The 113,326-nt window shown below is 61.4% G+C and carries 106 protein-coding genes and 1 pseudogene (2 of these 107 cut by a window edge); 50 read left to right on the top strand and 57 right to left on the bottom strand.

The window, feature by feature from the left end:
- The 3 genes from yjiA to HBO11_RS09925 all read right to left on the bottom strand — a co-directional run.
- Nucleotides 1-886, bottom strand: partial view of a GTPase gene (gene yjiA, locus HBO11_RS09935; protein WP_169951080.1) — the 5' portion only. 74 nt of this gene lie to the left of the window's left edge; only the first 886 of its 960 coding nucleotides appear in the window; it begins with the start codon at nt 884-886; the stop codon falls past the left edge of the window.
- 178 nt (nt 887-1,064) lie between these two features.
- Complete coding sequence (locus tag HBO11_RS09930) at nt 1,065-1,262, bottom strand: YbdD/YjiX family protein (RefSeq protein ID WP_029292120.1); 198 nt, start codon at nt 1,260-1,262, stop codon at nt 1,065-1,067.
- A gap of 15 nt (nt 1,263-1,277) precedes the next feature.
- The gene (locus tag HBO11_RS09925) at nt 1,278-3,344 is read right to left on the bottom strand and encodes a carbon starvation CstA family protein (RefSeq protein ID WP_169951082.1); all 2,067 of its coding nucleotides are present in this window, start codon (nt 3,342-3,344) and stop codon (nt 1,278-1,280) included.
- 174 nt (nt 3,345-3,518) lie between these two features.
- On the opposite strand from HBO11_RS09925, the gene HBO11_RS09920 reads away from it, so the two are divergent.
- The gene (locus tag HBO11_RS09920; protein ID WP_169951085.1) at nt 3,519-3,887 is read left to right on the top strand and encodes a PilZ domain-containing protein; all 369 of its coding nucleotides are present in this window, start codon (nt 3,519-3,521) and stop codon (nt 3,885-3,887) included.
- 65 nt (nt 3,888-3,952) lie between these two features.
- On the opposite strand, the gene radA is transcribed toward HBO11_RS09920, so the two are convergent.
- From radA to katB, 3 genes are all read right to left on the bottom strand, one after another.
- Nucleotides 3,953-5,320 (bottom strand): DNA repair protein RadA, encoded by a 1,368-nt coding sequence (radA, locus tag HBO11_RS09915; RefSeq protein WP_169951087.1) that lies wholly within the window; start codon nt 5,318-5,320, stop codon nt 3,953-3,955.
- 35 nt (nt 5,321-5,355) lie between these two features.
- Nucleotides 5,356-5,886, bottom strand: coding sequence for an ankyrin repeat domain-containing protein (locus HBO11_RS09910; RefSeq protein ID WP_169951089.1), 531 nt, complete (start codon nt 5,884-5,886; stop codon nt 5,356-5,358).
- Nucleotides 5,887-6,007: 121 nt separating this feature from the next.
- Complete coding sequence (katB, locus tag HBO11_RS09905) at nt 6,008-7,549, bottom strand: catalase KatB (protein WP_169951091.1); 1,542 nt, start codon at nt 7,547-7,549, stop codon at nt 6,008-6,010.
- Between the two features lie 660 nt (nt 7,550-8,209).
- On the opposite strand from katB, the gene HBO11_RS28655 reads away from it, so the two are divergent.
- Both HBO11_RS28655 and HBO11_RS09895 read left to right on the top strand, forming a co-directional pair.
- Nucleotides 8,210-10,810 carry a hypothetical protein gene (locus HBO11_RS28655; protein ID WP_262381026.1) on the top strand — a complete coding sequence of 867 codons (2,601 nt, stop codon included), beginning with the start codon at nt 8,210-8,212 and terminating at the stop codon, nt 10,808-10,810.
- Nucleotides 10,811-10,823: 13 nt separating this feature from the next.
- The gene (locus HBO11_RS09895; RefSeq protein WP_169951093.1) at nt 10,824-11,228 is read left to right on the top strand and encodes a lysozyme inhibitor LprI family protein; all 405 of its coding nucleotides are present in this window, start codon (nt 10,824-10,826) and stop codon (nt 11,226-11,228) included.
- Nucleotides 11,229-11,393: 165 nt separating this feature from the next.
- Here the strand turns inward: HBO11_RS09895 and HBO11_RS09890 are convergent.
- Nucleotides 11,394-11,621 (bottom strand): annotated as a pseudogene (locus tag HBO11_RS09890) (IS3 family transposase); the annotation flags it as partial.
- A gap of 263 nt (nt 11,622-11,884) precedes the next feature.
- On the opposite strand from HBO11_RS09890, the gene mscL reads away from it, so the two are divergent.
- Complete coding sequence (gene mscL / locus HBO11_RS09885) at nt 11,885-12,301, top strand: large-conductance mechanosensitive channel protein MscL (RefSeq protein WP_169951095.1); 417 nt, start codon at nt 11,885-11,887, stop codon at nt 12,299-12,301.
- A 58-nt stretch (nt 12,302-12,359) separates the two neighbouring features.
- On the opposite strand, the gene HBO11_RS09880 is transcribed toward mscL, so the two are convergent.
- Nucleotides 12,360-13,136, bottom strand: a complete 777-nt coding sequence (locus tag HBO11_RS09880; RefSeq protein ID WP_169951097.1) for a ferredoxin--NADP reductase — start codon at nt 13,134-13,136, stop codon at nt 12,360-12,362.
- A gap of 413 nt (nt 13,137-13,549) precedes the next feature.
- Between HBO11_RS09880 and HBO11_RS09875 the strand changes: the two genes are divergently transcribed.
- Together HBO11_RS09875 and HBO11_RS09870 are read left to right on the top strand one after the other, a co-directional pair.
- A complete protein-coding gene (locus HBO11_RS09875) occupies nt 13,550-14,260 on the top strand; it encodes a LuxR family transcriptional regulator (RefSeq protein WP_169951099.1) in 711 nt (236 codons plus the stop codon).
- A 177-nt stretch (nt 14,261-14,437) separates the two neighbouring features.
- The gene (locus HBO11_RS09870) at nt 14,438-15,562 is read left to right on the top strand and encodes a methyltransferase (RefSeq protein WP_169951101.1); all 1,125 of its coding nucleotides are present in this window, start codon (nt 14,438-14,440) and stop codon (nt 15,560-15,562) included.
- Between the two features lie 51 nt (nt 15,563-15,613).
- Here the strand turns inward: HBO11_RS09870 and HBO11_RS09865 are convergent, their stop codons facing one another.
- From HBO11_RS09865 to HBO11_RS09855, 3 genes are read right to left on the bottom strand one after another with little or no spacing between them, the layout of a single operon-like run.
- Nucleotides 15,614-15,781: a DUF2474 domain-containing protein gene (locus HBO11_RS09865; RefSeq protein WP_169951104.1), complete on the bottom strand. Its 168-nt coding sequence runs from the start codon at nt 15,779-15,781 to the stop codon at nt 15,614-15,616.
- Between the two features lie 12 nt (nt 15,782-15,793).
- A complete protein-coding gene (cydB, locus tag HBO11_RS09860; protein WP_029292140.1) occupies nt 15,794-16,801 on the bottom strand; it encodes a cytochrome d ubiquinol oxidase subunit II in 1,008 nt (335 codons plus the stop codon).
- A gap of 3 nt (nt 16,802-16,804) precedes the next feature.
- Nucleotides 16,805-18,244 (bottom strand): cytochrome ubiquinol oxidase subunit I, encoded by a 1,440-nt coding sequence (locus tag HBO11_RS09855; protein WP_169951106.1) that lies wholly within the window; start codon nt 18,242-18,244, stop codon nt 16,805-16,807.
- Between the two features lie 344 nt (nt 18,245-18,588).
- Between HBO11_RS09855 and HBO11_RS09850 the strand changes: the two genes are divergently transcribed.
- Nucleotides 18,589-19,821, top strand: coding sequence for an MFS transporter (locus tag HBO11_RS09850; protein ID WP_169951108.1), 1,233 nt, complete (start codon nt 18,589-18,591; stop codon nt 19,819-19,821).
- Nucleotides 19,822-19,932: 111 nt separating this feature from the next.
- Here the strand turns inward: HBO11_RS09850 and HBO11_RS09845 are convergent, their stop codons facing one another.
- Nucleotides 19,933-20,379, bottom strand: a complete 447-nt coding sequence (locus HBO11_RS09845; RefSeq protein ID WP_169951110.1) for a DUF4879 domain-containing protein — start codon at nt 20,377-20,379, stop codon at nt 19,933-19,935.
- A gap of 211 nt (nt 20,380-20,590) precedes the next feature.
- On the opposite strand from HBO11_RS09845, the gene HBO11_RS09840 reads away from it, so the two are divergent.
- Together HBO11_RS09840 and trmA are read left to right on the top strand one after the other, a co-directional pair.
- On the top strand, nt 20,591-21,886 hold the full coding sequence (locus HBO11_RS09840) for an NCS2 family permease (protein ID WP_169951112.1): 1,296 nt from the start codon (nt 20,591-20,593) through the stop codon (nt 21,884-21,886).
- Entirely contained in the window at nt 21,883-22,962 is a 1,080-nt protein-coding gene (trmA, locus tag HBO11_RS09835; protein WP_169951114.1) for a tRNA (uridine(54)-C5)-methyltransferase TrmA, read from the top strand. The genes HBO11_RS09840 and trmA overlap by 4 nt, the downstream gene beginning before the upstream one ends.
- 248 nt (nt 22,963-23,210) lie before the next feature.
- Here trmA and HBO11_RS09830 read toward each other — a convergent pair whose 3' ends face one another.
- The 3 genes from HBO11_RS09830 to HBO11_RS09820 all read right to left on the bottom strand — a co-directional run bounded on the left by HBO11_RS09830 (nt 23,211) and on the right by HBO11_RS09820 (nt 27,783).
- Nucleotides 23,211-25,961: a TonB-dependent receptor gene (locus HBO11_RS09830; RefSeq protein ID WP_169951116.1), complete on the bottom strand. Its 2,751-nt coding sequence runs from the start codon at nt 25,959-25,961 to the stop codon at nt 23,211-23,213.
- A gap of 251 nt (nt 25,962-26,212) precedes the next feature.
- Entirely contained in the window at nt 26,213-27,199 is a 987-nt protein-coding gene (locus tag HBO11_RS09825; RefSeq protein WP_169951118.1) for a FecR family protein, read from the bottom strand.
- 62 nt (nt 27,200-27,261) lie between these two features.
- Nucleotides 27,262-27,783, bottom strand: coding sequence for an RNA polymerase sigma factor (locus HBO11_RS09820; protein WP_032861829.1), 522 nt, complete (start codon nt 27,781-27,783; stop codon nt 27,262-27,264).
- A gap of 216 nt (nt 27,784-27,999) precedes the next feature.
- Here HBO11_RS09820 and aroQ point away from each other — a divergent pair, with 216 nt between their 5' ends.
- Both aroQ and HBO11_RS09810 read left to right on the top strand, forming a co-directional pair.
- Nucleotides 28,000-28,437 carry a type II 3-dehydroquinate dehydratase gene (aroQ, locus tag HBO11_RS09815; RefSeq protein ID WP_169951120.1) on the top strand — a complete coding sequence of 146 codons (438 nt, stop codon included), beginning with the start codon at nt 28,000-28,002 and terminating at the stop codon, nt 28,435-28,437.
- Nucleotides 28,434-29,288 carry a shikimate dehydrogenase gene (locus tag HBO11_RS09810; RefSeq protein WP_169951123.1) on the top strand — a complete coding sequence of 285 codons (855 nt, stop codon included), beginning with the start codon at nt 28,434-28,436 and terminating at the stop codon, nt 29,286-29,288. The genes aroQ and HBO11_RS09810 overlap by 4 nt, the downstream gene beginning before the upstream one ends.
- A gap of 73 nt (nt 29,289-29,361) precedes the next feature.
- On the opposite strand, the gene HBO11_RS09805 is transcribed toward HBO11_RS09810, so the two are convergent.
- Together HBO11_RS09805 and quiC are read right to left on the bottom strand one after the other, a co-directional pair.
- Nucleotides 29,362-30,027 carry a TetR/AcrR family transcriptional regulator gene (locus HBO11_RS09805; RefSeq protein WP_057958369.1) on the bottom strand — a complete coding sequence of 222 codons (666 nt, stop codon included), beginning with the start codon at nt 30,025-30,027 and terminating at the stop codon, nt 29,362-29,364.
- A gap of 71 nt (nt 30,028-30,098) precedes the next feature.
- Nucleotides 30,099-31,994, bottom strand: a complete 1,896-nt coding sequence (quiC, locus tag HBO11_RS09800; protein ID WP_169951125.1) for a 3-dehydroshikimate dehydratase QuiC — start codon at nt 31,992-31,994, stop codon at nt 30,099-30,101.
- A 254-nt stretch (nt 31,995-32,248) separates the two neighbouring features.
- On the opposite strand from quiC, the gene HBO11_RS09795 reads away from it, so the two are divergent.
- A complete protein-coding gene (locus HBO11_RS09795) occupies nt 32,249-33,583 on the top strand; it encodes an MFS transporter (protein WP_169951127.1) in 1,335 nt (444 codons plus the stop codon).
- Between the two features lies 1 nt (nt 33,584).
- On the opposite strand, the gene HBO11_RS09790 is transcribed toward HBO11_RS09795, so the two are convergent.
- Entirely contained in the window at nt 33,585-34,463 is an 879-nt protein-coding gene (locus tag HBO11_RS09790) for a DMT family transporter (RefSeq protein WP_169951130.1), read from the bottom strand.
- Between the two features lie 195 nt (nt 34,464-34,658).
- Here HBO11_RS09790 and HBO11_RS09785 point away from each other — a divergent pair, with 195 nt between their 5' ends.
- The 3 genes from HBO11_RS09785 to HBO11_RS09775 all read left to right on the top strand — a co-directional run bounded on the left by HBO11_RS09785 (nt 34,659) and on the right by HBO11_RS09775 (nt 37,105).
- On the top strand, nt 34,659-35,072 hold the full coding sequence (locus HBO11_RS09785) for a hypothetical protein (RefSeq protein WP_169951132.1): 414 nt from the start codon (nt 34,659-34,661) through the stop codon (nt 35,070-35,072).
- 167 nt (nt 35,073-35,239) lie between these two features.
- Complete coding sequence (locus HBO11_RS09780) at nt 35,240-36,127, top strand: neutral zinc metallopeptidase (RefSeq protein ID WP_029292172.1); 888 nt, start codon at nt 35,240-35,242, stop codon at nt 36,125-36,127.
- Nucleotides 36,128-37,105, top strand: coding sequence for an alpha/beta hydrolase (locus tag HBO11_RS09775; RefSeq protein ID WP_169951134.1), 978 nt, complete (start codon nt 36,128-36,130; stop codon nt 37,103-37,105).
- Nucleotides 37,106-37,231: 126 nt separating this feature from the next.
- Here HBO11_RS09775 and HBO11_RS09770 read toward each other — a convergent pair whose 3' ends face one another.
- The 3 genes from HBO11_RS09770 to HBO11_RS09760 form a co-directional block, all read right to left on the bottom strand.
- Nucleotides 37,232-37,819 carry an HAD family hydrolase gene (locus tag HBO11_RS09770; RefSeq protein WP_169951136.1) on the bottom strand — a complete coding sequence of 196 codons (588 nt, stop codon included), beginning with the start codon at nt 37,817-37,819 and terminating at the stop codon, nt 37,232-37,234.
- Complete coding sequence (tesB, locus tag HBO11_RS09765) at nt 37,816-38,685, bottom strand: acyl-CoA thioesterase II (protein WP_169951138.1); 870 nt, start codon at nt 38,683-38,685, stop codon at nt 37,816-37,818. The genes HBO11_RS09770 and tesB overlap by 4 nt, the downstream gene beginning before the upstream one ends.
- A 71-nt stretch (nt 38,686-38,756) precedes the next feature.
- Nucleotides 38,757-39,326, bottom strand: coding sequence for a GNAT family N-acetyltransferase (locus HBO11_RS09760; protein WP_169951140.1), 570 nt, complete (start codon nt 39,324-39,326; stop codon nt 38,757-38,759).
- Nucleotides 39,327-39,401: 75 nt separating this feature from the next.
- Here HBO11_RS09760 and HBO11_RS09755 point away from each other — a divergent pair, with 75 nt between their 5' ends.
- Together HBO11_RS09755 and HBO11_RS09750 are read left to right on the top strand one after the other, a co-directional pair.
- Nucleotides 39,402-40,322, top strand: a complete 921-nt coding sequence (locus HBO11_RS09755) for a histone deacetylase (RefSeq protein ID WP_169951142.1) — start codon at nt 39,402-39,404, stop codon at nt 40,320-40,322.
- Nucleotides 40,323-40,494: 172 nt separating this feature from the next.
- Nucleotides 40,495-41,730 carry a TIGR03862 family flavoprotein gene (locus HBO11_RS09750; protein WP_169951144.1) on the top strand — a complete coding sequence of 412 codons (1,236 nt, stop codon included), beginning with the start codon at nt 40,495-40,497 and terminating at the stop codon, nt 41,728-41,730.
- A gap of 119 nt (nt 41,731-41,849) precedes the next feature.
- Here HBO11_RS09750 and HBO11_RS09745 read toward each other — a convergent pair whose 3' ends face one another.
- Complete coding sequence (locus tag HBO11_RS09745) at nt 41,850-43,181, bottom strand: DEAD/DEAH box helicase (RefSeq protein ID WP_169951146.1); 1,332 nt, start codon at nt 43,179-43,181, stop codon at nt 41,850-41,852.
- A gap of 48 nt (nt 43,182-43,229) precedes the next feature.
- Entirely contained in the window at nt 43,230-44,126 is an 897-nt protein-coding gene (yedA, locus tag HBO11_RS09740) for a drug/metabolite exporter YedA (RefSeq protein ID WP_169951149.1), read from the bottom strand.
- 159 nt (nt 44,127-44,285) lie between these two features.
- On the opposite strand from yedA, the gene HBO11_RS09735 reads away from it, so the two are divergent.
- Nucleotides 44,286-44,744, top strand: coding sequence for an Lrp/AsnC family transcriptional regulator (locus HBO11_RS09735; RefSeq protein WP_169951152.1), 459 nt, complete (start codon nt 44,286-44,288; stop codon nt 44,742-44,744).
- A gap of 64 nt (nt 44,745-44,808) precedes the next feature.
- Here HBO11_RS09735 and HBO11_RS09730 read toward each other — a convergent pair whose 3' ends face one another.
- The 3 genes from HBO11_RS09730 to HBO11_RS09720 all read right to left on the bottom strand — a co-directional run bounded on the left by HBO11_RS09730 (nt 44,809) and on the right by HBO11_RS09720 (nt 46,733).
- The gene (locus tag HBO11_RS09730) at nt 44,809-45,420 is read right to left on the bottom strand and encodes a 3'-5' exonuclease (protein WP_169951154.1); all 612 of its coding nucleotides are present in this window, start codon (nt 45,418-45,420) and stop codon (nt 44,809-44,811) included.
- 25 nt (nt 45,421-45,445) lie between these two features.
- Nucleotides 45,446-45,922: an NYN domain-containing protein gene (locus HBO11_RS09725; protein ID WP_032861784.1), complete on the bottom strand. Its 477-nt coding sequence runs from the start codon at nt 45,920-45,922 to the stop codon at nt 45,446-45,448.
- Nucleotides 45,923-46,040: 118 nt separating this feature from the next.
- Nucleotides 46,041-46,733: a DUF2076 domain-containing protein gene (locus HBO11_RS09720; protein WP_169951156.1), complete on the bottom strand. Its 693-nt coding sequence runs from the start codon at nt 46,731-46,733 to the stop codon at nt 46,041-46,043.
- 169 nt (nt 46,734-46,902) lie between these two features.
- Here HBO11_RS09720 and HBO11_RS09715 point away from each other — a divergent pair, with 169 nt between their 5' ends.
- Together HBO11_RS09715 and HBO11_RS09710 are read left to right on the top strand one after the other, a co-directional pair.
- Entirely contained in the window at nt 46,903-47,565 is a 663-nt protein-coding gene (locus HBO11_RS09715) for a YciC family protein (RefSeq protein ID WP_169951158.1), read from the top strand.
- A gap of 72 nt (nt 47,566-47,637) precedes the next feature.
- A complete protein-coding gene (locus HBO11_RS09710; RefSeq protein ID WP_169951161.1) occupies nt 47,638-48,726 on the top strand; it encodes an endonuclease/exonuclease/phosphatase family protein in 1,089 nt (362 codons plus the stop codon).
- Nucleotides 48,727-48,868: 142 nt separating this feature from the next.
- On the opposite strand, the gene hrpB is transcribed toward HBO11_RS09710, so the two are convergent.
- The gene (hrpB, locus tag HBO11_RS09705) at nt 48,869-51,376 is read right to left on the bottom strand and encodes an ATP-dependent helicase HrpB (RefSeq protein ID WP_169951163.1); all 2,508 of its coding nucleotides are present in this window, start codon (nt 51,374-51,376) and stop codon (nt 48,869-48,871) included.
- Between the two features lie 235 nt (nt 51,377-51,611).
- Here hrpB and HBO11_RS09700 point away from each other — a divergent pair, with 235 nt between their 5' ends.
- Both HBO11_RS09700 and HBO11_RS09695 read left to right on the top strand, forming a co-directional pair.
- Nucleotides 51,612-52,031, top strand: coding sequence for a polyribonucleotide nucleotidyltransferase (locus tag HBO11_RS09700; protein ID WP_169951165.1), 420 nt, complete (start codon nt 51,612-51,614; stop codon nt 52,029-52,031).
- A 15-nt stretch (nt 52,032-52,046) separates the two neighbouring features.
- The gene (locus HBO11_RS09695; RefSeq protein WP_169951167.1) at nt 52,047-52,940 is read left to right on the top strand and encodes a cation diffusion facilitator family transporter; all 894 of its coding nucleotides are present in this window, start codon (nt 52,047-52,049) and stop codon (nt 52,938-52,940) included.
- Here HBO11_RS09695 and HBO11_RS09690 read toward each other — a convergent pair.
- Nucleotides 52,937-53,941, bottom strand: coding sequence for a DUF6515 family protein (locus HBO11_RS09690; RefSeq protein WP_170058880.1), 1,005 nt, complete (start codon nt 53,939-53,941; stop codon nt 52,937-52,939). The genes HBO11_RS09695 and HBO11_RS09690 overlap by 4 nt on opposite strands.
- Nucleotides 53,942-54,357: 416 nt before the next feature.
- Between HBO11_RS09690 and HBO11_RS09685 the strand changes: the two genes are divergently transcribed.
- Both HBO11_RS09685 and HBO11_RS09680 read left to right on the top strand, forming a co-directional pair.
- Nucleotides 54,358-54,837 carry an Lrp/AsnC family transcriptional regulator gene (locus HBO11_RS09685; RefSeq protein WP_003176264.1) on the top strand — a complete coding sequence of 160 codons (480 nt, stop codon included), beginning with the start codon at nt 54,358-54,360 and terminating at the stop codon, nt 54,835-54,837.
- Nucleotides 54,838-55,064: 227 nt separating this feature from the next.
- Nucleotides 55,065-55,274, top strand: a complete 210-nt coding sequence (locus HBO11_RS09680) for a DUF2788 domain-containing protein (RefSeq protein ID WP_038448064.1) — start codon at nt 55,065-55,067, stop codon at nt 55,272-55,274.
- On the opposite strand, the gene HBO11_RS09675 is transcribed toward HBO11_RS09680, so the two are convergent.
- The 4 genes from HBO11_RS09675 to HBO11_RS09660 all read right to left on the bottom strand — a co-directional run bounded on the left by HBO11_RS09675 (nt 55,269) and on the right by HBO11_RS09660 (nt 61,754).
- Nucleotides 55,269-55,904, bottom strand: a complete 636-nt coding sequence (locus HBO11_RS09675) for a pseudouridine synthase (protein ID WP_262376926.1) — start codon at nt 55,902-55,904, stop codon at nt 55,269-55,271. The genes HBO11_RS09680 and HBO11_RS09675 overlap by 6 nt on opposite strands.
- Before the next feature lie 70 nt (nt 55,905-55,974).
- Complete coding sequence (amn, locus tag HBO11_RS09670) at nt 55,975-57,438, bottom strand: AMP nucleosidase (RefSeq protein WP_029292211.1); 1,464 nt, start codon at nt 57,436-57,438, stop codon at nt 55,975-55,977.
- Nucleotides 57,439-57,646: 208 nt separating this feature from the next.
- Nucleotides 57,647-59,296 carry an acyl-CoA dehydrogenase family protein gene (locus tag HBO11_RS09665; protein ID WP_169951171.1) on the bottom strand — a complete coding sequence of 550 codons (1,650 nt, stop codon included), beginning with the start codon at nt 59,294-59,296 and terminating at the stop codon, nt 57,647-57,649.
- An 88-nt stretch (nt 59,297-59,384) separates the two neighbouring features.
- The gene (locus tag HBO11_RS09660) at nt 59,385-61,754 is read right to left on the bottom strand and encodes a 7TM diverse intracellular signaling domain-containing protein (RefSeq protein WP_169951173.1); all 2,370 of its coding nucleotides are present in this window, start codon (nt 61,752-61,754) and stop codon (nt 59,385-59,387) included.
- A 287-nt stretch (nt 61,755-62,041) separates the two neighbouring features.
- On the opposite strand from HBO11_RS09660, the gene HBO11_RS09655 reads away from it, so the two are divergent.
- From HBO11_RS09655 to HBO11_RS09640, 4 genes are all read left to right on the top strand, one after another.
- Nucleotides 62,042-62,839: a hydroxymethylpyrimidine/phosphomethylpyrimidine kinase gene (locus tag HBO11_RS09655; protein WP_169951175.1), complete on the top strand. Its 798-nt coding sequence runs from the start codon at nt 62,042-62,044 to the stop codon at nt 62,837-62,839.
- An 18-nt stretch (nt 62,840-62,857) separates the two neighbouring features.
- Nucleotides 62,858-63,481 (top strand): thiamine phosphate synthase, encoded by a 624-nt coding sequence (gene thiE / locus HBO11_RS09650; RefSeq protein WP_169951178.1) that lies wholly within the window; start codon nt 62,858-62,860, stop codon nt 63,479-63,481.
- Between the two features lie 17 nt (nt 63,482-63,498).
- A complete protein-coding gene (gene hemL / locus HBO11_RS09645) occupies nt 63,499-64,782 on the top strand; it encodes a glutamate-1-semialdehyde 2,1-aminomutase (protein WP_169951180.1) in 1,284 nt (427 codons plus the stop codon).
- Nucleotides 64,783-65,007: 225 nt separating this feature from the next.
- Complete coding sequence (locus HBO11_RS09640; protein ID WP_169951182.1) at nt 65,008-65,562, top strand: tetratricopeptide repeat protein; 555 nt, start codon at nt 65,008-65,010, stop codon at nt 65,560-65,562.
- A gap of 118 nt (nt 65,563-65,680) precedes the next feature.
- On the opposite strand, the gene HBO11_RS09635 is transcribed toward HBO11_RS09640, so the two are convergent.
- Nucleotides 65,681-66,007, bottom strand: coding sequence for a DUF1820 family protein (locus HBO11_RS09635; protein ID WP_003215457.1), 327 nt, complete (start codon nt 66,005-66,007; stop codon nt 65,681-65,683).
- A 132-nt stretch (nt 66,008-66,139) separates the two neighbouring features.
- Between HBO11_RS09635 and miaB the strand changes: the two genes are divergently transcribed.
- The 5 genes from miaB (at nt 66,140) to lnt (ending at nt 71,563) form a co-directional block, all read left to right on the top strand.
- Nucleotides 66,140-67,468: a tRNA (N6-isopentenyl adenosine(37)-C2)-methylthiotransferase MiaB gene (gene miaB / locus HBO11_RS09630; protein ID WP_057439015.1), complete on the top strand. Its 1,329-nt coding sequence runs from the start codon at nt 66,140-66,142 to the stop codon at nt 67,466-67,468.
- A gap of 225 nt (nt 67,469-67,693) precedes the next feature.
- Nucleotides 67,694-68,698: a PhoH family protein gene (locus HBO11_RS09625; protein ID WP_169951184.1), complete on the top strand. Its 1,005-nt coding sequence runs from the start codon at nt 67,694-67,696 to the stop codon at nt 68,696-68,698.
- The gene (ybeY, locus tag HBO11_RS09620; protein ID WP_169951186.1) at nt 68,691-69,149 is read left to right on the top strand and encodes an rRNA maturation RNase YbeY; all 459 of its coding nucleotides are present in this window, start codon (nt 68,691-68,693) and stop codon (nt 69,147-69,149) included. Before HBO11_RS09625 ends, ybeY begins: the two co-directional genes overlap by 8 nt.
- A 42-nt stretch (nt 69,150-69,191) precedes the next feature.
- Nucleotides 69,192-70,031: an HlyC/CorC family transporter gene (locus HBO11_RS09615; RefSeq protein WP_169951188.1), complete on the top strand. Its 840-nt coding sequence runs from the start codon at nt 69,192-69,194 to the stop codon at nt 70,029-70,031.
- Between the two features lie 8 nt (nt 70,032-70,039).
- Complete coding sequence (lnt, locus tag HBO11_RS09610) at nt 70,040-71,563, top strand: apolipoprotein N-acyltransferase (RefSeq protein ID WP_169951191.1); 1,524 nt, start codon at nt 70,040-70,042, stop codon at nt 71,561-71,563.
- 134 nt (nt 71,564-71,697) lie between these two features.
- On the opposite strand, the gene HBO11_RS09605 is transcribed toward lnt, so the two are convergent.
- Nucleotides 71,698-72,459, bottom strand: a complete 762-nt coding sequence (locus HBO11_RS09605) for a YdcF family protein (protein ID WP_169951193.1) — start codon at nt 72,457-72,459, stop codon at nt 71,698-71,700.
- Between the two features lie 84 nt (nt 72,460-72,543).
- Entirely contained in the window at nt 72,544-72,861 is a 318-nt protein-coding gene (locus tag HBO11_RS09600; protein ID WP_169951196.1) for a hypothetical protein, read from the bottom strand.
- Between the two features lie 262 nt (nt 72,862-73,123).
- Here HBO11_RS09600 and leuS point away from each other — a divergent pair, with 262 nt between their 5' ends.
- From leuS to HBO11_RS09575, 5 genes are all read left to right on the top strand, one after another.
- Nucleotides 73,124-75,730 carry a leucine--tRNA ligase gene (gene leuS, locus HBO11_RS09595; RefSeq protein WP_169951198.1) on the top strand — a complete coding sequence of 869 codons (2,607 nt, stop codon included), beginning with the start codon at nt 73,124-73,126 and terminating at the stop codon, nt 75,728-75,730.
- Nucleotides 75,731-75,820: 90 nt separating this feature from the next.
- Complete coding sequence (lptE, locus tag HBO11_RS09590; RefSeq protein ID WP_057960695.1) at nt 75,821-76,426, top strand: LPS assembly lipoprotein LptE; 606 nt, start codon at nt 75,821-75,823, stop codon at nt 76,424-76,426.
- A 39-nt stretch (nt 76,427-76,465) separates the two neighbouring features.
- Nucleotides 76,466-77,503 carry a DNA polymerase III subunit delta gene (gene holA, locus HBO11_RS09585; protein WP_169951200.1) on the top strand — a complete coding sequence of 346 codons (1,038 nt, stop codon included), beginning with the start codon at nt 76,466-76,468 and terminating at the stop codon, nt 77,501-77,503.
- Between the two features lie 235 nt (nt 77,504-77,738).
- Nucleotides 77,739-77,903 carry an alternative ribosome rescue factor ArfA gene (gene arfA, locus HBO11_RS09580; protein WP_056744572.1) on the top strand — a complete coding sequence of 55 codons (165 nt, stop codon included), beginning with the start codon at nt 77,739-77,741 and terminating at the stop codon, nt 77,901-77,903.
- A 61-nt stretch (nt 77,904-77,964) separates the two neighbouring features.
- Complete coding sequence (locus HBO11_RS09575; protein WP_169951202.1) at nt 77,965-79,290, top strand: lytic murein transglycosylase; 1,326 nt, start codon at nt 77,965-77,967, stop codon at nt 79,288-79,290.
- 95 nt (nt 79,291-79,385) lie between these two features.
- Here HBO11_RS09575 and HBO11_RS09570 read toward each other — a convergent pair whose 3' ends face one another.
- The 13 genes from HBO11_RS09570 to HBO11_RS09510 all read right to left on the bottom strand — a co-directional run bounded on the left by HBO11_RS09570 (nt 79,386) and on the right by HBO11_RS09510 (nt 91,883).
- Nucleotides 79,386-80,318 carry an LD-carboxypeptidase gene (locus HBO11_RS09570; RefSeq protein WP_169951204.1) on the bottom strand — a complete coding sequence of 311 codons (933 nt, stop codon included), beginning with the start codon at nt 80,316-80,318 and terminating at the stop codon, nt 79,386-79,388.
- A gap of 168 nt (nt 80,319-80,486) precedes the next feature.
- Nucleotides 80,487-81,488: a lipoyl synthase gene (lipA, locus tag HBO11_RS09565; protein WP_169951407.1), complete on the bottom strand. Its 1,002-nt coding sequence runs from the start codon at nt 81,486-81,488 to the stop codon at nt 80,487-80,489.
- A gap of 25 nt (nt 81,489-81,513) precedes the next feature.
- A complete protein-coding gene (gene lipB, locus HBO11_RS09560) occupies nt 81,514-82,161 on the bottom strand; it encodes a lipoyl(octanoyl) transferase LipB (protein ID WP_169951215.1) in 648 nt (215 codons plus the stop codon).
- Nucleotides 82,161-82,436, bottom strand: coding sequence for a DUF493 domain-containing protein (locus HBO11_RS09555; RefSeq protein WP_029292256.1), 276 nt, complete (start codon nt 82,434-82,436; stop codon nt 82,161-82,163). The genes lipB and HBO11_RS09555 overlap by 1 nt, the downstream gene beginning before the upstream one ends.
- A gap of 85 nt (nt 82,437-82,521) precedes the next feature.
- Nucleotides 82,522-83,679 carry a D-alanyl-D-alanine carboxypeptidase family protein gene (locus tag HBO11_RS09550; RefSeq protein WP_029292257.1) on the bottom strand — a complete coding sequence of 386 codons (1,158 nt, stop codon included), beginning with the start codon at nt 83,677-83,679 and terminating at the stop codon, nt 82,522-82,524.
- A 183-nt stretch (nt 83,680-83,862) separates the two neighbouring features.
- Entirely contained in the window at nt 83,863-84,858 is a 996-nt protein-coding gene (locus tag HBO11_RS09545) for a septal ring lytic transglycosylase RlpA family protein (RefSeq protein ID WP_169951218.1), read from the bottom strand.
- Entirely contained in the window at nt 84,858-85,868 is a 1,011-nt protein-coding gene (gene mltB / locus HBO11_RS09540) for a lytic murein transglycosylase B (protein WP_169951220.1), read from the bottom strand. The genes HBO11_RS09545 and mltB overlap by 1 nt, the downstream gene beginning before the upstream one ends.
- 17 nt (nt 85,869-85,885) lie before the next feature.
- On the bottom strand, nt 85,886-86,989 hold the full coding sequence (rodA, locus tag HBO11_RS09535; protein ID WP_169951409.1) for a rod shape-determining protein RodA: 1,104 nt from the start codon (nt 86,987-86,989) through the stop codon (nt 85,886-85,888).
- A gap of 31 nt (nt 86,990-87,020) precedes the next feature.
- Nucleotides 87,021-88,916, bottom strand: coding sequence for a penicillin-binding protein 2 (gene mrdA / locus HBO11_RS09530; RefSeq protein WP_169951222.1), 1,896 nt, complete (start codon nt 88,914-88,916; stop codon nt 87,021-87,023).
- 15 nt (nt 88,917-88,931) lie between these two features.
- Entirely contained in the window at nt 88,932-89,399 is a 468-nt protein-coding gene (gene rlmH / locus HBO11_RS09525) for a 23S rRNA (pseudouridine(1915)-N(3))-methyltransferase RlmH (RefSeq protein WP_029292262.1), read from the bottom strand.
- Nucleotides 89,400-89,408: 9 nt separating this feature from the next.
- Complete coding sequence (gene rsfS, locus HBO11_RS09520; protein ID WP_032861691.1) at nt 89,409-89,903, bottom strand: ribosome silencing factor; 495 nt, start codon at nt 89,901-89,903, stop codon at nt 89,409-89,411.
- 70 nt (nt 89,904-89,973) lie between these two features.
- Nucleotides 89,974-90,618: a nicotinate-nucleotide adenylyltransferase gene (nadD, locus tag HBO11_RS09515; RefSeq protein ID WP_169866005.1), complete on the bottom strand. Its 645-nt coding sequence runs from the start codon at nt 90,616-90,618 to the stop codon at nt 89,974-89,976.
- The gene (locus tag HBO11_RS09510; protein ID WP_169951224.1) at nt 90,618-91,883 is read right to left on the bottom strand and encodes a glutamate-5-semialdehyde dehydrogenase; all 1,266 of its coding nucleotides are present in this window, start codon (nt 91,881-91,883) and stop codon (nt 90,618-90,620) included. Before HBO11_RS09510 ends, nadD begins: the two co-directional genes overlap by 1 nt.
- Before the next feature lie 177 nt (nt 91,884-92,060).
- Here HBO11_RS09510 and HBO11_RS09505 point away from each other — a divergent pair, with 177 nt between their 5' ends.
- Nucleotides 92,061-92,744 (top strand): DNA-3-methyladenine glycosylase, encoded by a 684-nt coding sequence (locus tag HBO11_RS09505; protein WP_169951226.1) that lies wholly within the window; start codon nt 92,061-92,063, stop codon nt 92,742-92,744.
- Between the two features lie 159 nt (nt 92,745-92,903).
- Complete coding sequence (locus HBO11_RS09500; protein ID WP_169951229.1) at nt 92,904-94,220, top strand: bifunctional DedA family/phosphatase PAP2 family protein; 1,317 nt, start codon at nt 92,904-92,906, stop codon at nt 94,218-94,220.
- A gap of 1 nt (nt 94,221) precedes the next feature.
- On the opposite strand, the gene HBO11_RS09495 is transcribed toward HBO11_RS09500, so the two are convergent.
- The 4 genes from HBO11_RS09495 to HBO11_RS09480 all read right to left on the bottom strand — a co-directional run bounded on the left by HBO11_RS09495 (nt 94,222) and on the right by HBO11_RS09480 (nt 96,223).
- Nucleotides 94,222-94,428, bottom strand: a complete 207-nt coding sequence (locus tag HBO11_RS09495) for a hypothetical protein (RefSeq protein ID WP_169951231.1) — start codon at nt 94,426-94,428, stop codon at nt 94,222-94,224.
- 107 nt (nt 94,429-94,535) lie between these two features.
- Nucleotides 94,536-95,126, bottom strand: coding sequence for an LON peptidase substrate-binding domain-containing protein (locus HBO11_RS09490; RefSeq protein ID WP_169951240.1), 591 nt, complete (start codon nt 95,124-95,126; stop codon nt 94,536-94,538).
- 21 nt (nt 95,127-95,147) lie between these two features.
- A complete protein-coding gene (locus tag HBO11_RS09485; protein ID WP_076964939.1) occupies nt 95,148-95,864 on the bottom strand; it encodes an LrgB family protein in 717 nt (238 codons plus the stop codon).
- Nucleotides 95,861-96,223, bottom strand: a complete 363-nt coding sequence (locus HBO11_RS09480; protein ID WP_057438999.1) for a CidA/LrgA family protein — start codon at nt 96,221-96,223, stop codon at nt 95,861-95,863. The genes HBO11_RS09485 and HBO11_RS09480 overlap by 4 nt, the downstream gene beginning before the upstream one ends.
- A 206-nt stretch (nt 96,224-96,429) precedes the next feature.
- On the opposite strand from HBO11_RS09480, the gene HBO11_RS09475 reads away from it, so the two are divergent.
- From HBO11_RS09475 to HBO11_RS09465, 3 genes are all read left to right on the top strand, one after another.
- Entirely contained in the window at nt 96,430-96,885 is a 456-nt protein-coding gene (locus HBO11_RS09475) for a MaoC family dehydratase (RefSeq protein ID WP_169951243.1), read from the top strand.
- A gap of 138 nt (nt 96,886-97,023) precedes the next feature.
- On the top strand, nt 97,024-98,742 hold the full coding sequence (locus HBO11_RS09470; protein ID WP_169951246.1) for a C13 family peptidase: 1,719 nt from the start codon (nt 97,024-97,026) through the stop codon (nt 98,740-98,742).
- Between the two features lie 29 nt (nt 98,743-98,771).
- Nucleotides 98,772-99,413: an oxidoreductase gene (locus HBO11_RS09465; RefSeq protein WP_169951249.1), complete on the top strand. Its 642-nt coding sequence runs from the start codon at nt 98,772-98,774 to the stop codon at nt 99,411-99,413.
- Nucleotides 99,414-99,542: 129 nt separating this feature from the next.
- Here the strand turns inward: HBO11_RS09465 and HBO11_RS09460 are convergent, their stop codons facing one another.
- From HBO11_RS09460 to HBO11_RS09440, 5 genes are all read right to left on the bottom strand, one after another.
- Nucleotides 99,543-99,827, bottom strand: coding sequence for a YceK/YidQ family lipoprotein (locus HBO11_RS09460; protein WP_169951252.1), 285 nt, complete (start codon nt 99,825-99,827; stop codon nt 99,543-99,545).
- Nucleotides 99,820-100,449, bottom strand: a complete 630-nt coding sequence (gene ubiX, locus HBO11_RS09455) for a flavin prenyltransferase UbiX (protein WP_169951254.1) — start codon at nt 100,447-100,449, stop codon at nt 99,820-99,822. The genes HBO11_RS09460 and ubiX overlap by 8 nt, the downstream gene beginning before the upstream one ends.
- The gene (gene mpl, locus HBO11_RS09450; protein WP_169951257.1) at nt 100,446-101,795 is read right to left on the bottom strand and encodes a UDP-N-acetylmuramate:L-alanyl-gamma-D-glutamyl-meso-diaminopimelate ligase; all 1,350 of its coding nucleotides are present in this window, start codon (nt 101,793-101,795) and stop codon (nt 100,446-100,448) included. The genes ubiX and mpl overlap by 4 nt, the downstream gene beginning before the upstream one ends.
- Nucleotides 101,796-102,051: 256 nt before the next feature.
- Complete coding sequence (locus tag HBO11_RS28650) at nt 102,052-103,149, bottom strand: hypothetical protein (RefSeq protein WP_262381025.1); 1,098 nt, start codon at nt 103,147-103,149, stop codon at nt 102,052-102,054.
- Between the two features lie 385 nt (nt 103,150-103,534).
- A complete protein-coding gene (locus HBO11_RS09440; RefSeq protein WP_169951261.1) occupies nt 103,535-105,457 on the bottom strand; it encodes a sigma-54-dependent Fis family transcriptional regulator in 1,923 nt (640 codons plus the stop codon).
- A 291-nt stretch (nt 105,458-105,748) separates the two neighbouring features.
- Between HBO11_RS09440 and HBO11_RS09435 the strand changes: the two genes are divergently transcribed.
- From HBO11_RS09435 to HBO11_RS09405, 7 genes are all read left to right on the top strand, one after another.
- Nucleotides 105,749-107,269: an aldehyde dehydrogenase family protein gene (locus HBO11_RS09435; protein WP_169951264.1), complete on the top strand. Its 1,521-nt coding sequence runs from the start codon at nt 105,749-105,751 to the stop codon at nt 107,267-107,269.
- 214 nt (nt 107,270-107,483) lie between these two features.
- Nucleotides 107,484-108,917, top strand: coding sequence for an ethanolamine permease (gene eat / locus HBO11_RS09430; protein ID WP_169951267.1), 1,434 nt, complete (start codon nt 107,484-107,486; stop codon nt 108,915-108,917).
- A gap of 52 nt (nt 108,918-108,969) precedes the next feature.
- Entirely contained in the window at nt 108,970-110,364 is a 1,395-nt protein-coding gene (locus HBO11_RS09425; RefSeq protein WP_169951269.1) for an ethanolamine ammonia-lyase subunit EutB, read from the top strand.
- On the top strand, nt 110,361-111,200 hold the full coding sequence (gene eutC / locus HBO11_RS09420) for an ethanolamine ammonia-lyase subunit EutC (RefSeq protein WP_169951271.1): 840 nt from the start codon (nt 110,361-110,363) through the stop codon (nt 111,198-111,200). Before HBO11_RS09425 ends, eutC begins: the two co-directional genes overlap by 4 nt.
- Nucleotides 111,201-111,305: 105 nt before the next feature.
- On the top strand, nt 111,306-111,764 hold the full coding sequence (locus tag HBO11_RS09415) for a GNAT family N-acetyltransferase (RefSeq protein WP_169951273.1): 459 nt from the start codon (nt 111,306-111,308) through the stop codon (nt 111,762-111,764).
- A 303-nt stretch (nt 111,765-112,067) separates the two neighbouring features.
- A complete protein-coding gene (locus HBO11_RS09410; protein ID WP_169865984.1) occupies nt 112,068-112,724 on the top strand; it encodes a DedA family protein in 657 nt (218 codons plus the stop codon).
- A gap of 6 nt (nt 112,725-112,730) precedes the next feature.
- Nucleotides 112,731-113,326, top strand: partial view of a zinc-dependent peptidase gene (locus HBO11_RS09405; protein ID WP_169951275.1) — the 5' portion only. 217 nt of this gene lie beyond the right edge of the window; only the first 596 of its 813 coding nucleotides appear in the window; the start codon lies at nt 112,731-112,733; the stop codon falls past the right edge of the window.

Raw genomic sequence — 113,326 nt, 5'->3', positions numbered from 1 at the left:
CGCTTTCCCGCGGCTCGCCTTCAGCCCATTCGGTGTCCCAATCGAACCCGTAGAGCTTGAGCACGCCCTGGAACACCATGCGCCGATCTTCACCGGCGATGTTCAGCACGCCCTTGTAGCGCAGCAGTTGTTTGCCGTGCTCTTCCAGCAACTCGTTCATGAACTCGCTGAGGCGGTCGATATCCAGCGGCTGGTCGGTGCGCAGTACCAGGCTGGAAATGCGGTCGATGGACGGCGCCTGGCTGACCGGGCGCAAGGTCATGCCTGCGTTGAGGTTGAAGCCGCGCACATCCAGCAGTTCAGCCAAGTCGATCTTGCCATGTTCCACCACACGGATCGGCGCGCGACGGTTGATTCGGCTCAGGCGCTGGCTGAGGGCCTCGAAGCTGGCGTCGTCGACCAGGTCGCGCTTGCTCACCAGCAGGCGGTCGGCAAAGCCGATCTGCGCCTGGGCGATGGTCTGGGTCAGATGGTGCTCGGCGTGGGCCGCGTCCACCAGGGTGATGATGCCGTCGAGAAGATAGCGCTCGCGCAGTTCTTCATCGATAAAAAAGGTCTGGGCCACCGGCGCCGGGTCGGCCAGGCCGGTGCATTCGATCACCAGGCGGTCGAAGGCGATTTCGCCGCTGTCCAGGCGTTCGAGCAGCAGGTACAGGGCCTTGGTCAGGTCGGTGTGGATGGTGCAGCACACGCAACCGTTGGACAGGGTCATGACTTGGACCGGTTCATCACCCAACAGCTGGGTGTCGATGCCGGCGTCACTGAATTCGTTTTCGATCACGGCGATTTTCAAGCCGTGCTCGGCCTTGAGCAGGTGGCGCAGCAAGGTGGTCTTGCCAGCGCCGAGGAAGCCGCTGAGGACGGTGACGGGGATGGGAGAGGACAAAATATTCTCCTTGAGGAAACACAAAACAAATGTGGGAGCGGGCCTGTGTGGGAGCGGGCTTGCTCGCGATGCAGGCAACTCGGTCTACCTGGTATACCGAGGTGATGCTATCGCGAGCAAGCCAGCTCCCACACAAGCCCGCTCCCACAGGGGATCACATAGGCCCAAGCCTATGGGTTCAACAGCACTTGGGCCCGCCCTTGCCGCCGTAACGGGCTTCCTGGCGTTCCCGGAAGAACGCCTTGTAGTCCATCATCGGCTTGTCCGGGTGCTTGGTTTGCATATGCTCGACGTAGGTGTCGTAGTCGGGCATGCCGACCATCAGGCGGGCTGCCTGACCGAGGTATTTACCGAGGCGACCAATGTCATTGAACATGTTTGCAACCCTCTATCACGCGTCCGGCATGGCTTGGAATGGTGCTTCTTTATCCGTACGTTCCTTGGTACCCCAGGCGGCCACGCCGACTTTGATCGCATAGAACAGGATGCTGAAGACCACGAACAGGAACAATACCGTCAGCGTGGCGTTGGTGTAGGCATTCCAGATCACGTGCTGCATCTGGTCGATGCTCTTCGCCGGGGCCAGGATCTGCCCGTTGGCCAACGCATCGCTGTATTTTTTCGCCAACGACAGGAAGCCGATCGCCGGGTTAGCGTCGAACAGCTTGATCAGGCCGGCGGTCACGGTGCAGATCAGCAGCCAGACAGCCGGCAGCATGGTTACCCAAATGTAGCGCTGGCGTTTCATTTTGATCAGCACAACCGTGGCGAGCATCAGCGCGATACCGGCCAGCATCTGGTTGGAGATGCCGAACAGTGGCCACAAGGTGTTGATGCCACCCAGCGGGTCGATCACGCCCTGGTACAGCAAGTAGCCCCACATCGCCACGCAGCCGGCGGTGGCGATCAGGTTGGCAGTCCACGACTCGGTACGCTTGAGCGCCGGGACGAAGGAGCCGAGCAGATCCTGGAGCATGAAGCGCCCGGCACGGGTCCCGGCGTCAACGGCGGTCAGGATGAACAGCGCTTCGAACAAGATCGCAAAGTGGTACCAGAACGCCATGGTGTTTTCACCCGGCAGCACGCTGTGCAGGATCTGCGCGATGCCGACCGCCAGGGTCGGCGCACCGCCGGCACGGGCCAGGATGGTGGTTTCACCGATGTCATTGGCCACCGCTTGCAGCGCTTCCGGGGTAATCGCAAAGCCCCAACTGCTGACGGTTTGCGCAACAGTCACCACATCGGTGCCGACAATCGCCGCAGGGCTGTTCATGGCGAAGTACACGCCTGGCTCGATCACCGACGCGGCAACCATAGCCATGATGGCGACGAACGACTCCATCAACATGCCGCCATAACCGATGTAGCGCGAGTGGGCTTCATTGGCCAACAGCTTGGGCGTGGTGCCCGAGGAAATCAGTGCGTGGAAACCCGATACCGCGCCACAGGCGATGGTGATGAACAGGAACGGGAACAGGCCGCCCTTCCAGACCGGACCGGTGCCATCGACAAACTGGGTCAGCGCCGGCATTTTCAGGTCGGGCATGGTGACCAGGATGCCGATTGCCAGGGCAATGATGGTGCCGATTTTCAGGAATGTAGACAGGTAGTCACGCGGGGCCAGGATCAGCCACACCGGCAATACCGCAGCCACGAATCCGTAGCCGACCAGCATCCAGGTGATCTGGATCCCGGTAAAGGTGAAGGCCTTGGCCCATACCGGATCAGCAGCAATCTGCCCGCCCAGCCAGATCGAGCCCAGCAGCAACAGCACGCCAATGATCGAGATCTCGCCGATGCGGCCCGGGCGGATGTAACGCATGTAGACGCCCATGAACATCGCGATCGGGATGGTCGCCATCACCGTGAAGATGCCCCACGGGCTTTCGGCCAGGGCCTTGACCACGATCAGCGACAACACCGCGAGGATGATGATCATGATCAAAAAGCAGCCAAACAGCGCGATGGTCCCGGGAATGCGGCCCATCTCTTCGCGGACCATGTCCCCCAGGGAACGGCCGTTGCGACGGGTGGACAGGAACAGGATCATGAAATCCTGCACGGCCCCCGCCAGCACCACGCCGGCAATCAGCCATAGCGTACCCGGCAGGTAACCCATCTGCGCCGCCAATACCGGGCCGACCAGAGGTCCCGCACCCGCGATGGCCGCGAAGTGGTGACCGAACAGAATGTGTTTATTGGTCGGCACATAGTCCAGACCGTCGTTGTTGATCACTGCGGGGGTGGCCCGCCGTGGATCGAGTTGCATCACATTATTTGCGATGAACAGGCTGTAGTAACGATAAGCCACCAGATAAATGGCGACTGCCGCGACTACAATCCACAAGGCGTTGATCGCCTCGCCGCGACGCAAAGCCACTACGCCCAGGGCGCACGCTCCTACGATTGCCAGCAACAGCCAGGGTAGATGGCGTAGCAGGCTATTATTATTTTTCATTTTTATATTCCAGCCAGGTTGGACAGAAAGACAGCCAGTCCGAGTTTAGCGCGCTGTGCCCTAAAGACCAGCCCCCTACGTTGGTCTAGAGCCTTGCCGGGGCGAAAAAAAAGCGAAATAAACGCCCAATAATGGCGCAAGGCTACAATCCCTGTATCTACAGAGGGTTTCACCATGAGCGACCAGCCGTCAGATCGCCGCCGTTTTCGGCGGATTGCCTTCGATGCCAAGACCGAACTCAAGCAGAACGGCCAGCAATGGCCGGTGCAACTGGTGGATTTATCGCTCAAGGGCTTGCTGGTGCAAAAGCCTGCGCCGTGGCTGGGCAAGGGTGACGAGCCCTTTGATGTGGACATTCACCTGGACGCCGACACGGACGTGCGCATGCAAGTGCGGCTGAGCCATGACGACCAGGGGCAACTGGGGTTTGTCTGCGAGCATATCGATCTGGACTCGATCAGCCATTTGCGCAGGTTGATCGAGCTCAATCTGGGGGATGAGGAGGAGCTGCATCGGGAGCTGGGCGAGCTGCTCAACATCTGACGATGTGCACACATCAATGTGGGAGCAGGCTTGCCCGCTCCCACAGGGCGTTGTGGTGTTGCGGGTTATTCGAACAAAGCATCCAGTGCCTGTTCCAGTCGGGTCACACCAATAATCTGCAACCCCGGCGGCGCCTCCTTCGGCGCGTTGCCCTTGGGCACGATGGCGCGCTTGAAGCCATGCTTGGCAGCTTCCTTGAGCCGTTCTTGGCCGCTGGGCACCGGGCGCACTTCGCCCGACAGGCCCACTTCGCCAAATACCAGCAGGTCATGGGGCAACGGTCGATTGCGCAGGCTGGACATCACCGCCGCCATCAATGCCAGGTCCGATGCGGTTTCCAGCACCTTGACGCCGCCCACCACGTTGAGGAACACGTCCTGGTCATGGGTCGGAATCCCGCCATGGCGATGCAACACCGCCAGCAACATCGCCAGGCGGTTCTGATCCAGGCCCAGGGTCACGCGGCGCGGGTTGGCCAGGTGGCTGTCGTCCACCAGGGCCTGGACTTCCACCAGCATCGGCCGGGTGCCTTCCCACGTCGCCATCACCACGCTGCCCGGTACTTCTTCCTGGGCGCGAGTAAGAAAGATCGCCGAAGGGTTGGAGACTTCTTTCAGCCCCCGGTCAGTCATGGCGAACACACCCAGCTCGTTGACCGCGCCGAAACGGTTTTTCACCGCCCGCAACAGGCGCAGGCGTCCATCGGACTCACCCTCGAAATACAGCACCGTATCCACCATATGCTCCAGCACGCGCGGGCCGGCCAACGCGCCTTCCTTGGTGACATGGCCCACCAGGAAAATCGCCGTGCCGCTCTGCTTCGCGTAGCGCACCAGCAACGCCGCGCTTTCCCGCACCTGGGACACCCCACCCGGCGCCGATTGCAGTTGCTCGGTGAAGATTGTCTGGATCGAGTCGATCACCATCACCTTGGGTTTTTCCACGCGGGCGGTGGCGATGATGCTTTCAATGCAGGTTTCGGTCATGACCCGCAGTTGGTCCTGGGGCAAGCCCAGGCGGCGGGCGCGCATGGCCACCTGTTGCTGGGATTCTTCGCCGGTGACGTACAGGGCCGGCATGCGGCTGGCGATGCTGCACAGGGTCTGCAGGAGGATGGTCGATTTGCCGATACCCGGGTCGCCGCCAATCAACACCACCGAGCCGTCCACCAGGCCGCCGCCGAGCACCCGGTCGAGCTCGCCGGACGCGGTGGAGAAACGCGGGATTTCCTCGACGCTGACTTCTGCCAGGGTCTTGATCTGGGCTTGCTGCCCGGTCCAGCCGGAGCGCCCGCTGGGCGCCGCAGCCCCGCCGCTTTCAATCATGGTTTCAGTGAGGGTGTTCCACGCCCCGCATTCGCCACACTGGCCCGCCCATTTGGGAAAGGTCGCGCCGCACTCCGTGCAGCCGTACATGCGCTTGGCCTTTGCCATCTGAGAACCTCCAACCGAAAAACCGCGATGATAGCTCAGCGCGGCGCTGCGGTACGGATTTCACCGTTGGCCAATCGTGTAGCACTGTTGCCCAGCGGGTCTTCGGCATTCAGGTCGGCGCCCTGGGCCTTGAGTGCATCGAGCAGTTCGACGCGCTTGAACAGCCCGGCGTACATCGCCGCCGTCTGTCCGGCGCCGTTGCGTTGGTCGGGGTTGCAGGCGGTACCCAGCAAACGCCGGGCAATGCTCAACTCGCCCTTGAAGATCGCGCCCATCAGCGCTGTATTGCCGCGATTGTCCTGGACACAGGCATCGGCACCGGCCGCCAACAGTTGTTCCACAGCAGGGGCCTGGCCGTGGTAGGCGGCGAGGATCAGTGCGGTGTAGCCCTTGTCATCGACGGTATTGAGGGAATAACCGGATTCGATAAAAGTCTTGAGCATTTCCACGTCGCCACGCCGGGCGGCGTCGAAGTAGTAGTCCTGCAACTGCGCCTTGAGGGCCTGTGGGTCGGCGAATACGCTCAAGGACCAGCAGGCCAGTAGGGCCCCTATAAAGCTACGCATAATCAACATCCTCTGCAGGTCCCTTGTAGGCGCCGGCTTGCCGGCGATGGCCCCGCAAAGATCACCATCGTCTTCAGCGATCTCATCGCCGGCAAGCCAGCTCCTACAGGGAGATGTGCCGTTAGTCCGTCAGCTTTTCAGCCAGCGCCTTGACTCGCGCCAGGTCGCCCTTGGCTACTTTGGCCACGCCCGTGCCGTACTCCGGGTCAGCTTTGTAGAGGAACGACAGGATGATGTGTTTGCTGACGTCATCGGTGGTCGCCAGGGAGCCGCCAAAGTTGTCGATCAAGTCCTGGCGTTCCTTCTTGCTGTAGGACCGATACAAATCGCCCGCCTGCTTGAAGTTCTGCTCACGCTGGATCTTCGCTTGCTGGGTGCTGCCGGCCAGGGGCATCTGGCTGTAACGCGCGCTTTGCGGCTCTTCCCGGGGGACCAGGCGGCTTGGCTGATAGTTCACGCCAGTGCTGGTCTTGCCGACGTTCATCGCGCCATCCTGGTTACCGTTGTTGACGGTGACCCGTGGAGCGTTGATCGGCAGTTGCAGGGCATTGGCGCCCAGGCGATACATCTGCGTATCGGCGTAGGAGAACACCCGACCTTGCAGCAGGCGGTCTTCCGACGGCTCGATACCCGGTACCAGGTTCGCCGGGGCCATGGCCACTTGCTCGGTTTCCTGGAACACGTTGCCGGGGTTGCGGTTCAGCACCATTTGCCCGACTTTGCGCTCGGGAACATCGGGCCAGATCTTGGTGGCGTCCAGTGGGTCGAAATCAAACTTGGCCAGTTCTTCGGGCTTGAGCACTTGCACATACAAGTCCCACTTGGGGAAGTCGCCCTTGTTGATATGAGTAACCAAGTCGTTAGTCATATGGCTGTAATCACGGCCCTGGACCTCGACAACTTGTTTGGGGTCCAGGTTCTTGATGCCCTGCAGGCTCTTCCAGTGAAACTTGACGTAGTGCACTTCACCCTTGGCATTGATCAACTTGTAGGCATGTACGCCATTACCGTCCATCTCCCGATAACTGGCGGGGGTGCCGGAGTCCGAATACAACTCAGTGAGTGTGCGGGTGGACTCGGGAACATGGGAGAAGAAGTCAAAACGCCGGGAGTCATCATCCAGGTTAGTGCGCGGGTCCGGCTTGAAGGCATGGACCATGTCCGGGAACTTGATCGCGTCGCGGATAAAGAAGGTCGGGAAGTTATTGCCGACCAAGTCCCAGTTACCTTCGGCGGTATAGAACTTGGTGGCGAAGCCGCGTGGGTCGCGCAGGGTTTCCGGGGAGTGGTTGCCGTGCACTACAGCAGAGAACCGCACAAATACCGGCGTGGCCTCACCGGCGGCAAACACTTTGGCCTTGGTCAGGTCGCTGAGGTTGTCGGTGACGGTGAAGGTACCGTGGGCGCCGGTGCCACGGGCGTGCACCACACGCTCCGGGATGCGTTCACGGTCAAAGCGCTGCAGCTTCTGGATCAGTTGTACATCTTGCAGCAGGACCGGGCCGTTGGCGCCGGCGGTCTGCGAGTTCTGGTTGTCACCCACGGCCGCGCCATTATCGCGAGTGAGGTTGGCGGCACTGACCGACAACGACAACAAACTGGTACTGGCAATCAATAGCAGATTGCGCGCAGCAATAGACCTGCGGCTAATAAGGTTTTTCATCAAGCAATCCTCTGGTTTTTTTAAATGCACTTTTACGGGTGCTTGCCAGAGGCTAGTGATCCTGGCGCCAGAAGATAAATAGAAAAGCCACACCAACCCGATTAAAAAAATAGTGTGGTAAGACACTGAAATGCCGGGTATTTCGCGCGCGATTGGTGGCACTTTGCAAACTATTTGTGTACTCCAGTGATAGTGACCACTCATTCCAGAGAATGTGAGCCACCTGTGCTGGTGATTCTGAGCCAGGCGAAATCCTGCTTACGGGGTTCACCCAATAGACGGTTAATTTGCAACTTGAGTCATCAGTTTAGTTAGCTAGCTGTAGCTGCTTGTAATCGAAATTAGCCATGTTCTCAATCAATGCTTTTTCTGCTCAGGTTAATTCTGCCTGACGGACTCTTTGCGCTCACATTGTTTGCAACTGACAGCCCATCAAGCGTTCGTTTTGGAGGGGGAGCAATGGAGCCAAAAACCAACATAAGCCCTTCCAGCGTGTGCATTCCGGCGATTGCGAACCAATCGCGAGCTGATAATGCCCTGCTGATCAACCAAATCCTTTGGGAGTGAGTGACTTTGGGAAAGGTCCTATTTACTTCCGATAACCACCGCTCCAGGGTGCCTTGGTCCCACCCCATTGCACAAGCAGGAGTGAAATACAGCATGGCTAACGTGCTATCTCAGGTTTTTAACTTCTTCAGCAGTGACCGTGTGGCCCCGAGTTATGCGTCAAGTGCGCCGGATTTAGTGCCGTCAGAAGCAGATCAGGTCCCGCCTCATGTGCTGACACCAACAAGTACCGCTGCCCTGCAACCACTGAGGAACTGGAGCCATCCTTTCAAGGACGGACGCAATCCGCTGCTTCAGTTAACTAAATTGGCCAAGGCGACGGCGGGTTACTACCCGTTGGGGCGCAATGGCCTCTGGCACGGCGGTGTGCATTTTGACGGTGGCACCGCTGACACCCTGGATCAGTCCAGCGTGCATTGCCTGGGGGACGGCGAAGTGGTGGCTTATCGCATCGATGAGCACTCACCGACCACGACCTACTTCGTCGATGAACTGTGCGTAGCAAAGCCGTTCTCACGTAATTTTGTGCTAGTGCGCCACCACCTCCAGCCGCCTAAAATCGAAGGCAGCCAGGATGCGCCGCCCAGCTTGACCGTCTACAGCCTGTACATGCACCTACAGGGCTGGGCGGATTACCAACGTGACTTGGGCATAGCCCGCCCAGCGTTCTGGCCCGAGGGGCAGAACCGTCGGATCAAGGCAACGGTGACAGACATACTCCCAGGCCATCCAGAGCAACGAGGTCTGAAGGTGTTTAACCAGCCGCAGCAGGGCAAAGTGCTCGCCATCCTACCGCGGGGTGCGGAGGTGACCGTTACCGGAGAGGGGGATTACCGCAAGCTGGAGAACACCAATGGACCGGACGGCCTGAAAAGCGCCGATGGTTCGTTATGCGGCTACCTTTCCATGAATTTTTTGGAACCCATCGCCGGGGACGAGTATCGGGTCAAGGGCAATCCGTCGCTCAACGTCCGGGCTGAAGCGAACGGCAGTAGCACCGTTATTACGACGCTACCACAGGGTACGGAAGTGACGGTCCGTGGTGAGGGCGAATTCCGCAAGTTGGAGCGGGTGAACCAGTACATTCATTTCAATTCGCTGGAGGGTGCGCGTGCGCCGATGGCGGACCGCATCGTGGTCCTCGACCACCCCATAGCCATCAAGGCCGGCGAGCTAATTGGTCACCTTGGGTTGTATCAAGACGGCGGTGCGCAGCACCCGGAAAAGAAACTGCACCTGGAAGTGTTCAGCGCCGATGACGTGGGTCTGTTCATCGAAGCTAGCCGGGCTTGGGCAGATCGACTGCCCGCCACTGGCAAGACCTGGCTGAAACTGGCCAAGGGCACCACGGTGGTGACGCATCAGGCGAGTTTCAACGCCACGCAGCCCCCAACCTTGAACGCCGCCAATACACCCAGCGATGCCGATTTATTGGTCCCTAAAAGCCTTCTCAATAGCCTGCGCGCCACGGATAAAATCGTGATCCCGGCGACGGCTGATCGCAAAGCTTATAACTGGTACCACCTCGATGGGCTGCTGCATGACGCTAACAACGAGTTGCTCGACGGTTGGGTGCGCGAAGAAGTGGGGGTTACTCCTTGGGTTAATCCTTGGTCGTGGGAGGGGTATGGAATCATTCACAACTACGACGCTCCCCGGCAATACCTGGCCTCGTTCTTCCGAGCGGTTAGCCGCTTCAGTGAAGGGGAAGTTGAGCGCCATGGGGCTTTGGCTGATAAGGCGGATAACGGCACGATGATGCGTCGTCTGTACGACATTATCGACCGTAACCATGATGGAAAGATGACCGCTGACGAGCTTCAAGCAGCGATTGGTTTGCCCGCGCAAGCGCAGGCACTTGCGCAATTAATTATCTATTACGTCAGCGAGTGGCAGTACGCCCCCACTAAGTGGGACGCACTGGACGAAGTGCTGGGCCATAGCGGCTCAACCCCACTCCTGAACTGGGTCGCGGAGAAAGAGCGGATCAAGCAAATCAATTGGTGGAATGAGGTAGCGCCCAAGGTTGGGTTGCCAGTGTTGGGGGGTGTGTATCACTTTCATCCGGTGGGGTTGGTGGGGCTATTCGCCTATATTGGTCCTGGGTCGAAGATACTTGCTGGTCAAATCACCTTTAATGCTGAGGGGAATGATATATCAAGCTCAATGTACTATAGCAAAGTCATTCACTGGCCTGGAAATGATCTGTCTGGAGTAACTTTAGGTCGGGGTTATGATATGGGGAGTCGAACACAGAGCGAAATATACGCTCATATGACTCAAGCAGGCATAGAAAATGAGCAAGCCAGAAAAATTTCGTTAGCGCATGGATTAAAAGGATTGGACGCAAGAAACTTTGTAAGAAACAACCAAGCATTGATTGGCGAAATAACAGGCGACCAACAAATACGCCTGTTTAACATTGTTTACCCTGACTACATAGATAGAGCAGTTTTTATTTATAATAAATGGACTGCCTCTGAGGTTGGAAGACTTGAGTGGGTGAGCCTGGATCAGGCCATTCGCGATGTGCTAGTTGATTTTGTGTACCAGGGGTTTACTACTGGGCCTAACCCAATGAAATCAGGCATGCGCAATAGCAGGTCGGAAATGATTTCATACATTGAAAGTACGCCCGCCATTAACCAGTACGAGCAAGGTCGGAAACGAGCCGATTACTTAAGAAAATATTAGTAGAGGATACATTATGACTATAAGATTTGTTTTGACTTTATCATTTTTTGTTTCATACGCTTGTTATGCAGAATCTCCACAGCCAGTTTTTTGCTCTGATATAGGTACAGATAGCCAAGGAATATACGAATGCTCTAAACGTAAAAATACAGATGCAGACATTCAATTAAATAGCACCTACAAAGCGCTAAACAATAAAATAGATACTGAGTATAAAATCGATCCAATGTTAGGTGCTTCACTTAAAGAACACATAAAAAAATCACAGAGAGCCTGGATTATTCTAAGGAATGAAAATTGCGCCATTGAAAGCTTTATGGTTGACCCTGGAACACAAGCATTCGAAACGACAAAAAATTTTTGTATGGCTAGACAAAGTATTGAAAGAATCCACTATTTGAATGATTTAAAGCTATAAATGGTGGGAGCCGGAATCCCCAGATTTTCATTTGCAGGTAGCGTGAGCCCGTCGCGATGAAACGCGAGCCCACGCCGTCGAATGCAAGCTCATTTGCAATTAATGTGAGCCGAAGGCTGGACTGGACTGCCCCCGGCATCGTAGACATCTCCAGCCTATGCTGGACTACCCCCGCTCCCGTAGACATTTTCCAGCCTCAAAGGCCTCAGGACTGATGCCGCCCAGGTGACTGTGACGACGCGTTCGGTTGTAAAACGCCTCAATGTAATCGAATACGTCGGCACGGGCCATGTCCCGGGTTTTGTAGATCCTCTTGCGGATGCGTTCTTTTTTCAGGCTACTGAAAAAAGACTCAGCTACGGCATTGTCCCAGCAGTTTCCTCGGCGGCTCAGTCCAAGCATAGGCTGGAGATGTCTACGATGCTGGGGGCAGTCCATTCTTGGGGGCCGCTGGGTCAGTACTCGACATGCGCCGCGTTGCAACTTGAGTGGCTCACAACCACTGGAAACAAATGTCACAACCACCAGCGCCCATAAACTATTTGCGTTTTAATGTGTCGATTGCAACGAACAGTGTTAACAGTTGTGTCGAGCAAGTCACTGCAGACTGACTTACACTGAGTTCCTCTCCTCTCAACTGTAACAAGGAATAACCTATGGGCGTGATCAGTGAGTTCAAGGCCTTCGCGGTCAAAGGTAATGTGGTCGACATGGCGGTCGGTATTATCATCGGCGCCGCCTTCGGCAAAATTGTTTCGTCCTTCGTAGGCGACGTGGTGATGCCGCCCATCGGCCTGCTGATCGGCGGTGTGGACTTCGGTGACCTGGCGGTAACGCTCAAGGCAGCACAGGGCGATGCACCTGCGGTGGTCCTGGCCTACGGTAAATTCATCCAGAGCGTCATTGACTTTGTGATCGTCGCGTTCGCGATCTTCATGGGTGTCAAGGCCATCAACCGTCTCAAGCGTGAAGAAGCCGTGGCGCCAAGCCTGCCACCGGTCCCCACCAAGGAAGAGGAACTGCTGGGGGAGATCCGCGATCTGCTCAAGGCCCAGAACAACAAGCCCCTGTAGCCGACCCGCAATACCTGTCGGCCACAGAAAAAGGCGCCCCTGACCGGGCGCCTTTTTTCTACCAGTAGTTTTCTACCGCCACCTGCCCTGGCCGACGCGCCAGGCTCAGTTGCATATCACGCTGCTTGAGCAGTTGCCGGGTGTCATCGATCATCTGCGGATTGCCGCAAATCATCACCCGCGAATGCAAAGGCGTCAGCGCTACGCCCGCCGCACGCTCCAGCTCGCCATTTTCGATCAGGGTCGTGATCCGCCCATTCAATGCACCCGGCCGCTGCTCACGGGTCACGATAGGCAGGTAGGTGAGTTTATGGGCGTGTTCGCTCAAGTACTCGCGCTCGCCCAATTCCTTGATCAGGGTCTGGTAGGCCAGCTCCCGAGCTTCCCTGGCGCTGTAGACCAGGATGATCCGCTCGAATTTTTCCCAGGCTTCAAAGTCCTGCAGGATCGACAGAAATGGTGCGATCCCCGTGCCGGTGCCCAGCAGCCAAAGGTCACGACCATCGACAAAACGATTCAGGGTCAAGAAACCGGTGGCCTGGCGCTCCACCAGCAACTCGTCGCCCACCCGCAGGCGACTCAGCTCACTGGTGAACTCACCACCGGGCACCACAATAGAGAAAAACTCCAGGAACTCATCAAAGGGCGACGACACCACCGAATAGGCACGCCACACCAGGCTGCCATCGGGTTTGGTCACGCCCAGGCGAACAAACTGCCCGGCGGTGAAACGGAACCCCGGGTCCCGGGTAGTACGCAGGGTAAACAGGCTGGGGGTCAACGACTGCACATCGATCAGGGTCTGGCGTGTGAATTTTTCCGCACTGGCCGTCATGGGGGGCTCCGGTCTACAGGTAACCCCTAGTGTCCCCCAAAGCGACGCCTGGAAACACCGTTGGTTTGCAGTGACATCCTGCGTGCCTCCACTGACCAATACAGAAAAGATGGCCATCTGCCTTCAATTCAAACCATTTGGCTATTAAGTCCTACTCATAACCCCTACATGAAAATTCATAAACTGTATCGCAACCCTGCCCTAAGCAAATGAATGACAAAGAAATTCACTCACATCATCAGCCCCCCCGCCCGCGCGCCCAGGACCATGGGTATCAATCAGTTCTACTAAAAAACGCAACGCTAAGTGCGAAAATTCCCATCTGGGTTTTACATGCTGTCCTACACTCGATTCGGTAACGCTAAGGGGACCGCGTTGCGAACAATCAGTGTGCGACTCATGGAGATTTACCAATGGTCAACTGGCGCAACACACGTCTACCCAAACTAGAAGGTGAGGATGAGGTGACGACTATGTTCGAGGCTGCTCTGAACATTACCTATGAGCTGGGCTTTGAATATTGCGGTTTTATGATGGGCTCCAATGCGGTTTATCAGCCATTCAAGAACATCCACCTCAATAATTATCCAAGTGAATGGAACACTCTCTACAAAACAGAACATTACTTCGATATGGACCCGCTGGTCAGCCACTGCAAACGCGATGTACTGCCCATCGTCTGGGAAGAAAAAACCTACTCTGCAGTGCCGGACATGTGGGTTCACTTGCAAGCCCAGGGTCTCAATTTTGGCTGGGCGCAGTCGGTGCATGACTTCCGTGGCTTTTTCAGCATGATCAACCTGGGACGACGCCAGGAACCGGTGCAAGCCCAGGAACTGTATGAGAAAGCCGGCCAGGTCTTGTGGATCTGCCATGCCTTGCATACCGTCGCGGCCCAGGCCTATGCCAAGGAGCCGGCCTGCCAGTGCCCCACCAAGCTCACCAGTCGCGAGACCGAAATCCTGCAATGGTCGGCACTGGGCAAGACAGCTGCCGATATCGCGACAATTCTCTGCCTGTCCGAGCGCACTGTCGGTTTTCATATCAGCAGTGCGATGCGCAAGCTGGGGGTGAGCAATAAGATTGCCGCGGTGATCACGGCAGTCAAACACGGCCTTTTTTGAGTACAGCCCGCGCCCCCCCATGTTGAAAACACCGAATGTAATCCGCCGGAAAAAAACGTAACATTTACGGCCAGTTCTGAGTGATGACGCCTCTCGTCAACGCCCGCGTCGCAGTCCACTCAGAAGGTTCCGCGCCAGGCCCGGAACACCCGTCGATTATCCAGAGTTCCCCCCGCCATGCCCCTGCTCGATAGCCCCTTCGCCCAACTCGACCTGATCCGCCAGCCCGAGCAGCAAAACGAACCGCTGCAAGCCTTCGATGCGGCCGACGAGTATCTGCTTGCCTACCTGGCCGAGCAGCAACCGGCCAGCAGCACCCGCGTACTGGTGCTCAATGACAGTTTTGGGGCATTGGCGGCCAGCCTTGAGGGGCATGTGCATGTCACCAGCAGCGGCGATTCATTCCTCGGCGCCCAGGCCCTGCAAAAAAACCTGATGCGCAATGGCAAGGCCTTCGATGCCCTCTCGTTCGTGCCTGCCAGCCAGGTGCCCAGCGGGCCCTTCGATCGGGTACTGATCCGGGTACCAAAAACCCTGGCGCTGCTCGAAGAACAATTGATCCGCCTGCAGGACCAATTGGCGCCAGGTGCCGAAGTGATCGCGGGGGCCATGGTCAAGCACCTGCCCCGCGCCGCCGGTGAACTGCTGGAGCGTTACATCGGGCCGATGCACGCGTCGCTGGCGGTGAAAAAGGCCAGGTTGCTGATCGCCACCCTGGCTGATCGCCCTCGCATCGTATCGCCCTACCCCACGCGTTATCGCCTGGACGCGCCGGCCATCGAGCTACTCAACCACGCCAATGTGTTCTGCCGCGAAGGCCTGGATATCGGCACCCGTGCCTTCCTGCCTCATCTGCCGCACAACCTGGGGAACGCCCGCGTGGCTGACCTGGGTTGCGGCAACGGCGTGCTGGCGATTGCCAGCGCCCTGCACAACCCCGAGGCGCAGTACACCTTGGTGGACGAGTCCTATATGGCCGTACAGTCGGCCGCCGAAAACTGGCGCGCGGCCCTGGGTGAGCGGCCCGTGATGATTCGCCCCGGCGACGGCCTGGCGGACCAGGAGCCGCAATCGTTGGACGTGGTGCTATGCAACCCGCCGTTCCACCAGCAGCAGGTGGTGGGGGATTTCCTTGCATGGCGCATGTTCCAGCAGGCCCGCGAAGCGCTGGTAGTCGGCGGCGCGTTGTACATCGTCGGCAACCGCCACCTGGGTTATCACAGCAAGCTGGCGCGCCTGTTCCGTGGTGTGGAGCAGGTGGCGGCGACACCAAAGTTCGTGATTCTCAAGGCCCGCAAATAACACAGGCAAAAAAAACCCTCCATTAAAGGAGGGTCAAGACTGCATGGGATGTCAGTGAGTGCTCAGGCCCGCGGCGTTCATGAACATGCGCATCAGGCTGGCCACCACGAACAGGGCCAGGACGCTGCCGGTCCAGATCATTGCCAACCAGCCCAGGCGTTGCCACAGCGGCTTTTTCTCGGCCTGTTCGATATCGTCCAGTGAAGGTTTACCGGTCATGGTCCATGCCTCCTAGTGATAGCCGTCTTCATGGGTCACCTTGCCGCGGAACACGTAGTAGCTCCAGAAGGTGTAGCCCAGGATGAACGGGATGATGAACAGCGTACCCACCAGCATGAAGCCCTGGCTTTGCGGCGGCGCGGCGGCATCCCAGATCGACACCGACGGCGGGATGATGTTCGGCCACAGGCTGATGCCCAGGCCGCTGTAGCCGAGGAAGATCAACACCAGCGTCAGCAGGAACGGCGCGTAATGGGCATTGCGGGCCACGGCACGCACCAGCGCATACATGGTCACCAGCACCAGGATCGGCACCGGCAGGAACCAGAACAGGTTCGGCAGGGTGAACCAGCGCGAGGCGATGTCCGGGTGGGCCAGGGGCGTCCAGATGCTGACGATGCCAATCACCGCCAACACGACGAACGCCAGGGGCCGCGCCAGGTTGTGCATCTGCTCTTGCAGCTTGCCTTCGGTCTTCATGATCAGCCAGGTGCAGCCCAGCAGGGCATAGGCCACGATCAAGGCCACGCCGCAAAACAGGGCAAACGGCGAGAACCAGTCCAATGAGCCGCCGGCGAACTGGCGGTCAACCACCGGAATGCCTTCAATGAATGCCCCCAGCGCCACGCCCTGGAAGAAGGTCGCCGCCAGCGAGCCGCCGATAAACGCCTTGTCCCACAAGTGGCGCTTGTCATCCTTGGCCTTGAAGCGGAACTCAAAGGCCACGCCACGGAAGATCAGGCCGATCAGCATCAGGATCAGCGGCAGGTACAGCGCCGAGAGCACCACCGAATAGGCCAATGGGAAGGCGCCAAACAATGCCGCGCCCCCCAGCACCAGCCAGGTTTCGTTGCCGTCCCACACCGGGGCGACGGTATTCATCATCACGTCGCGGTCAGTCTTGCCCGGGATAAACGGGAAGAGAATGCCGATCCCCAGGTCAAAGCCATCCATGACCACGTACATCATGATGCCGAAGATGATGATCACGGCCCAGATCAGCGGAAGATCAATACCCATGACTCAATTCCCCTTGTTCAGAGTGTCGCCGTGATCAGCGTCGCCGCTGTCATCGGCTGCCGACAATGGACGCGCCGGGGTACGTTGCTGCCCGGGGCCGCCGTGGGCCGGTTCGGTGCTGTCGTGGGTGACCGGGCCTTTGCGCACCAGGCGCATCATGTAGCCAAGGCCTGCGCCGAACAGGGCGAAGTACACCACCACAAACAGCGCCAGGGTGATGCTCATCTGCACCACGCTGTGGTTGGAAGAGGCGTCCGCCGTGCGCATCAAGCCGTAGACCACCCAGGGCTGGCGCCCGATTTCGGTGGTGAACCAGCCGGCCAGGATCGCAATCAACCCCGACGGGCCCATCCATAGCGCCAGGTACAGGAACGGTTTGTTGGTGTACAGCCTGTCGCCCTTGCGCAGCCAGAGGCTGAACAGGCCGGTGAAGATCATCAGCATGCCCAGGCCGACCATGACCCGGAACGACCAGAACACGATGGTCGAGTTGGCACGATCCTCAGGTGGGAACTCCTTGAGGGCCGGCACTTGCTTGTCCAGGGAGTGGGTGAGGATCAGGCTGCCCAGGTAGGGGATTTCCACCTTGTACTTGGTGCGCTCTTCCTTCATGTCCGGCCAGCCGAACAGGATCAGCGGGGTCGGCTCATTGCCGATGTTTTCCCAGTGGCCTTCAATCGCCGCAATTTTCGCCGGCTGGTGCTTGAGGGTGTTGAGGCCATGGAAGTCACCGATCACCGCCTGGATCGGCGCGACGATCAGGGCCATCCACATCGCCATCGACAGCATGGTGCGGATCGCCGGGTTGTCCTTGCCCCGCAGCAGATGCCAGGCCGCCGACGATCCGACAAAAAACGCGGTGGCGACAAACGCCGCCGTGGCCATGTGCGCCAGGCGATAGGGGAACGAAGGGTTGAAGATCACGGCCAGCCAATCGGTGGGGATCACCCGGCCGTCGATGATTTCAAAGCCTTGTGGCGTCTGCATCCAGCTGTTGGAGGCGAGGATCCAGAAGGTCGAGATCAGCGTACCGACGGCCACCATCACCGTGGCAAAGAAGTGCAGCTTGCGCCCGACCTTGTTCCAGCCAAACAGCATCACCCCAAGGAAGCCCGCTTCGAGGAAGAACGCGGTGAGCACTTCATAGGTCAGCAACGGCCCCGTGACAGAGCCGGCGAAGTCCGAGAAGCGGCTCCAGTTGGTACCGAACTGATAGGCCATGACCAGGCCCGAGACCACCCCCATGCCGAAGTTGACGGCAAAGATCTTCGACCAGAAATGGTAGAGGTCACGGTAGGTATCGTTGTGGGTCTTGAGCCACAGGCCCTCCAGTACCGCGAGGTAACTGGCCAGGCCAATGGTGATGGCCGGGAACAGGATATGGAACGAGATGGTGAATGCGAATTGAATTCGGGCGAGATCTAGCGCCTCCAAACCGAACATAAGTCTTCCTCTGTCAGGTAATACCGGCTACAGGCAGGGAGGCCTGCACCCACTGCTCCCACGGATATGGAGTGTGGCGAATTGCAATTCGTTCTTTTTTTACCAACCACGTAGGGATTCTGGCTTCTTGACCCCCACACCAACGCTGCAATCGGCATTGATCTGGATCAAGCATCGTTGAAAGAGTAGTCCCATTTTCCAGGTTGGACTGTGTGGTCTTTTGCCGCGTGACAGGTTGACTCAGCCAAATAGATGCCTTGCTAAGGATATTTGCCTGGCAGCAACTATTTGTTACAGCTTGATGCTAACCTCGGCACTTCCCAGGTTCAGTCCAGTCCTTGCCGATGCCCAGTGAAACCCCGCTGCTGTTACGTCATCACCGCCCTTTTATCGCGTTCTGGCTGGCCCGGATTTTTACCGCCAGCGGCTTCCAGATGCTCACCGTGGCCATCGGCTGGAACCTCTACCAACTGACCGGCAACGTGCTGGACCTGGGCTTGGTGGGCCTGGTGGAATTTGTCCCACGGGTGCTGTTCATGCTGCACACCGGGCATGTGGCCGACCGTTACGAACGGCGCAGGGTCGCCGCCATTTGCCAGACGTTGCAGGCGTTGATCGCCCTGGCCCTGGTCATCGGCAGCCTGACGGACAATGTCACCCGCGAGATGATTTTTATCCTCGCCTTCCTGCTGGGCGCAGCCCGCTCCTTCGAACTGCCCACCACCCAGGCGCTGTTGCCGAGCATCGTGCCCAGCGCCCTGTTTCCACGGGCAGTGGCGGCGGCGCAGTCGGCCCAGCAATCGGCAACCATCGTCGCGCCGGCCCTGGGCGGCTTGCTCTATGCCTTCGGCAGCGCCTGGGTGTATGGCCCGACGGTGCTGCTGTACCTGATTGCCTGCATGCTCACCCTCAACCTGCCCGCGCGGCAGACCCCACTGAACAAGGGCAAGGCCACCCTCGACTCGCTGCTCGCGGGGATTCGTTTTATCCGCAGCCGGCCGGACATCCTCGGGGCGATTTCCCTGGACCTGTTCGCCGTGCTGTTGGGCGGCGCCACAGCGTTGCTGCCGGTATTTGCCAAGGACATCCTGCTGACCGGCCCCTGGGGCCTTGGGCTGCTGCGCTCGGCGCCAGCGGTTGGGGCGCTGTTGATGTCATTGTGGCTAGCGCGGTTTGCCGTGGACCGGCACGTGGGCCGCGTGATGTTTACCGCTGTCGGGGTATTTGGCGTAGCGACCATCGCGTTCGGCCTGTCCACCTCGTTCTGGTTTTCGCTGGCGGTGCTGGTGGTGCTGGGGGCGGCAGACATGATCAGCATGGTGATCCGCGCCTCATTCGTGCAACTGGAAACCCCCGATGAAATGCGCGGGCGGGTCAGTGCGGTCAATGGGCTGTTTATCGGGGCGTCCAATCAGTTGGGCGAATTTGAATCCGGCGTCACCGCCCACTGGCTGGGCACAGTGCCAGCCGTGGTATTGGGCGGGGTCGGGACGCTGGTGGTGACGGGGGTATGGATCAAGCTGTTCCCGACGCTGGCCAAGCGGGACCGCATGCATACCCCGGCCGAAACGCCCTGAACCTGTAGGAGCCGGCTTGCCGGCGAAAAACCAGAGAGCAACACAGGCCACCAGGCACCCAGCGTTATCGTTGACGATTTTCGCCGGCAAGCCGGCTCCTACAGGGGGCCATCATTGGATGCGCAGCTGAGTCTTCAGGGTATTGCGCGGCGCATTGATCGATGTGTTGCTGTACTCGAACCAACCGGCGGCGCGGATATCCACGTCAAATACATAGATGTAGCCCATCAATGTGCCAGCGCCATTGCAGGCCTGGCTGACGGAGCCGACCTGGCAGATCGCGGTCTTTTGCCCCGCAAGCCGCGCCCCATCAAAGGTGGCGATGGAATTATTGCCCAGCCCCACTTCCATCACCGAGACCTGTGTCGGCCCACGGTGCTGGCACTGCCGGGTGCTGTCGACGCCCTCGGCGATGGACTCTTTGCACGCCTGGGACTGCACCTGGAATACCCGCACCTCGCTCAAGGCCGGTGCAGGCGCGCCCCACGTCGGTGCCGCCGCCAGCCACAGGCCGATACAGGCGAACGGAGCTAGACTCCACGCGATGGCTTTTTTCATGCTTTGGATGACCCTGGACTGAACGTCGACGGAGTATGCCTCAAGGCCACACTCAACAAAACCGAGGCTGGGCGCCACAGGCCGTCGACCTGCTGGTATGATGCGCCGCTTTTTCCGATCCTCTGTAGAAAACACGCGGCGCTTGGCGCAGTTTGTGCTTTGACTTTGAGGTCAACAAATCACGGCGCCGAGCGCGCCACAGGGAGCAGGCATGCTGGAAAAGCTGTTTCAACTCAAGGCACACAACACCAACGTGCGTACCGAGATTCTCGCCGGTATCACCACATTCCTGGCCATGGCCTACATCCTGTTCGTCAACCCGAGCATTCTCGGCGAGACCGGCATGGACAAGGGCGCGCTGTTTGTCGCCACTTGCCTGGCGGCGGCCATCGGCTCGACGATCATGGGCCTGATCGCCAACTACCCGATTGCCCTGGCACCGGGCATGGGCCTGAACGCCTTCTTTACCTACACCGTGGTCCTGCACCTGGGCCATACCTGGCAAGTGGCGCTGGGTGCGGTGTTTATCTCCGCCGTGCTGTTTTTCCTGCTGTCGATCTTCCGCATCCGCGAATGGATCATCAATGCCATCCCCCTGCCCCTGCGCTCGGCGATTGCCGCCGGTATCGGCCTGTTCCTGGCGCTGATCGCCCTGCACAACGCCGGCATCGTGGTCAGCAACCCGGCGACCATGCTGGGCATGGGCGACCTGGCCAAACCCGCACCCATCCTCGCCACCCTGGGGTTCTTCCTGATCGTGGCCCTGGAAGCCTTGAAAGTGCGCGGCGCGGTGTTGATCGGCATCCTCGCGGTGACCATCGCCGCCATCGCGCTCGGCGTCACCCCATTCGGCGGCGTGGTATCGATGCCTCCGTCCCTGGCCCCGACCTTCCTGCAACTGGACATCGCCGGCGCCCTGGACGTGGGCTTGATCAGCGTGATCTTCGCTTTCCTGTTCGTTGACCTGTTCGACAACTCCGGCACCCTGATCGGCGTCGCCAAGCGCGCCGGCCTGATGGGCAAGGACGGCCACATGCCGAAAATGGGCCGCGCCCTGATTGCCGACAGCACTGCGGCCATGGCCGGTTCGTTGCTGGGTACCTCGACCACCACCAGCTACATCGAGTCGGCGGCTGGCGTGAGTGCGGGTGGCCGCACTGGCCTGACGGCCATCGTGGTCGCGATCATGTTCCTGCTGGCGCTGTTCTTCTCGCCGCTGGCGGCCAGCGTCCCGGCATTTGCCACCGCACCCGCGCTGCTGTTTGTCGCAGTGTTGATGACCTCGGGCCTGGCGGAAATCGACTGGGACGATATTACTGTTGCCGCGCCGGTGGTGATCACCGCCCTGGCGATGCCCTTCACTTACTCCATCGCCAACGGCATCGCCTTCGGCTTCATCGCCTGGACCGGTATCAAGCTGCTGACAGGCCGCTACCGTGAACTCAACCCAGCGCTGGTGATCCTGTCGATCCTGTTCGTGATCAAGCTAGGCTGGTTCCCCGCATGACTTTTGACGCAGCAAGTTACGCCCTGCAACTGCAAGAAAAGGTCACGCGCTTGCGTGACCTGCTCGCGCCGTTCGATGCGCCCGAGCCACAGGTATTCGATTCGCCCCTGCAGAACTTCCGCCTGCGCGCCGAGTTCCGCCTGTGGCGCGAAGGCGGTCAGCGCCACTACGCGATGTTCTCCCAGGACGACAAGCGCACGCCGATCCTGATCGAAGAGTTTCCCATCGCCAGCCTGCGCATCAACCAGCTGATGCCGCAACTCAAGGCCGCCTGGCAAGCCAGCGCCGCCCTGAGCCACAAGCTGTTCCAGGTGGAGTTCCTCACCACCCTGGCCGGCGATGCGATGATCACGCTGTGCTATCACCGCCCGCTGGATGAGCATTGGCACACCGCTGCCAACAAGCTGGCGGCCGACCTGAACGTCAGCATCATCGGCCGTTCCAAGGGCAAGCGCGATGTGATCGGCCACGACTATGTGGTGGAGAAACTCGATGTCGGCGGTCGCACCTTCAGCTATCGCCAGCCCGAAGGCGCCTTCACCCAGCCCAACGGCACGGTGAACCAGAAGATGCTCAACTGGGCCTATGACGCCCTGGGCGATCGCAGTGATGACCTGCTGGAGCTGTATTGCGGCAACGGCAACTTCACCCTGCCCCTGGCTACCCGCGTGCGCAAAGTGCTGGCCACCGAGATCAGCAAGACCTCGGTCAACGCCGCCCTGAGCAACCTCGATGAAAACGCGGTGGATAACGTCACCCTGGTGCGCCTGTCCGCCGAAGAACTGACCCAAGCCCTGAACGAAGTGCGGCCATTCCGACGCCTGCACGGTATCGACCTCAAGAGCTATGAGTTCGCCAGCATCTTCGTCGACCCGCCCCGCGCAGGCATGGACCCAGACACCTGCGAGTTGACCCGACGCTTCGAGAACATCCTGTACATCTCCTGCAACCCGGAAACGCTGGCGGCGAACATTGCGCAACTGCATGACACGCACCGCATCACCCGGTGTGCGATGTTCGACCAGTTCCCGTGGACCCACCATATGGAATCGGGCGTGCTGCTGACCCGGCGCTAAACCCTCGGTCCCGGCAGATCTGGAAAAATGTAGGAGCGGGCTTGCCCGCGATTACGGTGTATCAGTCAAAATCTATCTGGCTGACCCACCGTAATCGCGGGCAAGCCCGCTCCCACATAAGCCCGCTACCCCCGGTTTAACATCATTGCTCCTTGCGGGGCCGGCCGCCCTGCTTGCCATTGGCGCGGGCGGCGGCCGACTTGGCGACTCCTTCTAAGTGCCAGGGCCGGAACGCTGGAACACCTTGCTCAGAACTTGTACTCAAGCATCCCGCTCAACGTACGGCCCCGCGCCAGGCTGAGGTTGTTGGCGTCGCCCATGGCCACGAAATAGGCTTCATCGGTGGCGTTTTCCAGGGCCAGGCCAAGGTTCAAGTGGTCGGTCATCCAGTAACTGGCATACAGGTCGTAGAGGGTGTACTGCGGCCACAGTGCCTGGTCGATAAAGTCATAACCCTGCTGGTTGAGGTTGGCACCGTTGCCCGAGCTGTAGCGCACCCGCACGCCGGTATCCAGGCGTTTTTCCAGGAACCGCGCGCCCAACGTCACCGAGCCGCGATCCGCCGGCATATAGGTGGCGTTGCCCATGATCCGCCCGCAACTTTCCTTGTTGTTGGCAACGTCATCATCCAGCACTTCATAAGTAGTGACCGGCCGGATGCCGGGGCGCCCGTCCGGGCGGATGTAGGACTCGATCCGCGTAGTCCGCGGCCCGCTGGTCTTGGCTCCGCCCATGTAGTAGTTCTTCGAGCAGAAGTCGTTACTGCCGATCATATGGGTGTAGCTCAAGTTGGCGTAGGCCCGGCCCATGTCGTAGTTGAGCTGGTACTCCATACCGCGAAAGCGCGTCGGGCCGGTGTTGTTGACGTAGGCCATGGTTCCGAGAAAACCGCCGACACTGGTATCTGGCAAGCTGACGCTGTGGTTGAGGAACGAGAAGTTGTCGATCTTGGTATCGAAGTAGGCGACCTTCATGCCCAGGCGGTCGTCGTTGAAAAACAGCCCTTCCTTGAACACGTTGACGCCCATTTCCCAATCCCGCGACTCTTCAGCCTTAAGGTACGGGTTGGGGAACACCCGCTCTGCCGAGCTGCCACCATGGGGGCGACCGGTCATGAAGGTTTCCGTGACCGCCGGCGGGCGCCAGCCCTTGCCCCAGCGCGCATAGAGTTGCATCCACTCAAGCCCCGGCTTGACGCCGATGCCGAAGGTGGGCGAGAAGTGCCCCTCTTCATTATCGATATCAAACACCTCGGCCACACGCTTGGCGCCCACCAGGCTGTTGTAGAAGCGGTCGCGCTTGTACAGGGTCATCCCGGTTTTGCCTTCAAGCCGGTAGCGGTCGTAACGCAGGCCGGCATCCAGGGTCAGCCAGTTGCCATATTCGTATTGCAGGTTGTTGAACAAGCTGGCGATGGTGCGTTTACCGCCCGGGGTGTCGCCTTCGACATACGGCAGCAGCCCCTGGAGGTTGACCGCCTCGACCTTGTTGGTGCGCGGCTTGAATTGGTCCTGGTACATCTCCAGGCCGTAGTTCCATTTGACCCGGCCCAGTGCCTCGAAATCGAAGCGCGAGGTGTTGTCCGCTTGCAGGCCCCAGGTATCGGTCTGGAAGTGATCGGTGTAGCCGCCGACCTCGTTGCCCGTACCAGGTGACGACAGGTTTGGCGCATTGGTGCGTTCCAACTGGGTGCTGACGTAATACGCCTTGGCCTTGAAATCGATCAGCGGGTTGTCTGGCGTGTAGCTATAGTCCAGCGCGACGTTCTTGGCCGCAAGGTTGTTCTTGCTCACGCGCCGGTAGTAAACGCTTTGTGCATCGTCGGCGGTATAGGCCCAGGCGTCGTTGCTGTCACTGTCGCTTTGCAGGTAGCTCAGTTGCACACGCTGGTCATTGGGCAGGTTCAGGCCCAGTTTGACGATCTGCGAGCGAGTCACGCTGCCCATATCGCCGACCTCGCTGTTCAACCAATCGTCAAACGCCTCGGGCTGATACTTGCGCGCGCGCAGGTTGGTGCCCAGCTTCTGGTCGTTGTGGGTGCCGGCGTGGTAATCGCCGAAATGCCGCTCGCTGTAACCCAGCAGCACATCGCCACGCTCATCGCCAAAGGCAAATACACCGCTGCCATTGAAGTGGGTGCCATTGCCCAGTTTGCCGATGCCATTACCCGCGCGCAGACGCCCGCCGTACTCCTTGCCATCGGCCAGGAACTCGCTGGCGTCCAGGGTCTTGAATGACGCAATGCCACCGAGCACCGCCGCACCGCCCATGCCCGACTGGCTGCCTTTGTCGATCTCGATGCTGGAGATAAATTCAGGGTCGATCACCATCGTGCCGTTGCGCTGCTGGTGGCCGTTGACGTTGAAGTTCTGGCGCATGCCGTCAATGTTCATATTGACCCGGCCATAGTCCTGCACCCCACGGATATTCACCGACAAGCCAGGGTCACGCTGGTTGACGGCGGTGTAGACACCGGCGGTTTCCTCGAGCATGTCGGCGGCGTGCCGGGGTGGGCGCTTGTCGATCTGCTCGCGGGTGATCACCGCCACCGAGCGCGGGGTTTCATACACCCAGTCACTGGGCTTGCCGTTGGTGTTGGCGTTGATGGTGGTGGTGCCAACGGTCAACGCGTTGTCCTGTTCGACATTGACGCGATTGAGGGTGACCTGGCGCTCGCCGGTGAAGCGATACTCCACCGGCGCACTGCCCAGCAAACGCCCCAGGCCTTCCTGGACACTGTATTGGCCCTTCAGCGCGGTGCTGCTGAGGCCTTGCAGGCGGGGGCTATCGAACAGCACCTGCAAACCAGCCTGGTCGGCAAACGCCAGGACCGCGCCGCCCAGGGGTTGGGCGGGAATATCGAACATCAGCGTCGCAGGCTGCGAAGCGCCGGCCACCGGGGCGGCGGCGTAGGCCTGCCCGGCGCTGGCAAACAGACCCAAGTGAATGGCCAGGGCCAACCGGCTGCCGGTGACGCGCCCTTTGGTGATTGCAGACATCGTTGTGATCCCTTCGCTGAGCGTTTTTTGTTTATGCGAATACTTCTCGATTAGCAAGACGCGTCAGGGATAGAGACTCAGTAAGTGTTTCTGAAAATTGTTTGAAGATCAGCCAGGAATGCGGGCTTGTGTAGGAGCTGGCTTGCCGGCGATGCAGGCAACTCGGTCTACCAGGTAGACCGAGGTGATGCTATCGCAGGCTAGCCAGCGCCCACACAAAAGCGCCCGTTCACAGGGAGGTTTGCGGTATGTCAGTAGATCAGGCTGACACCCGCCAGATCAAAACGGTGCACCTGCAGCTCTTCGGTCAAGGTGCCCAGCGCCATGTCCAGCATGTCGAGGCGCACCACCGCACTGACTTCACGCTTGTCCAGCTCGGCATTGCGCAGCACCACCCGCCCGGGGCGGTAGCGATTGAGTTCTTCAACCACCTTGGCCAGCGGCTGGCGGTCGAACACCAGCACCCCGCGCCGCCAACTGGTGGCCCGCGCCAGGTCGAAGCCGGGCAGGCCTTTCACACCGCCCTGCGCACTGTAGCGGGCGGCCTGCCCCTCCTCGAGGACCGTGGTTTGCGGCCGGTCTTGCTGGGTCACGGCCACGCTGTGTTGCAGCACACCCACCCACGCCTGGTCGTCTGCCTCGCGGCCGACCACAAAACGCGTGCCCAGGGCCCGGGTTTGCCCGCCGGCACTTTGCACCACGAACGGCCGGGTTTCCTGCCCGACCATGGGCGCCACGTCAAAAATCGCCGAGCCGGCCAGCAGGCTGATCCGCCGCTGCTCGCCGTCGAAATCCAGGCGGATGGCGCTGGAGGAATCCAGCTCCACGGTACTGCCGTCCGCCAGGCGCACCATGCGCACTTCGCCCTTGGCGGTCAGGTAGTCGGCCTGCATCTGCAACAAGGCTTGCGGCGCCTGCAACCAGCCAATTCCGGCGACCACCAGCAACAGCGCGACACTTGCAGCCACGCGCCATGGCCGCCGACGCTGGGCGCGGCGCAGTGGCATGCCTGCCGACGGCGGGCGCTGGCGATGCACGGGCGTATCTGTTGGCAAATCACCCAGCGCCGCCCAGGTCTGCCGGGCAAAATCCAGTTCCGCGGCGTGGCGGCTGTCGCTGGCAATCCAGCGTTGCAGTTCGGCGTGTTCCTGCACACCCAGCCCGCCCGCATGCAGGCGCACCGCCCAATCGGCGGCGACCTCGGTAATGCTGGGCTGTTGCGACTCCTGGCTATTCACGTGTGAGTCTCGAATTCTCGTTGTATGAAACAGTGACGTTTGAGCAGCGTTTTTTCAGTAAATCATTCGTCGGACGGCGTCACATCGCCCTCCCGCAAACGCTGCATGACATGCGCCAGTGCCTTGGCCAGATGCTTTTGCACTGAACTGTCGGAAATTTCAAGATGCCGCGCAACCTGGGCGTGGGTCATGCCCTCGACGCGGTTGAGGCGGAAAATCTGCTGGGTGCGCTCCGGCAGTTCCGCCAACGCCTGCTTCAATGCCTGTCGCTGTTGCTGCGCCATTGCCTGAGCCTCCAACCCGGCCACTTCATCTTCAATCTCGGCCAACGCCTCATGGGGCACGGAGTCGGTCTTGCGCCGGGCCTCCTGGCGGATATGGTCGATCAAAAGATTGCTCGCCGTGCGGTAGAGATAACCCTGGGAGTTGTCGATCCGCTCGCTGGACGGCTTTTGCGCCAGGCGCAGGAAGCTCTCCTGCACCAGGTCCGCAGCCAACTGAGGGTCCCGTACCTTGCGCAGCAAATACCGGCGCAGGGTATCGGCATGCTTGAGAAACAGGCCCTTGAGATCCACGTCCGACAAACCGACTCCCTGGGGATGTAAAGGAAACAGGCGGGCATCTTAAGCGTTGTCGAGAATGATTTTCAATTGATATCAACTCTTGGGCAGTACCGGCAGGCCGTATTCAGCGTTCGATAATCGAACGGTTATCCACGGCATGACGCCTGGCCAATTGACCAAATTAACCATTCAGTACATTTTGTCTCCATCAATAAAAACAACAGTGGAGACATCCCCATGCCGCCTATCGTACTGGTCCTCAACGGCCCCAACCTGAACCTGCTCGGCACCCGCGAACCGGCCACCTATGGCCACGAGACCCTGGCTGACGTCGCCGCGCTATGTGGGCGCAGTGCCGAACAGTTCGGGCTGAAACTGGAATTTCGCCAGACCAACCACGAAGGCGAGTTGCTGGACTGGATTCATGGCGCCCGTGCCCGGTGCGCCGGGATTGTGATCAACCCGGCGGCCTGGACCCACACCTCGGTGGCCATCCGCGACGCCCTGGTGGCCAGTGAACTGCCAGTGATCGAAGTGCATCTGTCCAACGTGCATGCCCGTGAATCCTTCCGCCATCACTCCTTTGTTTCCCCTATCGCCAAGGCCGTGCTCGCCGGGTTTGGCAGCCACGGTTATCACCTGGCCCTCGAACATTTCAGTCGGGAGCTCAAATGAAACCGCGCATTCTTGCCGGCCTGATCGGCGCCGGCATCCAGGCGTCCCGCACGCCGGCCCTGCATGAGCAGGAAGGCGATGCCCAGGGTCTGCGCTACTTGTATCGCCTGATCGACCTGGACCCGCTCCAACTGGACAGCAGCGCCCTGCCCGAGCTGCTCAAGGCCGCCGAGCAGATGAACTTCACCGGGTTGAACATCACCTACCCGTGCAAGCAGGTGATCCTGCCGCTGCTCGATGAGCTGTCGCCCGAAGCCCAGGGCATCGGCGCGGTCAACACCGTGGTCTGGCGCGATGGCAAGCGCATCGGTCACAACACCGACTGCCTGGGTTTCGCCGAAGGGTTTCGCCGTGGCCTGCATGAGGCTGCGCGCCAGCGCGTGGTGCAGATGGGCGCTGGTGGCGCGGGCGCGGCAGTGGCCCATGCGCTGCTGGCCGAAGGTGTCGGGCAGTTGAGTATTTTCGATGTGGACCATGGGCGCGCGCAAAGCCTGGCGGATAACCTCAACCAGCATTTCGGCCCCGGCCGCGCGCATGCCGCCAGTGATCTGGACAGCGCGATGGCGGCGGCTGACGGGCTGGTCAATACCACGCCCATGGGCATGGCCAAGCTGCCGGGCATGCCAGTGCCAGCCGTGTTGCTACGCGCAGATTTGTGGGTCGCGGAAATCGTCTACTTCCCGCTGGAAACCGAGCTGCTGCGCAGCGCCCGGGCCTTGGGCTGCCGCACGCTGGATGGAGGGAATATGGCGGTGTTCCAGGCGGTGAAGGCCTTTGAGTTGTTCAGTGGTGAGAAAGCAGATGCACAAAGGATGCTCGATCATTTCCAACACATGAATACCTCACTGTAGAAACCGGATCCTAATGTGGGAGCTGGCTTGCCAGCTCCCACACAAGCCCGCACGACATTGAATCGGCGGTGGATCAGGCCTGCAGGTAACGCAGCACCGACTCGCAGATCATCGCGCGATGCCGTTGCTTGATCGCTTCATCCGACAATTCGATCTGAAAAATCTCACTGAAGGTATGGCGGTTGGAGACCCGGTAAAAGCTGAACGAGTTGATCAGCAAATGCACATCCAACGGCTCCAGCCCCGCGCGAAATACCCCCAGCTCCGCGCCCCGGCGCAAGGTCGCGCCCAACGCCTCCAGGATATTGCTGTTCATCGCCTTGATCGCATCCGACTGTTTCACATACTCGGCGTTGTGAATGTTCTCGATGCTGACAATCCGCACAAAATCCACGTTCTGGTCATGGTGGTCGAAGGTGAACTCCACCAGGCGCCGGATCGCTTCCCGGGGTTCCAGCTCGGTGAGGTTCATCCTTGTTTCGGTGTTGCGGATATCACCGTAGAGCTTTTCCAGGACCTCGACGTACAGCTGCTCCTTGCTGCCGAAGTAGTAATAGATCATGCGCTTGGAGGTGTGGATGCGCTCAGCGATGGCGTCCACCCGCGCCCCGGAAAGCCCCTGCTGCACGAACTCGACAATGGCCTCTTGCAGAATGTTCTCGCGGGTCTTTTCCGGGTTGTTCTTGCGACTCTTGCGCGGCGCCAGGGGGGCGTCGGGCAGTTCGGACGTCGGGGTCATGGTGCGCTCACGGCCATTTATGCAGGCCGTGATTATGGGCCGCCGCGTCTCACGAAGGAAGCGCCAACGCCCTACAACTTGGCCTGGCGCACCGCGCCGCTGCGCGACTTCGCCATGGCTGCCAGGCGTACCGCCACATTGGCCGCGCCATAGCCGGCGTAGCCGTTCTTGCGCTGGATGATCTCGAAGAAAAACCGCCCTTCGAACGGTTCGGTGTACACATGAAACAGCTCACCGCCCTGGGCGTCACGGTCGTACAGCACGTTGTAGTACGCCAGTTCGCTGAGGAACTGATCGTCGAAATCAAAACGCGCTGCCAGGTCATCGTAGTAGTTGAGCGGGATATCCAGCAGTGGCACGCCCGCCTCCTTGGCCCGGCTGACTTCGGCGAAAATATCCGCGCAATCGAAGGCAATGTGGTGCACGCCGGAGCCACGGTAGCTCGATAGCGCGTGGGAAATTGCCGTATTGCGGTTCTCGGAAATATTCAGCGGCAGGCGGATCGAACTGCAGCGGCTGCGCAGCGCCCGACTCTTGACCAGGCCATAAGGGTCCGGCAGCACCACTTCATCGTCGGCCTCGAAATCCAGCAGGCTCTTGTAGAACAGTACCCAACTGTCGAGGCTGTCGGCCGGCAAAGCCATGGCCATATGGTCGATGCGCAGCAAGCCGCCGCCGCTGGTGCTGGACGCTTGCAGGTGGAAATCGGTGTCGTAGATCCCGCCGGCATGCTGGTCCACCAGGTAGATCAGGCTGCCATCCGGCGCACGCACCGCCGCCAGCTCCAACTCGTTGGGCCCGACCAGGCCGCGATAAGGCTGGCCCTTGTAGGCCACCGCCCGCTCCAGGGCCTTGGCGCTGTCCTTGACGCGAATCGCCGTGGCGCACAACGACGGGCCATGGGCCTCGAAAAAGTTGTGGGCAAAGGAGTACGGCTCGCAGTTGAGGATCAGGTTGATATCACCCTGGCGCAGCAGGCTCACACTCTTGGAACGGTGCTGCCCGGCCTTGACGAAGCCCAGGCGTTGCAGCCATTGGGTCAGCCGGGCGCCGAGGTTTTCATCCACTGCAAACTCCAGGAACTCGATACCGTCGTACTCGCTGGCGGCCGGGGTCTCAAACAGGATATCCAACGGCGTGGCCTGCTGCTCCAGGCGTTGGCGGGTCTTCTCTTCCAGGTACAGCAGCGAGCGCAAACCATCCGCCGCGTTGGCCCGAGTGGGCGCGGCGCGAAAGCCGTCGTTGAAAATCTCCAGGGACAGCGGCCCGGTGTAGCCACTCTGGATGATCGGCGCGAGAAAACCCGGCAGGTCGAACTCGCCCTGGCCAGGGAAGCAGCGAAAGTGCCGGCTCCACTCCAGCACGTCCATGGCCAGGATCGGCGCGTCAGCCATTTGCACGAAGAAGATTTTGTCACCAGGGATCTGGGCGATAGCCGCCGGATCGCCCTTGAGCGACAAGGTATGAAAACTGTCCAGCAGCACCCCGAGGCTCGGGTGATCGATCTCGCGTACCAGTTGCCACACCTGTTGCCAGGTATTGACGTGCCGGCCCCAGGCCAGGGCTTCATAGCCAATGCGCAAGCCACGGCGCCCGGCGTGTTCGGCCAGCAGGCTGAGGTCATCACGCAGGATCGAATGCTCGCCCGTGGAATCCGCCGAGGCATTGCTGCACACCAGCACCAGGTCAGTGCCCAGCTCCTGCATCAGGTCGAACTTGCGCTCGGCCCGCTCCAGGTTGCGCGCCAGGCGTTCACGGCGGCATCCTTCAAAGTCGCGAAACGGCTGGAACAAGGTGATGGCAATGCCCAGGTCGGCACACATCTGCCGCACTTCACGGGGGCTGCCGTCGTAATACAGCAAGTCGTTCTCGAAGATTTCCACCCCATCAAACCCGGCCGCAGCAATGGCTTCGAGCTTTTCCGGCAGGGTGCCGCTCAAGGAAACAGTGGCGATGGAACGTTGCATGGGGTGACTCCCGGCAATGAAGGCTGGTCTTGTTTGCGGCAAATTATTGGCCGCGCGCGATAAAGCAGCAATTTAAAATGTACCAACCGGTTAGTTTTATGGGCGATTATCGAACACAATGGCGATTGGCGAATTGACGATTTTTTAGCCACTGCGCACCATCGATTGCGCATCCAGGGCCGTTTTCTCAAGGCGCCTACCTGTGATCAAGACCCAGAACACACCATAAAAATTTCAAAAAACGGGTACCTCTCATGCCTTCGCAAAATTCCGCCGTGGCCCCGCGCCCCGGCAACCCGCAAGCGGCCATTGGCGACAAGATTCGCGGCGCCCTCGCCGTTGGCAAAACCCGCTGGGGCATGCTGGCCCTGGTGTTTTTCGCCACCACCCTGAACTACATCGACCGCGCCGCCCTGGGCGTGATGCAACCGATCCTGGCCAAGGAGATGAACTGGACGGCGATGGACTACGCCAACATCAACTTCTGGTTCCAGGTCGGCTACGCCATTGGTTTCGTGTTGCAAGGCCGGTTGATCGACCGGGTCGGCGTCAAGCGCGTGTTCTTCTGCGCAGTGCTGTTGTGGAGCATCGCCACCGGCGCCCACGGCCTGGCGACCTCGGCGGTAGGCTTTATGGTCTGCCGCTTTATCCTCGGCCTGACCGAAGCGGCCAACTACCCCGCTTGCGTCAAGACCACCCGCCTGTGGTTCCCCGCCGGCGAGCGAGCAGTGGCTACCGGGATCTTCAACGCCGGCACCAACGTCGGCGCCATGCTCACGCCAATGCTGCTGCCGCTGGTGCTGCATGTGTGGGGCTGGCAGGCCGCCTTTTTGTGCATGGCGGCACTGGGTGGGATCTGGCTGGTGTTCTGGGGCCTGAAGTACTACAACCCGGAAGACCATCCGAGCGTAAAACAGTCAGAACTGGACTACGTGCAACAGGAAATCGAGCCGGAACAGCCCCGCGTGCCTTTCAGCCGCATCCTGCGCATGCGCGGTACCTGGGCCTTCGCCATTGCCTATGCCCTGACCGCCCCGGTGTTCTGGTTCTACCTGTACTGGCTGCCGCCGTTCCTCAACCAGCAATACAACCTGGGGATCAACGTGACGCAGATGGGTATCCCGCTGATCATCATTTACCTGACGGCAGACTTCGGCAGCGTGGGCGGCGGGATTCTGTCCTCGTTCCTGATCGGGCGCGGCATGCAGCCGATCAAGGCGCGCTTGCTGTCGATGCTGCTGTTTGCCTGCTGCATCGTCGGCGTGATCATGGCCGCAGGTTCCAGCCAGCTGTGGGTCGCGGTGTTTGCCATCTCCCTGGCCATCGGCGCGCACCAGGCCTGGACTGCCAACATCTGGAGCCTGGTGATGGACTACACGCCCAAGCACATGATGAGCACGGTGTTTGGCTTTGGCGGGATGTGCGCAGCCATCGGCGGGATGTTCATGACGCAGATCGTCGGCCATATCCTGACCGTGACCCATAACAACTACACCGTGCTGTTCACCCTGATCCCGGCGATGTACTTCATCGCCCTGACCTGGATGTACTTCATGGCGCCGCGCAAGATCCCCACCGTCGCGGTGTGACTCAACGCCGCCGCTGCTGCCAGGCAGCGGCCAAGCCACTCAGGCAGATCACCCCGATCCCGACCACCGTTGTCAGGTCCGGGGTGTGATTGAACACCAGCCAGCCCAACAACCCCGCAAACACGATCTGGCAATAGCCAAACGGTGCCAGCAAGGCCGGCGCGGCAAAGCGGAAGGCCTGGGTCAGCATCAAGTGCGCGGTCATCCCGCAGGTGCCCAGCGCCAGCATCAACAGGCCGTGGCCCAGGCTCGGCACCTCCCAGAAAAACGGCACCAGCGCGCTCATCACCAGGGTGTTGCACAGGCCGGCGAAGAAGTTGCTGGTGGTCGGGCTGTCGTACTGGCTGAGGATACGGGTCAGCAGTTGGTAGAAGCAGAAGAACAACGCCGAGACCAACGGCAACAACACCGCCGGGGTGAACAACTCACCGCCCGGGTGCACGATGATGATCACCCCGACAAACCCGCAGATCACCGCCAGCCACTGGCCACGCGTTACATGCTCGCCCAGCAGCGGAACCGACAGGGCCGTCACCAGGATCGGCGCGAGGAAGTTCACCGCCGTGGCCTCCGCCAGCGGGATGTAATGCAGGGCTGCGGTGAAAAACAGGCTGGTACCCAACAGGCACAAGGCCCTGGCCACCTGCAACAATGGGCGCTTGCTGCGCAGCACACGCAGGCCCGATTGCGGCAGGAAAATCCCCGCCATCAGCAGCGTATGCACCATGTAGCGGGCCCACACCACCATCACGATCGGATAGAAGCCGGCGAGGTATTTGGACAAGGCGTCGTGGCTGGAAAACAAAAACGTCGCCAGCACAATCAGCACGATGCCCTTGAAGGGATGGTTGACGCCGGAAAGAGGGGTGCTGAGGGTCATTGAATTCTCGTGCGTGACAGGCTGAAATGACCGCCGCAAGCAGTGGCACTCAACGCGCTAATCTAGAGCGGGTGGTGCATCGGTCTCAAGAGCATAACCAAACAGCGGGCGATCAGCGCACTAATTCGCCCAAACCCAGTCCAACGCTGCACGCCAGCCTGCCATTGCAGGCTTTTTAACCAAGGCCAATCCCCGATGAAAAAAACCCTGTTGCTCCTTTCGACCCTCGCCCTGCTCAGCGCCTGCGATAAAGCCCCCGAGGCCCCGAAGCCCGCACCGCCATCGGTCCAGGCGACCCTGGTGCCGCAAACCCCGCCCACCGACAAATGGGTCGGCAAGTGGATCGGCGTCGAAGGCCTGCACCTGACCGTCAGCAAGGACGACAGCATCGGCCGCGGGCATTACCTGCTGAGCATGCAATACGGCCTGGATGCCGACGCCTCCGGCACGTTTAAAGGTGAGGCCAGCGAAGACGGCATCACCTTCAACCGCCCGGACGGCCCGCAGATGCTGCGTGCCGGCGACGGCGCAGCCACTGGCTTGAAATGGCTGGCAGATAAAAAAGATTGCCTGGTGGTCAATACGGGCGAAGGGTATTGCCGCGAATAACGGCCATACTCAATCACAACCCCCACTGTAGGAGCCGGCTTGCCGGCGATAGCAGCCGATTTAGCGCGCGGGGCGTCAGGTAGCCAACATCATCGTTGACGACCATCGCCGGCAAGCCGGCTCCTACAAAAACGCGGTGCAAACAGGTACATCAAGAGGATTGCCCCATGCTATGGAAAAAGGGTCGACGCAGCGACAACGTGGTCGACGCGCGCAATGACGGCGGCGGTGGCGGCGGCATGCGCTTTGGCGGCGGTAAGGGCCTGAGCCTGACCGCCATCGTACTGATCGTCGGCATCGGCCTGCTCACCGGCCAGGACCCGATGCAGATCCTCGGGCAACTGAGCGGCCAGATGACCGAGCAGGCCCCTTCGGTCAGCCCGCAAACACGCCAGGCACCGCCCGCCAATGACGAGCAGGCAGACTTCGTACGCGCCGTACTGGGCGACACCGAAGACACCTGGGGCCAGGTATTCCAGGAAAACGGCCTGGCCTACAAGAACCCCAAGTTGATCCTGTTCCGTGGCCGGGTGAATTCCGCCTGCGGTGGCGCGACCTCCGCCAGCGGCCCGTTCTACTGCCCGGCCGACCAGCAGGTCTACCTGGACCTGGATTTCTTCCGGGAAATGTCCCAACGCTTCCAGGCGGCTGGCGACTTTGCCCAGGCCTATGTGATTGCCCACGAAGTCGGCCACCACGTGCAGACCCTGCTGGGGATTTCGTCGAAGATCCAGGTCGCGCGCCAGCAAGGCCGGCAGATGCAAGGCGATGGCGGCCTGCTGGTGCGCCAGGAACTACAGGCCGACTGCTTCGCCGGAGTCTGGGCCAACCGGGCGCAAAAGCGCCTGAACTGGCTGGAACCGGGCGACATCGAAGAAGCACTGAACGCCGCCAACGCCATCGGCGATGACCGCCTGCAGCAACAGGGCCAGGGCCGCGTGGTACCCGACTCGTTCACCCATGGCACCTCGCAGCAGCGGGTCCGCTGGTTCAAGACTGGCTTTGCCCAGGGCCAGATCAGCCAATGCGACACGTTTTCGGCCAAGAGTCTTTAAATGAACAGACGATCCGCATGGCTGCTGGGCTTGATGGTCACCTGCTCTGCCACCACCTTCGCCGCCGGGCAGACGGTCAAGGTGGTCAGCCCCGAACGTTTCACCCTGCAAGCCGGCGACCTGAGCCTGGGCCTGAGCCAGGACTGGCGCCAGCCGCTGCCGCAAGTAACCCGCGCGCTGATCATCGTGCATGGCCGGCTGCGCAACGCCCAGACCTACCTCAAAAGCGCCGAAGACGCAGCGGCCCATGCCGGGCAAAGTGCCAATACCCTGGTAATCGCGCCACAGTTTCTCAACGCGGCCGATATCCAGCGCCATCACCTGGGCGATAGCGTGCTGCGCTGGCATGGCAATGGGTGGATGGCTGGCGAGGCGTCAATCGGCCATGGCCAGATCAGTTCCTACGGCGCCCTGGACCAGATCATCAAGCACTTGGGCAACCGCAAGCTGTTCCCGGCCCTCAAGGAAATAGTGGTCGCCGGGCATTCCGGTGGCGGCCAGGTGGTGCAGCGCTTTGCCCTGACCGGCCATGACCACCCGGCGCTGCAAGCGGCGGGGATCAGCCTGCGCTATGTGATCGCCAACCCGTCGTCCTACGCCTACTTCAGCCCGCAACGCCCGGTGCAGTTTGCCCCGGCCAGTTGCCCGGATTTCAATGACTGGAAGTACGGCATGCAAAAGCTGCCGGCCTACGCCAATGGCCAAAGCCCCCAGCAACTGGAAAAAGCCTACGTCGCGCGCGATATCACTTACCTGCTGGGCCAGCAGGATACCGACCCCAACCACCCGGCCCTGGACAAGAGCTGCGCAGCAGAGACCCAGGGGGCTTATCGGCTGATTCGTGGGCACAACTATTTTGACTACCTCAAGCTGCGGCATCCGCAATTGAGCCAGAGGTTGGTTGAAGTGCCAGGGGTTGGGCATGACGGCGACAAGATGTTCACCTCGCCCGAGGGGCAGAAGGCCGTGTTCCACTGATCCCCCTAATCAAAAATGTAAGAGCTGGCTTGCCTGCGATAGCGACGGATCAGTCAACATCTGTATTGGCTGACCCACCGTTATCGCTGGCAAGCCAGCTCCTACCGGTGATTTGTGGGGGGTTGGCTAGATCATCTGGCGCAATGCCGCGCAGTCCTTGGCATGCCAATCGGCCAATTCCGGCCATGGGTTTTCGGGAACGTTGACCAACACCGTCTGCGCCCCCGCCGCCCGCCCGCAATCCAGGTCAAAGCGATAGTCCCCCACCATCACCATCTCGGCGGGCGCCACCTCCCAGGCCTGGGCCAGCTTCAACAGGCCACCGGGATCCGGCTTGGGCGGTGCGTCGTCGCGGCCCAACACATCTTCCACGGCAAAACAGTCCGCCAGGCCGATGGCTTTCAAGGTGATGTGCGCCAGTTCCTGGGCGTTGCGCGTCAGGATCCCCAGGCGACAGCCCCGTGCCGCCAGGTCGCGCACCAACTCCACCGCGCCTGTGGCCGCTACCGAGCCCAGCGCCAGTTCGCGCTCATGCTCCAGCAACCAGGCATGTTTGGCCGCCGCCTCAGCCGCCGGCAATGCTGCCAGGTGGGTGAGGATGTCATCGGCAGGCGCAATATCCAGGGCCACGCGGATCGCCGCAAAGTCATGCACGGCCACGGTCAGGGTGCCGTCCATATCAAATACCCAGTGCTTAACGTGCGCCAGGCTCATGCCCAATCCTTGCGATGGCGGATCAAGCCCTCCTGGGTCACCGAGGCCACCAGCTGGCCGGCGCGGTTGTACACGCTGCCACGGGAGAACCCACGGGAATTGCCGGCCCACGGGCTGTCCATGGCGTACAGCAACCAGTCATCGGCCCGCAGGTCGGCGTGGAACCACAAGGCGTGGTCAAGGCTGGCCACTTGCATGTCCTTCTGCCACACGGTCTTGCCATGGGGCAGCAGCGAGGTGGTCAGCAGGCCGAAGTCCGAGGCGTAGGCCAGCAGGTATTTATGCAGCGCGGGCGCATCGGCCAGGGCGCCATCGGCGCGGAACCACACATACTTGACCGGATCGGACGGCTGCGGGTTGTACGGGTCTTTTTCGGTCACCGGACGCACTTCGATCGGCTTGGGGCACAGCAGTTTTTCGCGCATGGCCTCGGGGATCAGGTGCGCCCGCTGCTGGGTCAGCTCCAGCTCCGATGGCAGGTTCTCGGGGCCCACCACCACCGGCATGGTGGTCTGGTGCTCAAAGCCTTCTTCGTCGTACTGGAACGAGGCGCTACAGGTGAAGATCGGGTTGCCCTTCTGGATCGCCGTCACCCGGCGCGTGCTGAAGCTGCCACCGTCGCGTACCCGGTCCACTTGATAGACCACCGGCAGCCCGGCATCCCCAGGGCGCAGGAAATAGCCGTGCAACGAATGCACATGCCGCGCTTCTTCGACGGTCTGGCTGGCTGCCGACAGCGACTGGCCCAATACCTGGCCGCCGAACAGTTGGCGAAAGCCCAAGTCCTGGCTGCGGCCGCGAAAGAGGTTTTCTTCAATCGGTTCCAGGGTCAGCAAGTCGACCAGATCTTCCAACACTTGGCTCATTCAAATTCTCCTCACACAGGGCAAAACCGCGCAGTCTTGGCTGCGGCGGGTAATAACATCGGGCGGCCTGCCTATCCGTGCAGCGTATCCAACCATTGGGCGCGGGTGATGCGGTACAGCACATGATGGCGCAGCGGATCATCCGCCGCGAGCCTTGGGTGCTGAAAATCTGCCGCCGGATCGTAATGCATGCCGATGGCCTGCATGACTTTCTGCGACGCCAGGTTGGCCTCGGTGGTGAACGCCACGATCTCCTCCAACTGCAAACGGTCAAACCCACAACGCAGTGCAGTCCAGGCCGCCTCACTGGCAAAACCCAGGCCCCAGTGCTCACGGGCCAGGCGCCAGCCAATCTCGACCGCCGGGGTAAAACCGGCTTCAAAGCCGACATTCATCAAGCCCGTCAGGCCGATAAACTCGCCGCTGTCCTTGCGCTCCAGGGCCCACAGGCCAAACCCATACTCGGCAAAATGACCACGTATTCGCCCGATCAATGCCGCGCTTTCCAGGCGGTCCAGGGGGGCCGGGAAATAGCGCATCACCTGCGGGTCGGCGCACATCCGGGCAAACGCCGGCAAATCGCTGTCGCGCCATTGGCGCAGCACCAGGCGCGCGCTTTCCAACTCCAGTATCGGCTCCATCGTTCCCCTCCCTTGCCATGTGCGTGAGTGTACAGCGCTGTTAAGATCCTTCGCTGGTTCCTGTCAGAAATTGCCATGCCTTTGCCACTGATCTACCACGACGACTACAGCCCCGAGTTCCCGGCGGATCATCGCTTCCCCATGGACAAATTCCGACTGCTGCGCGATCACCTGGTCGACAGCGGCCTGACCCAGGACAGCCAACTGCTGCGCCCCCAGTTGTGCCCGGCCGAAGTGCTCGCCCTGGCCCATGACCCCGGCTATATCGAACGCTATATGAGCGGTGAGTTGTCCCGCGAAGACCAACGGCGCCTGGGCCTGCCCTGGAGCGAAGCCCTGGCCCGGCGCACCGTGCGCGCGGTCGGCGGTTCGCTACTGGCGGCCGAACAGGCCCTGGAACACGGCTTGGCCTGCCACTTGGCAGGGGGCACCCACCACGCCCATTACGATTACCCGGCGGGCTTTTGTATCTTCAATGACCTGGCCGTGATCAGCCATTTCCTACTGGCCAGCGGCCGAGTCAACCGGGTACTGATCTTCGACTGCGACGTGCATCAGGGTGATGGCACCGCGCGCATCCTCCACGACACGCCGGATGCCATTACCGTGTCCCTGCACTGCGAAAAGAACTTCCCGGCGCGCAAGGCCACCAGCGACTGGGACATCCCACTGCCCATGGGCATGGGCGACGCTGACTACCTCACGGTGGTGGACGATGCCCTCAACTACCTGCTGCCTTTGTATCAGCCCGACCTGGTGCTGTATGACGCGGGCGTGGATGTGCACAAGGACGACGCCCTCGGCTACCTCAAGCTGACAGACGCCGGCGTCGCCGCCCGTGACGAAAGCGTGATGCGCCATTGCCTGGGCCGCGACATCCCGGTGGTGGGCGTGATCGGTGGCGGCTACAGCAAGGACCGCCACGCCCTGGCCCGCCGCCACGGCATCCTGCACCACAGTGCCCAGCGGGTGTGGACGTCATCAGGTTGTCATTGAAACGTGGGCGTTACCCACAATGCCTGTGGAACGGCCTGTGGATAACTTGAGCGTAACCGCCTGTAAGCCAGGCGTCGCATAGCTTGTAGGAAGGTGTACGTTTTTTGATCAGGCAGTTTGACGGTCCTCGGGTAGAATGCTCGCCCTACTTCGCCGAACCGCAGTCACCCCCATGCCCCAGATCCCAGCCCAGCCTTTTCACGTCACGATCATCGGCGGCGGCCCCGCCGGGCTGATGGCCGCCGAAGTCCTGAGCCAGGCCGGGGTTGGGGTGCAGCTGTATGACGGCATGCCATCGGTGGGGCGCAAGTTCCTGCTGGCAGGCGTGGGTGGCATGAACATCACCCACTCTGAAGCCTACCCGGCATTTCTCTCACGCTACGCTGAACGTGCGTCGGACATTGCCCCCTTGCTGCGCCAATTCGGTGCCGAGGCGTTGTGCGAATGGATCCATGGCTTGGGCATTGAAACCTTTGTCGGCAGCTCTGGCCGGGTATTCCCTACCGATATGAAAGCCGCACCGCTGCTACGGGCCTGGCTCAAGCGCCTGCGCGACCAGGGGGTAGTTATCCACACCCGCCATCGCTGGCTGGGCTGGAGTGCCGACGGCGGCTTAATTATCCACAGCCCGGAGGGCGAAAAAACTGTCCACAGCGATGCCGTGCTACTGGCCCTCGGCGGCGGCAGCTGGTCGCGTCTGGGTTCGGACGGTGCCTGGCTCAAGTTGCTGGAAGACCAAGGCGTGCACTACGCCCCGCTGCAGCCGAGTAATTGTGGCTTCGAGGTGTCAGCCTGGAGCGAATTGATGGTGAGCAAATTCGCCGGCGCGCCGTTGAAAAACGTCGCCATTGGCCTCGCGGATGACAAGCCTCGCTTGGGTGAATGCGTGATCACCGCCGCGGGTATCGAAGGCAGTTTGATCTACGCCCTGTCGGCACCGATTCGCGAAGGGATCAACCGCGAAGGCTCAGCCACCGTGCATATCGACCTGCTGCCGGGCAAGCCGCTGGATAAGGTGCAGGCGGCACTGGCCAAGCCTCGCGGCTCACGTTCGATGAGCAAGCATTTGCACAGCCAGTTGGGCCTGGATGGGGTAAAGGCCGCGCTGTTGCGCGAGTTGGCGCCCGCCGAACACTTCAACGACCCGCAGCAATTGGCCGGCGATATCAAGGCTCTGCCGTTGACCCTGGTGAAAACCCGGCCAATGGACGAAGCCATCAGCACCGCAGGCGGCGTGCCGTTTGAAGCTTTGGATGAGCGTTTGATGCTCAAGCAATTGCCGGGGGTGTTTTGTGCCGGCGAGATGCTGGACTGGGAGGCGCCGACGGGCGGATATCTGCTGACGGGGTGTTTTGCCAGCGGGCGGGCGGCGGGGCGGGGCATGCTGGAGTGGCTCCAGCGCCGATAGTTGCGGTGAGTTCCAGTCCGCCATCGCAGGCAAGCCAGCGCCCACATTTGAACGTACTCACAGATCAAAATGTAGGAGCTGGCTTGCCTGCGATGAGGCCCTGACAGGCGCCAAAGAAGTTACTTCTTCTTACGCGGTCCGGTATTAAACACAGGCACCTTGCGCACCGGCTTGATCGATGGCTCTGCCGCAACGTCACCGCTCTCCACCCACTTGCCCAGGTTGCGCTTGCCGCCACCACCGGAGGTCTTGGGCTTCTTCGGTTTTTTCGGCTTCTTCACCACCTGGCCGCTGGCGTCGGTGTCCGGCACTCGGTGTTCCGGTTCGAAGTCCTGCTCCATTTTGCGGGTCAGGGTCTGGCGGGTCAGCATCTCGATGGCCGAGAGCATGTTCACTTCATCGGCACATACCAGGGAAATCGCCTCGCCGGTGTTGCCGGCCCGGCCAGTGCGGCCGATACGGTGGATGTAATCCTCGGCAACGATCGGCAGGTCAAAGTTGACCACCATCGGCAAATCTTCGATATCCAGGCCACGGGCTGCCACATCGGTGGCCACCAGGATCTGCACATCGCTGGCCTTGAAGCGATCCAGCGCACGTTGGCGCGTGGCTTGTGGCTTGTCGCCGTGAATGCCGTCGGCATTGATCCCCAAGCCTTGTAGCTTATCTACCAGCGCATCCACGCCATTGCGGGTCTTGGCAAACACCAGCACCTGCTTCCACTTGCCTTTGCGCATCAGGTGCACAAACAACTCGGCCTTGCGCTTCTTGTCCACCGGCACCACCCACTGCTTGACAGTGTTGGCGGCGACGTTGCGCGGGCTGACCTCGATGCTCAACGGGTCATTGAGCATCTGCCCGGCCAGCAGGCGGATATCATCGGAGAAGGTCGCGGAAAACAGCAGGGTCTGACGCTTTTTCGGCAGCATGCGGTAAATATTCGCCAGCTCTTCGGAGAAGCCCAGGTCGAGCATGCGGTCGGCTTCATCCAGCACCAGGGTTTGCAGCTGATTGAGTTTCAGCGCGTTCTGGCGGAACAGGTCGATCAGCCGGCCAGGGGTGGCCACCAGCACGTCGACCCCCTTGCGCAGCTTCATCATCTGCGGGTTGATGCTGACACCGCCATACACCGCGTAAGTGGTCAGGGGCAGGTGTTCAGCGTATTGGGCAACACTGGCGTGAACCTGCTCGGCCAGCTCGCGGGTTGGGCACAGGATCAGCGCGCGCACCGAGTTGGCGGTGACTTTTGGCCCTTCCAGGGTCAGCAGTTGCAGGAGCGGCACGGCGAAACCGGCGGTCTTGCCGGTGCCGGTCTGGGCCGCAGCCATCAGGTCGCGACCGGCCAGCACCGCCGGAATGGCTTGCGCCTGCACCGGCGTCGGGGTCTGGTAGCCAAGCGCCTCGAGGGCGCGCAGCAAGGGTTCGATCAGGCCAAGTGTGGCGAAAGTCATGTGTTTACCGTAGGAAAAATTCAGCGCAAGGGCGTAATGCGCGGCAGTTTACCTTATTTCCGGCTTCGGCTTGCGCCACTGGGGTAGGCTGATCAGCAACACGGCGCTGATAATCACCAGCATCGCCAGGGCTTCTTCCAGGCCGATGGTCTCGCCCACGAACACAATCCCCAGCAACACCGCCACTGCCGGGTTGACGTAGGCATAGCTGGTGGCCGCTGCCGGACGCACGTGCTTGAGCAAGTACATATAAGCGTTGAAGGCGATGATCGAGCCAAATACGGTCAGGTAAGCCAGGGCCAGCCAGCCTTCCACCGAGGGCATCGCGTCAAGGTGCTCACCCTTGAGCGCGCTGCCGATCAACAGCACCACGCCCGCGATCAGCATTTCTGCGGCGCTGGCCATGGCGCCCTGCGGCAACGGCAAGTGCCGGCTCCATACCGAACCAAAAGCCCAGGAAGCGGCGGCGAACAACAGCAAACCAGCGCCCAGCGGGCTCGATTGCAGGTTGGAGCCCATATTGAGCATGGCGATGCCGATCATCCCCAGAATCACCCCGGCCCACTCCAGACGGGTATTACGCGCGCCCCAGAAATATCCACAGAGCAAGGTAAACAACGGCACCGTCGCCACCGCCAGCGCGGCGACACCGGAGGTCACGCCGGTGTGTTCAGCCACACTCACCGCGCCGTTACCGAAGGTCAGCAGCAAGATGCCGATCATGCCCGCGGCTTTCCACTGCGCCCAGGTCGGCGCCGGCACCCCGCGCCAGCGCAAGTAGCCATACATCAGCGCCCCCGCCGTACAAAAGCGAATCCCCGCCAGCATCAGCGGCGGCCAGTACTCCACGCCAATGCGGATCACCAGGTAGGTGGAACCCCAGATCACGTACAACGCAAAAAAAGCGGCGATCAACGGTAAGGGAAAACGACGTGGGCCAGGCATGGGCAGCTCTGAGGCAGGACAAGGGATCGCTATTTTAGGAATCCACGCCCGTAAACATAAGTTACAAAACCTGTTTAAAGCGCCCATACACTTTTCAAATCATGGTTATCAGGGCTATAAGCCTTGTATTCGAAAGCCCCCTATTGCCAGAGCCTTATCATGGACAAATACGACCGCATGCTCCTCAGCGCCCTGCTGGAGGATGGCCGCGCCACCTACGCGCAATTGGCCCGCACCGTAAACCTCTCCGCCCCCGCCGTGGCCGAGCGCGTGGCCAAGCTGGAAGCCAGCGGCGTGATCACCGGCTACCAGGCCAAAGTGGACCTGTCCAAGATCGGCTTGCCGATCCAGTGCACGATCGAACTGCGCTTGACCAACAACGGCAGCCAGAAGGTGTACGACGCACTGGCAGAAATCCCCGAGCTGACCGAATGCCACCGAGTCACCGGGGACCCATGCGTGATCATGCAGGCGGCGGTGGGCTCGATGCCGGAACTGGAAAACCTGATCAACCGGGTGGCGAAGTTCGGCTTCAGCAAGACCTCGATCATCTTGTCGAGCGCCATAGCGCGGCGGGTGCCGCTGGGGCATTTGGAGGGGAAGAATGGCGGTGCCTGAGCGGGCGCCATCGCGGGCAAGCCCGGCTCCCACAGTTTGGTCCTGGTTGTTCTCAGGATTGGGATCAGAACCCGCGATGTTTCTTCAGATGATCAGTGATCTTCGCCGCCGGTACTTTCTGCAAGCTGCACAGCAGATCATGGGACAGCTCGCGCAAGCCGTGGGTGCGGCGTAGTTCCTGGGCCAGGTGGGCGGTGAGGTTGGCCGCCATTTCCGCATCCGCCATCGCCCGGTGAGCCTTGCCGGTGTGGGGCAGTTGCGCGTAGGACGTCAGGGTGCCGAGTTTGTGGTTGGGCGCCGTGGGCATCAGCCGGCGGGCCAGGAGCAACGAGCAGGCGAATTTTTGCAGGCGGGTGCGGCGGATCAGGCCCAGCTCGAAGTCCCAGAACTTCTGGTCGAACGCGGCGTTGTGCGCCAGCAGCGGTGTAGTGCCGACGAATTCATTGACCTCGTTCATCACCCGCTCGGCCGGCGGTGCGCTGCGCAGCATGGCGTTGCTGATGCCGGTCAGTTGCTCGATAAACCCCGGCACGCGTACGCCGGCGTTCATCAGGCTTTGGTAGCGGTCCACGATCTGGCCCTGCTCCAGGATGACCACGGCGATTTCCGTGGCCCGGCAACTGCTGCTCGGCGAGATGCCGGTGGTTTCAAAGTCGATGACCGCTATACGTTCCAAACCTGTTCCAACCCCATCTGAAAATCTATTTGAGCAACAACGCGCCTTCGATAGGCACGTAGCGGCTGGCCGCGCGAATCAACGAGTTGGCCGTCAGCCCCGGCACGCCGTAGGCCACGGCTTCGACGCCATGCTTGTGGATGATGCGATCGAGCAACATGTCGAAGTCGCCATCCCCCGAGGCCAGCACCACTTCGTCGACATGGGCGGCGGCGTCCATGATGTCGATGGTGATGCCCACGTCCCAGTCGCCCTTGGCCGAGCCGTCGCTGCGCTGGATGTACGGCTTGAGCTTCACGGTAAAGCCCAGGTTGCGCAGGATCTGCTGGAATTGCTGCTGCTTGCTGTCGCCACGGTCGATGGCATAGGCATACGCTTCGACGATCTGCCCGCGCTGGCTGATATCAGCCCACAGGGCGGCGTAGTTGAAGTGGCAGCCGTAGGCCTGGCGCACGGTGTAGTAGAGGTTCTGGACATCGGCGAACACTGCTATTTTTTTCACCGCATATCCTCATGGCACGGGGACGTGATGGCCCGCAAAGGCCGTCAGTATGCCAGTCAAGAGGAGGTTTCCGAGAAAAATCAGACCGGGGCGACAGCGCGCCCCGGTTCAGTGTGTGTCAGACGAAGGAGTCGTCGTCGCCAAGGAAGGAGGAATCGTCGGCATAACCACTGTCGGCGTAGGTGTCCGCGCTGTCATTGCCCCAGCCGCTGTTGTCACTGGCAGGCGCCGGCTCTTCGCGGATGATCTCTTCCACTACCTGCGGTTGCTGGTTGTGGCTGAACAGGCTGCTGATGCCTTGGGCCAGCATCACGCCACCGGCCACGCCGGCTGCGGTTTTCAGGGCGCCGCCAAGAAAGCCACCACCTGCGGGGGCCGCCTGCTGGGGTTGCTGATAGTTCTGTTGCGGCGCAGGCGCGCTGTTGAAACCCGGCCGGGTCGGCTCGCGCCAACCACCCGCGTTCGATGCCGGCGCGCTGGTCGCAGGTTGCGGCTCGCGGGAGCTGGCGCCAAAGATGCTCGACAGGAACCCACCACCGCTGGTGGCCGGCTGCGTTGTCCTGGCCCGTTGTAGTTCATCCTGCAATTGCTGGATCTGCTGCGCCTGCTGCTTGTTCTGCGCATCCAGGCTCTTGATCGCGGCTTCCTGCACCAGAATCGCCTGGGTCATGAAATACCCGGCGGCCGGTTGGCGAGTGATGTGCTCCTTGATCCGCGCTTCTGCCTGGGCGTCGCGGGGGGCTGAGTCCGTTTCGGCTTGCTGCAACCGTGAAAACAGTCCATCGATCAGGGTTTGCTCTTCGCTGTTCATGGCGACCTCGTTAGATTGCCGGTAAAAATCTGCGTCCCGCCCGCATTGGGCAAGGTACGCCACCAGTAATGGGGCTGGCCTGCGGCGTTTCAATGATCTTTACCCAAGGTTTACGTTTGTCGGTGATCGGTTAAAGTGTCCGCTGCTTTTTTGGCCTGTGATGACTTTGATGAATCCGTTGACCGTTCTGCGCGACTCTTTCTACTTTTTCCAGCGCAACCTGGGCGCCATCGTACAGTTGTGCCTGCCTTTGGTGATCCTGGAAGCCGTGTTGCAACAAGTGCTCGATCGCACCCTGGGCCCGCACGCGTTTACCGGCTACAGCATGATCGTCGGCCTGCTGGTGTACCCGCTGTACACCGCCGCCCTGATCCTGTTCCTCGACGCCCGCAGCCGTGGCGAGTCGCCGCGCACCGCCGACGTGCTGGCCATGGCGCTGACCCTGTGGCCCCGCTATGCGCTGCTGACCGCCATGAGCACCCTGCTGATCCTGCTCGGGCTGTCGCTGTATTTCCTGCCGGGGCTGTGGCTGATGGTCACCCTGGCCTTCGCCGAATACCTGCTGGTACTGCGTGGTATGACGGCGCTGGCGGCGATGAAGGAAAGTTTTCGCCTGACCCGAGGGCATTTCCTGCGCATCCTGGTCTGCCTGTTGTGCGTGATGACCCCGCTGTGGCTGCTCAAGGGCGCCAGCGTCGCGGCCTGGCCCGACCCGCAGAACCCGTTGCTGGCGGTGCTGATCGACAGTGCCCACAGCTTCCTGCAGCTGTTTACCAGCGTGGTGCTGTTCCGCCTGTTCATGCTGATCGCCGGTGATGCCGACGCCCGCTAACATGGTCCTTGGGCTCCCGGCCACCGGTCGGGTATGCTCGGGGCCTGTCCAGCAGCGCCATAAGGCGAGCCGATGACCCGTTTACTGCGTACCACCCTGGTAGGCCTGCTGATCCTCGCAGGCTTGCTGACCGCCCTGGTCTACAGCCTGACCTGGCGCCCCGCCGAAAAAGAGACCTTGCCCGTAAGCTGTGTCGCCCCGCGTGCGCCGACGCTGCTGCCCGGCCAGGCGCTCAAGGTGATGACCTGGAACGTGCAATACCTGGCCGGCAAAAACTACGTGTTCTGGTACGACACCCCCGACGGCAGCGGCCCGGACGAGCGCCCCACTATCGAAGACATGGCCTCCAGCCTGGACGAAGTGGCGCGGGTGATCCGCGACGAACAGCCAGACGTGCTGTTGCTGCAGGAACTGGACGAAGGCGCCAAGCCGTCCCATTACCAGGATCAACTGGCGCTGCTCCAGGAGCGCCTGGTGGACCTCTATCCGTGCAGCGTCCAGGCCTTCGACTGGAAAGCCGACTTTGTGCCCGACTGGCATATATTCGGCAGTGTTGGCCGCAAGCTGGTGACCCTCAGCCGCTACCAGATCGAACATGCCGAGCGCCTGCAACTGCCGGTGGCCCCGGCCAACCTGATCAGCCGTCAGTTCCAGCCCAAGCCTGCGTTGCTGCTCAGCTACCTGCCGTTGAGCGACGGCGGCCAACTGGCGGTGCTCAACACTCGCCTGGACAACGCCGCACCCGGCCACAGCGCGGTGCGCGAGCAGGTGCAGGCGACCATCAAGCTGCTGGATAAATTCGAAAGCCGGGGCACGCCGTGGCTGATTGGCGGGGATTTCAACCTGCTGCCGCTGGGGCAATTCCTACGCCTGGACGCCGGCAGACGCGGGCAGTATTCGCCGGACAGTGAACTGCATCTGCTGTGGGACAAATATCCGATGGTCCCCAGCAACAGCCAATCCAGCGGGATTGACCGGGCGCAGTGGCTGACCCACTTCCCCAACGACCCGGGCCTCGATGGGCCGGATCGCACGGTGGATTACCTGTTCTATAGCCCTAGGCTGAAGAAGGTTGAAGCGCGGGTGAGGCAGGACGATACGTTGCGTATTTCCAATCACCTGCCGGTGATTGCGCGGTTCCTGCTGCCCGCTGCGCAATAGCCCACAGCACACAACCGGATGTGGAATAGGGTTTGTGTAGGAGCTGGCTTGCCTGCGATAGCGGTCTGTCAGCCAGAACCTGACCAACTGACCCACCGCTATCGCAGGCAAGCCAGCTCCTACATTTGGATATTAAGCATGATTATTTGCGCGGCTTGATCCGCGCAGTCGCCTCCGCCACCAGCGGGTCATCCGGCCAGTAATGCTTGGGGTACCGCCCTTTTAGATCCTTCCTTACCTCGGCGTAGGTACTGCGCCAGAAGTTCGCCAGATCCTGGGTCACCTGCACCGGCCGCCGCGCTGGCGACAGCAGGTGCAACTTCACCACCTGCCGCCCACCGGCAATGCGCGGAGTGTCGGCCAGGCCGAACAGCTCCTGCAGGCGCACCGCGAGAATCGGCGGCTGCTCACTGTAATCCAGGCGTACCAATGAGCCCGACGGCACTTTCAAATGCTGGGGCGCCAATTCGTCCAGGCGCTGGGGCAGCGGCCAGGGCAACAGGTTGTGCAGGAAGCTGGAGATGTCCAGGTTGGCGAAATGGCTCAAGCGCGAGACCTTGCCCAGGTACGGCATCAACCAGCGCTCCAGGCTGGCGAGCAAGGCGCTGTCACTGACGTCGGGCCATTCGCTGGGTTTGCCGGCGTCCAGTTGGCGCAACAACGTGACACGGGCCTGCCACTGGCGCAGTTCCGGGGTCCAGGGCAGCAGTTCTAGGCCTTTGCGTCGCACCAGGTTAACCAGCGCCTGACTGCGGGCGGACTCGTCCAGGCCAGTCAGTGGCTCGCGGCTGAGCACCAATTCACCGACCTTGCGCTGGCGCTCGGCACGCAATACACCTTCGCGTTCGTCCCAATCCAGCTGATCGAAGCTGCGCACTTGCTCGGCCAATACCGAATCGAACAATGCCGGATCGAAGTCGGCGGCCAGGTAGATCCGCTCCTCACGCTGCCCCTGGCGGCTGCCCAGGTCGGCGATGACCAGCCACGGCTGTTTCATCAGGCTGTCGGCTTCGGCAAACAGCGCCGCGCGGCCATTGGCCAGGCGATACTCAGCGCCGCCGGCGCGGCGTTGCTGGGCCACCCGGTCCGGGTAGGCCAACGCCAGCAAGGCACCCAGCCAGCGCGGATGATCGGGATCGGCCACCGGTTGCTCGGCCTTGCCTCTGAGGTAGCCGCGATATTGCCGCGCCAACTGCCTGGCCCGCTGCACGCCACCTTGAGTGCCACGGGCCCGCTCCTCGCCGGACAGCAATGCCAGGCGACTGTGCAAATCCGCGCCCGCGCCGCGCAGGATGTCGCGCTCGCCCAGTAACGCGGCGACATCACAGGCCATATTCGCCAACCCCAGGTCCTGACCGCGCAACAACAAATGCGCGATACGTGGGTGCGCCGGCAGGCTGGCCATTTTCTGCCCGTGGGTGGTCAAGCTCGCGTCCTTCAACGCGCCCAGACGCTCAAGCAGATCCTGGGCCTGGGCATAGGCGGCGGTGGGCGGCACATCGAGCCACACCAGTTGCGTCGGCGTCACGCCCCAACGCGTCAGTTGCAGGGCCAGGCCGGCCAGGTCCGCCGAGAGGATCTCTGCGCTGCCATAGGCCGCCAGCCCTTCATGCTGGTCCTCGGACCACAGGCGGTAACATACGCCAGGCTCCAATCGCCCGGCCCGGCCGGCGCGCTGAGTGGCACTGGCACGGGAGATGCGCTGGGTGTCGAGGCGGGTCATGCCACTGCCTGGGTCGAAACGCGGGACCCGTGCCAACCCGGCGTCTATCACCACCCGCACGCCATTGATGGTCAGGCTGGTCTCGGCAATGTTGGTGGCCAGCACCACTTTGCGTTTGCCCGCCGGCGCCGGGTCGATGGCTGCCCGCTGGGCTGTCAGGTCGAGTTCGCCGTGCAGCGGGCACAGCAGCACGTCGCTGCGCTCACCGAGGGCGTCCGCCAACTGCTGATTGACCCGGCGAATCTCCGCCTGCCCTGGCAGGAACACCAGCACGCTGCCGGTTTCGTCGTGCAGGGCTTCAAGGATGGTCTGCACCAGCCGCGGCTCGATAAATTCACCGGGCTGGAATGGCCGGCCCCAGCGCATCTGCACCGGGTACATGCGCCCTTCACTGCGCAGGATCGGCGCGTCGCCCAGCAGACCCGACAGGCGTTCGCCTTCGAGGGTGGCGGACATCAGGAGGATTTTCAGCGGCTGCTCGTCACGAAACAGCTCGCGGCCGTTCAGGCTCAGGGCCAGCGCCAGGTCGGCGTCGAGGCTGCGTTCGTGGAATTCGTCGAAGATCAGCAGACCCACGCCGTCCAGCGCAGGATCATCCTGCAGGCGGCGGGTGAGGATGCCTTCGGTGACCACCTCGATCCGCGTGTTGGGGCCGACCTTGCTGTCCAGGCGGATGCGGTAGCCGACGGTTTCGCCGACCTTCTCCCCCAACTCACTGGCCAGGCGTTCGGCGGCGGCGCGAGCGGCGAGCCGACGCGGTTCAAGCATCAGGATGGTTTGCCCGGCCAGCCAGGTTTCCTGCAACAACGCCAACGGCACCCGTGTGGTTTTACCGGCGCCGGGCGGTGCTTCAAGCACCGCTTCATGGCGCGTCGCCAAGGCTTCACGCAAGGCGGGTAAAACATCATCGATTGGCAACGAATTCATACTGGCTCCAAGGCAGAACGGCGAGTATAACGGCGAACGGCTGGATATCGATGGTCTCTCAGGTGCTCAAATACGGCCACATGTGGGAGTTGGCTTGCCTGCGATAGCGCTGGGCCAGTAGCGGATTTGTTCATTGACCCACCGCTATCGCAGGCAAGCCAGCTCCCACATTTGAGCGATGGCACCAGGCAGATCTGCTTTATAGTCACACCCTACAAGTGTTCAGGAGAGTCCCATGCGTATTGCTTCCCGTGTCATCGGCGGTGTTCTGGCCGTCACCCTGTTGAGCCAGCTGACGGCCTGCGGTTCGATTTTCTATCCTGATCGCCGTGGCCAGATCGACGGCAAGATCGACCCGGCAATTGCCGTGCTCGATGCGGTCGGCTTGCTGTTTTATGTGATCCCCGGCCTGATCGCCTTTGGCGTGGACTTCGCCACCGGCGCGATTTACTTCGAGCCCGGCAAAACCGCACAAGTGGCCCCCGAAAAACTGCAAGAAGCCATCGGCGCCGACGGCAAGGTGGATAACACCAAGCTGCAAACCATCATCGAGCACGAAACCGGCCGCAGCCTGCCGCTGGACGACCCGCGCCTGATCCAGTTCAAGGGCAGCGTGCAACAACTCGCCGCCCTGGGCCTGCAACCTGCGGCATAAGGATTTGAGCGCCCCATGAGCACCAGCACCGAACACGCCCGGCTCTTGCGCCTGGCTACCCGCGCCTCGGTCGGCGTGGCCTGTGTCTTGATTGTCGGCAAAGCCATCGCCTGGTGGCTCAGTGGTTCGGTGAGCATGCTCGCCGGGTTGACCGACTCGCTGCTCGATGGCGTGACCTCGCTGGTCAACCTGCTGGCGGTGCACTACGCGCTGCGCCCGGCGGATGACGATCACCGTTATGGGCATGGCAAGGCGGAATCCCTGGCGGGCATGGCCCAGGCGCTGTTTATCGCCGGCAGTGCGGTGTTGATCGCCTTCCAGGCGTACCAGCGTTTGCAGCACCCGGAACCGGTGGGTGCGCCCTGGCTGAGTATTGCGGTGATTGTGCTGTCGCTGGCGCTGACCGTGGCGCTGCTGATCCTGCAACACCGGGTCATCCGCGAAACCGGCTCGAACGCGGTGCGCGCCGACTCGCTGCACTACCGTTCGGATCTGCTGCTCAACGGCAGCATTCTATTGGCGCTGGTGCTGGCCGCCTTCGGCTTGCATCAAGTCGATGCCTGGTTTGGCCTGGGGATCGCCGTCTACATCATCTGGAGCGCGATCCAGATCGCCCGGGAAAGCTTTGCGGTGCTGATGGATGAAGAGCTACCGGCCGAAGTCAGCCAGCACATGCTCGAACTGGCCCAGGGCGTGCCTGGCGTGCTGGGCGCCCACGATTTGCGCACGCGGATCTCCGGCAACCACTGGTTTGTGCAGTTGCACCTGGAGTTACCGGGAGAGTTGAGCCTGTCGGTGGCCCATGGCATCAGCGACCAGGCCGCCGATGCCATCCACCAGGCCTATCCACGGGCCGAAGTGCTGGTGCACGCCGACCCGCAGGAAGTGGTCACCGGGAACAAGGCCTAGTAGGTCACCTGATACCCGCGGCTGCTCAGGCAGTTGCCCTGGGCCTGGCGGTAGGTTTGCACCACCGCCGGCGCAGGCGCGTAGGTGACTGCCTGCGGATCGAAGCCACTCTGCTGCACCGCCCAGCGATAGCAATCGTAACCGTCCTGCTGCACCTGGGCGGGCGATTGGCCGTTGGCGGGATAGGCCACCACGTCATAGCCGTTGCCTTGGGGCGCCGGCTGCGGCGGCAGGCTGGCGACCGGCGGTTGCACCACCACGTACTGCTGGGTGCTGCTCTCGTAGCTGTAATAGGCGCCAGCGGCGAGGAAAAACAGCGCGCTGCCGACCCACACTTCCCGCGCATAGTCCGGCAGGTAATGCACACGAATCCCATAGGGCGGCGTAACCACTACATAGCGCGGGCCTTGGGGGCGATACCAATAGCCACCCGAGAAGAAATAGTCCTGGCCGCGATAGGGCACGCGGTAATTGCGGTCAGGGAAGCGATCCACCGTGTAGCCGGGCCGATACTGCGGGCCCGGGCCCCAGCCATTGCCGTGCCCGTCGGGGCGGCCTGGCCAGCGGTTGTCATTGGGGTGGCCGTCGTAGCCAGGACGCGAGCCGGGGCCGCCAGCTTGCCAATGTGGGTTGCCATCATTGCGCCGGGGAATGTCACGGTAGTTGCCCTGGCGCGGCTCCTGGGTCTGGCCGACAGAATCGGGCCGGGCCTGGATCGGCAGATTGCTTCCCGCCTGGGGTGCCGGGTGCGGGGCTTGATTGCCTTGCGGACGAGCCTGCCACTGGCCATTCTGGCCGCCGCGCTCGCCCTGCTGGTTTTGCGGGCGGGGCTGGTTGTGTTCCGGGCGCGGCTGGTTGTTCCCCGGCCCTCGCTCATGCTGCCCACCACCCTGCGGGCCTTGGCCCTGGCGGGGTGCATTGTCTCGTTCGTCGGCCATCACCTGAAAACCCATGGTGACCATCAACACACCTACACCTGCCAAACGCCAGATGGGCTTCATGCTATTCCTCACTGCGGATTAGGGCCTATGCATGAGACTGGAAAAGCCGGGCCCGGTTCTGCAACAGGTTATCAGTCACCCGCACAATTTTCGCCGGCAAAAGAAAAGGGCGACCCGTCGGTCGCCCCTTGAGAACTTCGTCCTGGCTCAACGCTTATGACGTTGGCTCACCTCACGCCGTCTTGTGGACAGTGTGCAGCCCGGGGGCCGGCGCAACCCGGTGGGGTTGGCGGGCCGCAGCCGGCCTGATTGGGCGGGCTGCAGTGGACTCTATGTCCGGGCAGTGATTCTGTTGGTAATCATAGGCGTGAGGCGCTGGTAGATGATTGCGAAGATTGCGTCAATAAACAGTGCTTGCGCAATTTTTAACCCTGGATAGATAATTCGCAGCAATAGTTACGACAAAGGCCAGCCCCATGAGCAAACTTGACCGATACGACCTGAGTATTTTGGCGGAATTACAGCGCGACGCGAGGATCTCCAACCAGGAGCTGGCCGAGCGGATTGGCCTGTCGCCGTCACCCTGCTCGCGCCGGGTCAAGCAATTGGAGGACGACGGCTACATCTCACGCCAGGTCGCCCTGCTCGACCGCAAGATGCTCGGCCTGAGCCTGACGGCCTACGTATTGATCGGCATGGACCGACACACACCCGAGCGTTTCGAGAACTTTGAAGCGGCGATCCGCACCTTGCCGCAGGTGCTGGAGTGCAGCCTGGTCACCGGGATGGATGCCGACTATCAGCTGAAGGTGGTGGTGCCGGACATGGATCACTATCAAAAACTGCTGCTGGGCCACCTGACCCGGATCGAAGGCGTGACCAGCGTGCGCTCCAGCTTTGTGCTGAACCAGGTGCTCAACAGCACCGAGTTGCCGTTGACTCACCTGCGCACCTGAAACTCACCACTAACCCCCTGTAGGAGCTGGCTTGCCTGCGATAGCGAAATTTCAGTCGCTGATATGCCAGCTGACAGTCCGCTACCGCAGGCAAGCCAGCTCCCACATTTTGAGCGCGCTCAGGCAGTGACACCTGGGTGCGACGCACCGACGCAGGTCAACGTTGCACCTGCCGCCTTGCCTTATACTTCGCGCCTGCCTTTGTCGGAAACTGCCCAATGAATTCGATTGACCCCGTGCTGTTTGAAGAGTGGATGATGACCGGCCTGGTCACCCTCCTGATCATTTTCATGGGCTTTATCGTCTGGGACCTGGCGAAGAAGTCCAAGGCCGGGCGCTTTGGCTCGCTGATTCTGTTCTTCGTGCTGGGCCTGGGCGTGGCCGCGTTTATCATCAAGAGCGTGGTCATCGGCCTGATCGAGTCCGGGGCTTTATAAGCGCGCCGGCACTTCGCGGTACTGGCCTTGGCCCAGGCCTTCAATCGACCAGTCGCCGATTTTCACCCGCACCAGGCGCAGCGTCGGCAAACCCACGGCGGCGGTCATGCGCCGCACCTGACGGTTGCGCCCCTCGCGGATCACCAGTTCCAGCCAATAGGTCGGCAGGTTTTTACGAAAGCGTACCGGCGGGTTGCGTGGCCATAGCGCCGGCTCGTCCAGTCGACGGGCTTCAGCCGGCAAGGTCATGCCGTCATTCAACTCCACCCCCGCGCGCAAGCGTTGCAGATGCTCCTCGGTGGGCTCGCCCTCTACTTGCACCCAATAAGTTTTCGCCAGTTTGTGCTTGGGATCGGCAATCCGCGCCTGCAACTGGCCATCATTGGTCAGCAGCAACAGGCCTTCGCTGTCCCGATCCAGGCGCCCGGCCGGATAGATGCCCGGGATATCGATGAAGTCCTTGAGGGTCGCGCGCCCGCCTTCGTCACTGAACTGGGTCAGCACGTCGAAAGGTTTGTTGAACAGGATCAACTTCGGCTCGGCCGGCGGCGCCTTGGCGACACGGCGAGCAGCGACATGGGGAGGTTTCACGCCAGGGCGGCGCGAGTCGGGACGGGGCGGACGGGACATGGCAACGGAATATCTAACGGTCAGGACCGACCATGCTAGTGGCCTGACCGTTAAATAACCACCCCGCTACTTAGCGGAACGGCGGCTCGTCAAAGCTGCGCAGCTTGCGCGAATGCAACGAGTTGAGCTCGGTGCGCAACAAGTCCACCGCCTCGATGCCGATCTTCAGGTGCTGGCTCACGGCCCGCTCATAGAACGCGTTGGCCGAACCAGGCAACTTGATTTCACTGTGCAAAGGCTTGTCCGACACACACAGCAACGTGCCGTAAGGCACCCGCAAGCGGTAGCCTTGCGCGGCGATGGTGCCGCTTTCCATATCCACGGCCACCGCGCGGGACAGGTTGATCAGCGGCCGCTCCTGAGCCCAGCGCAGTTCCCAGTTGCGGTCGTCGTAGGTCAATACGGTGCCGGTGCGCAGGCGTTTTTTCAGCTCTTCGCCCTTCTCGCCAGTGACGTTGGCCGCCGCTTGTTGCAACGCCATCTGCACTTCGGCCAGGGCCGGGATCGGGATGTTCGGCGGCACCACGCGGTCGAGAATGCCATCACGCCGCATATAAGCGTGGGCCAGCACATAGTCGCCGATGGTCTGGGATTGGCGCAGGCCGCCACAGTGGCCAATCATCAACCAGCAATGGGGACGCAGCACCGCCAGGTGGTCGGTGATGTTCTTGGCATTGGACGGACCGACACCGATGTTGACCAGGGTCACGCCGTGGCCATCGCTGGCCTGCAAGTGGTAGGCCGGCATCTGATAACGGTGCCAGACCACGCCTGCGGCAATGGCAGACGCTTCGCCATGGTCCATGCCTTTTTCGATGATCACGTTGCCCGGCAGCACCATGCGGATAAAGCGTGGGTCGCTGCGCAACTGCTCCAGGCCATGGACGATGAACTGGTCGACATAGCGGTGGTAGTTGGTCAGCAGAATCCACGGCTGCACATGGCGCCAATCGCTGCCGGTGTAGTGCACCAGGCGGCGCAGGGAGAAATCCACGCGGGCCGCATCGAACAGCGCCAGGGGCAGTGGGTCGGTGTTTTCCCAGTCATACAGGCCATCGGCGATGCCATCGGTGGCGGCGGACAGGTCAGTGCTGGGGAATACCCGCGCCAGGGTCGCGGCGGTCACCCCGGAGCCAGCCAGTTCGTCGCCCTGCTCCACCACGTATGGATAAGGGATGTTCTGCTGGCTGACGCCCACTTCCACCGTCACGGTGAAGTCGTGCATCAGCGGCACCAGTTGTTCCAGCAAGTATTTACGGAACGCCGCCGGATGGGTGACGGTGACGCTGTAGGTACCCGGCAACTGCACCTTGGCGTAAGCGCGAGTGGTCTGTGGGACTTCGCCGTGGCAGTGATAGGTCAGGCGCAGTTCCGGGTAACGAAACAGCGCACGTTGTGCGGCGTCGGGCTCGACGCGATCCTTGAGGTATTGCTTGAGAGCCTGGTTGAGCGCGCCGGTGGCACGCTCATGCAGAGCCGCCAGCCGGTCCACGGCCTCTTCGGCGGTTTGAACGACAACAAAAGCTTCGGTCACGGTAGGCTTCCTGTTTTCTTACATGCAGGAGGTCATCTTGCCTGCATCGCCGCCAGACGCAAACTCTGAATTGGCACGCCCACTCAAGATCAATGCAATCTCTGTGGGAGCTGGCTCGCCTGCGATGGCGGCGGGTCAGCCAATACATAGGTAATTGACCCAGCGCTATCGCAGGCAAGCCAGCTCCCACATTTTTTACCGGGTTTATTCAGAGAGACGGGGTTGAGCGGGCGACGATGGCCTGCACATCCACACCCCGTGGCAAGGTGCCGTATACCCGCCCCGACGACTCACCCAGGCGGCTGGCTATAAATCCATCGCTGACACTGGCATTGCCCGCCTCCAGCAACAACTTGGCCTGCAACGCCACGGCAATGTCCTCGGTCAGCTGTCGCGCCCGGTACTGGATGTCCTGGGTGTCCATAAACGCCGATTTCAACTGCTCGATATGCCGAGCCAGGCGTTTATCGCCATGCCCGTCGCCCAACTCGACAAACAATGTTTCCAGCACGCCCGGCTCTTTCGACAAGGCCCGCAGCACGTCCAGGCATTGCACGTTGCCAGAACCTTCCCACGTCGAATTGACCGGCGCCTCACGGTACAGGCGCGGCAGGATGCTGTCCTCGACATACCCGGCGCCGCCCATGCATTCGGCGGCTTCGTTGATCATCGCCGGGGCACGTTTGCAGATCCAATACTTGCCCACCGCCGTCACCAGCCGCGCGAACTTGGCCTCCTGCTCATCATCCAGATGATCCAGCGCCCGCCCCATGCGCAGGCTCAAGGCCAGGGCCGCTTCGCTTTCCAGGGCCAGGTCGGCCAGCACGTTTTGCATCAACGGTTGCTCACTGAGCACCCGGCCACCGACCAACCGATGAGCGCAATGATGGCTGGCCTGGGTCAGCGCCTGGCGCATCAAGGAGCTGGAACCGACCATGCAATCGAACCGGGTCATGGCCACCATCTCGATAATGGTCGGCACCCCACGGCCTTCTTCGCCGACCATCCACGCCAGGGCCCCGCGGAATTCGACTTCGCTGGAGGCGTTGGAGCAATTGCCGAGCTTGTTTTTCAGGCGCTGGATATAGAACTGATTGCGCGTGTCATCCGGACGCTGTCTTGGCAGTAGGAAGCAGGTCAGGCCCTTGTCAGTCTGGGCCAGGGTGAGAAAGGCATCGCACATCGGTGCCGAGCAGAACCACTTGTGGCCTACCAGCTCATAGGGCTGGCCAGGGCCGCCGGCGCCCACGGGATAAGCGCGGGTGGTGTTGGCGCGCACATCGGTGCCGCCCTGCTTCTCGGTCATGGCCATGCCGATGGTTGCGCCGGCCTTGTGGGCGATGCCGACATTGCGCGGGTCATATTCGGTGTTGAGGATTTTTGGCAGCCAGCTATCAGCCAGGTCTGGCTGCAGGCGCAGGGCCGGTACGCAGGCGAAGGTCATGGTCAGCGGGCAACCGGTGCCGGCTTCGGCCTGGCTGTGCAGGTAGGTCATGGCCGCACGGGCAACATGCGCGCCAGGCTGCGGATGGGCCCAGGGCAACGACGGCAGGCCATGTTCAACGGCGGTGCGCATCAGCTCGTGATAGGCCGGATGAAACTCCACCAGGTCAATGCGGTGACCATAGCGATCATGGCTGCTGAACACTGGCTTGTTCTGATTCGCCAGGAACCCCGCCTCCATCAGCGGCCCGCCTGCCAAGGCGCCGTAGGTATCGATACGCGCTTCGGCCCAGCCCGCCCCGAAGCGCCGCGACCACTCTTGCAAGGGCAGGTCGAGGCGATACAGATTGGCGCCGTCCAGGGACGGCGGCTGGTTGGTAACGTCGTGGGTTTCGGCGAACTGGTGCAGATTCATGACGGGCCTCCTGATAAAAGGCCACGTTCATTGGGGCCTTGAATTCAGTTAAGCATCGTCACCCCCCTTAAAAAAGTGGCATATGCGCCTAACTGCCGGCGCTTTCACCCTCTAGCGGGCACAGCAGGCGCCGCTGCAAGACCGCCTGCAACAGCTCGAAACGCACCGGCTTGAGTAACTGCTCCGTCAAGCCGATGCCATGACAATGCTGGCGCGCGCTGCCCTGCAGAGAGTCGCTCAAGGCGATCACCGGCAGCTCAGCGCAGCCTGGCAAGGCGCGGACCTGGCAGCACAGGGAAAAGCCGTCCTCGGGCACATCCAGCAGCACCGCATCAAACGCCCCTTCCTGCAGCATCGCCAGGGCTACGGGGCCGCTGTCGGCCACTTTTACCCGGTAGCCCAACTTGAGCAACATGCCGCGCAAGACCAATTGCGAGACGCTGTTGTCGTCCACCAGCAGTACCGTGCAGTCCTGTGGCGCGCGGTGCAGGTCCACGGCCCGGGACGGCTCCGGCGGCACCGCGATAACCGCCACCTCCAGCTGGAAACGGCTGCCTTTGCGCGGTTCGGAATGATGGGTCAGGCGCCCACCGAGCAATTCGATCAACTGCCGGCAGATTGCCAGGCCAATACCCAGGCCGCCGTATTCGCGGGTGGTCGAGCCATCCACCTGGAAGAAACGCTGATACAGGGTCGCCTCATCCAACTGCGCAAAGCCAATCCCGGAGTCAGTGACGATAAAGGTCAGATGCAAATGGCCATCAGCCCGGGGCACCCCCACCACACGTACGCGCACGGCGCCTTCGTGGGTGAACTTGAACGCGTTATCCAGCAGGCATTCCAGGCACTGCATCAGTTTGCCAGCATCGCCCTCCAGGCGATCCGGCAACTCGCCCGCCACATCAATGGAAAACTCCAGGCCCTTGCCCTGGGCATTACCCAGGAACTGCTGGCGCAAGGTATCGAGCACCCCGCGCAGGCTGAACACCTGCGGCTGCGCGCTAAGGCGGCCGGCCTGCAGTTCGGTGAGGGTGAGGATGCCGTTGACCATGCGCATCATGTCCCGCGCCGAGCCGGCGGCGGTTTGCTGGTACTGCGCGAGGTCGCCGGCCAGGGGCTCGGTCTGCATCAGTTCCAGTGAACCAATCACCCCGTTCATCGGCGTGCGCAGTTCATGGGTCAGGGTCGCGAGGAATTCGTCTTTCAACTGGTTGCTGTGGGCCAGTTGCTGGTTGAGCACTTCCAGTTTCTGGCTGGCATCAAACAGGATTTGCGCCTGCTGTTCGCGCATCGCGTTGATCCGGTCGGCCAGGGCCAGGGACAACAGGGCGACTTCGATGGCCGAGCCGATCTGGCTGGAGTACATGGTGAGAAACACATTGGGCAGGTAGCCCAACACCATCATCGTGTTGACCACCCCGCCGATCAGGAACGCCGACCAGGCGATGATGAAATACCGCGCCACGCGCTGGCCACAGCACCAGGCCCTGATCCCGGCGACAAAGATGGTCACGGTGAAAATCAGCGCCAGCGCGGTCGCCAGGCGCAGGGCCAGGGCATAGCTGGTCATCAGCGACAACACCATCACCACCGCCCCCGTGCCCACCAGCAACAGCAGCAGCCGGTCCACCCAGCGACTATAGAGGGCGGTGTGCAGGAAGCTGCGGGCAAACAGGCTGCCGAACAATGCCGACGCGCCGATCAGGAACGGCGTCGCCGCATTCGCCCACCAGGGGTTGTCCGGCCAGAAATACTCCACCGCCGCGCCATTCACCGAAAGCTGGTACATGCCGAACGAGGCGATATAAAGGATGTAATAGAGGTAGCTGGTATCGCGCACGCTGAGGTAGATGAACAGGTTGTATACCAGCATCCCCAGCAGCACACCGTAGATCAGGCCCAGCACATACAGGCGCAGCGGCTGGTCTTCCAGGTAGGCGGTGCTCGACCATAGGGTCAACGGGGCCTGGATCGAGCCTTCGCTTTGCAGGCGCAGATAGAGGGTCTTCTCCTCGCCCGCCTTGAAATCGACATTGAACAGGTAGTTGTTCTGGCGGATTTCCCGGCTGGCAAACGGCAATGCATCCCCGGTGCGCCCGGCCAGGCGGTAGCCACCGGCGCCATCGGGCACGTACAACTCAAGATGATCCAGGGGCGGATAGGCCAGTTCCAGCAGCCAGGTGCGCTGGGCGTGGGGATCCTTGGGCAGGTAATGCAGGTCGACCTTGATCCAGAACGCCGAGCGTGAATAGCCGGCATTGAGGGTGTCTTTATCATGGCGGGTGTAGCGGTTGGCCAGTGCCGCGGAACGGGCATCGGCGATAGTGACGCTGCCACTGGGATCTTCGAGGACTTGCATGATCCGGCCGAGGGGAAGGCTGCGGGTGGTTTCATTGAACTCGACGGCGCCGGCCAGCATCGGCAGCCCGCACAAGAGAAACATCAGCAAATAGCGCATAGAGCCCCAGCGTGGCCTGTCCGGTTATGTCAAAAGCCCCCCATTCCTTTTGAGATGACGTACACCGGCGATACATTTAAGTTGTTTGGATCCACTCTAGCATAGCCGGTAAAGGCCAAAAGACACCATTGAAATAATTTTTTGAAAGGCTCTAGGACGGGGCTTTCAGCGTTCAATCGCCCACAAATGAATGATGGCTTATAGCCATTTTTGCGCATGCTCCGGCGTAAAATACAAGCACTGCCCGACAGCCACGCAAAAAGCGTTTGGTGGTAAGCTCGCGCACCATGAATATCTACAGCTCCCGCCCCGTTGTCCTCTGTCTCTCCGGCCATGATCCCAGTGGTGGCGCCGGCTTGCAGGCAGATATCGAAGCCCTGCTCGCCCAAGGCTGTCATGCGGCCCCGGCCGTGACCGCGCTGACCGTGCAGAACACCGTCAATGTCAGTGATTTTCGCGTGCTCGACCGCGAGTGGGTATTGGCCCAGGCCAATGCCGTGCTCGGCGACTCGCAAGTGGCGGCGGTCAAGCTGGGCATGCTCGGCTCCACCGTGATGGTCGATACCGTGGTCGAACTGCTCCAGCAGCAGCCGCACCTGCCGGTGGTTTGCGACCCGGTGCTGCGCGCCGGTGGCGGCGGCAGCCTGGGCAAGGATGAGGTCGGTTATGCGATGCGCGAGCGGCTGTTGCCGTTGTCGCTGATCGCCACGCCCAACCTGCCTGAAGCACGCATCCTCGCCGAACTGCCCGAAGGCACGGCAGACGAATGCGCCGAAAAGCTGCTGCCGTTTATCAAGCACCTGTTGATCACCGGCGGTCATGGCGACGAGCATGAGGTGCACAATCGCCTGTACAGCCGCGACGGCACGCGCCGCACCTTCACCTGCCAGCGCCTGCCCGGTAGCTATCATGGCTCCGGCTGCACCCTGGCAAGCGCCCTGGCCGGCCGCCTGGCCCAGGGCGAAGGCCTGGCCAGCGCCGTGGAGTCGGCACTCAACTACACCTGGCGCACCCTGCGGGACGCCGAACAACTGGGCCAAGGGCAATTTGTGCCGCGGCGCCTGCCACTGGATTTCTGTTCGTAACACCAAGGGGCCTGCTCGATGAAATTACGTGGCCTGTATGCCATTACCGACAGCCAACTATTGGCCGGTAAGTTCCTGTCCTACGTCGAGGCCGCGCTGGAAGGCGGCGTGACCTTGCTGCAATACCGCGACAAGAGCAGCGACGAGGCCCGTCGCCTGCGCGAAGCCCAGGCGCTGCGTGAACTGTGCGCGCGCTACAAGACCCAGTTGATCATCAATGATGATGCCGAACTGGCCGCGCGCCTTGGCGTCGGCGTCCACCTGGGCCAGACCGACGGCCCGCTGACCCCGGCCCGGGCGCTGCTCGGGCGCAATGCCATCATCGGTTCCACCTGCCACAGCCAGATCGAACTGGCCGAACAAGCCGCGCGCGAAGGCGCCAGCTATGTTGCCTTTGGCCGTTTCTTCAACTCCACGACCAAGCCCGGCGCGCCCGCGGCCACCGTTGAAATGCTCGCCCAGGCCCGCGCCCGCTTGCAGCTGCCGATCTGCGTGATCGGCGGCATCACCCTGGAAAACGCCGCGCCCCTGGTGGAGCACGGCGCCGATCTGCTGGCGGTGGTCCACGGCCTGTTCGGTGCCGACAGCACCCAGGAAGTGACGCGCCGCGCCCGCGCCTTCAACGAACTCCTCAAATCCTGAATTCAGAGAGCCTGCCCATGTCTCGTTCCGAAACGTTGTTTGCCAATGCCCAGAAACACATCCCCGGTGGTGTGAACTCCCCCGTGCGTGCGTTCAAGAGCGTCGGCGGCACGCCCCTGTTCTTCAAGCACGCCGAAGGCGCCTACGTCACCGACGAAGATGACAAGCGCTACGTGGACTACGTCGGTTCATGGGGCCCGATGATCCTCGGCCACAGCCATCCCGACGTGCTGGACGCGGTGCGCAAGCAGTTGGAGCATGGTTTGTCGTATGGCGCACCCACCGCCATGGAAACCGAGATGGCGGACCTGGTGTGTTCGATCGTGCCGTCGATGGAGATGGTGCGCATGGTCAGCTCCGGTACTGAAGCGACCATGAGCGCGATTCGCCTGGCCCGTGGGTTCACCGGCCGCGACAGCATCATCAAGTTCGAAGGCTGCTACCACGGCCACTCCGACAGCCTGCTGGTCAAGGCCGGTTCCGGCCTGCTGACCCAGGGCGTACCGAGTTCGGCGGGCGTGCCAGCAGCGTTTGCCAAGCACACCCTGACCCTGCCGTTCAATGACATCGGCGCCGTCGAGCAGATGCTCAGCGAAGTCGGTCAGGAGGTGGCGTGCATCATCGTCGAGCCGGTGGCCGGCAACATGAACTGCGTGCCACCGGCCCCGGGATTCCTCGAAGGTCTGCGTGAGCAGTGCGACAAGCACGGCGTGGTGTTGATCTTCGACGAAGTGATGACCGGTTTTCGCGTCGCCCTCGGCGGTGCCCAGGCTCACTACGGCGTAACGCCGGACCTGAGCACCTTCGGCAAAATCATCGGCGGCGGCATGCCGGTAGGCTGCTTCGGCGGCAAGCGCGAGATCATGCAGCACATCGCGCCACTGGGCCCGGTCTACCAGGCTGGCACCCTGTCCGGTAACCCGCTGGCCATGGCCGCCGGCCTGACCACCCTGCGCCTGATCAGCCGCCCGGGCTTCCATGCCGAACTGAGCGACTACACCACCCGCCTGTTGGACGGCCTGCAACAACGCGCCGATGCGGCGGGCATCCCGTTCGTCACCACCCAGGCCGGCGGCATGTTCGGCCTGTATTTCAGCGGCGCCGACGATATCGTCACCTTTGACGATGTGATGGGCAGCGATGCCAACCTGTTCAAGCGCTTCTTCCACCTGATGCTCGAAGGCGGTGTGTACCTGGCACCGAGTGCCTTCGAGGCCGGTTTCACCTCCATCGCCCATGGCGAAGCCGAGCTGAAACTGACCCTGGATGCTGCCGAGCGTGCCTTCGCCGCTTTGAAGTAAGACAGCCACAACCTGACGCCGCCCCTGGTGGCGTCAGATTTGCTACCTTGCTTACAGAAATTTCCTCGTTTTTTCGAGAAATCACCTGCAATCCGGCAGATAACTTGCCCACGCAGCAGAAAAACGAGTAAAGACTTTGTAAGCAGAGGCCTGCTTATTTCATAATGCGCGCTTATTGGATCCCCACGTGGCTCCACGCGCCCCGTCAGAGGTAAGTCGATTCCCATGAAACGCACCGGCCGCACCCTGGTTCTGGGCTGCCTGTTGCTCCTTCAACCGCTGCTTGCACATGCACAAGCGGGCGGCAACTCGTTGTTGATCCCAGCGATGGGTCGTTGCACCCTCAATACTCAGCCCGACAGCCAGGCCGAGGCGCTGAACGCCTGCCAGGCCCTGGCCGATAGCGGGGATGCGCAGGCGCAATACGAGTTGGGTGAATTCTTCTACGACGACAAAAACCCTGCCCGCGACCTGAACAAAGCCCTGAGCTTCTTCGAGAAAGCCTCGTTGCAGGGCCATGCCCAGGCGCAGTTCAAGCTGGGCAGCATGTTCTTCCACGGCGAAGGCGTGCCGGCCAATAACGTGCAGGCGTATATCGTGCTGAAGATGGCGGCGGTCAACGGCGCCGAAGATGCCCTCGACACCGCTGACGAAGTGGCCGAGCACATGCAGCGTGATGAGCTGGAAGTGGCGACCCAGGTACTGGGGCAGATTTTCCGCAATTACTTGCAGGAATTGCAGAGTGCGGATGGGCGTTCACCCTTTTCGCCGCTGCCTTGAGGTTGTCTAAACCCTTCTGACGTCATCGCAGGCAAGCCAGCTCCCACATTTGAATGCGTTCACAAATCAAAATGTGCGAGCTGGCTTGCCTGCGATAGGCGCAACGCGGTCTAAAAGCCTACTTCTCAGGCATCGGCATCGGAAACGGCATGACATTGCTCATGCCCCGCGCTTCGCTGATCTTCGGCGTACCCAAGCGTTCGACTTCATCGATACGCACAATCGAATGCATCGGCACAAAACTGCGCACCACGCCTTCGAACTGGGCCTTGAGCTTTTCCTCGCCCGGATCGACGACCAGTTGCGTGCGCTCGCCAAAGACGAACTCTTCCACTTCCAGGAAGCCCCACAGATCACTTTGATAGATCTGCTTGGCGTACATTTCGAACACCTGGCCCTGGTTAAGGAAAATCACCTTGTAGATTGGAGCTTCACGTTTGGTCATGGGGGGCGGGCAGCACATCGGCGGATATAAATGAGGGCGCGAACTATAGCATGGCACCTGATGCACAGTGCTAGGAACCAATGGGCATGCCCCCTATAATGCGCGGTTCTTTACCACCAGTTGACGATTCCCATGGCCAAGAAGCTTTACATCGAAACCCACGGTTGCCAGATGAACGAGTACGACAGCTCGCGCATGGTCGATCTGCTGGGTGAACATCAGGCCCTGGAAGTCACGGCTCGCGCCGAAGATGCCGACGTGATCCTGCTCAATACCTGCTCGATCCGCGAACGGGCCCAGGACCGGGTCTACTCGCAGCTGGGCCGCTGGCGCGAACTGAAACTGGCCAACCCGGACATGGTAATCGCCGTCGGCGGTTGCGTGGCCAGCCAGGAAGGCGCCGCCATTCGTGACCGCGCGCCCTACGTCGACGTGGTCTTCGGCCCGCAGACCCTGCACCGCCTGCCGGAAATGATCGACGCTGCGCGTATCACCAAGCTGCCGCAGGTGGACGTCTCGTTCCCGGAAATCGAAAAATTCGACCATTTGCCCGAACCACGCATCGACGGCCCCAGCGCCTATGTGTCGGTGATGGAAGGTTGCAGCAAGTACTGCACCTTCTGCGTGGTGCCTTATACCCGTGGCGAAGAAGTCAGCCGGCCGTTCGACGATGTGCTTGCAGAAATCATCCACCTGGCCGAAAACGGCGTGCGTGAAGTGACCCTGCTGGGGCAGAACGTCAACGGCTACCGCGGCCAGACCCACGATGGGCGCCTGGCGGACCTGGCCGAGCTGATTCGCGTGGTTGCGGCGGTAGATGGCATCGAGCGGATTCGCTACACCACCTCGCACCCGCTGGAGTTCTCCGACAGCCTGATCCAGGCCCACGCCGAAGTGCCGGAGCTGGTCAAGCACCTGCACTTGCCGGTGCAATCGGGTTCGGACCGTATCCTTTCGGCGATGAAGCGCAACCACACGGCGCTGGAGTACAAGTCCAAGTTGCGCAAACTGCGCGCCGCCGTGCCGGGCATCTGCATCAGCTCGGACTTTATCGTTGGGTTCCCCGGCGAGACCGAGAAAGACTTCCAGCAGACCATGAAGCTGATTGAAGACGTCGGTTTCGACTTCTCCTACTCCTTCGTCTACAGCCAGCGCCCCGGCACTCCGGCTGCCGACCTGGTCGACGAAACCCCGGAGGAGCTGAAAAAGGAGCGCCTGAACGCGCTGCAGCATCGCCTCAACCAGCAAGGCTTCGAGATCAGCCGACAGATGGTCGGTTCGACCCAGCGTATCCTGGTCACCGATTACTCGAAGAAAGACCCGGGCGAGTTGCAGGGGCGCACCGAGAACAACCGGATCGTCAACTTCCGCTGTGATAACCCGACGCTGATCGGCCAGTTCGCCGACGTGCACATCGACGCGGCGCAACCGCACTCGCTGCGCGGCTCGTTGATCCAGTAACCCATCAATACTCCTGACTGGTGGAGATCTAAATGTGGGAGCGGGCTTGCTCGCGATGGCAGTGGATCAGTGACAGATGCATTGACTGACACACCGCCTTCGCGAGCAAGCCCGCTCCCACATGGGAACCGCGCAGCATTCCGATTACTTAAGTGCTTTCGCACACCGGCAGCTGGCGTTATCCTCTATTTCACCTAAACAGCCAAAGGGCGGCTAAAAGCAACCTTGAACGCACCCATAGCAGAACCCCATCGTTTCCTCCTCGAGCCGTTTGAGGCTCGTCGTTTCGCCAATCTGTGCGGACAGTTCGACGAGCACCTGCGCTTGATCGAACAACGCCTGAGCATCGAGATCCGCAACCGCGGCAACCAGTTCGAGCTTATTGGTGAACCCCAGCACACCACGTCTGCAGAAAACCTGCTGCGTCGCCTCTACCGCGAGACCAAGGGTAGCGAGCTGTCGCCGGAAACGGTGCACCTGTACCTGCAGGAATCGGCCGTGGAAGACCTGGCCAACAACCCGGTGGCCGAAGCCAGCGTGGCGCTGCGTACCAAAAAAGGCATGATTCGCCCACGGGGCTTGAATCAGCAGAAGTACGTCAAGGAAATCCTCGGCAACGACATCAACTTCGGCATCGGCCCGGCCGGTACCGGCAAGACCTACCTGGCCGTGGCCTGTGCGGTAGACGCCCTGGAGCGCGAACAGGTGCGACGCATCCTGTTGGTGCGCCCGGCGGTGGAAGCGGGCGAGAAACTGGGCTTTCTGCCCGGCGACCTGGCCCAGAAGATCGACCCGTACCTGCGCCCGCTGTACGACGCACTGTATGAAATGCTCGGCTTCGAATACGTGGCCAAGCTGATCGAGCGCCAGGTGATCGAGATCGCCCCGCTGGCCTATATGCGCGGCCGCACGTTGAACAACAGCTTCATCATCCTCGACGAAAGCCAGAACACCACGGTCGAACAGATGAAGATGTTCCTGACGCGCATCGGTTTCGGCTCCACGGCCGTGATCACCGGCGATATCACCCAGGTCGACCTGCCCAAGGGCACCAAGTCGGGCCTGGGCCAGGTAATCGAGGTGCTCAAGGACGTGCCGGGAATCAGCTTTACCCACTTCATGCCCAAGGACGTGGTGCGTCATCCGTTGGTACAGCGCATTGTCGAGGCCTACGAGCGTTTCGAACACCGCGACGACGGCCTGTCGAAGGACAACCGCCGCGATGCTTGAGCTTGACCTGCAACTGGCCACCGAAGCGCCAGCCCCCAGCGAAGCGCAGTTCCGCCAATGGTGCGCACTGGCCCTGCGCCAGCGCAGCGCTGACTCGGAACTGACCATCCGTCTGGTGGACGAACCTGAAGGCCGCGAGCTGAATCACACCTGGCGCCAGAAAGACTACGCAACCAATGTGCTGTCGTTCCCCGCCGATGTACCGGACGAACTGCTGGATATCCCGCTGCTGGGTGACCTGGTGATCTGCGTCGCCGTGGTGGAGCGCGAGGCGCAAGAACAAGGCAAGGCCCTTGAGGCCCACTGGGCCCATTTGGTCATGCACGGCTGCTTGCATCTGTTGGGCTACGACCATATAGATGATGAAGAAGCCGAAGAAATGGAAGCACTGGAACGAACGTTGCTTGCAGAGTTGGGTCATCCTGACCCCTATGCAGACGACGAACACTAATCGACACTCAACTGAAACAATCAAGGATTTAGAGTAATCGCTATGAGCGAAGACCGATCGAGCAACGGGCAAAAGTCATGGCTGGGTAAACTGACCCAGGCTTTTGCCCACGAGCCGAAAAACCGCCAGGAGCTGCTGGAGCTGCTGCGCGAGGCCCATCAGAACAAGTTGCTGGACAGCGAAGCGCTGGCCATCGTCGAAGGCGCCATCCAGGTGGCTGACCTGCAAGTTAGGGACATCATGGTCCCGCGTTCGCAGATGATCAGCATCAAGGCGACCCAGACCCCACGGGAATTCCTCCCGGCCGTGATCGACTCGGCGCACTCGCGCTACCCGGTGATCGGCGAAAGCCATGACGACGTCATGGGTGTCCTGCTGGCCAAGGACCTGCTGCCGTTGATCCTCAAGGAGAACGGCGACAGCTTCAACATCAAGGACCTGCTGCGTCCTGCGACCTTCGTGCCTGAATCCAAGCGCCTGAATGTGCTGCTGCGCGAGTTTCGCGCCAACCACAATCACATGGCCATCGTCATTGACGAATACGGCGGCGTCGCGGGCCTGGTGACCATCGAAGACGTGCTGGAACAGATCGTCGGCGATATCGAAGACGAACACGACGTCGAAGAAGACAGCTACATCAAGCCGCTGCCCAGCGGTGATTTCCTGGTCAAGGCGCTGACGCCGATCGAGAACTTCAACGAGTTCTTCGACAGCGGATTCTCCGACGATGAATTCGACACCGTCGGCGGCCTGGTGATGAGTGCGTTTGGCCATCTGCCCAAGCGTAACGAAACCACCGAGATCGGCGCCTATCGCTTCCGCATCCTCAATGCCGATAGCCGTCGCATCCACCTGATCCGCCTGACACCTATTGCCCGCTAAGGACTGATATGCGCCGTCTCACCGCACCCGGCTGGCCCGGTAACCTGCTGGCCGTGGTGGCCGGTGCTATCACCACCCTGGCGCTGGCGCCGTTCGATATCTGGCCGCTGGCACTGGTGGCGGTCGGGGTGTTCTATGCCGGAATGCGCCAACTGACACCACGCCAGGCCTTCGGGCGTGGCTGGTGTTTCGGTTTTGGCCTGTTTGGCGCGGGAACCAGCTGGATTTATTACAGCATCCACCACTTTGGTGGCGCTTCGGTGTTGCTGGCCGGGCTGTTGATGCTCGCCTTTACCGCCGCGATCGCCCTGTTCTTTGCCCTGCCTGCCTGGCTCTGGGCCCGCTGGCTGCGCCGTAACGAAGCGCCGCTGGCCGATGCCCTGGCGTTTGCCGCGCTGTGGGTGGGCCAGGAAGCATTTCGCGGCTGGTTCCTCACCGGCTTTCCCTGGCTGTACTCCGGTTATAGCCAGCTCGACGGCCCGCTGGCCGGGCTCGCGCCGCTGGGCGGGGTGTGGCTGATTTCGTTTGCCCTGGCCTTGAGCGCGGCGCTGATCGTCAACCTGCCGCGTTTGCTGGCGGCCAGGCGCAACGCGTTCATCGCCACGGGCCTGGTGCTGCTGGTTGCACCCTGGGCGATTGGCCTGGCGCTCAAGCACCACGCCTGGACCAGCCCTGCCGGTGAACCGCTGACCGTCGCGGCGATCCAGGGTAATGTCGAGCAGAGCATGAAGTGGGATCCGGCGCAGCTCAATGAGCAACTGGCGCTGTACCGCGACATGAGTTTTGCCTCCAAGCGCGTGGACCTGCTGATCTGGCCGGAAACCGCCGTGCCGGTGCTCAAGGAGTCCGTCGAGGGCTACCTGGCAATGATGGGCAAGTTCGCCGCCGACCGGGATGCGGCGATGATCACCGGCGTGCCAATCCGCCAGGAAGTACGCCACGAAAAGCGCTACTTCAATGGCATCACCGTGGTTGGCCAGGGTGATGGCACCTATTTGAAGCAGAAACTGGTGCCCTTTGGCGAGTACGTGCCGCTGCAGGATGTGCTGCGCGGCCTGATTGCGTTCTTCGACCTGCCGATGTCGGACTTTGCCCGCGGGCCTGAGGACCAGGCCATGCTGCAAGCCAAGGGTTATCAGATCGCGCCGTATATCTGCTACGAAGTGGTCTACCCGGAGTTTGCCGCCGGCCTCGCCGCCCGCAGCGACTTGTTGCTGACCATCAGCAATGACACCTGGTTCGGCACCTCCATCGGCCCCTTGCAACACCTGCAAATGGCCCAGATGCGCGCCCTGGAAGCCGGCCGCTGGATGATTCGCGCGACCAACAACGGCGTGACCGGCCTGATCAACCCATTCGGGCAGATCACCGAGCAGATCCCGCAGTTCGAACGCGGCATTCTCTACGGCGAGGTCGTACCGATGCACAACCTGACGCCGTACCTGCAATGGCGTTCGTGGCCGCTGATCATCCTGTGCCTGGGGCTGTTTGGCTGGGCGCTGCTGGCCGGGCGCATGGCCAAGACCGTCTGACAGACATACAAGACCCAATGTGGGAGCGGGCTTGCCCGCGATGGCGGTATATCAGTCAGCATTTTTAGCGACCGACCCACCTCCATCGCGGGCAAGCCCGCTCCCACACAAGCCCCACATTTTGATTTGCGCCATCAACGATAGAACAGGCGGTAACCTACCTGCCCCACCGCCTCATTGATTAACTGCCCGCTCTGCCAGATCGACTTGAACTCCGGCATCCAGCCGCCCAGCGGCCGGGCATTGTCCACTCCCAGGAAGCCGACCGGCGCCGGCACCACGGTAAAGCCGGCCTTCTCGAAGCTCCACACTGAGCGCGGCATATGCCAGGCCTGGGTCACGACTACCACGCGCTTGACGCCCTGGGGCAAGAGGATCTCGGCGCTCATCTGCGCATTTTCCCAGGTGGTGCGGCTGCGCTCTTCCTTCCAGCGTACGGCCACACCAAAGTCTTGCTGCATCGACACCGCCATCAACTCTGCCTCGCTGGGCGGCGTGCCATAGTGCAGGCCGCCGGTGGTCAGCACCGGCAAGCCCGAGGCCTTGGCCAATCGCGCCGCGTAGCGCTGACGCTCCAGGCCCACACCAGTCGGCTGATCAGCGCCCCAGGCCGGGTCACCGCGCTCGCGGCCCGAGCCCAGCACCACAATGGCATCGGCCCGTTGTGCCAGGCTGGCCCAGTCGTCCAGGGCCAATGGCGGCTCGGTTTCCAGGGCACGCGCGCCCCACTCCACCATCACCGGCAGGCTGATCAGCCACATCCCGCCAAACCCCAGGGCAAAGCACACGCCAGCCAAGCGTGGGCGAGTGCGGCGAAACCACCAGGCAAGGGCCAGCAGCAGCAAGAGAATGCCGGGCGGCAGCAATAATTGTTTGATGAAATAACGAATAGGCATCGAGCATCTCCAAAGATGCCCGAAGCCTAAGGTGTAACGGGGTTTAGCGACAATCTTTACCAGCGGCGGATAACGCTGAGCAGGTTACTTGAATCGTACAGACCGCAGCTTTTCCGGGCCGCGGCCGGCCGACAAGTCCTTGAGCCATACCACCTTGGACGATCGCACCGCCTCCCTGGCTGGCACAGGAGCCACCCATTGCGGGATTGGGCGCGCGTTCAAGTCCAGGTAGGCCTTGATCACTTCAAACTCTGCAGGGCTCAAGCCTCGCAGTTCCAGCTCATCGGGCCGTTCGTCACGCAATCGGCCCGCGGTTCTTGCTGCGTCCAGTGCTCGACCCAAGCGGTCGATCAGTCCTTCATACACTTCCGGTTTCGTTCTCATTCGCTGCGAATCAACCATCCCCTCACCTCATTAAAGATAAGTCTCACTCCCCAATAAACAGCGTAGCTGCGCTGACGCAACCAACCGCACGCCGCGACCAACGGCCTGCGCTGCGCAATCAGGGTTTCCCTCGATAGAGTGGGGTCATGTATGCTACGGCGCTTCCTGTAACTCCACTTCCCGCAGGGTTTGGGCACGGACGCGCCGCTTTTTGGTGTCGATCAACCCGGACAATGCACCGAAGAGGATTAGGCCACCCCTATTCAGTTCAAAAGTAGCCATGCACGAACAATATCAGCCCCGTGAAATAGAAAATGCCGCCCAAACTTTCTGGGATGAGCAAAAGTCCTTTGAAGTCAGTGAACAGCCAGGCAAGGAGACTTACTACTGCCTATCGATGTTCCCTTACCCCAGCGGCAAACTACACATGGGGCACGTGCGTAACTACACCATCGGCGACGTGATTTCCCGCTACCAGCGCATGCTCGGCAAAAACGTCCTGCAACCTATGGGTTGGGACGCCTTCGGCATGCCTGCGGAAAACGCCGCGATGAAAAACAACGTGGCGCCCGCCAAGTGGACCTACGAAAACATCGCCTACATGAAGACCCAGCTGCGCAGCCTGGGCCTGGCCGTGGACTGGTCGCGCGAAGTGACCACCTGCAAGCCGGACTACTACCGCTGGGAACAATGGCTGTTCACTCGCCTGTTCGAAAAAGGCGTGATCTACAAAAAAAGCGGCACCGTGAACTGGGATCCGGTCGACCAGACCGTCTTGGCCAACGAGCAGGTGATCGACGGTCGCGGCTGGCGTTCCGGCGCGCTGATCGAGAAGCGCGAAATCCCGATGTACTACTTCAAGATCACCGCCTATGCCGATGAGCTCTTGTCGAGCCTCGACGACCTGCCGGGCTGGCCTGAACAGGTCAAGACCATGCAGCGCAACTGGATCGGCAAGTCCAAGGGCATGGAAGTGCAGTTCCCGTACAACGTGGATTCCATAGGCGTTGCTGGCGCACTGAAAGTCTTCACCACCCGTCCAGACACCCTGATGGGCGCGACCTACGTCGCCGTGGCCGCCGAACACCCGCTGGCCACCCTGGCCGCAAAAAACAACCCTGAGTTGCAGGCCTTTATCGCCGAATGCAAAGGCGGCAGCGTGGCCGAAGCCGACGTCGCCACCCAGGAGAAAAAGGGCCTGCCGACCTCGCTGTTTGTCGAGCACCCACTGACCGGCGAAAAACTGCCGGTATGGGTCGCCAACTATGTGCTGATGCACTACGGCGATGGCGCAGTAATGGCAGTGCCCGCCCACGACGAGCGCGATTTCGAATTCGCCACCAAGTACAACCTGCCGATCAAGTCCGTGGTGCGCACCAGCTCCGGTGAAACCAACCCGGCCCCGTGGCAGGACGCTTATAACGAACACGGCACCCTGATCAACTCCGGCGAGTTCGACGGCCTGGACTTCGCAGGCGCCTTCGACGCCATGGAAGTCGCCCTGATCAAGAAAAACCTCGGTGCCTCGCGCACCCAGTTCCGCCTGCGCGACTGGGGCATCAGCCGCCAGCGCTACTGGGGCTGCCCGATCCCGATCATCCACTGCGAAAGCTGTGGCGACGTACCGGTACCGGAAGACCAATTGCCGGTGGTGCTGCCCGAAGACGTGGTGCCGGACGGCGCCGGTTCGCCATTGGCGCGCATGCCCGAGTTCTACGAGTGCAGTTGCCCGAAATGCGGCCAGCCTGCCAAGCGTGAAACCGACACCATGGACACCTTCGTCGAGTCCTCGTGGTACTACGCCCGCTACGCCTCGCCGCACTATGAAGGCGGCCTGGTGGAAAAATCCGCGGCCGACCACTGGTTGCCGGTGGACCAGTACATCGGTGGCATCGAACACGCGATCCTGCACCTGCTGTACGCGCGCTTCTTCCACAAGCTGATGCGTGACGAAGGCCTGGTCAGCTCCGACGAGCCGTTCAAGAACCTGCTGACCCAGGGCATGGTGATCGCCGAGACTTACTATCGCCGCGAAGCCAATGGCGCCTACACCTGGTTCAACCCGGCGGACGTGGAGCTTGAGCGTGACAGCAAGGCCAAGGTGATCAGTGCCAAGTTGAAATCCGACGGCCTGCCGGTGGAAATCGGCGGCACCGAGAAGATGGCCAAGTCGAAGAACAACGGCGTCGACCCACAGTCGATGATCGACCAGTTCGGCGCCGACACCTGCCGCCTGTTCATGATGTTCGCCTCGCCGCCTGACATGAGCGCCGAATGGTCGGACTCCGGTGTCGAAGGTTCGCACCGTTTCCTCAAGCGCGTCTGGCGCCTGGCGCATGCCCATATCAGCCAGGGCTTGCCGGGCAAGCTGGACGTGGCGTCGTTGAGCGACGAGCAGAAACTCATTCGCCGTAGCACCCACCTGGCCATCAAGCAAGCCAGCCAGGACGTGGGCCAGCACCACAAGTTCAACACCGCCATCGCCCAGGTGATGACGCTGATGAACGTGCTGGAAAAAGCGCCACAGGCTACCGAACAGGACCGCGCACTGGTACAGGAAGGCCTGGAAACTGTCGTGTTGCTGCTGGCACCGATTACTCCGCACATCAGCCACGACCTGTGGAGCCAGTTGGGCCACAGCGGCGCGGTGATCGATGCTGCATGGCCGGTCGCGGATGACAGCGCCCTGGTCCAGGACACGCTTCAACTGGTGATTCAGGTCAACGGCAAGCTGCGCGGCCAGATCGACATGCCTGCCAGCGCCAGCCGCGAAGAAGTCGAAGCCGCCGCGCGTAGCAACGAGAACGTGCTGCGCTTCACCGAAGGCCTGACGATCCGCAAAGTGATCGTGGTGCCCGGCAAACTGGTCAATATCGTCGCTAGCTAATCGGATCGGGCGCCAGGGCAAGAGCCCCGGCGCCGAACAAAACCTCCAGGGCCTCGATAAGGCCCACATGGTTTCAAGGGGAGCAACAAAATGATCAAACGCAACCTGCTGGTTATGGGCCTTGCCGTACTGCTGAGCGCTTGCGGCTTCCAGCTGCGCGGCACTGGCACCACGGAACTGGCGATCAAGGAACTGGATGTCAGCGCGCGCAACGCCTATGGCGAAACCGTGACCCAGCTGCGCCAAACCCTGGAAAACAGCGGCGTCAAAGTCTATAACGGTGCGGCTTACAAGCTGGTACTGATCGACGAGAAAGAGACCCAGCGTAACCTCAGCTACGCCAGTGCCGGCCGGTCTTCGGACATCGAGTTGAGCAGCGTGCTCATGTTCCAGATCCAGGGCCACGACCAGTTGCCGCTGATCAGCGACAAGCTGCAAGTGCAGAAAGTCGTGACGCATGACGGCAACAACCTGGTGGGCTCCGACACGGAGGTCAATCAGGTGCGCAATGAAATGCGCCGTGACCTGGTCCAGCGTATGGTCCTGCGCCTGCAAATGATCAGCCCGGCCCAGCTCGACGCTCTGCAACAGACTGCCGACGCCAAGGCCAAGGCAGATGCCGAGGCGCTGAAAGCCGCGCAGGACTACGAAAACAGCATTCCCAAGCAATCGCCTGTTGAAGTTCCTGCCGAGTAAACCAGGCGGGGCGCGTCATGCGCCCCGTCCATCCAGCCTATGAAACTCGCCCCCGCCCAACTCGCCAAACACCTGCAAGGCAACCTCGCGCCTGTGTACATCGTCAGTGGCGATGATCCGCTGTTGTGCCAGGAAGCTGCCGACACCATCCGCCAGGCTGCGCGCCAGCAAGGCTTTGATGAACGCCAGGTGTTCAGCGCCGATGCCAGCTTCGACTGGGGCACCCTGCTCCAGGCCGGGGCGAGCATGTCGCTGTTTGCCGAAAAACGCCTGCTGGAGCTGCGCCTGCCCTCGGGCAAGCCCGGCGACAAAGGCGCGGCGGCCCTGATGGAATATTGCGCCCGCCCCGCCGAGGACACGCTGTTGCTGATCAGCCTGCCCAAGCTCGATGGCAGTGCGCAGAAGACCAAATGGGGTAAGGCCCTGGTGGAAGGGGCGCAAACCCAGTTCATCCAGATCTGGCCAGTCGACAGCAATCAGTTGCCACAATGGATTCGCCAACGCCTGTCCCAAGCCGGGTTGTCTGCCAGCCAGGACGCGGTCGAGTTGATCGCCGCCCGGGTTGAAGGCAACTTGCTGGCCGCCGCCCAGGAAATCGAAAAGCTCAAGCTGATGGCCGAAGGTGGCCAGATCACCGTCGAGACAGTGCAAGGCGCGGTGGCCGACAGCGCGCGTTTTGACGTGTTCGGGCTGGTGGATGCGATCCTCAATGGCGACGCGGCCCATGCCTTGCGCATGCTCGAAGGGCTGCGCGGTGAAGGGGTCGAGCCGCCGGTGATTCTCTGGGCCCTGGCGCGGGAGTTGCGCTTGCTGGCCAATATCGCCCTGCAATACAGCCAGGGTACGCCGCTGGACAAGGCTTTCAGCCAAGCCCGCCCGCCGGTATGGGACAAGCGCAAGCCCCTGATGAGCAAGGCCCTGCAACGGCACTCGGCGCAACGCTGGGCGCAACTGTTGCTCGAAGCCCAGCGCATCGATGCGCAGATCAAGGGCCAGGCGGCGGGGTCGCCGTGGATGAGCTTGAGCCGTTTGTCGCTGCTGATGTCCGGCCAGCGCCTGGCACTGCCCGCCGAATAGCACGCTCGCCCAAACACCACAAATCCAATGTAGGAGCTGGCTTGCCAGCGATGGCATCACCACGGTGTGACTGACATACCGAGGTGCTTGCATCGCTGGCAAGCCAGCTCCTACAGGTTTGATCGTCGCCGTATTCAGGTCTTTGATATTTCCTACATCGCGCCGGGCTGGACAGCAGCCAAACTTCGGCAGATGATTCGCACCGCATCACCCACCCCATCGGAGAGTCCCGATCATGAGCAAAAAGCCATCCAAGCATGGCCCCAACAAGGCCAAATCCATCATCGCCCAGCCGTTGTTCCGCAGTCGCCAGGAACCCGCCGGCAAAGGCAAAGGCAGCTACCGCCGCGAAGCCTTCCAGTCTAATAGCTGGGAGGCTTCTTACTTTCTGGCTGCCTGAAGGCAAGCGCCCCTCTGGCATGATAAGGTCTGCACCTGATTCGTATTTCCTGGACCTGTGCATGCCCTCTAGTCTTTCCCGTCGTTGGCACCTTCGCCAATTGATTGCTGCCTCCAGCCTGATCCTGTTAGTCGCCTGCGCCGAAAAACCCACCGCCGCCGACGCTCAGCCCCTGCCCACGCTCCAGACCGCACCGGTTGCCGCACCCGCCGTAGTTGCGCCCCTGGCCGTGAGCAATCTCGATATCCAGCCGACCCAGACCTTTGCCCAATGGCAGGCAGGTTTTCGCGTCGAAGCGCTGAAAGCCGGTATCACCCCTGCAGTATTCGACACGGCCTTCGCCAACGTCACCCCTGACATGGCGGTCATCCGTGCCGACCGCAGCCAGCCGGAGTTTTCCCGCCCGGTGTGGGAATACCTCAACGGCGCCCTGTCGCCGCTGCGTGTGCGCAACGGCCAGGCCCTGCTGGTCAAGCACGCCGATATCCTGCAAAGCATTGAGCAGCGCTACGGTGTCGATCGCCAGGTACTGGTCTCGGTGTGGGGCATGGAAAGCAACTTCGGTTCGTTCCAGGGCAATAACTCGGTGATCCGCTCCCTGGCGACCCTGGCCTACGAAGGCCGTCGCCCGGCATTCGCCCAGGCGCAGTTGCTGGCTGCGCTGCAAATCATCCAGCACGGTGATATCCCGGCCGAACAGATGCGCGGTTCCTGGGCCGGCGCCATGGGCCAGACCCAGTTCATACCGACCACCTACAACACCCACGCGGTGGACTTCGATGGCGACGGTCGCCGCGACATCTGGAACAGCTCGGCCGACGCCCTCGCCTCCACCGCGCACTACCTGCAAAGCTCGGGCTGGCAGAAAGGCCAACCGTGGGGCTTTGAGGTGCGGCAATTGCCGGCGAACTTCGACTATGCCCTGGCGGATGGTGCAGTGCGCAAGCCGGTCGGCGAGTGGATGAAACTCGGCCTGCAGGTGCCGGCCGGGGCCAGCGTGCCACCCAACGTAGAAACGCTATCGGCCGCCCTGCTGCTGCCGGCCGGCCATCGTGGCCCGGCGTTCCTGGTGCTGGACAACTTCCGCGCAATCCTCAAGTACAACAACTCGTCGTCCTACGCCCTGGCGGTCGGCCTGTTGTCCGAGCGCTTTGGCGGTGGTGGGGTGATTCGCGGGGATTGGCCAACGGACGAACTGCCGCTGACCCGCTCCCAGCGTATCGAATTGCAGACGGTGTTGAGTGCCAAGGGCTATGAGGCTGGCAACCCGGACGGGATTATCGGCGCCAATACGCGCAAGGCGATTCGGGCGGCGCAGCAGTCGTTGGGCTGGCCGGCGGATGGGTATCCGACAGTGAAGTTGTTGGAGTCGTTGCGTAGCCGCTAGATCGGCGTAGGGCGACTGCCGCTCCCACATTTGGAATGCAATTCCCTGTGGGAGCCAGCTTGCTCGCGATAGCGTGCTGACAGGCGGCAAAACACTCAGAGCCTACACACCACATCCTGCTCCAGCACCAGCCGCTGTTCCCCCGCATCCAGGCGCACCACCGCACCAATCGGCAAGGTCAGGTTCGGGTCGCAATGACCACTGCGCCAGCCGGACAGGACCGGGATGCACAACGGCTCGAAGGTCTGCTTCAACAACCGCTCCAGCGCCACACTATCCACCCCCGCCACATCCCCCACCAGCACACCGCGCACCTGCGCCAGCTTGCCCGCCAGGCGCAAGTGCGTCAGCAGGCGGTCGATGCGGTAGATCGGCTCGTTGACGTCCTCGATAAACAGAATGATGCCGTCGGCATCAAGCTCAAAGGGCGTGCCCATCACGGCCGCGATCATCGACAGGTTGCCCCCCAACAGGCGCCCACAGGCGATGCCAGGCTCAACGGTGGTCAACGGGTACGCCACTGGGTGCGCCAGCACACTGCCAGCGCCCAGCCGCCCACGCAGCAGGCTGAACAGTGATGATTCGGTGGGTTGTTGCTTGTCACCGAGCAGGTCGGCATTCAGCATCGGGCCGTGGAAAGTCACGAAGCCGGCGTAGCGACTGATCGCCAAGTGCAGCGCGGTGATATCGCTGTAGCCGACGAAGGGCTTGGGATTGGCCGCCAGCAGCGCGAAATCCACGCTGTCGAGCAAGCGTGGGGTGCCGTAGCCGCCGCGCAGGCAGAAGATGGCGTCGATCTCGGGGTCGGCAAAAGCCGCATGCAGGTCACGCAGGCGGACTTTATCGCTGCCGGCCAGGTAGCCATCGCGCTCATACACCCCCGAGAAGATCCGCAGCTCGTAGCCACGAGCGCGCATCCATTGCCCGGCCTTTTCAACATCCAGCGCGGCAGGGCCGGCGGGAGCGATGAGGCCGATCACGCCTTCGGCGCGCAGGGCGGGTACGGCGGTGGCAAGCGGGTCGGTCATCCTTGGTTCTCCCTATTCTGTACAGCGCAACGAACTGTGGGAGCGGGCTTGCCCGCGATGCAGACGCCTCGGTGTATCAGTTGCACCGAGGCGATGCTATCGCGGGCAAGCCCGCTCCCACACAAGCCAGCTCCATACACACCCATCCAGACAGATGGGCGCCAAGGCTCAGGAAACCAGGCTAGCCTTGACCAGCTTGGCCTGCTCGTCGGCGTGGTACGACGAACGCACCAGCGGGCCCGACGCGACGTTCTTGAAGCCCATCTTGTAACCTTCTTCGGCAAACCAGGCAAAGGTGTCCGGGTGCACGAAACGCTGCACCGGCAAGTGGCTGCGCGACGGTTGCAGGTACTGACCGAGGGTCAGCATGTCGATGTCGTGTTCGCGCATGCGCTTCATGACTTCGATGACTTCTTCGTCGGTTTCGCCCAGGCCCAGCATCAGGCCGGACTTGGTGGGGATGTGCGGCATCATCTGCTTGAATTTCTGCAGCAGGGTCAGCGACCACTGGTAGTCCGAACCCGGGCGCGCGGCCTTGTACAGGCGTGGCACGGTTTCCAGGTTGTGGTTGAACACATCTGGCGGCTCGGCGGCGGTGATTTCCAGGGCGACGTCCATGCGGCCACGGTAGTCCGGGACCAGGGTCTCGAGCATCACATTCGGCGACAATTTGCGGATTTCACGGATGCAGTCGGCAAAGTGCTGGGCACCGCCGTCGCGCAGGTCATCGCGGTCTACCGAGGTGATCACCACGTACTTGAGTTTCAGGTCGGCAATGGCGATGGCCAGGCTTTCTGGCTCGTTGACGTCCAGTGGCTTGGGCCGGCCGTGGCCAACGTCGCAGAACGGGCAGCGACGGGTGCAGATGTCACCCATGATCATGAAGGTCGCGGTGCCGCCAGAGAAGCACTCGCCCAGGTTCGGGCAGGAGGCTTCTTCGCACACGCTGTGCAGCTTGTGTTTGCGCAGCAGCGCCTTGATACGGTCGACTTCCGGCGAGACCGGGATGCGCACGCGAATCCAGTCGGGCTTTTTCGGCAGTTCGGTGGTCGGAATGATCTTCACCGGGATGCGTGCAACCTTCTCGGCGCCGCGCAGCTTGACGCCGGCTTCCACCTTGGCACGCGGAACCGGGGCCGGACGGTCGGTAATGTCCAGCGTCGGGATCATGGTTTGCACAACATCAGTAGTCATATCAGTCGATTCCGCCCGTCAGGGTCGTCTGCTCAGCATAGTCGAGGTGTTTGACGAGCTGCGCGCGCAGCCGGGCACTTACCTCGGCAAATTCTATGGGTGTTGCGTGATCGCTCAACTGGGTCATGGCCAAACCGGCGTAACCACAGGGATTGATCCGGAGAAACGGCGCCAGGTCCATGTCCACGTTCAGGGCCAGGCCATGAAAGGAACAGCCATGACGAATACGCAGGCCCAGGGAGGCGATTTTCGCGCCGTTGACATACACACCTGGAGCATCGGGCTTGGCCGCGGCAGTCACACCGTAACTGGCCAGCAGCTCGATCAGGCAGTTCTCCATGCGACTGACCAGCTCACGCACGCCATAACCCAGCTTGCGCACATCCAGCAGCAAGTAAGCCACCAGTTGTCCGGGCCCATGGTAAGTCACTTGACCACCCCGGTCGACCTGCACCACCGCAATATCACCCGGAAGTAGTAGATGCTCGGCCTTGCCAGCCTGGCCCTGGGTGAATACCGGCGGGTGCTCCACCAGCCAGATTTCGTCGGGAGCCGAGCTGCCGCGCTCATTGGTAAAGCGCTGCATGGCGTGCCAGACAGGCTCGTACGCCATCTGGCCGAGCTCGCGAAAGCCCAGGACCTGTGACATCACAACACCATATGTACGAAACCGGTGGCTCGCAGTTCGCTGTTGATGTCGTAAAGCTGGTCTTGACCGGTCGCAACGATGTGCAACTGGATCGTGGTGTACTTACCGTTGGTGCTCAAGCGCTCATCCACACGGTTGTCGTTGATCGTTGCGTGTTTACGCATGATCTCGAGGATCTTGTCTTTGTTGCCCACACCGGTATCGCTGATCACCTTGACGGGATAGTCCGTCACCGGGAATTCGATCTTTGGCGCCTTTACTTCTTTATCGGTCATGGCGTAACGGCCTCGTAAGCGGTAAGCCGTGGCGACGAGCAAAGCCCCGCGTCGGATCAACGCAGGGCTTTGCGGGTGCACACAATCAGTTGAACAAGCCGTAGAAGAATAGACGGATGCTATCCCACACGCGGCGGAAGATACCACCTTCCTCAACGGCGTCGAGTGCGATCAGATCGGCGCTGTGTACGACTTTGTCGTCCAGCTTCACTTCGACTTTACCGATCACATCGCCCTTGGCGATTGGCGCGGTCAGTTGTGGGTTCATGGTCATGCTGGCAGCCAGTTTCTTCAGCTGGCCTTTAGGCATGGTCAAGGTCAGGTCGTCAGCCAGGCCGGCCTTGACTTGACGCTCGGTGCCTTTCCACACAGGAGCCTGGGCCAGCTCAGCGCCCTTCTGGTAGAAGGTCTGGGTTTCGAAGAAGCGGAAACCGTAGGTCAGCAGCTTCTGGGTTTCAGCCGCACGGGCCTGCTCGCTGTTGGTGCCGAACACCACGGCGATCAAGCGTTGGCCATCACGCACAGCCGAAGACACCATGCAGTAGCCGGCCTCGTCGGTGTGGCCGGTTTTCAGGCCATCGACGGTCTTGTCGCGCCACAGCAACAGGTTGCGGTTAGGCTGCTTGATGTTGTTCCAGAAGAATTCTTTCTGGGAGTAGATGGCGTAGTGCACCGGGTCGACACGAATGATCGCGCGGGCCAGGATCGCCATGTCATGGGCCGACGAGTAGTGGTCTGGGTTTGGCAGGCCGGTCGGGTTCATGAAGTGGCTGTTGGTCATGCCCAGGTCAGTCACGGTTTTGTTCATCATGTCGGCGAATGCATCTTCGCTGCCGGCAATATGCTCGGCCAGGGCGACGCTGGCGTCGTTACCGGACTGGATGATGATGCCGTGCAGCAGGTCGCTGACAGTCACCTGGGAGCCGACCTTGATGAACATCCGCGAACCGCCGGTACGCCAGGCGTTTTCGCTGACGGTCACCGGATCGTTTTCACCGATCTGGCCGCGACGGATTTCCAGGGTCGCGATGTAGGCGGTCATCAGCTTGGTCAGGCTGGCCGGCGGCAGGCGCTGGTCACCGTTGTTTTCGACCAGCACGTTGCCGCTTGCGGCATCCATGAGCACGTAGGACTTGGCAGCCAGTTGCGGTGGCGCTGGCATCATTTCGACGGCCCAGGCAGCGGGCGCGATGATCAGCGGGACAAGCAGGCACAGGCGTTTGGCTAAGGTGGTGATGTTCATCCGTCTCTCGAAATTGCTTATGGAAACTTGCCCTCGCGGGCAAAACTATTCAGACAGCCCGTTGCCAGGCTGTCGCGTATTCAGTTGCCAGCTCAACCCTTGCCTTCGGGTTTTTATTATTCGACGAGCCTGCAACCAGGGCCCCGGCACGCAAACGCGCCAGCACCCCAGATCCGCTACTGCTTATTCGGCGCTGACCACGCTGGGCTGACCCAGGTTGGCCAGTCGCACGCTGTTCTGCACCTGGGCAATCTCGCCCGCCGAGCCGATGGGGCCCAGGCGTACCCGGTGCAGGGTCTGCTGGTTACGCACGATGGAGCTGATAAACACTGGCGCGCTGACCATCCCGCTGAGCTTGGACCTTAACAGTTCTGCCGCATCCGGGTTGGCGAAAGCGCCGACTTGCAGGTACTGCCCGCCCGCTGCATTGCCCGGCGCCGCCTGTGGCACGGCCACGACTGGCGCGGCGTGCTGCTGGGGCGGCGGCGTCCACTGCTCGACCTTGCCCGCCGAAGCGGTGATCTGCGGTTGTGCGCTTTGTGGCTCGTTGAGCATCAACGGCGCCGGCTTGCCGCGCTGGGCCCAGTACTGGGCCGGGTCGATGCCTTCGACCTTGACCCGCGCCGTGCCGGTTTCGGCATAGCCGAGTTTTTTCGCGGCAGCGTAGGACAAGTCGATAATTCGGTCGGAGTAGAACGGCCCACGGTCGTTGACCCGCAGGATTACCACGCGGTTGTTGTCCAGGTTGGTCACCCGTACGTAGGCCGGCAGCGGCAGGGTCTTGTGCGCCGCGCTCATGCCATACAGGTCATACACTTCGCCGTTGGCGGTGTTCTGGCCGTGGAACTTGGTGCCGTACCAGGATGCGGTGCCCGACTGCACGTAGTTCTTGGACTCTTGCAGCGGGAAGTAGGTCTTGCCCAGCACCGTGTAGGGGTTGGCTTTATAGTTGCCGGTATGCAGGGTCGGCGTGGCATCCGGGATGCGCGAGACATCGACGTCCCACCACGGCGCGCCGTCCTTGTGGGCCCGGTTGATATCCAGCCCCGGCTGCGCGCGGACTACCGGGCCACTGGCCTTCTGCGCCGGCGCGCGGCTGGTGGAGCAACTGACAACCAGCAAGGACAATGCGGCCAGCGCCACCAGCTTGAGCGGTTTATTGATCGGCGATACCCGCATTACTTGACGCCCCGTGCTTGAACCAGCATGTCTGACAGCTGATGCACGGCCATGGCGTACATCACACTGCGGTTATAACGCGTGATTGCGTAAAAATTCTTCAGGCCCATCCAGTACTCCGGGCCGTCTGCACCTTCCAGGCGGAAGGCAGTAACCGGCATATCATCGCGCAGCGCATCATGACTTGACCAGCCCAGCGCCCGCAACTCCCCGACGGTTTTCACCGGCTCGATCCCCTGGGTCAGGCCTTCATCGGCGCGATCGCCCGTGACATCGGCGCGGATCACCACCGGCTCGCCAGCCACCCAGCCATGACGCTTGAAGTAGCTGGCAACGCTGCCGATGGCATCATCGGGGTTGCTCCAGATGTTGATATGGCCATCACCGTCAAAATCCACGGCGTAGGCACGAAAGCTGCTAGGCATGAACTGCGGCAGGCCCATGGCCCCGGCGTAGGAGCCTTTGAGGGTCAGCGGGTCGACCTGCTCTTCACGGGCCAGCAGCAGGAACTCACGCAGTTCCTTGCGGAAGAATTCGGCGCGGGGCGGGTAATCGAAGCCCAGGGTCGACAAGGCGTCGATCACCCGGTAACTGCCGGTATTGCGCCCGTAAAAGGTTTCAACGCCGATGATCGAGACGATCACCTGGGCCGGCACGCCATATTCCTGCTCGGCACGGGCCAGCACGGCCTCGTGCTGCCGCCAGAAATCCACACCCCGCGCCACGCGGGCGTCGGTGAGGAACATCGGGCGATAGTCCTTCCACTGCTTGACGCGTTCGGCGGGGCGGGAAATGGCGTCGAGTATCGCCTGCTTGCGCTGCGCCTCGCGGAACACGCCCATCAGTTGTTCGCCGGCGAAACCATAGTCACGCGTCATCTCACCGACAAATTCGGCGACCTGGGGCGAGCCGTCGTAATCGCCGGCCAGGGCTGGCTGTGCAGCGCCAAAGGCGCCCAACAAGCCCAGGCAGGACGCATATCGAGCAGCCCAGCCGCGCATTGCTTGCATTGACATCTTCACCTTATTCAAACCTGTGCGATCCACTTGCGATGGGTATGGATCGACATCAAAACCCCAAACGCTGACAGTAATGTCACCAGCGAAGTTCCGCCGTAGCTAATGAACGGCAACGGCACCCCAACCACCGGCAGCAGGCCACTGACCATACCGATGTTGACGAAAACGTAAACAAAAAAAGTCATTGTCAGCGCACCGGCGAGCAATTTGCCGAACAACGTCTGCGCTTGCGCGGTAATCACCAGGCCACGCCCGATCAACAGCAAGTAGATCAGCAGCAGTGCGCAAATGCCCACCAGGCCGAACTCCTCGCCCATCACCGCGATGATAAAGTCAGTGTGGCTTTCCGGCAGGAAGTCCAGGTGCGACTGGGTGCCCAGCAACCAGCCCTTGCCAAACACGCCGCCGGAACCGATGGCCGCCTTGGACTGGATGATGTTCCAACCGGTGCCCAACGGATCGCTCTCGGGATCGAGGAAGGTCAAGACCCGCTGCTTCTGATAATCGTGCATGAAGAAGAACCACATGGCGACGGCCACCGGCACGGCTGCCACCAGCACGCTGATGATCCAGCGCCAGCGCAGGCCGCCCATGAACAGCACGAACGCACCGCCGGCGAGAATCAGCAGGCCGGTGCCGAGGTCGGGCTGGCGCACGATCAGGATGAACGGAATGCCGATCAGGATCAGGCTGATGCCTACGTGCTTGAGCTGGGGCGGCAAGGTGCGCTTGGCCAGGTACCAGGCGATGGTCGCCGGCATCAGGATCTTCATGAATTCCGACGGCTGGAAGCGAATCACCCCCGGGATATTGATCCAGCGGGTGGCGCCCATGGCGTTATGCCCCATGACGTCCACCACCACCAGCAGCAGCACGCCTGCGACGTATCCCAGCGGCACCCAGCGCGCCATGAAACGCGGCTCCAGCTGGGCAATGACCACCATCGACAACAGGCCCAGGCCGAACGACGACGCTTGCTTGATCAGCAGGTCCCAGTTCTTGCCACTGGCCGAATACAGTACGAACAGGCTGCCGGCCGCCAGGGTCAGCAGCAGGATCAGCAACGGGCCATCAATGTGCATGCGCTGCAACAAGGTGGCGCGGCGACGCATCACATCCTCACTGGAGAGAATGCGGTCGAAATTACTCTTCACGGGCCGTAGCCTCCGCGCTTGAAGGGTTGGCAAACTCAGGCCTGAGCTTGCCGTCCTGGTCCAGCAACCAGGCGTCCATGATCTGGCGCACCACCGGGGCGGCCACGCCGGAACCGGACTCGCCGTTCTCGACCATCACCGCCACGGTGATTTTCGGGTTGTCGGCCGGGGCAAAACCGACAAACAAGGCGTGGTCGCGATGGCGCTCCTGAACCTTGGAGCGGTCGTATTTCTCGCCCTGCTTGATCGCCACTACCTGGGCGGTACCGCTCTTGCCGGCGATCCGGTATTGCGCGCCAGCAGCGGCCTTGCGCGCAGTACCGCGCGCGCCGTGCATCACTTGCTGCATACCATGGTTGACCTTGGTCCAGTCGGAAGAATCACGCAGGACGATGTCCGGGATCGGGTTTTCATCCACCGGTTTCTCACCCTCGATGGTCTTGGCCAGGTGCGGGCGGATCCACTTGCCCTTGCTGGCGACCAGCGCCGTAGCCTGGGCCAGTTGCAAGGGCGTGGCCTGCATATAGCCCTGGCCGATCCCCAGGATCAGGGTTTCCCCCGGGAACCAGGCCTGGCGCCGGGTAGCGCGCTTCCACTCGCGGGAAGGCATCAAGCCTGGGGATTCTTCAAACATGTCCAGGGACACTTTCTGACCGAGGCCGAACTTGCCCATGTAGGTCGATAAACGATCGATCCCCAGCTTGTGGGCCAGGTCATAGAAGTAGGTGTCATTGGATCGCATGATCGCCGTATCCAGGTCCACATAGCCGTCACCGGTGCGGTTCCAGTTACGGTACTTGTGATCGTAGTTGGGCAACATGTAGTAACCCGGGTCGAAAACCCGGCTGGAAGCAGTGACAACCCCCGCATCCAGGCCGGCAATCGCCACCGCCGGCTTGATGGTCGAGCCTGGCGGATACAGGCCGCGCAGCACCCGGTTGAACAACGGCCGGTCGATGGAATCGCGCAGCTCGGCATAGGCCTTGAAGCTGATCCCGGTGACAAACAGGTTGGGGTCGAAACTCGGCTGGCTGACCATCGCCAGCACCTCGCCGGTGTTCGGATCCAGCGCCACCACCGCGCCACGACGGCCACCGAGGGCCATTTCCGCGGCCTCCTGCAGCTTGATATCCAGGCTCAGGACAATGTCTTTGCCGGGAATCGGGTCGGTGCGCTTGAGCACCCGCAGCACACGGCCACGGGCGTTGGTCTCGACCTCCTCGTAACCCACCTGGCCGTGCAGTTCCGGCTCGTAGAAACGCTCGATGCCGGTCTTGCCGATATGGTGGGTGCCGCTGTAATTGACCGGATCGAGGGTTTTCAGCTCTTTTTCGTTGATCCGCCCCATATAACCGACCGAGTGGGCAAAGTGCGCCCCTTGCGGGTAATGGCGCACCAACTGCGCCACCACTTCCACCCCCGGCAGACGGAACTGGTTCACCGCGATCCTGGCGATCTGCTCTTCGGTCAGCTCAAACAGGATCGGCACCGGTTCAAACGGGCGCCGCCCCTGCTTCATGCGCTTCTCGAAGATCACCCGGTCTTCCGGCGTCAGTTGCAGCACCTCGACAATCACATCGAGGACCTGCTGCCAGTCACCGGAACGTTCGCGGGTCATGCTCAGGCTGAAACTGGGCCGGTTATCGGCGATCACCACGCCATTGCGGTCGAAAATCAGGCCACGGGTCGGCGGAATCGGCTGCACATGCACCCGGTTGTTTTCCGACAACGTGGAGTGATACTCGTACTGGATCACCTGTAGGTAATACAGGCGGGCGATCAACACACACATCAACGCCACCACCGCGATCGCGCCAAAGATCACGCGCGCGCGTACAAGACGTGCGTCTTTCTCGTGGTCCTTGATGCGGATCGGCTGGGTCATCAGGCAGGGCGCAGACTATTTGTGGTAAGGGTGCCCGGACAGGACTGTCCAGGCGCGATACAGCTGTTCACCAATCAGAATCCGCACCAGCGGATGGGGCAACGTCAGGGGCGACAGCGACCAGCGCTGATCGGCCCGCGCGCAGACTTCCGGCGCCAGCCCCTCGGGGCCGCCGACCATGAAGTTGACCGTGCGCGAATCCAGGCGCCAGCGATCCAGTTCCACCGCCAACTGCTCGGTGCTCCAGGGTTTGCCGTGCACCTCAAGGGTGACGATGCGCTCGTTGGCACCGACCTTGGCCAGCATCGCCTCGCCTTCCTGACGGATAAAGCGCGCCACATCGGCGTTCTTGCCCCGGGTGTTGAGGGGTATTTCCACCAGCTCCAGCGCCAATTCGGATGGCAGACGCTTGGCATATTCATGCCAGCCTTCTTCCACCCACTTGGGCATGCGTGAACCGACAGCAATCAGACGCAGGCGCACAGCCGTTCCTTATTCCTGGTCTTTGTTGAGCTTGTCGAAGTGCGCGTGACCGACTTCAGGGCTGTGGTGCTTGCCATCGGCGGCACGGCTCTGCTCGGCGCCTTTCCACAGGCGCTCCAGGTCGTAGAACTGGCGAGCGTTGCTGGTCATCATGTGGACGATCACGGTGTCCAGGTCAGCCAGCACCCAGTCGCTGTCGCCCTTGCCTTCTTCACCCAGTGGCTTGACGCCCTGGGCTTTGACGGCTTCGCGCACCTTGTCCAGCATCGCGCCGATCTGGCGGTTGGAGGTACCGGTGGCGATGATCATGAAGTCGGTGATGCTTTGCTTGTCGCGCACGTCCAGGACCTGGATGTCCTGGGCCTTCACGTCTTCCAGGGCGGCTACAGCCAGCGCTACCAGCGCTTCACCTTCAGGAGCCGGGACCAGCAGGGCTTCTACCGGCAACGGTGCGCTCTTGAACGTGCCTTTGCGCTTAACTTTGCTTACGTCTTTGTTCGTCATATAAAACTCGTTTTGCTCATTAGTTCGGGCGCTTCAATACACGACTATTCGTGCCTTCAAGCGCGCCTTTTCAGTTCGACGCACGGTAAAGCCCGTGCGCATCGATGTAGGCCAGGACCGCGTCAGGCACCAGGAAACGTACCGACTTACCGCTGGCCAGCAGTTGACGGATCTGGGTGGCGGACACCGCAAGCGGGGTCTGCCAGACGAATGCAATATTCCCGCTCGGCCCGGTCAGGGCCTGTGGGTCACTTACCGACCGCGCTGCCAGCAGGTTGCGCAAGGCATCCGGCGGTTCGCTGTCGGCATCCGGGCGTTGCAAAACCAGGATGTGGCAATGCTGGAGCAACTCTTCCCAGCGATGCCAAGTGGGCAGTGCGCAAAATGCGTCCCAGCCCAAAAGCAGAAACAACTGGTCATCGGCGGCCAACTCGGCCCGCGTCTGTTCCAGGGTGTCGATAGTGTAGGACGGTTTATCGCGCTTGAGCTCGCGGTCGTCCACCACCAGCGGGGCAATCCCGGCCACCGCGCACTGCACCATCGCCAGGCGCTCCTGCGCGCTGACCTGCGGCGTGTCCCGGTGCGGCGGCCGGGCATTGGGGATCAGCCGCAGCTCTTGCAGCCCGAGGGTATCCGCCACTTCCAGGGCACTGCGCAGATGGCCGATGTGCACGGGGTCGAAGGTACCGCCGAGCAGCCCGATGCGTTTACCCATCAAGTGCGCACATGACCGTCGCCAAAGACCACGTACTTCTCACTCGTCAGACCTTCCAGGCCAACCGGGCCACGGGCATGCAGCTTATCAGTGGAAATCCCGATCTCCGCCCCCAGGCCGTACTCGAAGCCGTCGGCAAAACGCGTCGAGGCGTTGATCATCACCGAAGCGGAGTCCACTTCGGTGAGAAAACGCCGGGCATCGCTGAAATGCTCGGAAACAATGGCATCAGTATGCTTGGAGCCGTAGGTATTGATGTGCTCGATGGCCTGGTCCAGGTCATCGACGATACGAATCGACAGGATCGGCGCCGTGTATTCGGTGTACCAGTCCTGCTCGGTGGCTTCGATCACGTCGCTGCCCAGCAATGCCCGGGTACGCTCGCAACCCCGCAGTTCCACGCCCTTGTCACGGTAGATTGCAGCCAGCGGCGGCAACACGCGCTCGGCAATGCCGGCGTGGACCAACAGGGTTTCCATGGTGTTGCACGGCGCGTAGCGGTGGGTCTTGGCGTTATCGGCAATGCGGATCGCCTTGTCGAGATCGGCCGCCACGTCGATAAATACATGGCAGACGCCATCCAGGTGCTTGATAACTGGCACCTTGGCATCACGGCTGACACGTTCGATCAGGCTCTTGCCGCCGCGCGGCACGATCACGTCGACATATTCCGGCATGGTGATCAGCGCCCCGACGGCGGCGCGGTCGGTGGTTTCCACCACTTGCACCACTTCAGCCGGCAACTCGGCCACGGCCAGGCCTTGCTGGATGCAGGCGGCGATGGCGCGGTTGGAATGGATGGCCTCGGAGCCGCCACGCAGGATGGTGGCGTTGCCGGACTTCAGGCACAGGCTCGCGGCGTCGATGGTCACGTTGGGACGCGACTCATAGATGATGCCGATCACGCCCAGGGGCACGCGCATCTTGCCGACCTGGATACCTGAGGGCAGGTAGCGCATATCGCGGATTTCACCGATGGGGTCAGGCAGCTTGGCTACCTGGCGCAGGCCTTCGATCATGTCGTCGATACGTGCCGGCGTCAGCGCCAGGCGATCCAGCAATGCCGGCTCCAGACCATTGGCCCGGCCGTTGGCCAGGTCCAGCTCGTTGGCGGCGGTCAGCTCGGAGCGCGCGGCATCCAGAGCGTCGGCGGCGGCCAGCAGGGCACGGTTCTTCTGCGCGGTGCTCGCACGGGCGATCAACCGCGAGGCCTGACGGGCAGCGCGACCCAGGCGGGTCATGTAGTCAAGAACGGACTCAGTCATGGTCTGGTGGGGTCTTGGCAAAGAGGAAAGCGGCAGATTATAGCTGTCGCGCCGTCCTACGGACAGCGGTGAGGGGCGGATGGTCGAAATGAACTGTAAAAACTCGACGTTCAGCGGTGATTAAGGCTGAAGTTGATATCATCCTGTCACATTTGGCCTGTGCAACCGTCCATCGTCATGTCCAATTCCCCCCCCAAGATCCCCGCCAACCCCCTGCCTGATGGCTTTTTCGACCGCGATGCACAAACGCTCGCGAAAGATTTGCTGGGCAAAGTCATCCGCCATCGGGTCGGCGATTTGTGGCTTTCGGCGCGAGTTATTGAAACCGAAGCCTATTACCTGGCCGAAAAAGGCAGTCATGCGTCCTTAGGCTACACAGAAAAGCGTAAGGCTTTGTTTCTGGATGGCGGCCACATCTATATGTACTACGCCCGCGGCGGCGACTCCCTGAACTTCAGCGCGCAGGGGCCGGGCAACGCTGTGCTGATCAAGTCGGCTTACCCCTGGGTAGATGACGTTTCGGGACCTGCCAGCCTGGCGCAAATGCTCCTCAACAACCCCGACGCCAACGGCCGCCCGCGCCCGGCCCACAAGCTCTGCGCCGGACAAACCCTGCTGTGCAAGGCCCTGGATTTGAAGGTGCCGATGTGGGACGCCAAGCGCTTCGACCAGGAGCAGCTGTACGTCGAAGATGTGGGCGTGGCGCCCGCGCAAATTATCCAGACCACCCGCCTGGGCATTCCCGGTGGGCGGGATGAACACTTGATGTATCGCTTCGTCGATGCTGGCTTCGCGCCCTATTGCACACGGAACCCGTTGCGACGCGGTCAGGTCGAAGGCCGCGATTACGTTTTGATTTGAAATATGCCCTGCAGGAATGGGCTTATGTGGGAGCGGGCTTGCTCGCGATAGCATCACCTCGGTCTGTCAGTCATACCGAGTCGCCTGCATCGCGAGCAAGCCCGCTCCCACACAAGCTCGCTCCTACAGAGGGACATCACCACTGATGGAGAAGATTGTATGGGCCCATGGCTCGATGGCATTACTGGCTGGCTGACCCTTAACCCGCAATGGCTGGCCGCGGCGGTGTTTATCGTCGCCTTTGTGGAATGCCTGGCCATCGCCGGGATTATCGTGCCAGGCACGGTGTTGCTGTTCGCCATTGCCGCACTGGCCGGCAGCGGCGCGCTGTCCCTGGGTGAAACCCTGCTGCTGGGCTTGCTCGGCGGGCTGCTGGGCGATGGTATTTCCTACTACCTGGGCCGGCATTTCCACCAGAATATCCGGCGCCTGCCCGGCCTGCGCCATCATCCCGAGTGGATGGACGGGGCCGAGGCTTACTTTCAGAAGTACGGCATCGTCAGCTTGCTGGTAGGACGTTTCATTGGGCCATTGCGGCCGATGCTGCCCATGGTCGCCGGGATGTGCGACATGCCCTTCCCGCGCTTTGCCGCCGTCAGCGTGCTGGCCGCCACCGGTTGGTCAATAGCCTATCTGCTGCCTGGCTGGGCCGCCGGTGCGGCGTTTCGGTTGCCGCTGCCCGAAGGGTTCTGGCCCGAAGCCGGGGTGGTCGCCGCCTGCCTGGCCGTATTGTTCGGCATCGCCCTCAACAGCACCCTGCGCGGCCACCGCCGGGCCACGCTGTGGATGGGCTGCGCCAGCCTGGCGTTGTTGATCGCGATGTTTATCGGCTACCCGTACCTGAACCATTTTGACCAAGGCTTGATGGCCCTGGTCCAGGAACACCGCAGCCCGGCCATGGACCGGGCCATGGTGATGATCACCCAGTTGGGTGAGTTCAAGAAGATGTTCGTCGCCAGCGCGGTGCTGACCGGCCTGCTGTTGCTGGCACGCCAATGGCGCCAGGGGATTTTCGTCGGTGCCACCCTGCTCGGGGCCGCACTGATCAATACCGGGAGCAAGCTGTTCTTTGCCCGCGGCCGGCCAGAAATCCTCGTCGACCCGCTGACCAGCTTCAGCATGCCCAGCGGCCACGCCTCCGGCTCGTTTGCGTTCTTCCTCGCGTTGGCAGTGCTGGCCGGTCGCGGCCAACCGACCCGCATGCGCCTGGCCTGGCTGCTGCTGGGCGCCATTCCGGCCGCTGCCATTGCCCTGTCGCGGGTGTACCTGGGGGCCCACTGGCCGAGCGATATTCTCGCCGGCACCTTGCTGGCCATGACGGTCTGCGCCTTCAGCCTGACCTTGAGCCAGCGCCACAGCCTGCTACCGGCCATGGCGCCAAAGGTGTGGTGGTTGATCGTGCCGGGGTGCGTGGCGGTCCTGGGGTTCTTTGCCCTGACGGGCACCTCCCACGCCTTGCTGCGCTACGCTTATTGAGCTACGCCGGGCTCATCCAATCCACGGGAGCGTAACGCCGCTCGGCGCAGCGCTCCCGGCGCTCCAGCAACATTTCATCGACAATTTGCGCAGCGCGCTCGGCAATGTACTCCGGGCCACGCTCGCCTGCCTGCTGAATCACTTGTGCGGTCACACTGACGAAAAAAGCGTCCCAGACCAATTGCTCCGATGGCGACAATCGAATCATGTTCATTCCCTGATAGTGGTGGCTGAGGCTCCACTATTTCAGGCGATGGGCACGCGGCACCGCTGAAAAATCCCAAGCTGGCGCGGATAAATCCGAGCCTGCCAGGCTCACGGGAACAGCTCGCCCTGCAACTCGTCCAGCAGCAATTGAATGGCGTCCAGGCGCTGCTGGGGGTCGTCGAGTTGCAGCAACTCGATCTTGTCGGGGTCGGTAAACGGCAACAGGTAGGCCAGGCGGTGGCTCAACTCCTGCTGCCCTTGCGCATCGGCGCCCATGTCCAGCGAAGCGACCATCGGGTGTTGCGCCAGGGCCTCAAGCAGGGCCAACAGATCGGCGTCTTCTTCGTCCAGCGCTCGTTCGGGCTGCTCTTGCAGCCACTCGACATCGGCCACCAACAACTGATCGCGCTGCACCTGGGCCTCGCGCACGCGAAACCTGCGTCCACCCTCGACCCGAATCCCCAGCAAGCCGTTGTCCTGCTGCTTGAAATCACGAATCAGGGCTTCGCAGCCAATCACCGCATAGCCGTCCGGGGCCAGGCCGACTTCCTGGCCATCGAGGATGCACACCACGCCAAAGCCTTCGCCCTTTTTCATGCAGCGGCTGATCATGTCCAGGTAGCGCGCCTCGAACAGCTGCAGGTCGAGGGTGCAGCCCGGGAACAGCACGGTATTGAGAGGGAACAGTGCCAGACTCATAAAGCGTTCCTTAAACCCGACTTAGATCACTAAAGACACGGCCAATGGCAGGAACACCGCCGTGGCCACGCCCATCAGACTCATCGCCAATGCCGCAAAGGCACCGCACTCCTCGCTCTCCTGCAACGCCACCGAAGTGCCGACCGCGTGGGCGGTCATGCCCAGGGCCATGCCCCGTGCCTCCGGGCTATGCACCCCCAGGCGCGACAAAAAGGCCGGGCCGATCATCGCACCGATCACCCCGGTGATCAGCACGAACACCGCTGCCAGTGCCGCGACGCCGCCGATCTGCTCGGCCACCAGCATGGCGATCGGCGAGGTCACCGACTTGGGCGCCATGGTCATCAGCACCATGTGTTCGGCACCAAACCACCAACCCAGCCATACACACAGGCCAGTGGCAAACACGCCCCCCACCACCAGCGTAGTAAAAATCGGCCAGAACAACTGGCGAATCCGTCGCAGGTTCAGATACAACGGCACCGCCAGCGCCACGGTGGCCGGGCCCAGCAGGATGCTCATGATTTCGGTGCTTTTGCGGTACTCGACATAGGTCAGGCCACACCCCAGCAGCACACCGATCACCAGCAACATCGAGACCAGCACCGGTTGCAGGAAAATCCAGCGGGTTTTCTCGAACCCCGCCAGCACCAGTTGATAGGCGCCCAGGGTGATGCCGATGCCAAATAACGGATGGTGGATGACCGCCGCCCACGCGCCCTGCCAATCGAAGGTCATTGCCCCTCCTCCCGCTGTGCCTGGCGCTTGACCAGTTTTTGCATGAGCACGCCGACAAACGCCATGGCGATCACCAGCGACAACACCAGCGCACCGACGATGGCCCAGAAGTCGGCAGCAATGTCCTTGGCATACACCATCACCCCCACCGCCGGCGGCACCAGCAGCAATGGCAGGTAACGCAACAGGCTGCCGGCCGCGAGGCTCAGCGGTTCACCGACCTCGCCGCGCCACACCAGGTACGCCAGCAGCAACAGCAAGCCGACAATCGGTCCCGGCAAGACCGGCAGGAACAAGTGATTGATCGCCGTGCCGAGCAATTGAAACAACACCAACCATGTAAGACCGCGTAACAACATCCGCCTTCTCCCCAAAAGCCCCCGGGCATTATAAGCATGCCGCCCCTATGAACTGGCATTCGCCAAAAGCATGGTGGGTTGACCGGGCCATTTGCCCATGATGATCTACATTGGTTCTCTGCAATCTACCTAAAACAACAACACCCCTGCCGGTACACGCGTGCCCGCGCCGCCAGGGAGAGATCGATGAACCAAGGAGAGTCGCAATGCCCTTCGTACCTGTAGCGCAGCTCAATGATTATGTCGGCAAGGAACTGGGACGTTCCGCATGGCTCACCATCGACCAGGAGCGTATCAACCTGTTCGCGGAGGCGACCGGCGATTTTCAGTTCATCCACGTCGACCCGGTAAAAGCCGCCCAGACCCCGTTCGGCAGCACCATCGCCCATGGTTTCCTGTCGCTGTCGCTGATCCCCAAATTGATCGAAGACATCCTGATCATGCCCGAGGGCTTGAAGATGGCGGTCAACTACGGCCTGGACAGCGTGCGCTTTATCCAGCCGGTCAAGGTCAACTCCAAGGTCCGCCTGGCGGTGACCCTCACCGACGCCACCGAGAAAAAGCCCGGCCAGTGGCTGCTCAAGGCCACCTGCACCCTGGAAATCGACGGCCAGGAAAAACCGGCCTATATCGCCGAGTCGTTGTCACTGTGCTTCGTCTGATACACCCGTAGGAGCCGGCTTGCCGGCGATAGCGCCAGCAGGCGCGCCATCGCCGACAAGTCTTAATTCACACATAGACCACTAGGTATAGCTTCGCCCGCTGCGGCATACTCGGCGCTCAATTATCCGGATCCCGCTATGCGCCCAATCGTCCCCCTTGCTCTCGCCTTGTTGCTCACCGCTTGCGGCGACGGCGAATCCCTGTTGCCGCCCGATGCCCGGCTGCCGGACGGCGGGCGTTATCGCGGGGATGTGGTCGATGGGCTGCTGCAAGGCCAGGGCCGGGTGGATTACCCCAATGGCAGTTGGTACGCCGGGCAATTCGACAAGGGCCAGTGGCACGGCCAGGGCGAATGGCATGGCAGCAATGGCGAGGTCTATAAAGGCCAGTTCCAGCAAGGCCTGTTCGATGGCCAAGGCACCTTGACCACAGCGGCCAACACCTACGTCGGCGGTTTCAAGCAAGGCCGGCGCAACGGCGAAGGCACCCTCAAAGAGGGGCAGATGACCTATCGCGGCGAATTCAAGGACGACCAGTATTCCGGCCTCGGCCGCCTGGAGCTGGCAGACGGCAGCCAATACCAGGGCCTGTTCGCCCACGGCAAACCCAACGGCGAAGGCCAGCGCAACGACGACAGCGGCAACCAGTTCAGCGGGCGCTTCGTCGACGGCCAGCTGGAAGGCAACGGCACCTTCAACAGCGCCGAAGGCGACATGTACATCGGCCACTTCAAACAGAACCAGCTCAACGGCAAGGGGCGCTACGAAAACGCCGACGGCGACGTGTGGACCGGCGAATTCCGCGAAGGCGCCCTGAGTGGCAAAGGCGAACTGACCGGCGTGGATGGCAGCCATTACATCGGGCACTTCAGTGACTGGCGCTTTACCGGTCAAGGGCGCTTGAACCTCAGTGATGGCAGCTTCTATATCGGTGGTTTTGACAACGACAGCTATCACGGCCAGGGCACCCTGGTACTCACCGATGGCACGGTGCAGGCCGGGACCTGGGCCAACGGCCTGCGCGTACGCGATGCCGACGGCAAGCTGTTGCCCGACGCCCTGGAAGTCGGAGTCCTGGCCCAGGGCCACTTGCTCGACGACGCCCTCGCGGCCGTGCCAGCGTCCACCCCGGCCGTCGAGCTCTACAGCCTGGTGGTGGCCGGTGACGGCAAACAAAGCGTATTCCTGCGTGAGGCCGATTATGTCAGTAACCTGCTGGCCAGCCGCTTCGGCGCGCGCGGGCAGATCCGCCTGGTCAACCACCGCGACCATATCGCCGACCGCCCGATGGCGACCCGCGAAAGCCTGCGCCGCGCCGTGCAGACCCTGGCCGAGCGCACCGGCCCCGAAGACCTGGTGTTTATCTACCTGACCAGCCACGGCACCCATGAACACCAACTGGTGCTCGACCAACCCCGCATGGAGCTGGCCGACCTGCCAAGCGACGAACTGGCTGCGGTGATGGCACCACTGAAAAACCGCGACAAGGTCATCGTGATTTCCGCGTGTTACTCCGGTGGTTTCATCCCGGCGCTCAAGGATGAGCACACCCTGATCATGACCGCCTCCCGCGCCGATCGCGTGTCGTTCGGTTGCTCCGAAGAGGCCAATTTCACCTACTTCGGCGACGCCTTGTTTGCCCAGGCCCTGACCCAGACCGACGACTTGCAGCACGCCTTCAAGCTGGCGCAACGGCATGTGACCGAGCGCGAAATGGCTGACAACTTCGAAGCCTCCGAACCACAGATCTGGGCGCCCAAGGGCGTGATCGCGCGTTGGCAATTATTGCGTAAACAGCAGGCACGAAAGGCGCTGGAAAGCGTCTCTATCAATAGCAAGGAAGCAAAGAGCAACTAAGCTGAAACTGTATCAAGGGGGGAAACACCATGTACTTGACGCCTCAGCATATATTGCTTGCCGGAGCCTCGGGCTTGACCGGGGAACATCTGCTGGACCGCCTGCTCAACGAGCCCACCGTCACCCGCGTACTGGCGCCCAGCCGCCGCCCGCTGGCAGAACACCCGCACCTGGAAAACCCGGTCGGCGACCCCAGCGTATTGCTGCCACAACTGAGCGGCCGGGTCGACCTGGCCTTCTGCTGCCTGGGCACCACCCTCAAGCAGGCTGGCTCCGAACAGGCCTTTCGCGCGGTTGACCTGGATCTGGTCGTGGCATTCGGCAAGCGCGCCCGGGACATGGGCGCACGGCACCTGATCGTAATCAGCGCCATAGGCGCCGACCCCAAATCCTCGGTGCTCTATAACCGGGTCAAGGGCGAGATGGAGCAGGCCCTGCAGGCCCAGGGCTGGCCGCAACTGACCATCGTGAGGCCTTCGCTGCTACTGGGCGAACGCCTGGAGACACGCCTGGCGGAGAAACTTGCGGGGCCGTTGTCGCGGCTGATTCCCGGCAAGTATCGCGGCATCGAAGTGTGTGAACTGGCCCGGGCCATGTGGCGCCTGGCGCTGGAAGAGCAGGATGGGGTGCGGATTGTCGAGTCGGATGAGTTGCGTAAGCTCGGCAAGTGAATCTGCGCTGACCGGGCGGGCCTCATCGCGGGCAAGCCCGGCTCCTGCACTCGAATGTATTCACCGATCACCTGTAGGAGCTGGCTTGCCTGCGATGGGGCCCGCCCACACAACATCCACCGCTACAGGCTACAACCCACCCGTCGCATTAAACCCAACCCCCAATACTGTCAACGCCGACAGCGGCAACAGCAGCGTGTCGAGCAGCGCGCTCGCCGGCAGGTCGAGGCCCGGATAGCTCGGCGCTTCGGCACCGAAGCGGTCCATGGCACAACAGCCGCCCTGCATCGCATAGAGATCCAGGCGCGTGCCCGCATACACCACCGGCGCACCGGGTTTCGCCGCATCCAGGGTGCGTGCGGTGGCGCAGCCCGTCAGGTGCAGCGCCAGCACGATCAGCAGGGTTTTATTCATCGCTGCTCAAATGATGCTCGCCCCAGCGCGGCAGCATGTCCTGAGGGATGTTCAGCAGGTTGAGAATCCGCGCCACCACAAAATCCACCAGGTCATCAATGGTCTGCGGCTGGTGATAAAAGCCTGGCGACGCCGGCAAGATGGTCACGCCCATGTTCGACAGCTTGAGCATGTGCTCCAGATGAATGCTCGAGTACGGCGCCTCGCGCGGCACCAGAATCAACTGGCGGCGCTCCTTCAAGGTCACATCCGCCGCGCGCTCGATCAGGTTGTTGCACGCCCCGGTGGCAATCGCCGACAAGGTGCCCGTGGAACATGGCACCACTACCATCGCCGCTGGCGCACCGGAACCGGATGCGACCGGTGACATCCAGTCTTCCTTGCCATAGACCTTGATCTGCCCCGCCGCCGCACCGGTGTATTCAGTGAGGAAGGCTTGCATCATCTGCACCTTGGGCGGCAGCGAGACATCAGTCTCGGTGGCCATCACCAATTGCGCCGCCTTGGAAATCAGGAAATGCACTTCGCGGTCTTCGCGCACCAGGCAATCGAGCAAGCGCAGCCCATAAGGTGCGCCGGACGCGCCGGTCATCGCCAGGGTGATGCGCTCCGGCCCGTTCATCGCAGCGCCTCGGCGAGTTTGCCGTGCAGGCCGCCAAAGCCGCCGTTGCTCATGATCACCACGTGGGTACCGGGCTTGGCCTGGCTCTTGACCCGTTCGATGATGCCTTCCAGGGAGTCGCTGACAATCGAGGGCACGGTGCAAAGCCTGGCCACGGCTGCCAGGTCCCAACCCAGGTTGGCCGGCGCGTACCACACCACCTGGTCGGCATCGCTGACGCTTTCCGGCAGGCCATCACGGTGCGCGCCCAGTTTCATGGAATTGGAGCGTGGCTCGATAATCGCGATCACCGGCGCATCGCCGACACGCTTGCGCAGGCCGTCGAGGGTGGTGGCAATCGCCGTGGGGTGGTGGGCAAAGTCGTCGTAGATGGTAATCCCATTCACTTCAGCGACCTTTTCCATACGCCGCTTGACGCTCTTGAACGCGCTCAGCGCGGCAATGCCCATGGCCGGCACCACGCCGACATGCCGGGCTGCCGCCAGAGTCACCAAGGCGTTGGCAACGTTGTGCTGGCCGGTCATGTCCCAATCGACAATGCCCTGGCCCTCGCCCTCAAACAGCACTTCGAATTTGGAGCCATCCTCGCTCAACAGCTTGACCTGCCATTGCCCGCCCACGCCGGTGGTTTGCACCGGGGTCCAGCAGCCCATCTCGATCACGCGCTGCAGGGCCGGCTCGGTGGTGGGATGAATCACCAGGCCTTCGCTGGGAATGGTGCGCACCAGGTGGTGGAATTGCCGCTCGATGGCCGGCAGATCGGGGAAGATATCCGCATGATCGAACTCCAGGTTGTTCAGGATCGCCGTGCGCGGGCGGTAGTGAACGAATTTGGAGCGTTTGTCGAAGAACGCACTGTCGTATTCATCGGCTTCGATAACAAAAAACGGGGTATCGCCCAGGCGCGCCGACACCGAGAAGTTCTGCGGTACGCCGCCAATCAGGAAGCCGGGGCTCATGCCCGCGTGTTCCAGCACCCAGGCCAGCATGCTGCTGGTGGTGGTCTTGCCATGGGTACCGGCCACCGCCAACACCCAACGGCCTTGCAGCACATGGTCAGCCAGCCATTGCGGTCCGGAAACATAAGGCAGGCCTTTGTTCAGCACGTATTCCACGGCGGGGTTGCCACGGGACATCGCGTTGCCGATCACCACCAGGTCCGGTACCGGATCAAACTGCGCCGGGTCGTAACCTTGGGTCAGCTCAATGCCCTGGGCCTGCAATTGCGTGCTCATGGGCGGATAGACGTTGGCATCGGAGCCGGTGACATGATGACCCAGCTCTTTGGCCAGGACCGCCATCGAACCCATGAAGGTGCCGCAAATACCGAGAATATGAATGTGCATAGTCGACCTCGTAAAACATCGAGGCAGGTTAGCGTAGGGTGGGAAAAATCGCACTCTTTTAGCGATTGACGTGCGATCTTTTCATTCATTGATCGTGGCTAGCCGGGACCCAGCGCCATTGGGTGTTTATAAGCTGAAATCAGGCCCGGAGTTCGGGACTTCCCTACAACACCGGGGCCTGGAAAGCGACTCAAGGAAATATACAATCACACTCAAACTAACGAAGCGAAAACAAGAAAGCCTTACTTAAAAACCCTCATTCTTTGCGCTGCGTCTCCAACTCTCGAATGGCCACTAACCTGCCAATCCCTTTATTGATCGCTTCATTCCTTTTATCAAGCGCGTCTAATCGTCCAGCAGCATCTTGGGTCCCGGGCGTCGCTTCTGCTTTGTAGGGCCTGAAAACAAAATCGTTTTGCGTGGCGACCGCCTCCAGGTTTTTCTCTGCTGCACCGTACAGTTTCTCGAGAGTGTCAAGGCGAGCATCGGTCTCGGTTGGCCAGTTCGGGCTTTTTCCAAGAGCCGCGGCTTCGCCACCTTCAGCTAACGTCTGGATCGTATTAGCCGCATACAAATATTTTATCTCGGCGTTTTCCAGGCGCAAACTCACCATTGAGGCGTCTTGCGACCCAGTACTACCTGCTGCCGCCACGCCATTAGGGAGTTTACTCGGGGCTGGCAGGTGAGCAGGAGGTAGTAATGGGGTAGAAGCGGTAAAACTGCCCTTGATACTTTCACCACTCCAGACAGACCCCGCGTAAGTGCCAACACTCAACGGCGTGCTGACAAGCCCATTTATAGAAGCATTCACAAAAGCATCACGGGTAACAGTCTTCAGGGAAGTATCGGTCTTAAACACACCCGCCTTGACTAGACGATCTGCCGCAATCAGGTTGGCTGCCACATCACCAAATGTCTTGGGTTGTGCGACCACGGGCTTTGCCGGCCCAGAGAGCGACGAGCCAGGGTGCTGCGTCTTGAACGCAATCTCCCTGAAGTCACTGATTGCCTTGCTGTTGCGAGGGCCGACAGGCACACGGGGGCCCAAACTTGATGTAGGTACAAACTTGCCTTCGAGCCCAATAGTTGGGATTTTGGGCGAATTAAGACTGACCGAGGTCATTCCCCTGGGAAAACCACGGACTTTAAACCCTCTTTTAACACGCACAGAACCATCACCCGAATGCTCACCCGTGCTATTGGCCGCGCTGGAGCCCTGGGCCTGTAACTCATCCGCTACTTCATTTAAATTCGGAGCACCTTGGGTACTGGCTGACGCCTGTTGATTGGAAATACCAGGCATTAAATCTTTCACTTGCAACGGAACCGAAACAGGCAAACCTGTAACATTCATATCATCACCTCAATAGTAAAAATACGTTCATGACGCCTGAACAAAACTTGCCTACGCCTAGAGCCAATCGCTCTAAAATAATGAACCGTCCTTTCACCTTGAGTACGAATAAACTAGCGTTCAGTTCCACTGAGCAGGGAAATTAAAGCAGTCATTACAACTCGCAACACTCCACATTAGCGGCAATAGATTCAAGCTTAAAAAAGCAGAACGCCCGCATTAAATAATTACTTCACATTCACTTCCAACAAAAAACCTCACGCCGCCAAGTTAAAACACACTTATCTAAAAGCCGGTTGACTACAGATTTAACCCGTACGGCGCCGACGCGCGAGTGAATGCGCCAAGAAAGGCGCAAGAGGGCTGGCGCTGCCCTCGTCTCGATTCAGCCCGCTGAGCGCAGAGCGATGCCATGCTTGCGTAGCTTGCGATACAACGTATTGCGGCTAACGCCCAACTGCTCCGCGACCTGGGTCATATGCCAGCGCTGCTGCTCCAGCGTGGTCAGCAATGCCAAGCGTTCGGCGTCCTCCAAAGGTTGCTTGCCCCGTTGTACGGTGATGTGTGCCTGAGAAGGAACCTGGCGGATGACCGCCGGCAAGTCGTCCAGCCCAATGCGCCCACCGTCACACAGGGCGGCCAGTGTGCGCAGCACCGTACGCAGTTGGCGCACGTTTCCCGGCCAGGAATAATCCAGCAGCGCCTGACGAGCCTCGACAGCCAGTGCTATCGCCTGTCCGTCTGCTTCTTGCGCCAGTAGAAAGTCCAGTAGCTGGGACTTGTCACTGCGTTCGCGCAGCGGCGGCAACGCCACTTCCAGGCCGTTGAGGCGATAGTACAAGTCTTCACGGAAGGTGCCGTTGGCGACCCGCGCCAGCAAGTCCCGGTGGGTGGCGCTGATGATGCGCACGTTCACCGCTTGCGGCTCGCCACCAATGGGCACCACCAACCGGTCTTCCAGCACCCTTAATAGCCGGGTCTGCAAAGCCAGGGGCATGTCGCCGATCTCGTCGAGGAACAGCGTGCCACCATCCGCCTGTTGCAGCTTGCCGCGCATGCCTTCCTTGCGGGCGCCGGTGAAGCTGCCGCCGCGGTAGCCAAATAGCTCGCTCTCAATCAGGCTTTCCGGGATGGCCGCGCAGTTCAGGGCCACGAAGGCTTTGTCGGCGCGTTGGCTGGCGTGGTGTACAGCTTTGGCGAAGGCCTCCTTGCCGGAGCCGGTTTCGCCATTGATCAGCAGTGGCACGTCGCGCTCAAAAACCCGCAGGGCCTTGCGAAAGTCATTCTGCAGCGCCTCATCGCCCAGGCAGATGCCCGGCAAGTGCGGCCGCTCGACCTTGGGCGGCGGCGCTACTACCGGGCTGGGGGCGCGCCGGGCCTCGCCACGCAGCACCGCAAACAGGCCGCGCCCATCACGGGTACGCAAGGGCCAACTGGCGCTGGCGTTGGAACTGGCGCGCCCAAGCAAGTCATCCAGGGTGCAGTCGAAAAACATCTCCACCGGCAGGCCCAACAGGCGTCCGCGTGGCTGGCCGAGCAGGTTCTGCGCGCTTTGGTTGAGCGCACAGATCCGCCCTTCACCGTCGAACGCCAACAGCCCTTCGCTGAACAGGCCCACGGATTCGGCCTGCAGGTGGAAACGCAGCAGCCAGTGGTTTTCAAAGTGGCGCAGGAAATAGCAGCTCTCGATCATCTTCGCCGAAAGATTGACCAGCGCCATGGTGTGGAACTGGCTCTGGCGCGACACCGCTTCGCGGGCCGAGGACACGTCGAGCACCGCCAGCAGGTCGCCATGGGGGTCGAACACCGGGCTGGCCGAGCAGGTCAGTCCGGTATGGCGCCCGCGAAAGTGTTCGTCGCGATGAATGGTCAGAGCCTGGCGCTCCACCAGGCAGGTGCCAATGCCGTTGGTGCCTTCGCAGGCCTCGCTCCAGTCGGCGCCGAGCCACAGGCCGGCATGCTCGAACACCTTGCGTTCGCTGGGCGCGGTGACGCAATTGAGGATCACCCCTCGCGCATCGGTCAGCAGCACTGCGTGCCCGGCGCCGGAAAGCTGTTGATGCAAATTGTTCATTTCAGTGCCGGCGATGTGCAGCACCTGTTGCAGGCGCTCGCGGCTTTCCAGCAGGCGATCATGCTCCAGCACCGTGGGAGCGACGGTCAGGGCCGGGTCAAGGTGGTAATCCTCCAGGCAGCGCAGCCAGGAGCGGGCAATCGAGGGGTCGCTGCCGGGACCGTGCAGCGGGTCTTGCCCACGGGTGACCGTCAGGACTTGCCGGGCATGGCGGCTGAAATGATCGTTGTGCATATTCTTATTGTTCTCCTGTTGCGTGGGACACACCGCGGACCGGGACGCCCAGCATCCTCCAGGCCTTGGCGCATTGCAATCCCGGGGCGACCCATGGGTCACAGGCCGTACCTTGCATGGCACAAAGTGTCACACAGGCTGTACCAGACCTGTCACAACAACGCCTTGCAATAAACCCAGAACCCTTGACTTACGGGGCCTGCAAGGCACTGGCCCGACCTTTGCTCTACGCTTTATCAAGCGCAGCCACGCTGCACTCCAATAAACATAAGAAGTCAGGAGATACCCACCATGCGTTACGCACACCCCGGTACTGAAGGCGCTATCGTTTCGTTCAAGGCCAAGTACGGCAACTACATCGGTGGCGAATTTGTGGCCCCGGTCGATGGCAACTACTTCACCAACACTTCGCCGGTTAACGGCAAGCCCATCGCCGAATTCCCACGCTCCACAGCCAAGGACATCGACAAGGCACTGGACGCCGCCCACGCCGCCGCTGACGCCTGGGGCAAGACCTCGGCCCAGGACCGCTCGCTGGTGCTGCTCAAAATTGCCGACCGCATCGAACAGAACCTCGAACTGCTGGCCGTCACCGAAACCTGGGACAACGGCAAGGCAGTGCGTGAAACCCTCAACGCCGATATCCCCCTGGCGGCTGACCACTTCCGTTACTTCGCCGGCTGCATCCGCGCCCAGGAAGGCAGCAGCGCCGAGATCAATGAACACACCGCCGCCTATCACTTCCACGAACCCCTGGGCGTGGTCGGGCAGATCATCCCGTGGAACTTCCCGCTGCTGATGGCCGCCTGGAAACTCGCGCCGGCCTTGGCCGCCGGTAACTGCGTGGTACTCAAGCCTGCCGAGCAGACCCCGCTGGGTATCAACGTGCTGATGGAAGTGATCGGCGACCTGCTGCCACCGGGCGTACTGAACGTGGTACACGGTTTCGGCAAGGAAGCAGGCGAAGCCCTGGCGACCAGCAAGCGTATCGCCAAGATCGCCTTCACCGGCTCCACCCCGGTGGGCTCGCACATCATGCATTGCGCGGCCGAGAACATTATTCCGTCCACCGTTGAGCTGGGCGGCAAGTCGCCGAACATCTTCTTCGCCGACATCATGAAAGCCGAACCGCAATTTATCGAAAAGGCCGCCGAAGGCCTGGTGCTGGCGTTCTTCAACCAGGGCGAAGTGTGCACCTGCCCATCCCGCGCGCTGGTGGAAGAGTCGATCTACGACGACTTCATGAAAGTGGTGATGAAGAAGGTCGAATCGATCAAACGTGGCGACCCGCTGGACACCGACACCATGGTGGGCGCCCAGGCGTCCGAGCAGCAGTTCGACAAGATCCTGTCGTACCTGGAAATCGCCAAAGGCGAAGGCGCCGAGCTGCTGACCGGCGGCAAAGTGGAGAAACTGACCGGCGACCTGGCAACCGGCTATTACATCCAACCGACCCTGCTCAAGGGCACCAACAAGATGCGCGTGTTCCAGGAAGAAATCTTTGGCCCGGTGGTAAGCATCACCACCTTCAAGGATGAAGCCGAAGCCCTGGCGATTGCCAACGACACCGAGTTTGGCCTGGGTGCCGGCTTGTGGACCCGCGACATCAACCGCGCGTACCGCATGGGCCGGGCGATCAAGGCCGGGCGTGTGTGGACCAACTGCTATCACCTGTACCCCGCGCATGCGGCGTTTGGTGGCTACAAGAAATCCGGTGTGGGCCGTGAGACGCACAAGATGATGTTGGATCACTATCAGCAGACCAAGAACCTGCTGGTGAGCTACGACATCAACCCACTGGGCTTCTTCTAAGCCTCTAAATGGTACGCCGCTCCTACATTTGAAATGCAACCAACTGTAGGAGCTGGCTTGCCAGCGATAGCAATTCCACATTCAGCAAAGATGCTGACTTGACCGGCCCCATCGCTGGCAAGCCAGCTCCTAAAATGAACGTCGCCAAGTGCTTGCTTCCTCATCCGGCACAAAGATGTCGAGCTAAAACAATAACAATGAAAGGTACTTCCCCATGCCTAGCGAACCGACAGGATCCTCCGTCGACTTCGAAAAAGTCGGCTCCGAATACTTCCAGCAACGAGAACTGAAAAAAGGCGCCGCCGGCTGGGTGCTCCTGGTCGGCCTCGGCGTGGCCTACGTGATTTCCGGCGACTACGCCGGTTGGAACTTCGGCCTCGCCCAGGGCGGCTGGGGCGGGATGTTTCTCGCCACATTGCTGATGGCCACCATGTACTTGTGCATGTGTTTCTCCCTGGCCGAACTGTCCTCCATGATTCCTACGGCGGGCGGCGGCTATGGTTTTGCCCGCAGCGCCTTCGGCCCTTGGGGCGGGTTCCTTACCGGCACGGCGATCCTGATCGAATACGCCATCGCCCCCGCCGCGATCGCGGTGTTTATCGGCGCCTATTGCGAGTCGCTGTTCGGCATTGGCGGCTGGATGATCTACCTGGCGTTCTACATCATCTTTATCGGCATCCATATCTTTGGCGTCGGTGAAGCGCTGAAGCTGATGTTCGTGATCACCGCCGTCGCCGCCATTGCCCTGGGCGTGTTCCTGGTATCGATGGTGCCGCACTTCAACGTCGCCAACCTGCTGGACATTCCCGTGACCGAGGCCAAGGGCGCCAGCAGTTTCCTGCCGTTCGGCTACGTGGGCGTGTGGGCCGCGATCCCTTATGCGATCTGGTTTTTCCTCGCCGTCGAAGGCGTGCCCCTGGCCGCCGAAGAAACCAAGAACCCCAAGCGCGACCTGCCCCGTGGCCTGATCGGCGCGATTGTGGTGCTCACCAGTTTCGCCCTGCTGATCCTGGTGATCGCTCCGGGCGGCGCCGGCACCCTGGCATTGGTCAAGTCCGGCAACCCGCTGGTGGAATCCCTGGCCCTGGCCTATGGCGGCTCGACCTGGATGGGCAGCTTCGTCAACCTGGTGGGCCTGGCCGGGCTGATCGCGAGTTTCTTCTCGATCATCTACGCCTACTCCCGGCAGATTTTCGCCCTGTCCCGCGCGGGCTACCTGCCGCGCAAACTGTCGCAAACCAATAAAAGCAAGGCGCCGGTGCTGGCCCTGGTCATTCCAGGGATTATCGGTTTTGGCCTGTCGCTGACCGGCCAGGGCGACCTGCTGATCCTGGTGGCGGTATTTGGCGCGACCATTTCCTACGTGCTGATGATGGCCGCGCATATCACCCTGCGCATCCGTCGCCCCAAAATGGAGCGGCCATACCGCACACCGGGCGGCATCTTCACCTCGGGCCTGGCGTTGGTACTGGCCTGCATCGCTGTAGTGGCGGGCTTCCTGGTGGATCCGCGCGTGGTGATTGGCGCCGCGATCATCTATGGAGTATTAATTGCTTACTTTGCTTTCTACAGTCGGCATCACTTGGTAGCAGGCACGCCGGAAGAGGAATTCGCGGCGATCCAGGCCGCAGAGGCCGCCTTGCACTAAACGCCGTAAACCACGGTGCGGGCCAACGCCCGCGCCGTCATGGAGAGTCTGTATGGCAAGTTTTTCCCACTCGGTCGGTGCATTGACCTACCGTTTCGATAGCCTCAAGGACGTGATGGCCAAGGCCAGTCCCGCCCGCTCCGGGGACTTTCTGGCCGGCGTCGCCGCGCAGAACGACGGCGAACGGGTGGCGGCGCAGATGGCCCTGGCCAATATCCCGTTGAAGCACTTCCTTGAGGAGGCGCTGATCCCGTACGAAAGCGATGAAGTCACCCGCCTGATCATCGACACCCACGACCAGCAGGCCTTTGCCGTGGTCAGCCACCTGACCGTCGGCGGCCTGCGGGACTGGCTGCTCAGCGACGCGGCCGACGAACACAGCCTGCGCGCCCTGGCGCCAGGGCTGACCCCGGAAATGGCCGCCGCCGTGTCGAAGATCATGCGCGTGCAGGACCTGGTGCTGGTGGCGCAGAAGATCCGCGTCGTCACCCAGTTTCGCGGCACCCTGGGCCTGCGCGGGCGATTGTCGACGCGCCTGCAACCCAATCACCCGACCGATGAGCCGGCGGGCATCGCCGCGAGCATCCTCGACGGCCTGCTGTACGGCAACGGCGACGCCATGATCGGCATCAACCCGGCCACCGACAGCATCGCCTCGATCTGCGCCATGCTGGAAATGCTCGATGCGATCATCCAGCGCTACGAAATCCCGACCCAGGCCTGTGTGCTGACCCACGTCACCACCTCCATCGAAGCCATCAACCGTGGCGTGCCGCTGGACCTGGTGTTCCAGTCGATTGCCGGCACCGAGGCGGCCAACGCCAGTTTCGGGATCAGCCTGAGTGTGCTGCAGGAGGGCTACGACGCGGGCTTGAGCCTGAATCGCGGGACCCTGGGGCAAAACCTGATGTATTTCGAGACCGGCCAGGGCAGCGCTCTGTCGGCCAACGCCCACTTTGGGATTGACCAACAAACCTGCGAAACCCGCGCCTATGCGGTAGCGCGGCACTTCAAGCCGTTTTTGGTCAACACCGTGGTCGGTTTTATCGGCCCCGAGTACCTGTACAACGGCAAGCAGATCATCCGCGCCGGCCTCGAGGACCATTTCTGCGGCAAGCTGCTGGGCGTGCCCATGGGCTGCGACATCTGCTACACCAACCATGCCGAAGCCGACCAGGACGATATGGACACCCTGCTGACCCTGCTGGGCGTAGCCGGGATCAACTTCATCATGGGCATCCCGGGCTCCGACGACATCATGCTCAATTACCAGACCACTTCCTTCCACGACGCGCTCTATGCCAGGCAAACCCTGGGCTTAAAGCCCGCGCCGGAATTTGAACAGTGGCTGGCGAAAATGGGCATCTTCACCCAAGCCGATGGCAAGGTGCGGTTTGGCAACAATCTGCCACCGGCCTTCCGCCACGCCTTGGCGCAATTGGGATGAAGGAACCTCCAGTGCAAATCGACACACCTGAAAGCGATAATCCATGGCTGGAACTGCGGCGCCTGACCCCGGCGCGGATCGCCCTGGGCCGTACCGGCACCAGCATTCCCACGGGCGCGCAACTGGACTTCCAGTTCGCCCACGCCCAGGCCCGCGACGCGGTACACCTACCGTTTGACCATGCCGGCCTGAGCAACCAAATGGCCGAGCGCGGCCGCGACAGCCTGTTGCTGCACAGCGCCGCGCCCGATCGCCACAGCTACCTGCAACGCCCGGACCTGGGGCGGCGCCTGAGCGATGAGTCGGCACAGATACTGCGCGACTACGCCCTGGCCAACCCGGGCGGGGTGGACCTGGCGGTGGTGGTGGCCGATGGTTTATCGGCGCTGGCGGTGCATAAACATACCGCGCCGTTTCTGACACGCATGGAAGAACAGACCCACGCCGAAGGCTGGTCATTGTCGCCGGTGATCCTGGTGGAACAAGGCCGGGTGGCGGTCGCCGACGAGATCGGCCAGTTACTTGGGGCCAAAATGGTGGTGATCCTGATCGGCGAACGGCCGGGGCTCAGCTCGCCGGACAGCCTGGGGCTGTATTTCACCTACAACCCCAAGGTTGGCCTGACCGATGCCTACCGCAACTGTATTTCCAATGTGCGCCTGGAGGGCCTGAGTTACGGGATGGCCGCGCACCGCCTGCTGTACTTGATGCGCGAGGCCTGTCGGCGGCAGTTGTCGGGAGTCAACCTCAAGGATGAGGCCCAGGTTCAGACCCTGGAGTCGGACGATCCTGACCTGATGAAAGGTAACTTCCTGCTCAGCCCACCCAAGGAGTGATGCCGGCACGATTGCGATTTTTCGCCGCTTTAGGCAGCATCAAGCAGCGGGCGCCCGAGTAATGGACCGTTTGCCGTCGTATTCCTATAGAAGTTGAGGCCTAGCATGCGGATTACTCAAGCGACTCTGGAACACCTGGACCTGTTGACCCCATTATTCGTCAAATACCGCGAATTCTATGGCGCGCTGCCCTTTCCTGACTCATCCCGGGCCTTTCTGGAAAAGCGCCTGCGGCGCAAGGAATCGGTGATTTACCTGGCCCTGGCGGATGACGACGACAACAAACTGCTGGGCTTTTGCCAGCTGTATCCGAGCTTTTCTTCGCTGTCGTTGAAACGGGTGTGGATCCTCAATGACATCTACGTCGCCGAAGATGCCCGCCGCCAACTGGTGGCCGACAACCTGATGCGCACCGCAAAAAAAATGGCCAAGGAAACCAATGCCGTGCGTTTGCGCGTGTCGACCAGCAGTGATAACGCCGTGGCGCAGAAGACCTATGAGTCCATGGGCTTTCGTGAAGACACCGAGTTCAAGAACTACACATTGCCGATCAGCGAAGACTAAAAGCCATTCACCCAAACACCAAAAAAAATGTGGGAGCGGGCTTGCCCGCGATAGCGCTGGGTCAATCGAGGTATTTCTCACTGACACACCACTATCGCGGGCAAGCCCGCTCCCACATTTGGATCAGTGCTAGTCAGAATAGCTGCGACATCCCCCGCTACAAAACCAACACGCTTTTCATCATTCAATCCGTATAATGCCGACCTTTTAGGGTTGTAAGAAAAACGGCATACACGCGTAGCCTTATTACCCGCTGCCTCCGCACAGGCCCGCTGAGTCGGGCCATTCACACAGGTGCCATCCATGGATTTCAACCCGCTCGACCTTATCCTGCATCTCGACGTTTACCTCGACTTGCTGGTAACCAATTACGGTCCGTGGATCTACGCCATTCTGTTCCTGGTGATTTTTTGCGAAACCGGCCTGGTGGTCATGCCATTTTTGCCCGGCGATTCCCTGCTGTTTATTGCCGGCGCGGTAGCTGCGGGTGGCGGCATGGACCCGGTCCTGCTGGGCGGCCTGCTGATGCTCGCGGCGATCCTTGGTGACAGCACCAACTACGTGATCGGCCGCACCGCTGGGGAACGCTTGTTCAGCAACCCCAACTCGAAAATCTTCCGCCGCGACTACCTGCAAAAAACCCACGACTTCTACGACAAGCACGGCGGCAAGACCGTGACCCTGGCGCGCTTCCTGCCGATCCTGCGCACCTTCGCGCCATTCGTCGCCGGTGTCGCCAAAATGCCGTATCCGCGTTTCTTCGGCTTCAGCGTGCTGGGCACCATCCTGTGGGTCGGTGGCCTAGTCACCCTCGGTTACTTCTTCGGTAACGTACCGTTCATCAAGAAAAACCTGTCGCTGCTGGTGGTGTTCATCATCCTGCTGTCGCTGGTGCCGATGATCATTGGCGTGGTCCGTAGCCGTTTTGGCCGCACCTCCTCCGAAGCCAAGCCGCACTGATCGGCCATGTGGTCCCTCAGCGCCTGGCGTCGCCGGCGCGTCCTGGCCAAGCACCCGGTTGCCGATGAAACCTGGCAACGGGTGCGCCATCACCTGACCTTCCTCGACGGCATCAACGCCGAACAGGACCAATGGTTACGTGAGGCCAGCGTGCTGTTCCTCGCCGAAAAACACCTGACTGCCCTGCCCGGGGTCGAACTTCATCAGGAACAACGCCTGCTGCTCGCCGCCCAGGCGCAACTGCCGCTGATGAACCTGGGCGACCTGGAGTGGTACCAGGGCTTCCATGAAATCATTCTTTACCCCGATGACTTTCGCAGCCCCCAGCGCCATCGCGACGCCAGCGGCGTGGAACATGAATGGGATGGCGAACACAGCGGCGAAGCCTGGCAGCAAGGCCCGGTGATCCTCGCCTGGCCGGGCGTACTGGCCAGCGGCAATTGGGAAGGCTACAACCTGGTGATCCACGAGTTGGCGCACAAGCTCGACATGCTCAATGGCGACGCCAACGGCCTGCCGCCGCTGCACCACGACATGCGCGTACAAGAGTGGGCCAGCGTGATGCAGAGCGCGTTTGATGACCTCAACCGCCAGCTCGACCA

The organism is Pseudomonas sp. WS 5010, assembly GCF_012985565.1.
GTDB lineage: Bacteria > Pseudomonadota > Gammaproteobacteria > Pseudomonadales > Pseudomonadaceae > Aquipseudomonas.
This window is presented reverse-complemented; position numbering and strand designations above follow the sequence as displayed.

Excerpts from the sequence above, each read along its gene's own strand:
- HBO11_RS09920 (WP_169951085.1), top strand. The coding sequence starts at position 3,519 with ATGAGCGACCAGCCGTCAGATCGCCGCCGTTTTCGGCGGATTGCCTTC.
- HBO11_RS09470 (WP_169951246.1), top strand. The coding sequence starts at position 97,024 with ATGCGCCCAATCGTCCCCCTTGCTCTCGCCTTGTTGCTCACCGCTTGC.
- arfA (WP_056744572.1), top strand. The coding sequence starts at position 77,739 with ATGAGCAAAAAGCCATCCAAGCATGGCCCCAACAAGGCCAAATCCATC.
- HBO11_RS09750 (WP_169951144.1), top strand. The coding sequence starts at position 40,495 with ATGCCCCAGATCCCAGCCCAGCCTTTTCACGTCACGATCATCGGCGGC.
- holA (WP_169951200.1), top strand. The coding sequence starts at position 76,466 with ATGAAACTCGCCCCCGCCCAACTCGCCAAACACCTGCAAGGCAACCTC.
- aroQ (WP_169951120.1), top strand. The coding sequence starts at position 28,000 with ATGCCGCCTATCGTACTGGTCCTCAACGGCCCCAACCTGAACCTGCTC.
- HBO11_RS09710 (WP_169951161.1), top strand. The coding sequence starts at position 47,638 with ATGACCCGTTTACTGCGTACCACCCTGGTAGGCCTGCTGATCCTCGCA.
- HBO11_RS28650 (WP_262381025.1), bottom strand. The coding sequence starts at position 103,149 with ATGAATGTTACAGGTTTGCCTGTTTCGGTTCCGTTGCAAGTGAAAGAT.
- lipB (WP_169951215.1), bottom strand. The coding sequence starts at position 82,161 with ATGTCACAGGTCCTGGGCTTTCGCGAGCTCGGCCAGATGGCGTACGAG.
- HBO11_RS09855 (WP_169951106.1), bottom strand. The coding sequence starts at position 18,244 with ATGTTCGGTTTGGAGGCGCTAGATCTCGCCCGAATTCAATTCGCATTC.
- HBO11_RS09655 (WP_169951175.1), top strand. The coding sequence starts at position 62,042 with ATGAATATCTACAGCTCCCGCCCCGTTGTCCTCTGTCTCTCCGGCCAT.
- HBO11_RS09505 (WP_169951226.1), top strand. The coding sequence starts at position 92,061 with ATGTCCAATTCCCCCCCCAAGATCCCCGCCAACCCCCTGCCTGATGGC.
- HBO11_RS09600 (WP_169951196.1), bottom strand. The coding sequence starts at position 72,861 with ATGGTTGATTCGCAGCGAATGAGAACGAAACCGGAAGTGTATGAAGGA.
- HBO11_RS09485 (WP_076964939.1), bottom strand. The coding sequence starts at position 95,864 with ATGACCTTCGATTGGCAGGGCGCGTGGGCGGCGGTCATCCACCATCCG.
- HBO11_RS09870 (WP_169951101.1), top strand. The coding sequence starts at position 14,438 with ATGCCCCTGCTCGATAGCCCCTTCGCCCAACTCGACCTGATCCGCCAG.
- HBO11_RS09440 (WP_169951261.1), bottom strand. The coding sequence starts at position 105,457 with ATGCACAACGATCATTTCAGCCGCCATGCCCGGCAAGTCCTGACGGTC.
- HBO11_RS09780 (WP_029292172.1), top strand. The coding sequence starts at position 35,240 with ATGCTATGGAAAAAGGGTCGACGCAGCGACAACGTGGTCGACGCGCGC.
- HBO11_RS09735 (WP_169951152.1), top strand. The coding sequence starts at position 44,286 with ATGGACAAATACGACCGCATGCTCCTCAGCGCCCTGCTGGAGGATGGC.
- HBO11_RS09660 (WP_169951173.1), bottom strand. The coding sequence starts at position 61,754 with ATGCGCTATTTGCTGATGTTTCTCTTGTGCGGGCTGCCGATGCTGGCC.
- HBO11_RS09790 (WP_169951130.1), bottom strand. The coding sequence starts at position 34,463 with ATGACCCTCAGCACCCCTCTTTCCGGCGTCAACCATCCCTTCAAGGGC.
- HBO11_RS09895 (WP_169951093.1), top strand. The coding sequence starts at position 10,824 with ATGACTATAAGATTTGTTTTGACTTTATCATTTTTTGTTTCATACGCT.
- HBO11_RS09805 (WP_057958369.1), bottom strand. The coding sequence starts at position 30,027 with ATGACCCCGACGTCCGAACTGCCCGACGCCCCCCTGGCGCCGCGCAAG.
- HBO11_RS09555 (WP_029292256.1), bottom strand. The coding sequence starts at position 82,436 with ATGACCGATAAAGAAGTAAAGGCGCCAAAGATCGAATTCCCGGTGACG.
- mltB (WP_169951220.1), bottom strand. The coding sequence starts at position 85,868 with ATGCAAGCAATGCGCGGCTGGGCTGCTCGATATGCGTCCTGCCTGGGC.
- ybeY (WP_169951186.1), top strand. The coding sequence starts at position 68,691 with ATGCTTGAGCTTGACCTGCAACTGGCCACCGAAGCGCCAGCCCCCAGC.
- HBO11_RS09640 (WP_169951182.1), top strand. The coding sequence starts at position 65,008 with ATGAAACGCACCGGCCGCACCCTGGTTCTGGGCTGCCTGTTGCTCCTT.
- HBO11_RS09795 (WP_169951127.1), top strand. The coding sequence starts at position 32,249 with ATGCCTTCGCAAAATTCCGCCGTGGCCCCGCGCCCCGGCAACCCGCAA.
- HBO11_RS09690 (WP_170058880.1), bottom strand. The coding sequence starts at position 53,941 with ATGAAGCCCATCTGGCGTTTGGCAGGTGTAGGTGTGTTGATGGTCACC.
- hrpB (WP_169951163.1), bottom strand. The coding sequence starts at position 51,376 with ATGAATTCGTTGCCAATCGATGATGTTTTACCCGCCTTGCGTGAAGCC.
- HBO11_RS09675 (WP_262376926.1), bottom strand. The coding sequence starts at position 55,904 with ATGTCCCGTCCGCCCCGTCCCGACTCGCGCCGCCCTGGCGTGAAACCT.
- HBO11_RS09410 (WP_169865984.1), top strand. The coding sequence starts at position 112,068 with ATGGATTTCAACCCGCTCGACCTTATCCTGCATCTCGACGTTTACCTC.
- HBO11_RS09550 (WP_029292257.1), bottom strand. The coding sequence starts at position 83,679 with ATGAACATCACCACCTTAGCCAAACGCCTGTGCCTGCTTGTCCCGCTG.
- mscL (WP_169951095.1), top strand. The coding sequence starts at position 11,885 with ATGGGCGTGATCAGTGAGTTCAAGGCCTTCGCGGTCAAAGGTAATGTG.
- HBO11_RS09785 (WP_169951132.1), top strand. The coding sequence starts at position 34,659 with ATGAAAAAAACCCTGTTGCTCCTTTCGACCCTCGCCCTGCTCAGCGCC.
- HBO11_RS09545 (WP_169951218.1), bottom strand. The coding sequence starts at position 84,858 with ATGCGGGTATCGCCGATCAATAAACCGCTCAAGCTGGTGGCGCTGGCC.
- HBO11_RS09715 (WP_169951158.1), top strand. The coding sequence starts at position 46,903 with ATGAATCCGTTGACCGTTCTGCGCGACTCTTTCTACTTTTTCCAGCGC.
- radA (WP_169951087.1), bottom strand. The coding sequence starts at position 5,320 with ATGGCAAAGGCCAAGCGCATGTACGGCTGCACGGAGTGCGGCGCGACC.
- HBO11_RS09425 (WP_169951269.1), top strand. The coding sequence starts at position 108,970 with ATGGCAAGTTTTTCCCACTCGGTCGGTGCATTGACCTACCGTTTCGAT.
- HBO11_RS09840 (WP_169951112.1), top strand. The coding sequence starts at position 20,591 with ATGCTGGAAAAGCTGTTTCAACTCAAGGCACACAACACCAACGTGCGT.
- HBO11_RS09460 (WP_169951252.1), bottom strand. The coding sequence starts at position 99,827 with ATGAATAAAACCCTGCTGATCGTGCTGGCGCTGCACCTGACGGGCTGC.
- HBO11_RS09845 (WP_169951110.1), bottom strand. The coding sequence starts at position 20,379 with ATGAAAAAAGCCATCGCGTGGAGTCTAGCTCCGTTCGCCTGTATCGGC.
- HBO11_RS09700 (WP_169951165.1), top strand. The coding sequence starts at position 51,612 with ATGCGTATTGCTTCCCGTGTCATCGGCGGTGTTCTGGCCGTCACCCTG.
- hemL (WP_169951180.1), top strand. The coding sequence starts at position 63,499 with ATGTCTCGTTCCGAAACGTTGTTTGCCAATGCCCAGAAACACATCCCC.
- HBO11_RS09685 (WP_003176264.1), top strand. The coding sequence starts at position 54,358 with ATGAGCAAACTTGACCGATACGACCTGAGTATTTTGGCGGAATTACAG.
- HBO11_RS09930 (WP_029292120.1), bottom strand. The coding sequence starts at position 1,262 with ATGTTCAATGACATTGGTCGCCTCGGTAAATACCTCGGTCAGGCAGCC.
- trmA (WP_169951114.1), top strand. The coding sequence starts at position 21,883 with ATGACTTTTGACGCAGCAAGTTACGCCCTGCAACTGCAAGAAAAGGTC.
- miaB (WP_057439015.1), top strand. The coding sequence starts at position 66,140 with ATGGCCAAGAAGCTTTACATCGAAACCCACGGTTGCCAGATGAACGAG.
- HBO11_RS09635 (WP_003215457.1), bottom strand. The coding sequence starts at position 66,007 with ATGACCAAACGTGAAGCTCCAATCTACAAGGTGATTTTCCTTAACCAG.
- quiC (WP_169951125.1), bottom strand. The coding sequence starts at position 31,994 with ATGCAACGTTCCATCGCCACTGTTTCCTTGAGCGGCACCCTGCCGGAA.
- HBO11_RS09605 (WP_169951193.1), bottom strand. The coding sequence starts at position 72,459 with ATGCCTATTCGTTATTTCATCAAACAATTATTGCTGCCGCCCGGCATT.
- HBO11_RS09495 (WP_169951231.1), bottom strand. The coding sequence starts at position 94,428 with ATGATTCGATTGTCGCCATCGGAGCAATTGGTCTGGGACGCTTTTTTC.
- mpl (WP_169951257.1), bottom strand. The coding sequence starts at position 101,795 with ATGCACATTCATATTCTCGGTATTTGCGGCACCTTCATGGGTTCGATG.
- HBO11_RS09510 (WP_169951224.1), bottom strand. The coding sequence starts at position 91,883 with ATGACTGAGTCCGTTCTTGACTACATGACCCGCCTGGGTCGCGCTGCC.
- HBO11_RS09760 (WP_169951140.1), bottom strand. The coding sequence starts at position 39,326 with ATGGAGCCGATACTGGAGTTGGAAAGCGCGCGCCTGGTGCTGCGCCAA.
- HBO11_RS09695 (WP_169951167.1), top strand. The coding sequence starts at position 52,047 with ATGAGCACCAGCACCGAACACGCCCGGCTCTTGCGCCTGGCTACCCGC.
- HBO11_RS09720 (WP_169951156.1), bottom strand. The coding sequence starts at position 46,733 with ATGAACAGCGAAGAGCAAACCCTGATCGATGGACTGTTTTCACGGTTG.
- nadD (WP_169866005.1), bottom strand. The coding sequence starts at position 90,618 with ATGGGTAAACGCATCGGGCTGCTCGGCGGTACCTTCGACCCCGTGCAC.
- HBO11_RS09865 (WP_169951104.1), bottom strand. The coding sequence starts at position 15,781 with ATGACCGGTAAACCTTCACTGGACGATATCGAACAGGCCGAGAAAAAG.
- HBO11_RS09500 (WP_169951229.1), top strand. The coding sequence starts at position 92,904 with ATGGGCCCATGGCTCGATGGCATTACTGGCTGGCTGACCCTTAACCCG.
- lipA (WP_169951407.1), bottom strand. The coding sequence starts at position 81,488 with ATGATCCCGACGCTGGACATTACCGACCGTCCGGCCCCGGTTCCGCGT.
- eutC (WP_169951271.1), top strand. The coding sequence starts at position 110,361 with ATGAAGGAACCTCCAGTGCAAATCGACACACCTGAAAGCGATAATCCA.
- lptE (WP_057960695.1), top strand. The coding sequence starts at position 75,821 with ATGATCAAACGCAACCTGCTGGTTATGGGCCTTGCCGTACTGCTGAGC.
- HBO11_RS09770 (WP_169951136.1), bottom strand. The coding sequence starts at position 37,819 with ATGAGCCTGGCGCACGTTAAGCACTGGGTATTTGATATGGACGGCACC.
- leuS (WP_169951198.1), top strand. The coding sequence starts at position 73,124 with ATGCACGAACAATATCAGCCCCGTGAAATAGAAAATGCCGCCCAAACT.
- yedA (WP_169951149.1), bottom strand. The coding sequence starts at position 44,126 with ATGCCTGGCCCACGTCGTTTTCCCTTACCGTTGATCGCCGCTTTTTTT.
- HBO11_RS09910 (WP_169951089.1), bottom strand. The coding sequence starts at position 5,886 with ATGCGTAGCTTTATAGGGGCCCTACTGGCCTGCTGGTCCTTGAGCGTA.
- eat (WP_169951267.1), top strand. The coding sequence starts at position 107,484 with ATGCCTAGCGAACCGACAGGATCCTCCGTCGACTTCGAAAAAGTCGGC.
- HBO11_RS09745 (WP_169951146.1), bottom strand. The coding sequence starts at position 43,181 with ATGACTTTCGCCACACTTGGCCTGATCGAACCCTTGCTGCGCGCCCTC.
- cydB (WP_029292140.1), bottom strand. The coding sequence starts at position 16,801 with ATGGGTATTGATCTTCCGCTGATCTGGGCCGTGATCATCATCTTCGGC.
- HBO11_RS09475 (WP_169951243.1), top strand. The coding sequence starts at position 96,430 with ATGCCCTTCGTACCTGTAGCGCAGCTCAATGATTATGTCGGCAAGGAA.
- HBO11_RS09615 (WP_169951188.1), top strand. The coding sequence starts at position 69,192 with ATGAGCGAAGACCGATCGAGCAACGGGCAAAAGTCATGGCTGGGTAAA.
- mrdA (WP_169951222.1), bottom strand. The coding sequence starts at position 88,916 with ATGACCCAGCCGATCCGCATCAAGGACCACGAGAAAGACGCACGTCTT.
- HBO11_RS09480 (WP_057438999.1), bottom strand. The coding sequence starts at position 96,223 with ATGTTGTTACGCGGTCTTACATGGTTGGTGTTGTTTCAATTGCTCGGC.
- HBO11_RS09665 (WP_169951171.1), bottom strand. The coding sequence starts at position 59,296 with ATGAATCTGCACCAGTTCGCCGAAACCCACGACGTTACCAACCAGCCG.
- HBO11_RS09755 (WP_169951142.1), top strand. The coding sequence starts at position 39,402 with ATGCCTTTGCCACTGATCTACCACGACGACTACAGCCCCGAGTTCCCG.
- thiE (WP_169951178.1), top strand. The coding sequence starts at position 62,858 with ATGAAATTACGTGGCCTGTATGCCATTACCGACAGCCAACTATTGGCC.
- HBO11_RS09925 (WP_169951082.1), bottom strand. The coding sequence starts at position 3,344 with ATGAAAAATAATAATAGCCTGCTACGCCATCTACCCTGGCTGTTGCTG.
- rodA (WP_169951409.1), bottom strand. The coding sequence starts at position 86,989 with ATGCGTCGCCGCGCCACCTTGTTGCAGCGCATGCACATTGATGGCCCG.
- HBO11_RS09570 (WP_169951204.1), bottom strand. The coding sequence starts at position 80,318 with ATGACCGACCCGCTTGCCACCGCCGTACCCGCCCTGCGCGCCGAAGGC.
- HBO11_RS09465 (WP_169951249.1), top strand. The coding sequence starts at position 98,772 with ATGTACTTGACGCCTCAGCATATATTGCTTGCCGGAGCCTCGGGCTTG.
- HBO11_RS09575 (WP_169951202.1), top strand. The coding sequence starts at position 77,965 with ATGCCCTCTAGTCTTTCCCGTCGTTGGCACCTTCGCCAATTGATTGCT.
- HBO11_RS09435 (WP_169951264.1), top strand. The coding sequence starts at position 105,749 with ATGCGTTACGCACACCCCGGTACTGAAGGCGCTATCGTTTCGTTCAAG.
- HBO11_RS09490 (WP_169951240.1), bottom strand. The coding sequence starts at position 95,126 with ATGAGTCTGGCACTGTTCCCTCTCAATACCGTGCTGTTCCCGGGCTGC.
- tesB (WP_169951138.1), bottom strand. The coding sequence starts at position 38,685 with ATGAGCCAAGTGTTGGAAGATCTGGTCGACTTGCTGACCCTGGAACCG.
- HBO11_RS09875 (WP_169951099.1), top strand. The coding sequence starts at position 13,550 with ATGGTCAACTGGCGCAACACACGTCTACCCAAACTAGAAGGTGAGGAT.
- ubiX (WP_169951254.1), bottom strand. The coding sequence starts at position 100,449 with ATGAACGGGCCGGAGCGCATCACCCTGGCGATGACCGGCGCGTCCGGC.
- katB (WP_169951091.1), bottom strand. The coding sequence starts at position 7,549 with ATGAAAAACCTTATTAGCCGCAGGTCTATTGCTGCGCGCAATCTGCTA.
- HBO11_RS09850 (WP_169951108.1), top strand. The coding sequence starts at position 18,589 with ATGCCCAGTGAAACCCCGCTGCTGTTACGTCATCACCGCCCTTTTATC.
- HBO11_RS09415 (WP_169951273.1), top strand. The coding sequence starts at position 111,306 with ATGCGGATTACTCAAGCGACTCTGGAACACCTGGACCTGTTGACCCCA.
- rsfS (WP_032861691.1), bottom strand. The coding sequence starts at position 89,903 with ATGACGAACAAAGACGTAAGCAAAGTTAAGCGCAAAGGCACGTTCAAG.
- HBO11_RS09775 (WP_169951134.1), top strand. The coding sequence starts at position 36,128 with ATGAACAGACGATCCGCATGGCTGCTGGGCTTGATGGTCACCTGCTCT.
- lnt (WP_169951191.1), top strand. The coding sequence starts at position 70,040 with ATGCGCCGTCTCACCGCACCCGGCTGGCCCGGTAACCTGCTGGCCGTG.
- HBO11_RS09830 (WP_169951116.1), bottom strand. The coding sequence starts at position 25,961 with ATGTCTGCAATCACCAAAGGGCGCGTCACCGGCAGCCGGTTGGCCCTG.
- HBO11_RS28655 (WP_262381026.1), top strand. The coding sequence starts at position 8,210 with ATGGCTAACGTGCTATCTCAGGTTTTTAACTTCTTCAGCAGTGACCGT.
- HBO11_RS09810 (WP_169951123.1), top strand. The coding sequence starts at position 28,434 with ATGAAACCGCGCATTCTTGCCGGCCTGATCGGCGCCGGCATCCAGGCG.
- HBO11_RS09880 (WP_169951097.1), bottom strand. The coding sequence starts at position 13,136 with ATGACGGCCAGTGCGGAAAAATTCACACGCCAGACCCTGATCGATGTG.